The sequence below is a fragment of the Pantoea sp. JK genome (assembly GCF_026130245.1).
GTDB classification, from domain to species: Bacteria; Pseudomonadota; Gammaproteobacteria; order Enterobacterales; family Enterobacteriaceae; genus Pantoea; species Pantoea trifolii.
The window spans coordinates 1-113,546 of sequence record NZ_JAINFN010000002.1 but is presented as its reverse complement, the minus strand read 5'-3'; the positions used below and the strand labels follow the sequence as shown (position 1 = coordinate 113,546).

General features: G+C 54.4%; 112 protein-coding genes and 1 tRNA gene (1 of these 113 running past the window's edge). 39 read left to right on the top strand and 74 right to left on the bottom strand.

The features are described 5' to 3' along the window. From tssA to putP, 26 genes are all read right to left on the bottom strand, one after another. A protein-coding gene (gene tssA / locus PanJK_RS04990; RefSeq protein ID WP_265298541.1) for a type VI secretion system protein TssA crosses the window boundary here: on the bottom strand, positions 1-1,482 show its 5' portion. 102 nt of this gene lie to the left of the window's left edge; the window shows 1,482 of its 1,584 coding nt (coding positions 1-1,482); it begins with the start codon at positions 1,480-1,482; its stop codon lies off the left edge, out of view. Next, positions 1,479-4,868: an ImcF-related family protein gene (locus tag PanJK_RS04985; RefSeq protein ID WP_265297674.1), complete on the bottom strand. Its 3,390-nt coding sequence runs from the start codon at positions 4,866-4,868 to the stop codon at positions 1,479-1,481. Before PanJK_RS04985 ends, tssA begins: the two co-directional genes overlap by 4 nt. Further along, the gene (locus tag PanJK_RS04980) at positions 4,855-6,015 is read right to left on the bottom strand and encodes a hypothetical protein (protein ID WP_265297671.1); all 1,161 of its coding nucleotides are present in this window, start codon (positions 6,013-6,015) and stop codon (positions 4,855-4,857) included. Before PanJK_RS04980 ends, PanJK_RS04985 begins: the two co-directional genes overlap by 14 nt. A gap of 3 nt (positions 6,016-6,018) precedes the next feature. Then, on the bottom strand, positions 6,019-6,285 hold the full coding sequence (locus tag PanJK_RS04975) for a PAAR domain-containing protein (RefSeq protein WP_265297669.1): 267 nt from the start codon (positions 6,283-6,285) through the stop codon (positions 6,019-6,021). 30 nt (positions 6,286-6,315) lie between these two features. After that, positions 6,316-7,071: a hypothetical protein gene (locus PanJK_RS04970; RefSeq protein ID WP_265297667.1), complete on the bottom strand. Its 756-nt coding sequence runs from the start codon at positions 7,069-7,071 to the stop codon at positions 6,316-6,318. Between the two features lie 179 nt (positions 7,072-7,250). Beyond that, positions 7,251-7,997 (bottom strand): hypothetical protein, encoded by a 747-nt coding sequence (locus tag PanJK_RS04965; RefSeq protein ID WP_265297665.1) that lies wholly within the window; start codon positions 7,995-7,997, stop codon positions 7,251-7,253. Further along, positions 7,994-9,871, bottom strand: a complete 1,878-nt coding sequence (locus PanJK_RS04960; protein ID WP_265297663.1) for a lipase family protein — start codon at positions 9,869-9,871, stop codon at positions 7,994-7,996. Before PanJK_RS04960 ends, PanJK_RS04965 begins: the two co-directional genes overlap by 4 nt. After that, positions 9,871-12,408, bottom strand: a complete 2,538-nt coding sequence (locus tag PanJK_RS04955; protein ID WP_265297661.1) for a type VI secretion system Vgr family protein — start codon at positions 12,406-12,408, stop codon at positions 9,871-9,873. The genes PanJK_RS04960 and PanJK_RS04955 overlap by 1 nt, the downstream gene beginning before the upstream one ends. Positions 12,409-12,567: 159 nt before the next feature. Beyond that, complete coding sequence (locus PanJK_RS04950) at positions 12,568-12,969, bottom strand: putative T6SS immunity periplasmic lipoprotein (protein ID WP_414858936.1); 402 nt, start codon at positions 12,967-12,969, stop codon at positions 12,568-12,570. 141 nt (positions 12,970-13,110) lie between these two features. Then, positions 13,111-13,560 carry a putative T6SS immunity periplasmic lipoprotein gene (locus PanJK_RS04945; protein ID WP_265297656.1) on the bottom strand — a complete coding sequence of 150 codons (450 nt, stop codon included), beginning with the start codon at positions 13,558-13,560 and terminating at the stop codon, positions 13,111-13,113. A gap of 52 nt (positions 13,561-13,612) precedes the next feature. Beyond that, a complete protein-coding gene (locus tag PanJK_RS04940; RefSeq protein ID WP_265297654.1) occupies positions 13,613-14,050 on the bottom strand; it encodes a putative T6SS immunity periplasmic lipoprotein in 438 nt (145 codons plus the stop codon). Next, the gene (locus tag PanJK_RS04935) at positions 14,044-14,601 is read right to left on the bottom strand and encodes a type IV secretion protein Rhs (protein WP_265297652.1); all 558 of its coding nucleotides are present in this window, start codon (positions 14,599-14,601) and stop codon (positions 14,044-14,046) included. The genes PanJK_RS04940 and PanJK_RS04935 overlap by 7 nt, the downstream gene beginning before the upstream one ends. 85 nt (positions 14,602-14,686) lie before the next feature. After that, positions 14,687-15,115 carry an inner membrane protein YiaA gene (gene yiaA / locus PanJK_RS04930; protein ID WP_265297650.1) on the bottom strand — a complete coding sequence of 143 codons (429 nt, stop codon included), beginning with the start codon at positions 15,113-15,115 and terminating at the stop codon, positions 14,687-14,689. A gap of 32 nt (positions 15,116-15,147) precedes the next feature. Beyond that, positions 15,148-17,748: a type VI secretion system ATPase TssH gene (tssH, locus tag PanJK_RS04925; protein ID WP_265297648.1), complete on the bottom strand. Its 2,601-nt coding sequence runs from the start codon at positions 17,746-17,748 to the stop codon at positions 15,148-15,150. Between the two features lie 265 nt (positions 17,749-18,013). Continuing rightward, entirely contained in the window at positions 18,014-18,505 is a 492-nt protein-coding gene (gene hcp / locus PanJK_RS04920) for a type VI secretion system effector Hcp (protein ID WP_064741351.1), read from the bottom strand. 3 nt (positions 18,506-18,508) lie between these two features. Beyond that, positions 18,509-20,032 (bottom strand): OmpA family protein, encoded by a 1,524-nt coding sequence (locus PanJK_RS04915; RefSeq protein ID WP_414858935.1) that lies wholly within the window; start codon positions 20,030-20,032, stop codon positions 18,509-18,511. 134 nt (positions 20,033-20,166) lie between these two features. Then, a complete protein-coding gene (gene tssL, locus PanJK_RS04910; RefSeq protein ID WP_265297640.1) occupies positions 20,167-20,820 on the bottom strand; it encodes a type VI secretion system protein TssL, short form in 654 nt (217 codons plus the stop codon). Beyond that, entirely contained in the window at positions 20,817-22,154 is a 1,338-nt protein-coding gene (tssK, locus tag PanJK_RS04905; RefSeq protein ID WP_265297638.1) for a type VI secretion system baseplate subunit TssK, read from the bottom strand. Before tssK ends, tssL begins: the two co-directional genes overlap by 4 nt. 15 nt (positions 22,155-22,169) lie before the next feature. Continuing rightward, complete coding sequence (gene tssC / locus PanJK_RS04900) at positions 22,170-23,717, bottom strand: type VI secretion system contractile sheath large subunit (RefSeq protein WP_265297636.1); 1,548 nt, start codon at positions 23,715-23,717, stop codon at positions 22,170-22,172. A gap of 29 nt (positions 23,718-23,746) precedes the next feature. Beyond that, positions 23,747-24,244 (bottom strand): type VI secretion system contractile sheath small subunit, encoded by a 498-nt coding sequence (gene tssB, locus PanJK_RS04895; RefSeq protein WP_265297634.1) that lies wholly within the window; start codon positions 24,242-24,244, stop codon positions 23,747-23,749. Between the two features lie 368 nt (positions 24,245-24,612). Next, the gene (gene phoH / locus PanJK_RS04890; protein WP_008105319.1) at positions 24,613-25,401 is read right to left on the bottom strand and encodes a phosphate starvation-inducible protein PhoH; all 789 of its coding nucleotides are present in this window, start codon (positions 25,399-25,401) and stop codon (positions 24,613-24,615) included. A gap of 72 nt (positions 25,402-25,473) precedes the next feature. Beyond that, positions 25,474-25,677 carry a hypothetical protein gene (locus PanJK_RS04885; protein ID WP_061718478.1) on the bottom strand — a complete coding sequence of 68 codons (204 nt, stop codon included), beginning with the start codon at positions 25,675-25,677 and terminating at the stop codon, positions 25,474-25,476. Positions 25,678-25,974: 297 nt separating this feature from the next. Next, the gene (gene efeB / locus PanJK_RS04880; RefSeq protein ID WP_265297627.1) at positions 25,975-27,252 is read right to left on the bottom strand and encodes an iron uptake transporter deferrochelatase/peroxidase subunit; all 1,278 of its coding nucleotides are present in this window, start codon (positions 27,250-27,252) and stop codon (positions 25,975-25,977) included. A 2-nt stretch (positions 27,253-27,254) separates the two neighbouring features. Further along, positions 27,255-28,373, bottom strand: a complete 1,119-nt coding sequence (gene efeO / locus PanJK_RS04875) for an iron uptake system protein EfeO (RefSeq protein ID WP_256696724.1) — start codon at positions 28,371-28,373, stop codon at positions 27,255-27,257. Positions 28,374-28,427: 54 nt separating this feature from the next. After that, positions 28,428-29,261 carry an iron uptake transporter permease EfeU gene (efeU, locus tag PanJK_RS04870; protein WP_256696725.1) on the bottom strand — a complete coding sequence of 278 codons (834 nt, stop codon included), beginning with the start codon at positions 29,259-29,261 and terminating at the stop codon, positions 28,428-28,430. 220 nt (positions 29,262-29,481) lie between these two features. After that, a complete protein-coding gene (gene putP, locus PanJK_RS04865) occupies positions 29,482-30,966 on the bottom strand; it encodes a sodium/proline symporter PutP (RefSeq protein WP_256696726.1) in 1,485 nt (494 codons plus the stop codon). A 446-nt stretch (positions 30,967-31,412) separates the two neighbouring features. Between putP and putA the strand changes: the two genes are divergently transcribed. Next, the gene (gene putA / locus PanJK_RS04860) at positions 31,413-35,357 is read left to right on the top strand and encodes a trifunctional transcriptional regulator/proline dehydrogenase/L-glutamate gamma-semialdehyde dehydrogenase (RefSeq protein ID WP_265297622.1); all 3,945 of its coding nucleotides are present in this window, start codon (positions 31,413-31,415) and stop codon (positions 35,355-35,357) included. A 39-nt stretch (positions 35,358-35,396) separates the two neighbouring features. Here the strand turns inward: putA and PanJK_RS04855 are convergent, their stop codons facing one another. From PanJK_RS04855 to PanJK_RS04800, 12 genes are all read right to left on the bottom strand, one after another. Further along, positions 35,397-36,479, bottom strand: coding sequence for an acyltransferase family protein (locus tag PanJK_RS04855; protein ID WP_265297619.1), 1,083 nt, complete (start codon positions 36,477-36,479; stop codon positions 35,397-35,399). 456 nt (positions 36,480-36,935) lie between these two features. Then, complete coding sequence (locus tag PanJK_RS04850; protein ID WP_265297616.1) at positions 36,936-38,024, bottom strand: acyltransferase family protein; 1,089 nt, start codon at positions 38,022-38,024, stop codon at positions 36,936-36,938. 358 nt (positions 38,025-38,382) lie between these two features. Next, complete coding sequence (tcyN, locus tag PanJK_RS04845) at positions 38,383-39,135, bottom strand: L-cystine ABC transporter ATP-binding protein TcyN (RefSeq protein WP_008105333.1); 753 nt, start codon at positions 39,133-39,135, stop codon at positions 38,383-38,385. Continuing rightward, entirely contained in the window at positions 39,132-39,800 is a 669-nt protein-coding gene (gene tcyL / locus PanJK_RS04840) for a cystine ABC transporter permease (RefSeq protein WP_008105335.1), read from the bottom strand. The genes tcyN and tcyL overlap by 4 nt, the downstream gene beginning before the upstream one ends. Further along, positions 39,800-40,600: a cystine ABC transporter substrate-binding protein gene (gene tcyJ / locus PanJK_RS04835; RefSeq protein WP_256696731.1), complete on the bottom strand. Its 801-nt coding sequence runs from the start codon at positions 40,598-40,600 to the stop codon at positions 39,800-39,802. Before tcyJ ends, tcyL begins: the two co-directional genes overlap by 1 nt. A gap of 107 nt (positions 40,601-40,707) precedes the next feature. Next, complete coding sequence (locus PanJK_RS04830; RefSeq protein WP_265297609.1) at positions 40,708-41,694, bottom strand: D-cysteine desulfhydrase; 987 nt, start codon at positions 41,692-41,694, stop codon at positions 40,708-40,710. Between the two features lie 131 nt (positions 41,695-41,825). Then, the gene (gene fliZ, locus PanJK_RS04825) at positions 41,826-42,329 is read right to left on the bottom strand and encodes a flagella biosynthesis regulatory protein FliZ (RefSeq protein WP_007891377.1); all 504 of its coding nucleotides are present in this window, start codon (positions 42,327-42,329) and stop codon (positions 41,826-41,828) included. A 51-nt stretch (positions 42,330-42,380) separates the two neighbouring features. After that, on the bottom strand, positions 42,381-43,103 hold the full coding sequence (locus tag PanJK_RS04820) for an RNA polymerase sigma factor FliA (protein WP_007891379.1): 723 nt from the start codon (positions 43,101-43,103) through the stop codon (positions 42,381-42,383). Between the two features lie 143 nt (positions 43,104-43,246). After that, positions 43,247-44,215, bottom strand: a complete 969-nt coding sequence (locus tag PanJK_RS04815; RefSeq protein ID WP_265297604.1) for an HNH endonuclease signature motif containing protein — start codon at positions 44,213-44,215, stop codon at positions 43,247-43,249. 255 nt (positions 44,216-44,470) lie between these two features. Next, positions 44,471-44,836, bottom strand: a complete 366-nt coding sequence (locus tag PanJK_RS04810; protein ID WP_265297602.1) for a cell envelope integrity TolA C-terminal domain-containing protein — start codon at positions 44,834-44,836, stop codon at positions 44,471-44,473. An 82-nt stretch (positions 44,837-44,918) separates the two neighbouring features. Next, a complete protein-coding gene (locus PanJK_RS04805) occupies positions 44,919-45,878 on the bottom strand; it encodes an HNH endonuclease signature motif containing protein (RefSeq protein WP_265297600.1) in 960 nt (319 codons plus the stop codon). Between the two features lie 62 nt (positions 45,879-45,940). Further along, the gene (locus PanJK_RS04800) at positions 45,941-47,632 is read right to left on the bottom strand and encodes a FliC/FljB family flagellin (RefSeq protein WP_265297598.1); all 1,692 of its coding nucleotides are present in this window, start codon (positions 47,630-47,632) and stop codon (positions 45,941-45,943) included. A gap of 337 nt (positions 47,633-47,969) precedes the next feature. Here PanJK_RS04800 and fliD point away from each other — a divergent pair, with 337 nt between their 5' ends. Genes fliD through fliT form a run of 3 tightly spaced genes read left to right on the top strand, consistent with a single transcriptional unit; the run spans position 47,970 to position 50,164 of the window. Next, positions 47,970-49,391 carry a flagellar filament capping protein FliD gene (fliD, locus tag PanJK_RS04795; RefSeq protein ID WP_265297596.1) on the top strand — a complete coding sequence of 474 codons (1,422 nt, stop codon included), beginning with the start codon at positions 47,970-47,972 and terminating at the stop codon, positions 49,389-49,391. 12 nt (positions 49,392-49,403) lie between these two features. After that, positions 49,404-49,811, top strand: a complete 408-nt coding sequence (fliS, locus tag PanJK_RS04790) for a flagellar export chaperone FliS (protein ID WP_265297593.1) — start codon at positions 49,404-49,406, stop codon at positions 49,809-49,811. Beyond that, a complete protein-coding gene (fliT, locus tag PanJK_RS04785) occupies positions 49,811-50,164 on the top strand; it encodes a flagella biosynthesis regulatory protein FliT (protein ID WP_265297591.1) in 354 nt (117 codons plus the stop codon). The genes fliS and fliT overlap by 1 nt, the downstream gene beginning before the upstream one ends. 184 nt (positions 50,165-50,348) lie before the next feature. Here the strand turns inward: fliT and yedD are convergent, their stop codons facing one another. Further along, the gene (yedD, locus tag PanJK_RS04780) at positions 50,349-50,816 is read right to left on the bottom strand and encodes a lipoprotein YedD (RefSeq protein ID WP_265297589.1); all 468 of its coding nucleotides are present in this window, start codon (positions 50,814-50,816) and stop codon (positions 50,349-50,351) included. Between the two features lie 195 nt (positions 50,817-51,011). On the opposite strand from yedD, the gene PanJK_RS04775 reads away from it, so the two are divergent. The 3 genes from PanJK_RS04775 (at position 51,012) to PanJK_RS04765 (ending at position 54,306) form a co-directional block, all read left to right on the top strand. Next, positions 51,012-52,556 carry a methyl-accepting chemotaxis protein gene (locus tag PanJK_RS04775; protein ID WP_265297587.1) on the top strand — a complete coding sequence of 515 codons (1,545 nt, stop codon included), beginning with the start codon at positions 51,012-51,014 and terminating at the stop codon, positions 52,554-52,556. 8 nt (positions 52,557-52,564) lie between these two features. Beyond that, entirely contained in the window at positions 52,565-53,857 is a 1,293-nt protein-coding gene (locus PanJK_RS04770) for an ABC transporter substrate-binding protein (RefSeq protein ID WP_265297584.1), read from the top strand. Between the two features lie 125 nt (positions 53,858-53,982). Then, on the top strand, positions 53,983-54,306 hold the full coding sequence (locus PanJK_RS04765; RefSeq protein ID WP_265297582.1) for a DUF6388 family protein: 324 nt from the start codon (positions 53,983-53,985) through the stop codon (positions 54,304-54,306). A gap of 197 nt (positions 54,307-54,503) precedes the next feature. Here the strand turns inward: PanJK_RS04765 and iraP are convergent, their stop codons facing one another. Continuing rightward, entirely contained in the window at positions 54,504-54,797 is a 294-nt protein-coding gene (gene iraP / locus PanJK_RS04760) for an anti-adapter protein IraP (protein WP_061717593.1), read from the bottom strand. A 63-nt stretch (positions 54,798-54,860) separates the two neighbouring features. Here iraP and PanJK_RS04755 point away from each other — a divergent pair, with 63 nt between their 5' ends. After that, positions 54,861-55,100: a DinI-like family protein gene (locus PanJK_RS04755; protein ID WP_008105373.1), complete on the top strand. Its 240-nt coding sequence runs from the start codon at positions 54,861-54,863 to the stop codon at positions 55,098-55,100. Positions 55,101-55,120: 20 nt separating this feature from the next. On the opposite strand, the gene PanJK_RS04750 is transcribed toward PanJK_RS04755, so the two are convergent. The 4 genes from PanJK_RS04750 to PanJK_RS04735 form a co-directional block, all read right to left on the bottom strand. Beyond that, positions 55,121-55,387, bottom strand: coding sequence for a hypothetical protein (locus PanJK_RS04750; protein WP_265297576.1), 267 nt, complete (start codon positions 55,385-55,387; stop codon positions 55,121-55,123). A 156-nt stretch (positions 55,388-55,543) separates the two neighbouring features. Continuing rightward, positions 55,544-55,882: a hypothetical protein gene (locus PanJK_RS04745; protein WP_265297574.1), complete on the bottom strand. Its 339-nt coding sequence runs from the start codon at positions 55,880-55,882 to the stop codon at positions 55,544-55,546. An 82-nt stretch (positions 55,883-55,964) separates the two neighbouring features. Further along, positions 55,965-56,294: a hypothetical protein gene (locus PanJK_RS04740; RefSeq protein ID WP_265297572.1), complete on the bottom strand. Its 330-nt coding sequence runs from the start codon at positions 56,292-56,294 to the stop codon at positions 55,965-55,967. After that, a complete protein-coding gene (locus PanJK_RS04735) occupies positions 56,275-56,664 on the bottom strand; it encodes a hypothetical protein (RefSeq protein WP_008105381.1) in 390 nt (129 codons plus the stop codon). The genes PanJK_RS04740 and PanJK_RS04735 overlap by 20 nt, the downstream gene beginning before the upstream one ends. A 147-nt stretch (positions 56,665-56,811) precedes the next feature. Here PanJK_RS04735 and PanJK_RS04730 point away from each other — a divergent pair, with 147 nt between their 5' ends. Both PanJK_RS04730 and PanJK_RS04725 read left to right on the top strand, forming a co-directional pair. Further along, positions 56,812-57,456, top strand: coding sequence for a helix-turn-helix domain-containing protein (locus tag PanJK_RS04730; RefSeq protein ID WP_265297570.1), 645 nt, complete (start codon positions 56,812-56,814; stop codon positions 57,454-57,456). Between the two features lie 120 nt (positions 57,457-57,576). Beyond that, positions 57,577-58,788: a diguanylate phosphodiesterase gene (locus PanJK_RS04725; RefSeq protein WP_265297567.1), complete on the top strand. Its 1,212-nt coding sequence runs from the start codon at positions 57,577-57,579 to the stop codon at positions 58,786-58,788. A 32-nt stretch (positions 58,789-58,820) separates the two neighbouring features. Here the strand turns inward: PanJK_RS04725 and PanJK_RS04720 are convergent, their stop codons facing one another. Together PanJK_RS04720 and fliE are read right to left on the bottom strand one after the other, a co-directional pair. Then, positions 58,821-59,528, bottom strand: a complete 708-nt coding sequence (locus PanJK_RS04720; protein WP_265297565.1) for a YnfC family lipoprotein — start codon at positions 59,526-59,528, stop codon at positions 58,821-58,823. Between the two features lie 125 nt (positions 59,529-59,653). After that, entirely contained in the window at positions 59,654-59,965 is a 312-nt protein-coding gene (gene fliE, locus PanJK_RS04715) for a flagellar hook-basal body complex protein FliE (protein ID WP_008105389.1), read from the bottom strand. A gap of 258 nt (positions 59,966-60,223) precedes the next feature. On the opposite strand from fliE, the gene fliF reads away from it, so the two are divergent. The 15 genes from fliF to PanJK_RS04640 all read left to right on the top strand — a co-directional run bounded on the left by fliF (position 60,224) and on the right by PanJK_RS04640 (position 74,076). Continuing rightward, complete coding sequence (gene fliF / locus PanJK_RS04710) at positions 60,224-61,954, top strand: flagellar basal-body MS-ring/collar protein FliF (RefSeq protein WP_265297561.1); 1,731 nt, start codon at positions 60,224-60,226, stop codon at positions 61,952-61,954. Continuing rightward, on the top strand, positions 61,951-62,943 hold the full coding sequence (gene fliG / locus PanJK_RS04705) for a flagellar motor switch protein FliG (protein WP_101763955.1): 993 nt from the start codon (positions 61,951-61,953) through the stop codon (positions 62,941-62,943). Before fliF ends, fliG begins: the two co-directional genes overlap by 4 nt. Then, on the top strand, positions 62,936-63,637 hold the full coding sequence (gene fliH / locus PanJK_RS04700; protein WP_137386041.1) for a flagellar assembly protein FliH: 702 nt from the start codon (positions 62,936-62,938) through the stop codon (positions 63,635-63,637). The genes fliG and fliH overlap by 8 nt, the downstream gene beginning before the upstream one ends. After that, on the top strand, positions 63,637-65,001 hold the full coding sequence (gene fliI, locus PanJK_RS04695; protein ID WP_008105395.1) for a flagellar protein export ATPase FliI: 1,365 nt from the start codon (positions 63,637-63,639) through the stop codon (positions 64,999-65,001). The genes fliH and fliI overlap by 1 nt, the downstream gene beginning before the upstream one ends. 19 nt (positions 65,002-65,020) lie before the next feature. Beyond that, positions 65,021-65,464 carry a flagellar export protein FliJ gene (gene fliJ / locus PanJK_RS04690; protein WP_008105396.1) on the top strand — a complete coding sequence of 148 codons (444 nt, stop codon included), beginning with the start codon at positions 65,021-65,023 and terminating at the stop codon, positions 65,462-65,464. After that, complete coding sequence (locus tag PanJK_RS04685; protein WP_265297555.1) at positions 65,461-66,723, top strand: flagellar hook-length control protein FliK; 1,263 nt, start codon at positions 65,461-65,463, stop codon at positions 66,721-66,723. The genes fliJ and PanJK_RS04685 overlap by 4 nt, the downstream gene beginning before the upstream one ends. A 129-nt stretch (positions 66,724-66,852) precedes the next feature. Beyond that, complete coding sequence (gene fliL, locus PanJK_RS04680) at positions 66,853-67,338, top strand: flagellar basal body-associated protein FliL (protein ID WP_176970358.1); 486 nt, start codon at positions 66,853-66,855, stop codon at positions 67,336-67,338. 4 nt (positions 67,339-67,342) lie between these two features. Beyond that, entirely contained in the window at positions 67,343-68,350 is a 1,008-nt protein-coding gene (gene fliM / locus PanJK_RS04675) for a flagellar motor switch protein FliM (RefSeq protein ID WP_008105401.1), read from the top strand. Further along, positions 68,343-68,753 (top strand): flagellar motor switch protein FliN, encoded by a 411-nt coding sequence (gene fliN / locus PanJK_RS04670; protein ID WP_008105402.1) that lies wholly within the window; start codon positions 68,343-68,345, stop codon positions 68,751-68,753. Before fliM ends, fliN begins: the two co-directional genes overlap by 8 nt. Positions 68,754-68,755: 2 nt before the next feature. Then, positions 68,756-69,151, top strand: coding sequence for a flagellar biosynthetic protein FliO (gene fliO, locus PanJK_RS04665; RefSeq protein WP_256696750.1), 396 nt, complete (start codon positions 68,756-68,758; stop codon positions 69,149-69,151). Next, complete coding sequence (gene fliP, locus PanJK_RS04660) at positions 69,151-69,882, top strand: flagellar type III secretion system pore protein FliP (RefSeq protein ID WP_154190575.1); 732 nt, start codon at positions 69,151-69,153, stop codon at positions 69,880-69,882. Before fliO ends, fliP begins: the two co-directional genes overlap by 1 nt. A 25-nt stretch (positions 69,883-69,907) precedes the next feature. After that, positions 69,908-70,177: a flagellar biosynthesis protein FliQ gene (gene fliQ, locus PanJK_RS04655; protein WP_008105408.1), complete on the top strand. Its 270-nt coding sequence runs from the start codon at positions 69,908-69,910 to the stop codon at positions 70,175-70,177. Next, the gene (gene fliR / locus PanJK_RS04650; protein ID WP_256696751.1) at positions 70,177-70,965 is read left to right on the top strand and encodes a flagellar biosynthetic protein FliR; all 789 of its coding nucleotides are present in this window, start codon (positions 70,177-70,179) and stop codon (positions 70,963-70,965) included. The genes fliQ and fliR overlap by 1 nt, the downstream gene beginning before the upstream one ends. Before the next feature lie 629 nt (positions 70,966-71,594). Beyond that, a complete protein-coding gene (gene rcsA / locus PanJK_RS04645; protein ID WP_008105413.1) occupies positions 71,595-72,230 on the top strand; it encodes a transcriptional regulator RcsA in 636 nt (211 codons plus the stop codon). 142 nt (positions 72,231-72,372) lie between these two features. Next, positions 72,373-74,076 carry a methyl-accepting chemotaxis protein gene (locus PanJK_RS04640; protein ID WP_265297546.1) on the top strand — a complete coding sequence of 568 codons (1,704 nt, stop codon included), beginning with the start codon at positions 72,373-72,375 and terminating at the stop codon, positions 74,074-74,076. A gap of 124 nt (positions 74,077-74,200) precedes the next feature. Here the strand turns inward: PanJK_RS04640 and dsrB are convergent, their stop codons facing one another. Together dsrB and PanJK_RS04630 are read right to left on the bottom strand one after the other, a co-directional pair. Beyond that, positions 74,201-74,395: a protein DsrB gene (dsrB, locus tag PanJK_RS04635; protein ID WP_008105417.1), complete on the bottom strand. Its 195-nt coding sequence runs from the start codon at positions 74,393-74,395 to the stop codon at positions 74,201-74,203. Between the two features lie 68 nt (positions 74,396-74,463). Next, positions 74,464-74,622 carry a YqaE/Pmp3 family membrane protein gene (locus PanJK_RS04630; RefSeq protein WP_007891469.1) on the bottom strand — a complete coding sequence of 53 codons (159 nt, stop codon included), beginning with the start codon at positions 74,620-74,622 and terminating at the stop codon, positions 74,464-74,466. Positions 74,623-74,936: 314 nt separating this feature from the next. On the opposite strand from PanJK_RS04630, the gene PanJK_RS04625 reads away from it, so the two are divergent. The 3 genes from PanJK_RS04625 to PanJK_RS04615 all read left to right on the top strand — a co-directional run bounded on the left by PanJK_RS04625 (position 74,937) and on the right by PanJK_RS04615 (position 77,568). After that, the gene (locus tag PanJK_RS04625; RefSeq protein ID WP_256696753.1) at positions 74,937-75,170 is read left to right on the top strand and encodes a DUF2525 domain-containing protein; all 234 of its coding nucleotides are present in this window, start codon (positions 74,937-74,939) and stop codon (positions 75,168-75,170) included. Between the two features lie 359 nt (positions 75,171-75,529). Next, a complete protein-coding gene (locus PanJK_RS04620) occupies positions 75,530-76,321 on the top strand; it encodes a mannosyl-3-phosphoglycerate phosphatase-related protein (RefSeq protein ID WP_265298538.1) in 792 nt (263 codons plus the stop codon). 26 nt (positions 76,322-76,347) lie between these two features. Beyond that, on the top strand, positions 76,348-77,568 hold the full coding sequence (locus PanJK_RS04615; RefSeq protein WP_008105424.1) for a glycosyl transferase: 1,221 nt from the start codon (positions 76,348-76,350) through the stop codon (positions 77,566-77,568). Positions 77,569-77,616: 48 nt separating this feature from the next. Here the strand turns inward: PanJK_RS04615 and PanJK_RS04610 are convergent, their stop codons facing one another. The 5 genes from PanJK_RS04610 to PanJK_RS04590 form a co-directional block, all read right to left on the bottom strand. Beyond that, positions 77,617-77,796, bottom strand: coding sequence for a YodC family protein (locus PanJK_RS04610; protein WP_256696754.1), 180 nt, complete (start codon positions 77,794-77,796; stop codon positions 77,617-77,619). A 182-nt stretch (positions 77,797-77,978) separates the two neighbouring features. Next, entirely contained in the window at positions 77,979-78,113 is a 135-nt protein-coding gene (locus PanJK_RS04605; protein ID WP_255253243.1) for a hypothetical protein, read from the bottom strand. A gap of 44 nt (positions 78,114-78,157) precedes the next feature. Then, complete coding sequence (locus PanJK_RS04600) at positions 78,158-79,060, bottom strand: DUF808 domain-containing protein (RefSeq protein ID WP_265297538.1); 903 nt, start codon at positions 79,058-79,060, stop codon at positions 78,158-78,160. 14 nt (positions 79,061-79,074) lie between these two features. Beyond that, on the bottom strand, positions 79,075-79,347 hold the full coding sequence (locus PanJK_RS04595) for a hypothetical protein (protein WP_008105433.1): 273 nt from the start codon (positions 79,345-79,347) through the stop codon (positions 79,075-79,077). 69 nt (positions 79,348-79,416) lie between these two features. After that, entirely contained in the window at positions 79,417-79,893 is a 477-nt protein-coding gene (locus tag PanJK_RS04590; RefSeq protein ID WP_265297535.1) for a very short patch repair endonuclease, read from the bottom strand. A gap of 128 nt (positions 79,894-80,021) precedes the next feature. Here PanJK_RS04590 and dcm point away from each other — a divergent pair, with 128 nt between their 5' ends. Continuing rightward, the gene (gene dcm, locus PanJK_RS04585; protein ID WP_265297532.1) at positions 80,022-81,413 is read left to right on the top strand and encodes a DNA (cytosine-5-)-methyltransferase; all 1,392 of its coding nucleotides are present in this window, start codon (positions 80,022-80,024) and stop codon (positions 81,411-81,413) included. Between the two features lie 124 nt (positions 81,414-81,537). Further along, complete coding sequence (locus PanJK_RS04580) at positions 81,538-83,130, top strand: methyl-accepting chemotaxis protein (protein ID WP_265297530.1); 1,593 nt, start codon at positions 81,538-81,540, stop codon at positions 83,128-83,130. A 41-nt stretch (positions 83,131-83,171) separates the two neighbouring features. Here the strand turns inward: PanJK_RS04580 and PanJK_RS04575 are convergent, their stop codons facing one another. Together PanJK_RS04575 and PanJK_RS04570 are read right to left on the bottom strand one after the other, a co-directional pair. Next, the gene (locus tag PanJK_RS04575) at positions 83,172-83,420 is read right to left on the bottom strand and encodes a hypothetical protein (RefSeq protein WP_256696759.1); all 249 of its coding nucleotides are present in this window, start codon (positions 83,418-83,420) and stop codon (positions 83,172-83,174) included. A 76-nt stretch (positions 83,421-83,496) separates the two neighbouring features. Then, a complete protein-coding gene (locus tag PanJK_RS04570; protein ID WP_154157376.1) occupies positions 83,497-84,195 on the bottom strand; it encodes a phosphohydrolase in 699 nt (232 codons plus the stop codon). Positions 84,196-84,764: 569 nt separating this feature from the next. Here PanJK_RS04570 and PanJK_RS04565 point away from each other — a divergent pair. The 6 genes from PanJK_RS04565 to PanJK_RS04540 all read left to right on the top strand — a co-directional run bounded on the left by PanJK_RS04565 (position 84,765) and on the right by PanJK_RS04540 (position 88,524). Then, positions 84,765-85,439 carry a hypothetical protein gene (locus PanJK_RS04565; protein WP_008105447.1) on the top strand — a complete coding sequence of 225 codons (675 nt, stop codon included), beginning with the start codon at positions 84,765-84,767 and terminating at the stop codon, positions 85,437-85,439. Positions 85,440-85,641: 202 nt separating this feature from the next. Next, complete coding sequence (gene mtfA / locus PanJK_RS04560) at positions 85,642-86,418, top strand: DgsA anti-repressor MtfA (RefSeq protein WP_265297526.1); 777 nt, start codon at positions 85,642-85,644, stop codon at positions 86,416-86,418. A gap of 103 nt (positions 86,419-86,521) precedes the next feature. Continuing rightward, positions 86,522-86,597 (top strand) — tRNA-Asn (locus tag PanJK_RS04555). A 282-nt stretch (positions 86,598-86,879) separates the two neighbouring features. Then, positions 86,880-87,212 carry an XRE family transcriptional regulator gene (locus PanJK_RS04550; protein WP_265297523.1) on the top strand — a complete coding sequence of 111 codons (333 nt, stop codon included), beginning with the start codon at positions 86,880-86,882 and terminating at the stop codon, positions 87,210-87,212. Then, positions 87,197-87,508, top strand: a complete 312-nt coding sequence (locus tag PanJK_RS04545) for a HipA N-terminal domain-containing protein (RefSeq protein ID WP_265297521.1) — start codon at positions 87,197-87,199, stop codon at positions 87,506-87,508. Before PanJK_RS04550 ends, PanJK_RS04545 begins: the two co-directional genes overlap by 16 nt. Further along, positions 87,505-88,524 carry a HipA domain-containing protein gene (locus PanJK_RS04540; RefSeq protein ID WP_265297519.1) on the top strand — a complete coding sequence of 340 codons (1,020 nt, stop codon included), beginning with the start codon at positions 87,505-87,507 and terminating at the stop codon, positions 88,522-88,524. Before PanJK_RS04545 ends, PanJK_RS04540 begins: the two co-directional genes overlap by 4 nt. A gap of 117 nt (positions 88,525-88,641) precedes the next feature. On the opposite strand, the gene PanJK_RS04535 is transcribed toward PanJK_RS04540, so the two are convergent. The 7 genes from PanJK_RS04535 to PanJK_RS04505 all read right to left on the bottom strand — a co-directional run bounded on the left by PanJK_RS04535 (position 88,642) and on the right by PanJK_RS04505 (position 95,492). Continuing rightward, a complete protein-coding gene (locus tag PanJK_RS04535) occupies positions 88,642-88,809 on the bottom strand; it encodes a hypothetical protein (RefSeq protein ID WP_256696765.1) in 168 nt (55 codons plus the stop codon). Positions 88,810-88,945: 136 nt separating this feature from the next. After that, positions 88,946-90,358 carry an EmmdR/YeeO family multidrug/toxin efflux MATE transporter gene (locus PanJK_RS04530; protein ID WP_265297516.1) on the bottom strand — a complete coding sequence of 471 codons (1,413 nt, stop codon included), beginning with the start codon at positions 90,356-90,358 and terminating at the stop codon, positions 88,946-88,948. A 120-nt stretch (positions 90,359-90,478) separates the two neighbouring features. Next, the gene (locus PanJK_RS04525) at positions 90,479-91,228 is read right to left on the bottom strand and encodes an ABC transporter ATP-binding protein (protein WP_256696767.1); all 750 of its coding nucleotides are present in this window, start codon (positions 91,226-91,228) and stop codon (positions 90,479-90,481) included. After that, a complete protein-coding gene (locus PanJK_RS04520) occupies positions 91,221-92,096 on the bottom strand; it encodes an ABC transporter ATP-binding protein (protein WP_265297511.1) in 876 nt (291 codons plus the stop codon). The genes PanJK_RS04525 and PanJK_RS04520 overlap by 8 nt, the downstream gene beginning before the upstream one ends. After that, on the bottom strand, positions 92,089-93,369 hold the full coding sequence (gene livM / locus PanJK_RS04515) for a high-affinity branched-chain amino acid ABC transporter permease LivM (protein WP_265297509.1): 1,281 nt from the start codon (positions 93,367-93,369) through the stop codon (positions 92,089-92,091). Before livM ends, PanJK_RS04520 begins: the two co-directional genes overlap by 8 nt. Before the next feature lie 10 nt (positions 93,370-93,379). Then, on the bottom strand, positions 93,380-94,294 hold the full coding sequence (locus PanJK_RS04510; protein WP_265297506.1) for an ABC transporter permease subunit: 915 nt from the start codon (positions 94,292-94,294) through the stop codon (positions 93,380-93,382). Positions 94,295-94,376: 82 nt separating this feature from the next. After that, complete coding sequence (locus PanJK_RS04505; RefSeq protein ID WP_265297504.1) at positions 94,377-95,492, bottom strand: branched-chain amino acid ABC transporter substrate-binding protein; 1,116 nt, start codon at positions 95,490-95,492, stop codon at positions 94,377-94,379. Positions 95,493-95,893: 401 nt separating this feature from the next. On the opposite strand from PanJK_RS04505, the gene PanJK_RS04500 reads away from it, so the two are divergent. Then, positions 95,894-97,342, top strand: coding sequence for an AMP nucleosidase (locus PanJK_RS04500; protein WP_265297502.1), 1,449 nt, complete (start codon positions 95,894-95,896; stop codon positions 97,340-97,342). Between the two features lie 51 nt (positions 97,343-97,393). Here the strand turns inward: PanJK_RS04500 and PanJK_RS04495 are convergent, their stop codons facing one another. Together PanJK_RS04495 and PanJK_RS04490 are read right to left on the bottom strand one after the other, a co-directional pair. Further along, positions 97,394-98,002: a hypothetical protein gene (locus PanJK_RS04495; RefSeq protein ID WP_265297500.1), complete on the bottom strand. Its 609-nt coding sequence runs from the start codon at positions 98,000-98,002 to the stop codon at positions 97,394-97,396. A 168-nt stretch (positions 98,003-98,170) separates the two neighbouring features. Beyond that, on the bottom strand, positions 98,171-99,469 hold the full coding sequence (locus PanJK_RS04490; RefSeq protein WP_008105472.1) for an NCS2 family permease: 1,299 nt from the start codon (positions 99,467-99,469) through the stop codon (positions 98,171-98,173). Between the two features lie 387 nt (positions 99,470-99,856). On the opposite strand from PanJK_RS04490, the gene PanJK_RS04485 reads away from it, so the two are divergent. Beyond that, a complete protein-coding gene (locus PanJK_RS04485) occupies positions 99,857-100,603 on the top strand; it encodes a response regulator (protein WP_265297494.1) in 747 nt (248 codons plus the stop codon). On the opposite strand, the gene PanJK_RS04480 is transcribed toward PanJK_RS04485, so the two are convergent. From PanJK_RS04480 to PanJK_RS04455, 6 genes are all read right to left on the bottom strand, one after another. Then, entirely contained in the window at positions 100,540-101,589 is a 1,050-nt protein-coding gene (locus PanJK_RS04480) for a carbohydrate kinase family protein (RefSeq protein ID WP_265297492.1), read from the bottom strand. The two genes, PanJK_RS04485 and PanJK_RS04480, sit on opposite strands and share 64 nt — an antisense overlap. Before the next feature lie 4 nt (positions 101,590-101,593). Next, positions 101,594-102,454 carry a ketose 1,6-bisphosphate aldolase gene (locus PanJK_RS04475; protein ID WP_256696772.1) on the bottom strand — a complete coding sequence of 287 codons (861 nt, stop codon included), beginning with the start codon at positions 102,452-102,454 and terminating at the stop codon, positions 101,594-101,596. A gap of 11 nt (positions 102,455-102,465) precedes the next feature. Continuing rightward, complete coding sequence (locus tag PanJK_RS04470) at positions 102,466-103,149, bottom strand: D-lyxose/D-mannose family sugar isomerase (protein WP_061717633.1); 684 nt, start codon at positions 103,147-103,149, stop codon at positions 102,466-102,468. Between the two features lie 129 nt (positions 103,150-103,278). After that, the gene (locus PanJK_RS04465; protein WP_008105486.1) at positions 103,279-104,217 is read right to left on the bottom strand and encodes an ABC transporter substrate-binding protein; all 939 of its coding nucleotides are present in this window, start codon (positions 104,215-104,217) and stop codon (positions 103,279-103,281) included. A 183-nt stretch (positions 104,218-104,400) separates the two neighbouring features. Further along, positions 104,401-105,384, bottom strand: a complete 984-nt coding sequence (locus PanJK_RS04460) for an ABC transporter permease subunit (RefSeq protein ID WP_008105488.1) — start codon at positions 105,382-105,384, stop codon at positions 104,401-104,403. A 10-nt stretch (positions 105,385-105,394) separates the two neighbouring features. Continuing rightward, a complete protein-coding gene (locus PanJK_RS04455) occupies positions 105,395-106,900 on the bottom strand; it encodes a sugar ABC transporter ATP-binding protein (RefSeq protein ID WP_265297484.1) in 1,506 nt (501 codons plus the stop codon). 144 nt (positions 106,901-107,044) lie between these two features. Here PanJK_RS04455 and PanJK_RS04450 point away from each other — a divergent pair, with 144 nt between their 5' ends. Continuing rightward, positions 107,045-109,633: an ATP-binding protein gene (locus PanJK_RS04450; protein ID WP_265297482.1), complete on the top strand. Its 2,589-nt coding sequence runs from the start codon at positions 107,045-107,047 to the stop codon at positions 109,631-109,633. On the opposite strand, the gene phnE (PanJK_RS04445) is transcribed toward PanJK_RS04450, so the two are convergent. The 4 genes from phnE (PanJK_RS04445) to phnC all read right to left on the bottom strand — a co-directional run bounded on the left by phnE (PanJK_RS04445) (position 109,587) and on the right by phnC (position 113,295). Further along, the gene (gene phnE, locus PanJK_RS04445; RefSeq protein WP_265297480.1) at positions 109,587-110,471 is read right to left on the bottom strand and encodes a phosphonate ABC transporter, permease protein PhnE; all 885 of its coding nucleotides are present in this window, start codon (positions 110,469-110,471) and stop codon (positions 109,587-109,589) included. The genes PanJK_RS04450 and phnE (PanJK_RS04445) overlap by 47 nt on opposite strands. Further along, positions 110,468-111,331 (bottom strand): phosphonate ABC transporter, permease protein PhnE, encoded by an 864-nt coding sequence (phnE, locus tag PanJK_RS04440; RefSeq protein WP_256696775.1) that lies wholly within the window; start codon positions 111,329-111,331, stop codon positions 110,468-110,470. The genes phnE (PanJK_RS04445) and phnE (PanJK_RS04440) overlap by 4 nt, the downstream gene beginning before the upstream one ends. 180 nt (positions 111,332-111,511) lie before the next feature. After that, positions 111,512-112,438, bottom strand: coding sequence for a phosphonate ABC transporter substrate-binding protein (gene phnD, locus PanJK_RS04435; RefSeq protein WP_256696776.1), 927 nt, complete (start codon positions 112,436-112,438; stop codon positions 111,512-111,514). 26 nt (positions 112,439-112,464) lie between these two features. Next, positions 112,465-113,295, bottom strand: a complete 831-nt coding sequence (gene phnC, locus PanJK_RS04430) for a phosphonate ABC transporter ATP-binding protein (protein WP_061717640.1) — start codon at positions 113,293-113,295, stop codon at positions 112,465-112,467. Between the last annotated feature and the right edge of the window lie 251 nt (positions 113,296-113,546).

Sequence of the window (113,546 nt, the reverse complement as noted above, 5' to 3'; positions counted from 1 at the left end):
CCCGGCGCGAGTGCGTAGGAGTTTTAACCGCCTCGATTTCACTTCAAACAGCAGCGACGGTTCCCACTGGCCGAGCGTCATGTCATCCGCGCTGTTATCCAGCCCGCTAAGCAGGTGTAGCGCCATTTCCTGACGTCCGAACTGCTCAGCGACGCGCGCCATCAGCAGACGCAGCAGCCACTGCTGTCGCGGTAAAGCAGTTCCCGGCCGTTGCTGCAGCCAGTTCAGCGCAGTTTCGATACCTTCGCGATCGGCCAGCTCTACGGCTTCGCTTTCCAGTTGCAGAATGTCATCTTCATTGCTGGCACCGGGAGAAGCTGACGACCCTTCGCCCCAACCGGGTTCGGTGTTCATCACCTGCTGCTGTATCCAGCCGAGCGTCACCTCATCGGCAAACGGCGTACCGTCGCTGAACGCCAGCGTTTCCAGCCCGGTCAGGCGCGACAACAGCCCCTTGAGATCGTCCTGCACGATGGCGGCAAGCGTGGTGTTGCCGGCGCGCGTCAACGCCTGATGGATGTACCACTGCAGGTCAAGCCAGAAATGGTTACCACCACGCGAAAACAGGCTGTCGGCCTGCTCGGTCAGTTCCTGCCAGCTCTGCTGCAGCCAAAGACGTTTAAGCTGAGCGCGCTGGTCTGCCTTAGGCGGTTCGATACGGCTTTTGCCGTCGCCGGAAAGCGGCGGCAGTTGCAGCAGCGTATCGTGGCGCAGGGATTTCATTAGACGGTGCGCAGCAAGCCAGCCGCCGGGTTGATCACGCAGGTATTTCGACAGCGTGCGCGCCTGGTCCAGCAACTCTCGCCCGGAGGCAATCGCCCCCATCTGTGGCGCAGCCGGACCGCTGGTTTGATGCTTATCCCCTTCACCCGCGGCCTGTGGCACCACCGCATCGGGACCACCCGCTTTGAGCAGACGATTTTCCAGTGCTGCATACAAACTGCCCAGACCGGCACCGCCGTGCTCCAGGCTCGCGTCTTCAATCAGCAGCAACGCGCCTGCGGTTCGCAACGCATCCTGCTTAGTGACTTCAGGATAGAGTGAAAGCGTGTCGAGCATGCGCGAACCGGCGGGCCAGCGCAGCGCCGCTTCACGGCTGCGCGCGCGTTGTGGATGCAGGCTGCTGCCAAACTGCGTCAGCAGCCCGGCCATTAATGACAAGCCATCAGCCAGCCCGGCTTCGCCATCAAGCTGCAGGCGTGCCCAGCTGTACCAGGCCGCCACGCGGATGTCTTTGGTAGTGGTGGTGAGCAGATTTTCCGCCAGTTCGCAGATAAGTATGGTGTCCGCCCCGGAAAGGCGGTTCACCTCCTCCTGAATCTGCTGAAAACCGTCATGATAGGTCGGGTCCTCACCGGCGGGATAGTCCGCCGATACCGGCTGCAGCCAGTTATTCCACAGTACGATTTGCTGTTTTGCCTGGGCGCGAAGCGTCTCAGCGTCTTCACCACAGGTGCTGATAAGAGATTTAAGCGGCATTATTCGTCCTCCGTGACGTTAAGGTCTTCCGGCGCGACAGTTGTGGCGCGCTGAAGAAATATGTCTGATGGCAGCGTGAAATTGCGCAGCCGCAGTAGCGCCAGCGGGCCATCACCGGCTTCGGTGCGCAGAATGTAATTCAGCGTGCGACCGTCGGGCGCAGCCCAGCTCAATTGCCAACTGCTGCTAATACCCGGATTGGCGGTGACCTGCGCTTTGTCCAGCAAACGAATCAAGCCCCAGCCCCCCGGCATGTCGCCATACAGGCGGGTGCCTGCCTCGGTGCTGACCCAGCTCAGCGTTGCGCCCGGCGCTTCGGTATCCGCCGGCCAGGTGAAACGCTTCCAGGCCGGCATCTGGTTCACATATTCCAGCTTCTGGCTGTCGATGGTCAGCGTCGTCTGCGATACGCCTGCCGCCGTGCCGGGACGCAGCTCAAAGTGCAGTCCCGCTTCACCGGTGGTGAACACCACGTCGGAAATCTGGCTAAGTTGGTTAATCGCTTTGAGGAATGCCGGGTTGAAGGTCAGCCCCTGCGCGTTGATGCTGTCCGGCACCCAGCGTGTGCCTTCGCGGTGCAGCACGCCGTTAAGTCGCGTTTGCAGGAAGCGGGTGATGCGGCCGGTATCGCTGTTGAGATACTTCGCCAGTAGCGGCAGAGAAACTTCGCTGCTGACGTTTTTGAACGGATAGCGACCGCCAAAGGCACTGTTCCACTCGCTCACTACCGCCTGTTGCCACTGGGCGTTGAGACTTTCAGCCGCCGGACTTAATACCTGCTGCCAGGCCTGCTCCATCGGCCGCACAAATACCGTCTGCCCGAAGTCGCTCCACTCCTGTCCCAGACCAGCAGCAATCAGACTGCCGTAGTCGCGGGTTTCAGTCAGATCGACAGTTTTGCCCTGGAACACCGTCTGCGCCAGCGTCTGCGTCATCGCCTGCGGATCGGCAGCGTTGGTGACCTGCTGCAGACGCAGGCGCACCTGTGTGACGCGGGTCAGGAAGGTACGCAGATTCATTGACGACGTGCTGCCCTGCGCGTCGGTCAGCGACAGCAGCGGACCGAAGGTCGCATCCAGCGGACCGCTCGGCCCGGCATCCTGGTCAATCGCCGGTCGCTTCTCTTTGCTGAACAGGTTCTGCGCCGACTTCACCAGCGAGTCGGCCAGCGCCCCGCCGGTCTGGCCGGTACGCCCCTGCACGTTCAGCGTGTTCATCAACGCCACCAGCGGCGACTGACGCACGTCGGCCATCAGCGTTAGCTGGTCAATGGCATCCGACAGCGTCGGCGCGGGCTGCAGGCGCAGACTATTAAGAAAGTTCAGCCAGGCTGCGCTGTAGTCGGCAAAGTAGCGACTGGTAAGCTGTGCTTCCAGTGCATCAGGCGAGGAGGATTTCCCGGTCGTCGGCGGATTATCGCCCAGCACCCAGTCCATCTCCTCGCGGCGGGCATTGGCCACTTTATCAATCGCGGGTTTCACGCCGTCGTCCCACGCCTGGCGGGTGAACATGCCTGGCACTACTTCATCGGTGCTGAACAGCTGCGCCGCATCGGTATCGCCGGTCATGTCAGTTAATCGCATATCGGCGTAGTTGCGCGACATCTGCGCCAGCACCTGCTGATAAAGGCGTGATTCGCTGTTGCTGACGCCGAGCTGACGAACCAGCAGCGCGCGCACCTGGCCGGTCAGCTCCGGGTCGGCCTTCAGCTTCCATTCAGGATGCGCAACCAGACCAGCGCCGTAAAACACCATCATTCCTGGAGCTGCGCCCTGCCAGTAGCCAGTACTGACATCCGTGCGCTGCGCCCAGTCCTGCATCAGCGCCTGGCTGAACCATGCTGCATCCATACGCTCTGGGCGCGCCAGCATCAGCCATAGCTTGAGCTGGGCGTAAGCCGGTTTGGCGAGCGTGTCGCGCAGCGGGCTGTCTGGCGGCAGATTGGCGACCGTCTGCAGCTCCTTACGCAGATGCGCGGCTGCCGCATCGCGCAGTAACGGTAGCGCCGCCTGCGCGTAACGCGGCCAGAGCGCCGCCAGCAGCGCGTCGTTTTGATTCAGTCCAAGACGGCTGTACCACGGCGCACCGTGCTCCGCACGATGTTGCAGGCGCTGCATGGTTTTCTGCAGATCAGAAAGCGCCACCAGGCGCTGCTGCAGCGGTTGTCCAGTATCGGCCGCCTGCATCGCCTGCGTGTGGGAGTTGCTGATAACGCTGCTGTTGGTGGTGAATGACATCAGCAGACCCGCGCCCCAGGCAATCACCGCCAGGCACGCCACGGATGCCAGTAGCCGCAACCAGGAAAAGCCGCGACGCTGCGGACGCAGGTGCGCCGGCAGCGAAGTGAAGGAAGACGGCAGCGCATCCCAGCGGTTATCGCGGCCCCAGTGATTGGGCACCGCACGTTCTGCACCTTCAGAGGGCGGGCTGAATACCAGCCCCGCCAGCGGTAGCGGTCGATACGGATTCTGCAGTGGTGTAATAAGCGCGTTGAGTGTTTCAGGCTCACGCGTCAGCTGGTCTGCCAGGCTCAACAGGAAACGATGCTGCGGCGAACCAGCCGCCTGCTGAATGCCCTGGGTGGTGAGCTGCGCTGCCAACTCCGCCAGCAACTTGTCTATTTTGCCTGTGGTAAGCGTCTGAACGCCCACCGCCTGAGTTATGCGGCCCTGCTGCTTTTCGGCGCGCGGATGCAGCGACCAGACATAAAGCGGCAACCGCCAGCCCAGCTTCTCATAGCGTGCCGATAACGCGTGGGCGGTGGCATCCATCGCGGCGGCAGAAGGTAATGCTGTGGCAGGTACGCCTGAAGTGTCGGCAAGATGATCAACGGCGGAGGTAACCCAGATCATCGCATCAGCCGGACGACGACGCAGACGTTTTAGGGCGGTCAGCCAACTTTCATCTGGTGAGGATGCAGGATCGCCGCCCCAGAGTAATAATGTGCCGCGATCTTCCTGCCAGAGCTGAGCCGTAAGACCTGGAGTCAGTTGCTCCACTTCAGCGGCAGTACCGGTTATCAGCAGGATGCGTGTTTTACGTCCCCAGGGCCGACCGTAGAGGTTACGCATGGCGTTACGGATGGTATCAACGGTGACATTGTGGGGCGGAGTCTGCCTGACGCGGCCTTCATCAGCGGGTAGCACATTTTTACGTTTTGCCTGTAACCGTGACCACTGTAATTTCATTGCGAGGCCGATTGTTTTGCCATGAAAAACGATCAGAAGCAGGAGCAGCGCTACAGCAATTCCTAACAGCTTTGGTCCAATGCTGTAAAGCCCGATCGTCCCGCCCTTTGTCCAGATGACCAGCGCTATTGCCGCAGCAATCAACACAGTAAGGCTAAGGCGACCCCAGTTGCCACGCCACACTGAACTATCCTTCGCCATTCATCATATTTCCTATAGTTACGGTATTTATAAAACGTTTCTCACTATCCCTTGAAAGCATCAGGCAGTTCTCTTTCGTCAGCGCAGCAATATCGCCGGCGACAGCTGCCAGAATCCAAGGTGAAAAAGGGCCACTAAGTCCAGCGTACTTTTCCAGCCAGTGGCATTGCTCTGGCCTCCAGGAGCCTTCATATTTGTTGGCGCAGGCCAAGAGAGTAGAAAAGTCATCGCCCCACTTCATGCTGTCACCCACAATTGCAGCCGTAGTGATCGCCTGTGACTGAATGGAAAAAAAGGTATCGAGTTCTGCCTTCAATGTTATGCCCTTATCAAGCGACATAGGCCGAAGCAAGCGCGCATGATGGCTAAGCCTGTATTTTGTAGCCACATCATCAGAGGTCAGTAGGAGGGCTGCCAGCGCGTCACTGTATTTATCCCTGCCCTGAGTCTGATGAACCAGAATCAGATCCACATCCAGGGTCGGCGATTTAAGCCGCTCTTCGAGAGAGAGAAAAGACTTTGATTTCAAAATATTCACCACAGGAACCGGGCGAACAGAAGACATATTTTTATGCCAGGCTTCAGAGAAGTTTTTCCGCAGCAATAGATCTTCACTATGTGAATCAGTTAACAGTGTGACATTAAGGGGTAAATCAGTTGGAAGTTTTTCTAACGCATCGCGAACGCTGCAAATTAATAAAGAAAGCCAATTTGTATTTTCCTGAAAATTGATGCGAATGGCTTGCTTAATAAATTGCTCGACATCCGGAAATGCCTGAAGCAGAGTTCCCGATGTCAGGTAGCGGGGGAGAATGGCACCGTGGTGCAACACTGCGATATGACGGTTCGCCCACGTAGACCATTGTTGCTGGGCATAATTGGCTTCATCTAATTCAAATTGATACTTATCATGAACGTTATTATAACGCCAACCGCGTAGGCAAATGAGGACAAACCAGACAAATAAAGGACCTGCAGTAACTAACCACAGATTATACTTTTGGATTTCCCCTAACATCTGGTTAGCATGAAGCACAAATAACAGCACTCCAGTGACTAGAGCAGCAACACCAACAATAAGCCACATGATAAGTGAAGGTTCTTTGGGTAAACCTGCAACATTAGATTTCTGACGTTCCCAGCCCATCACTTATCCTATTGCGCAATCCGGCGCACTGGAAATAACCTGGCAACCACATTCACAAAGGCAGCCGTCCACAACAATCGCTTTGCCATCAGATAACCACTCCGTAGAGCCTTCAATAATCTGATTAGTACCGTGACCCTTTACCGGACAACTTATGTCATCTCCTATGAGAGCTACTTTTTTACCATTGACGATCATGGTTGATGATGCCGATATAACCTGACCTCCATGTGTTGTTTTATCGCCGAGCAAAACAAATCCCTTAGACATATATCTCCTTATCATAAAATTTACAGTTTATTACTTAGCGAGCTTTTGTTTCACAAAATCATATTTTGTTTTTTCTGAATTAGGAAAGTGATGGTCTACGATTTTTTCACCATTTGGATAGATGAGAGTAAAACCCTCTCCTTTTTTTGCAGGAGGAATAGCCGTCACAAGCATATCTGGATGGAAAGTAGGCTTAAAAACAATGCTATTCGCATCATAAACACGGTAAGTCAACATTGGTTGACCTTTTATAGTTAGTGTTAATGTATCTTCAGCAGAGTTCTTCCTAATTAGAGGGAAGTAGTTTTTTTCAATTTCTACGGCACCATAGACATTGTCATAATTTCCATCCCCTCGAGGAGGTGCATTTTTATCAAAAACAAAAACAATATCTGCTGGCATATTATTCTTAACACTTCCGCCAAAATTTTTCATGTTATGATATTGAAAATCAAATTTTATATTGCTCAACTTCCATTCACACCTACCTCCACCATCTATGGCAATACTACTACTTACCCTGTAGCTTCCCGTTTCTTTATAAAAAGGAACAGTCAAAAGGTGATAACCTGCCCGGGTCGTTATCCCCCCCGAAGAAGTGAATATTTTATCTCTGCATTTTTCAGAGCGGTAAATTATATCCATTGGTAAAATATCTACATCTACTGGTTTAACTACCGATATTTTAACCGTCTTACCATTTGTTGGTGGGGATAGTTCCTCGCCTCGCGAACAGCCGCTCAGGATTAAGAGCGGCATCAGGCATAGTATGTTTAATATTTTCATTACTCATATTCCTTACTTTCGCACGGAAACGTTCCAGGGCAGCTCTTCCATCAGGCATTTGCTCTGTTACTCTCAGGTGTCCCACGACTAAGCCGTGCAACGTACAAAACAGCCGGTTAATTTATTTTTAGAATAATGTAATGGAACGAGTGGCGGGTGATTTTTCGACATTTATAAATTTAATTCATTAAATTTAGTTTCTTAAAATTAATCGGGTCAGGTCCATTGGCATTGGTCGTTTGAGTTCCATCAGGATAAGTCGTAATCGAGTCCTCACCAAATTCCTCTGGTCCTAAAACATTAATAATCTTTTTAGAATGAACCTTGGGTTTGAAAACAATAAGTTCAGAATTACTAACTCTGTAAGTTAACATATCTTCATTTATTAACCTGAGGATTTTAGCATGGTCTATCATACGGTCATTTCTGATGAGTGGGTAATAATCATCTTTTATTTCAACGTTGCCAGACACGTTCATGTAGTGCCCATCTCCCCGAGGGGGAGGATTATTATCAAAAACAAAAACGATGTCATTGGAAATATTACTTTTAATATCAACCCCAAACTTCTTCACATCACTAAATTTAAACTGAAATCGTATATTACTGAGTTTCCATTCACACCTACCACCACCATTAACGAAGACATTGCCACTCACTAAATCATCAACGAACTCTTGTTTAAAAGGGACTGTCAGTAGGCGATAACCAGCACGGTTAGTTATTGAACCCGCAGAGGTGAAAACTTTATCTCTGCATTTTTCTGAGCGGTAAATAGCATCCATCGGTAAAATATCCACGTCGGCAGGTTTAACTACCGATACTTTGACAGTCTTACCTCCAAATGGAGGAGATAAATCTTCGCTAAACACACAACCGCTTAGTAATAATAATGATGGTAAGAGTAATACATTTATCATATTCATTCGTTTAATTCCTTTTTTGTCTTGCCGAAACGATCCAGAATAGCATCTGACTCTGGCATCCGCTCTGTTACTCTGATGGTTTCTGCTACTAAACCCTGTAATGCAGAGAACATCCGATTTCTTTCCTTTTCATCATCAGGAATACCAGAATCTGACATCTGTTTCTCAAATGCGATCCTGCTTTCTTTTCGTTTCAGAGTGATATCATGAGACACCAACTCCACCAGTTGATTGTTAATATATGGCAGATAGGCAGAAGACATAGAGTGATTTCTAGGGTCGGTAAGTATAGAATCCAGATCCGGATTGGTATTTTTGGGGAAAAACTTCTTCATGCTTTCAATATTTAATGATCGAATAAATTGCAAGTTGTGATTTCTTGCCGAAATACTTTTATCTTCAGCCAGGGAAGGAATTAAAAAGTATTTTGTTTTTTTAGGTAATCTATACTTTATTCTGCGACATCTGGGAGCACTCATAGAGCCTTCGCATTGCAGGCTTTCCACCACCTGTGTGGTGTAATAGAACAGCACAATATCACCATGATGCCAAAAACTGTCGCCGACGGTTACACCGGAGATTTTCTGCGAAAGCAACTCAGCTACAGACCATGTAAAACCCAGCATGGTACCAACAGGGCCATAAATCTCATAAAACCAGTTATACAGGTTTACATCCATCGGGACGCTGGTGATACTATCTGAGTCATTAACGTGTCGGTAGTGAGTTATTTCAGAAAGATGCAAGATGGCATCAGCTGTAAAAACTCTAGGCATTCCATAGGTGTATAATAAAGGTTTAGTCGATTTTAACTCTGCAGCATAAGTTAACGCCAGCGCCCCGCCTAAGCTATGTCCACATAAGAATAATTTCTTCTTTTCATTTATAAATGTTTTTATGTCGTCAAAACTTGAAGGTGACTTATCCTTGGCACACTCAAACGCATCCAAAAAACCCTTATGAATTTTACCCGTTGGAGCGAGATAAGATGGGCACGCCTGTGGACTAAAGGTGATGTCAGTTATCCAGTCTCGTATCTCCTGTGTGCCGCGCCAAGCAACAACGACATGTTCATCATTTGAGACATAAAATAACTGGGTATCATGTTGAATAAAATTTCCGGCAGTGGTGACGAAGCGTGGGTTGATATAGCGCTGACTGAAGGGGACATCTTTAACTACGGCATAGTAGTCGTTTTTATCACTTAATTTTGGGGCTGCGGATAGATCGTTATATGCCTGTTCGAAATACTGAATAATCTTTTCTTCTGCTGAATAAGAAAAATCGGCCATTATCCCTAGATTATAAGCATTAACTATCGAGTAATCTGTTTGATGGTGCAGTATCAGTGACCAGGCCCGGAATGGACACACTTCAAAAACGTAACGACAGTTTAGCTTTTTTATCGTTTGACCGGAAAAGCGCAAATCTGGAAAGTGATATTTCGGTGGGTTCGCTTTATCTTTCCATTCCGGCATCATATCAGGAAGGCTATCGCATAGATGACCTATTTTTAGATAACGATATTCGTATCCTTCCACAACCGCTTTGGGTTTTACGGTTGAATCATCCTCAGCACGTCCAAAGGGACGCAATGCCCTTTTTTCCATCTCATCTGCAAGCGACTTTGCGTCAATATGCAAAATCAGCTCAATCGGATGTAAACCCTCGATTCGAATGATACCACTGGCGTCGCTTTTACCGGTATATGAAGCACACTGATTACGTGTAGCGGCATTTTCGGCCACATACGGCATATTAGGGATGGGTTCTTCACACTCATCCAGCAGCTGAATCTCAACCCAGTATTTTTTTTGTTTACCTGTCCAGGCATCAGGATATTTGCATTCCAGAGACGTAGTCGCTGTGCTCATTATTTTTCTTCCTTGATATCGGTCATTTCTTCATCCGGGAATTCAATTTTCAATGCTGATGGCATAGCTGTGAATATCCGCATTGTTTTTCCATGTTCATCAGAAACGCCTTCATACACCTCACCTTCTCCGGTGGTGACCTTGTAAAATGTAAAGGGTTGGATTTCACCACTTTCTGAATCTTTTAATGTAAAACCTTCACCGTATCCTTTAGGGAAGGTATGTGGTGGAGAGTCTAGCGTGGCTGGTCCCATTTTCTGCGCATTGGCGCATTTCAGAAGAATATTTCCAGCTGCACCCAGCTCAATATTGCCACCTCTGAGTTTTATATAGGCTCCGCCACAAGTGATAGTCAGTTCCTGACTAGCGCTTACAGTGACTTTCCCTTCGGCGCTGCTTATCGTGATGTCTTGTTGTGCTGCTGCGTTAAGCTCGCCTTCCTGAGCCTGAATATCCAATTTCCCTGCGCCAGCAATCAACTGCATTCCCTCTCCCTGCGCAAACACGCTGACAGTTTTAGTAGCCGCTAGCGTGATTGACTCTCCAGCACTGATGTCCGTATTTTTCCCCGACATCAGACCAACGCTTGCTCTACCTGAAGCCATACGTACTGATTTGGGGCTGACAATTCCAATGCCTTCAGGAGCATGAGCCAAAATCCCTGCTTGCTTCAAATCTTCCAGCGCATTATTAAGTTCTTCATGAGAATCTGAGTCACCTTGGGTTGCTTCAGCTTTTTGAGCAATTTCGTTTAAGCTTTTTGCTAGCGATAGCGCGTTTTTAAGTTGCCGTATTGCCCCTTCCATATCCATCATGCGCCCTTGTGCACTTTGTTGTGCATCAGCCGAGATGAATACACCTTTGCCACCGCGAACGGCAACCCAGTCATCTGTTCGCAATTCCGCGCCTTCTCCCCGGAGCAGCCTGTCATCGTCGACGTTGTGGCCTAAATTAAGCTGCGTCTTGCCACCGTACTCCGTGCTGAGCTTGACGTGCTCTTCGCCGCGCTTGTCCTCCATCCGAAGCTTATTCAGCCCAGCGGTTCGAATGACGTTGCGGGTGCTGTTTTTCTCTGTGACGTGATCGACATGTCGCGAGTCGTGCAACGCGTGAGCAATGTAGGGCTGGTCAGGATCGCCTTCACGGAAGGCAATCGCCACCTCCGTTCCCTGTATCAGCGGGAAGTGGAAACCATACATATCACCGCCATAAGGTTTGGCGAGGCGCACCGGCATGCTTTCCTGACCGCGATCTTTGCTCTCTTCATCCGCATCAAATACCACGCGGTACAAACCGGAGGCATCCTGCCAGGCGTAGATATCATTGTCTTTTGCGCTGGTGACACGCGCTGTCATGGTGCCGCTGACTTTTGGCCGTGGTAACAACCTTGGACGCCAGCACAACGTTTCGCTGTAAGGCACACCGTTGAGGTTAATCTGTAACGCCGACTTACGGCTGGCACTGAGGTGGATGCGGGTGACGACGACCGGACTCTGAAGCTGTTCCGGCAGCGTTGGCAAAACACCATCAATAATGGTCAGCACCTTGCCTGGAGCCAGCGATGCGTCATTGCTGATGCCAGTAATCAGCGTCTGACCGCACAAAAAACGTTCGTGATCGAGGCGCGCGTAATAGTTCGCAGTCTCCGGCGCGGGCACATATTTATCGCCTCCGTCCGGATGGCGCGGACGGTAGTGATAGACCTGCCCGTAGTTGATCTCATCGCCATCGCCGCGCGACATGTCTGCCTGGACCGAACGTAAAATACGTTGCGCCTCGCGATGGTTGTAATCTTTCGCGACTACCCCCGCTTCTACCACTTTGTGGGTGATATTCAGTCCCCAGATCGATTCCTGCCCGTTGTCCTCCAGGCCGGAAGGACTGTTAAGAGGCAACGGTTTGCCCTGAATAAGCGCAGACTGTGCATCACCAAACCGGACGACTTCAGTCTGGGTGTCTGGCTGGAGCGTGAACATGTAAAAGATGCCGACTTCCGACAGCAAGCGGCGAATAAACTGAAGGTCGCTTTCCTGATACTGATTGATTTGCTCGCGTTTGGGATATTCATGCTTCAGGCTGAATTCATATTCCCAGCCCTGAAAACCGTGTTCATCCAGTATCTGGCTTACTACTTCCGGAACCGATTTATTCACAAAGAAACGGTGGGAGCGATATTGCTTATCCAGCAATGCAAGGCGTGGCTCAATAACTATTAGATAAGTCACCTGATCGGCCGAACCCGTCAGACGGTGAAAATCAGTGATGTAACCATGCACCATCTTCTGTCCCGACAGCACCATCAACTCACCCGTGCCCATGGTCAGCGTTGCTGGTTTACGCAACATCTGTGCGGCCGTGATGTCTTTATCCGGGCTGGTGAACAGCACATCGTAGTGATAGTTCTCACTCAATGCTTCTGTGCCGTTAAAGTTCTCGACGTCAATACTGGACGAGCATGAGAGGATAGAAAGCTTGTAACGGTTCAACGTCCCGTTTATTAACGAGGATGCACCTTGCAGTAAATCAGTTATGTTCATGTCATTCACTCCTTGATGACAGCCGGCCACAACGTCTCTATCACTGGTGGGGACGTTGAAGACTTTCTCTAGGCTTTATTAGCGTTTTTTTGACAGCGGCTGGATAGATTGTCGTGGATGCTATTACGAGACCGCATTTCACGAATAGTTAACTTTGATTTAGAAATTATTCCCGAGGTAATGCGTAATTTCATTTTCCTGCAGTGGGATGTTTTTAACCTGCTGCCCATTAATTTGGATGGCATTTGAAAACACCCTCGAATCTTGATGCTTTTTAATCGGCTTCAAACTGAATCTCACGACATATTCTCCATCACTAAACCTGTCAATTACTGACTTGCAAAGACAGATAAACCGCCCGTCCTTTAAGTTAGTATTATTGGACATTAAAGATTGTCTATCATCTTCATGCCCCCTTCTGAATATACTCATGGATTTTAGCGTGTAGTCGCTGGCTCCTTGCACTTCAAAGCATGCTGCATTTTCTCTTTGAGTGATATTCGCCGTTTCTGAAAACGTCACCTTATCGCCAAGGCAGCTAGTGAGAAAGACGGAACTCATTATCAGAGTGAAGGAAAACCCTGTTTTATAAAACAGATGACATTTCATCATGATTATCTTAGCGTCATATTTAGTATTTGCCTTACCATTAAAACACTTATCTTGGTGGTTATTTTAGGCGCCAGCTACACACCGATTAAATTATTGATAGCTTCGCGCCATTTCAATATTATGTAACTGAAAGCTACCCACGTTTCCATTAACCACTTTAACAGCAACGACAAAGCTTCTAATCGAATCAAAACCCCCGCCGTTTTTAAGAATAAATTTAACTATATATTCTTTTCCTTCAACAGGCGAAAACTCATCCGGGGAAAGACATAGCATGCCATTTGAGATTTCAACGTCCCTGACAATCCTGTTTTTTTGCTCTGTTCGCGGAGTATATCTCAGATTAACTGACAGATAAGTTGGGATATATCCTTCTGCATTTTTTATGGGAAAGCAAACATCATTTCCTTTATGTACTGCTTTCGTTGTTTCATCGCACCATCCTCTGTCCCCCGAGCCCGGACATCCGCTAAGAAATACAGAACTTATGATCAAAGTAGAAATGACTATATTTCTATTATAAAAACCACGATCAATCATTTTAACTCACTGAGCGATAAAATTCTTAATCCTTAGATAACTCAAAAACAGATCATTCAGAAATAAAAGAGGGAAGATAATCGGAGTTATATAACTTTAAATTTAAAACCCTCCCATCTATAACCATTATGGATGCGACTTTTCTAAAGGCAGGGAGTTTCGTTGAGGTTGAAAGCAAAGTGTAATGAATGGTATATGCAGTATTTTCTACCATAGGCCACTGTGATGATGAAAGACAACGCTTAGTATTCACTGCTAACAACTCACTTCCCGCGTACGTTTTCCTTAATCCTGAACCATCCTTTTTTTTTATAGAAATGATGCTCAAATAATACGAATCATTTTGGGGAGTGCTAATACAAAGCATATCCTTAACCAGAATAATATTTGTATCACGCTTAAACCCAACCTGTTCTTCTCCCAAAGTACATCCGATCAGAAATAAGCATGTGAGTAAGCTAATAAAATAGTTTTGTAAATGCTTCACCATGGAAACCCTCTAAGAGCTACTTTATATGCTGCACTGGCTTCAGTCTCACTCATAGCCTTGATTAATTTAACGTAATTATACATTCTAAATTGATTCCAGCGGTCAAATCCCCATTCGGAGAGAATGTAGTTATCAGCAATAATCTGAGCTTGCTGTTCCATCGGGTATTCACTCAATAACCGACCATCAAGGTCATAGGTGTAATCAGCCATAAAACTGACCACTCCCCGGCAGATGACACACATGCCTCTTTCACGTTGCCAGACATGACTGAGTTCATGAATAAATACATGCATGTCAGCGATATCACTCTGTAATAGGTCAGAGAAATCAGCCCTGTATAGCGCGGTTCTGTAATATATTTCACCATTTGGTGTCATGGCGACGCGCTCATGCTGTAGGCCAAAAGGCAAATAACTGTCATGATGGATCCAGACCTTGCCGTAAGAGATCTTCTCGCCAAACACCTTTTTGGCAAGTTGTATTTCACCTGCGGTCATCAAGCGCAGGCTCCCCTCTTTAATAGCCGCTTTTCTAGCTTTATCTGTCATGCTTACTCACCCAAAATCATTACACCGCCCTCCTGGCGTCAACGTTCTCCCGCCACCGCGACGGCAGCGGGAGAGTCCGGGAATATCAGGCCTGAGGTTCCGCCGGCGTTTCATCCACGCCGCTGCTCACGCTGTCACGGGTGTTTTTCTGTACCGCTACAGCACCGAATAACGCCATGAAAAATGACACGCCGTAAAAGCCTTTTTCGCTCGGCATCAGCGTTGCATTCCACAGCCCAGCAACCAGCAACACCACGGCAATAGTGAAGGCCAATAGGCAAACCATGTGATAAAGGTGTGTAGTCGGAATACCTTCCAAACGGTCGCGTACGGTTTTTTGCAGCGAAACCGCCGCGAACAGTCCGAGGATCAGCACCGCGAAGTAATAGCCTTTTTCATTCAGCTCCATCTCCGCGCGCCACAGGCCCGCCAGATAAACCAGCGTGCAGCCAAGCATGGCAATCCAGGAAATCGCGATAAAGGCAGGTGAAACGGGGATATTTTGAGTTTTCATACACACTCCTTGTTATTAAAAACGTCACGTGTTCAGAAGATAAAGCTCACTTCACCCTCTTCATTGGTATCCAGCGTCAGGCTATTGCCTAAGGTGCCGCTGGCGCGGTGCTGCAAAATCATCTGGCTCAGCACCGGCAGAATCTGCTGATTGAGCAGGCTGTCGACGTTGCGCGCGCCGGTGTCCGGCAGCAGGCAGGCGTTGGTGAGCATCTCGTGCAGACCTTCGCCAATGCTGGTGCGGATGCCGTAATGACGCTGCAGACGTTTGCTGACCTGGCTGAGCTTCATTTCCACGATGATGCGCATCGCGTCGCGCGCCAGCGGGCGGTAAATCACCGTCTGGAAGCGCGCCAGCAGCGCGGGCTGGAAGTGGTCGCGCAGGATCGGGCGCAGGCACTCCTGCAGTTCGGATTCGCTCGCGTCCGGGGTTTCGTCCAGCAGCTGCATCAGCGCGTCGCTGCCGAGATTCGAGGTCATCAGGATCACGGTGTTACGGAAGTCGATTTCGCGCCCTTCGCCGTCGCGCATAAATCCACGGTCAAACACCTGATAAAACAGGTTAATCACGTCGCGATGCGCCTTTTCCACCTCGTCGAGCAGCACCACGCTGTACGGGCGCTTGCGCACCGCTTCGGTGAGGATGCCGCCCTGGCCGTAGCCGACGTAGCCCGGCGGCGAGCCTTTGAGCTGGGAAACGGTGTGCGCTTCCTGATATTCGCTGAGGTTGATGGTAATCCGCGACTTATCGCCGCCGTACAGCAAATCCGCCAGCGCCAGCGCGGTTTCGGTTTTGCCGGTGCCGCTGGTGCCGACCAGCAGGAACACGCCCTGCGGGCCATTTTCCGAGGTGAGTCCGGTTTTCGAGGCGCGCAGGCGCTGGGCGATGGCGTTAAGCGCCGCGTCCTGCCCGACCACGCGGGTGGCGAGCTGGTTTTCCAGCGTCAGAAGTTCGGCCTGCTCGTCCTTCATCAGCGACGACAGCGGCACGCCGGTCCAGTCGGCAATCACGCCCGCCACGATGCGCGCGTCCACGTCGGCGGTGAGCAGAGGCTCGCCGGGCTGCAGCGCGTCGAGGTCAGTCTGGAGTTGTGCGATGGCGCTGCGCTGGCTGGCATCTTTGCGATCTTCCAGCATCTGTTGCATCAGCGACTGCACGATGCCGTAGCGCTGCTCCAGCGCCTCCAGCTCTTCATCGGTTACCGCAATCAGGCCGGCGATTTCGGCCAGTCGTTCCTGCGAGATAGCGCCACCTAGCGCCTCATCATCAAGGATGGCGCGCTGCTCAATGTTCAACGCGTCCAGCTTCGCTCTTAAACGGGTAATCGCTTCCGGCGTGGTGTCCTGGCTCATGCGCACGCGCGCGGCGGCGGTGTCGAGCAGGTCAACCGCCTTGTCCGGCAACTGGCGGCCGGTAAGGTAGCGGCGCGACAGCGTGACGGCGGCGCGCACCGCCGCGTCGGTGATGTGTACACCGTGATGTTCAGCGTAGCGCGACTTGAGGCCGCGCAGCATCAGGCACGCGGTATCGTCGTCCGGCTCGTCGACTTTCACCATCTGGAAGCGGCGCTCCAGCGCAGCGTCTTTCTCAAAATATTGTTTGTATTCGCTCCACGTGGTGGCCGCGATGGTGCGCAGTTCGCCGCGTGCCAGCGCCGGTTTCAGCAGGTTGGCTGCGTCGGCGCCACCCGCTGCGTTGCCTGCGCCGATGATGGTGTGCGCCTCGTCGATAAACAGCAGCACCGGATGCGGCGCGTTTTGCACATCGGTGATGATATTTTTCAGGCGCTGCTCGAACTCGCCCTTCACGCCCGCCCCCGCCTGCAGCATGCCAAGGTCGAGCGTATGCACGCTCACCGGCTTCAAACTGTCCGGCACGTTGCCTTCGGCGATACGCAGCGCCAGCCCTTCGACCAGCGCGGTTTTGCCGACACCCGGCTCGCCGACCAGAATCGGGTTGTTCTTGCGGCGGCGCGACAGGATATCGACCATCTGGCGGATTTCGTTGTCGCGGCCAAACACCGGGTCGATTTTTCCGCTACGCGCGTCACTGGTGACGTCGCGGGTGAAACGAGTTAGAGCTTCGGTTGATGCAGCTTTGGCTTCGCCTGCGGGAGCTTTCTCGATAGTGCTGATCGGCATCTCCGGCGGCTCCGCTTCCGCACGCTCGTCGGACTGTGCTTCGAGCATCGGCTGTAAACGCCCCAACTGGCTCATGCGCAAACTCAGCAGCGGCCACAGACCTTCGCACTGCGCAAGTTTTGGCTGCTCAGACAGCGCCATAAGCAGGTGGATACTGCGGATTTGTGGGGAATTATCAGATGCGGAGGCCATCAGCCACGCCTGCTTCAGTAGCGCTTCAAGAGAAGCTGAAAGCTGCGGACGCCCGCGCACCGCGCGTGGCTGCCGGTCGAGAAACGCCAGCAAATCCTGCCAGATGGCGTCCATATCCCACTCGTAGCGGCGCGCGATGACGGTGATGTCGCCCTCGCCCTGCTCCAGCAGCTTGAGCAGCCAGTGTTCCGGCTGGATTTCTGTGTGCGCGCGGGTCTGGCATAGCGACGCGGCGGCTTCCAGCGCCTGAGCGCAGAACGGGTTGAGGCGGCGCAGAAGCGCGGCTGACTGACTGTCCATAGCAAAATTCTCCTGATTGGGGGCACGCTACCGCCCGTCGCCGTGTACCGATGCGCATAAGGTCAGCAGGTCTGAGGTGGAAATGACTTGTGGTTTCACCCGTCGGGGATGAAATCACCAGGCATCTGGCGTGGTGGGTATTAAGGTCGCCATGAATGGCGACCCTACGATCCGCCGGGTGTAAAAATCCCGGCCCGGCGGAGGTATTACGCTAAATAGTTCGTGTCGCAGCCAACGCACCTGCGGCGCGAGATATGACGCGTAATCAGGCGGTGGCGCGTTCGTTCCAGGAATCGGAATGAATGATGTTGCCGTCTTTATATGTCCAGGTGATTTTTTCGTAGCGCAGCTCGATCTGCTCCAGATGGTTGTGTTTCTCTTTCGACGGGTCCTTAACGTCGTGCATCACCGGATTGACCTTCACCACCTTCACGTTCTCAAGCTTGGTGTTGAAGTACTCCACTTCCTGGCCGGCGTCGCTGATGCGATACCACTTGAACTCGGCAGACTTCAGCGTCTGGCCGGTGGTGACCGCCTTGTAAAGGTACGGGCTGGACGAGTCGATTTCCTTGGTGAACAGGAACGGCGTGTGAATACGCGTGCCGGTCAGCTTGCCGGTGTTGTTGTCGGTCGGGATGTACAGGTTATGTTGCTGTGCCACCACTTCGATGCTGCCTTCACGGTCCTGCACGTCCACCGATCCCTTGATGTCCGCACCGCCGTCGTCCTTCAGCCACAGATAAACCGGAATTGCCATGTGTTACTCCTTTTCTTCATGATTGCCGTCACCATCCTGTGATGACGGAGGGATTGCGTCCGCTGCCTGGCAGGCGTCGGCCTGCGGCACCAGACTGATTTCAACGCGCCGGTTGGCCGCGCGGCCTTCCGGCGTGTCGTTGCTCATAATCGGGCGGCTCTGACCGAAGCCCTGCACCGCGAAGCAGCTTTCGTCTACGTCGCCGGTGTCGCGCATCCAGTCGCGCACGGATTCGGCGCGCTTCAGCGAGAGGCGCTGGTTCAGCGCCGGATTGCCGCTATCGTCGGTATAACCCGCAACCACAATCAGCCAGCCCGGCTTCGCCTTGATGCCGACCAGCGCGTTGACCAGCACTTTGGTGGAGCCGGTTTTCAGGTCAGATTTACCGGAGTCAAAAAGCGACAGGCTGTCGAGGCGCACGGTCTTCGGCCCTTCAACAATCTGCTGGATAACCGGCGGCGGAGGCGGCGGAGGCGCCCAGCTGTTGATGGCGGCGTCGACCGACGCGAACAGGCGCATGCCCTGATACAGTCCCAGGCCAAGGCGAAGCGGTTCACCGCCGCGCTGCCAGCCATCAAGCAGTGTGCGATCGGCGATTAACTGCGCGCGCGCGTGAACCTTCGGCTCTGCCGGTTCACCAGACAGGTGTGCCCACAGCGTCAGATGGTCACCAATAGTGCGGATTAGCCGCTGGTTGTTAAGGAACGATGCCAGCAGCGCCAGCGCCAGAAACACCGCCACAATCATGCCCGCCGCGCGCGCCAGCCTCAGGCATCGGCTGACGCCCTGCCTGCGCGGCAAGCCAGCCAGCAGCGCATCCGGCAATGGCAGCGCGACATCGGTGCCTGCGGGTGCATAAGGCAGCGTGGTCAGCCCAGTAAGATGCTGCTCCCACAGGTTGTCCACCAGCGCCGTTACCGGCGTCAGGCAAATCCCGGCGCGGCATGGCTTCATCTGCGTCAGTGGCGTAAGGTGCTTTTCCTGCCACATCAGCAGACTGTCCAGCCACTGCATTTGCACCAGGCGCGACGGCTGCTCCCGGAACCATTCAGTCAGCGGCATCGTATCGTTGCCGGCGATGCACGCCTGCAGCGCCCCCTGGCCCGGCGTGATGCTGAACCATTCTGCTTCGTGGTTCGGGTGTGATACCCAGCATGCAGTCCACAGCGGTGGCGCGCACTTCAGCACGCGACGGCACTGCAGCAGCGCACGCTGCCAGCCGTGAAAGTGGGAAGTAAAGTCTTCAGCAGACGTGTGCTGCTCCGGCACCACTGTCAGCAACAGCGAGACCTGTGGCAGCAGAGCCGGACGCTGAGTGGTGATGTAGTCGGCCATCGCAGTCAACTGTTCTGGCGCATCAACCGGCAGATACCAGCCCTGCACGGTTTCACGCGGCTGATTGCCGGAGAACAGCGATGCACTGTCGCCACACACCAGCACTACCGCACCGCGAAAATCTTCAGGCGGCAGACGATCATCGGCCACAGCGATTTCCACATAACGCTGGCGTGCCTGCCGCCATAGCATCAGCCCGGCGACCAGCAACACCAGCAGGCACAGCGCCGCCGCAGTAATGCCCGAAAGCGGCCAGAAGCCGAGGATCAGCCACAATGTAAGCAACGCGGCCAGCACGATCAGGGCGAAGTTGCCGATCCCGCTTCTCACTTGTTCATCCCCGCAATGCCGGACACCATCTGAGCCAGCCAGCCGTCGAGGACGAACCACAGGCTGCCAAGCAGCACGGCGACGACCACCCAGCTCATCCAGTAAAAACGGCGACCTGTGCGCATGCCTGCCGGACGCACCACCAGCGGCGCATCCTGCGCCAGGGCAAACGGTGGCACACGCGTCGCCAACTCGCGCACCACGTCCTCGCGGCGTTCATCATCCTGCTCGCGGTAATGACCAACAAAACCCAGTTGTAACGTGCGATACAGACAGGTCAGCACCGTCTCGTCCGCAGCGGGTTCGCGCAGCAATTCGCGAATACGTTCCCACAACGCCTCGCCACCGTTAAGCGAGTTAAAGAAACGCACCTGCAGCGGGTCACGGCTCCAGCGCAGCCAGCCGTCATCCTGCTGACCGCGGTTCAACACCGCTTCGTCCAGCAACACACAAAAGGCGTACAGCATGTGGTCGCGATTGGCTTCGCTAAAACCCGCCTCCGTCAGCGCCTGGCGGGCATCGTTCACCCAGCCGGTAGCGCGACGATAGAGCGCATCGCCATTGTCAATCTGCTGACCGCAGCGTAGCTGGCTGACCATTAGCCAGCCGGCAAAGAAAAGGCGCTCGGTCAGCGCGTTATTGCTGTTCATGAGCGCAGTACCGCATAGAGTTCAAGTTTCAATTCGCCCAGCGATTCCGGGGTGTAGAAGGTGCAGCCACCGGAATCGAGCATGGCGCGCGCTGCCGCTGTTGACAGGTCTAGCGCAAAGTACTGATTTTCCAGACGCAGCGGGATGGCGGCAGGCACATGCGGCAGCGGGCGGATGGTCATGCCGCTGAGCGCGATGTTGACCACCTCCGACACGTCGTCATGGCTGCCTGCTTTACACAGCAGCGGGAAGCGGCTCTGCAGCTCGTGGTTTGGCAGTGTGGAGCGCACCGACAGATAAAAATCTGCCCCTTCGCGCAGCCGCGCGTCGTGGAATCGCCCCTTCCACAGCACGCCTTCACGGCTTAGGTCGATGGAGATGACGCGCGATGGCAGGCTGGCTTCCAGCAAAGAATCCAGCAGCGAAAACAGCGGCGGAAACACCTGCTCCGGCGCGTCGTGCCGATAAGCCGGGATATTTCCGGCATCGTGTTCGAGAGAGAAAGTCAGCAGGCCGCCAGCCAGGCGCGCCAGCTCGCGGTACAGCAGTTCCGGATGACGGGTTGGTGACTGGAACAACTCCAGCAGCACCGGCTCGGCGCTGTTCAGTGCGTTGAGCAGCCAGAACAGCGAGACGTCGGCGACAGCAAAATCGGCCATGCGCTCGTTGCTCTCGCGCCGCAGCGCCATCAGTCGCTGACGGCGGGCACTCAGACGATGTAGCAGGTCACCCAGCGCTGTCAGCACCGCCGGACTGGCCGACAGCGACAACATTGGTGGAATAAATGACGCATCGCGTGTCCACTGTCCCTGCGCGTTACGCACAAGGCGCGCCACCGGACAGGTGAGATACGCGCCGTTTTCCTGATTCGCAAGACGCAGACGCAGAGCAAAACGCTGCACGGCAATGCCGGTGCGCTCCTGCCCCGCCAGCTCCTGCACCTCTTCACGACCGGCCACCCAGCGGCGCGGACGTTCGCTGTCGCTGCCGTCGTCGAGATTACCGCCATTGGCGCTCAGCAACGGCAAAGCCAGCACCACTTCAACCTGTTCCTGGCCGGCTGCAACGGACAGGTCGCAGGCCGGTGGCAGGTTGTCGGAGAGCGCGGTGTCCGTCAGCGTTCCGTCGGGAAAGCGCACCGTCAGGCGGGTGGCGTTGAGATGTGACAGCGCCAGCGCGCCATCGTCAAATTCCGCATGGACCACGCCCCACGGATGCGCCAGGCCCATACGCGCCACTGTGTCGGCGACGTGAGCGTCCCACAACGACTGCTGCTGAAACTGCTGCGGCGTCAGAAACGCCCCGTCTTCCCATAACGGTCGGTAGATTTTCATCGCGCCTCCTGCGCCTTAAGCCTTGGCCTTCGGCATCTGAGATACCAGCGACAGGTTCACGTCCATGCCTTCCACCTGGAAGTGCGGGATGGCGAACAGCTTGACGCGGAAGAAGCCCGGGTTGTCTTCGATGTCTTCCACCAGCACTTTCGCATCGCGCAGAGGGTGCGAGGATTGCAGCTCGTCGCCCGGATCGGTCATCTCGGTCACCAGCGTGCGCACCCAAGTGTTGAGTTCCAGCTCCAGCAGGCGGCGATCTTTGGTGGTGCCGATGTTTTCACGCTGGATCAGCTTCAGGTAGTGCGCGATACGCGACAGCAGGAAGATGTACGGCAGACGCGCGTTGATGCGGCTGTTGGCCGTCGCATCAGCGGTGTCGTATAGCGCCGGTTTCTGCGTTGAGTTAGCCGAGAAGAAGCAGGCGTAATCGCGGTTCTTGTAATACGAAAGCGGGATGAAGCCGAGGTTAGCGAACTCAAACTCGCGGGTTTCCGGAATCATCACTTCAGACGGGATTTTCACCTGATTGCCGGTGCCCAAATCGTACAGGTGGATCGGCAGATCCTGCACCGCACCACCGGCCTGCGGGCCACGAATTTGAACGCACCAGCCGTTGCTGATAAAGCTCTGCACCATGTTGGCAGCGAAGGCGAACGAGGCGTTGGTCCACAGGTATTTATCATGGTCCGGGCCTTTCACCTCTTCGATGTAGTTGAAGCTGCGCACCGGCACGGTATCCGGGCCATACGGCAAACGACCGAGCACACGCGGCATGGTCAGGCCGATGTAGCGTGAGTCATCGGTGTCACGGAATGACTTCCACTTGATGTATTCGGCGCGGTCAAAGTAGTTGCCGATGTCTTTAATCGCCGCCACTTCTTCCATTGAGTCCTTGAGGAAAAACTGTGGGCCGACCGAACCGATAAACGGCATGTGTGCAGAAGCAGCCACTTTCGACAGGTTGCGCAGCAGCGCCACGTCCTGCGCCGAGGCATCAAATACGTAAGCCGAAATCACCGCGCCAATCGGCTCGCCGCCCGGCGTGTCGTATTCGGCAACATAGGTTTGCAGATAGAGGCCGCTCTGAATGATTTCCGGCGAGTCTTCAAAGTCCTGACGCAGGTCGTCTTTCGACACGTCCAGCACTTCGATTTTCACGTTCTGGCGGAAGTCGGTTTTATCCACCAGCGACTTCAGGCCGCGCCATGCGGATTCCACTTTTTGGAACTCGTCGTGATGCATTACAGCATCCAGCTGGCGGCTGATCTGGCGATCCAGCTCGGCGATGTGATGATCCAGCAGGTTTTTATCCAGCTTTTCCACTTTCGCGCCGCTGATTTTCAGACGCGTCAGGAATACCTGCATCGCAGCGGTGACGCGCTCGTCGGCGGTGGCATCAGACATCGCCTGATTGTCCTGCCAGACGTTGAGATCACTCAGCTCTGACACCGGGTTGAGGTTGATTTTTTCAAACAGCGACGCGTAGACGCCGCCCGCAGCGGGGCGATCCAGCACGGTGGTTTCACCGGCGGTACGGCTTTCATTATGAACTGACATCAGCATTCTCTCTCTATAGTCCGTTACGGGGATGATCAGGCTTGATCGGTGGCTAACGCAGACAGCTCGCTGCGCAGTTCGTCGCTGAGTGCCGGGTCTTTCAGGATGGCTTCCAGCTCTTTGCGGAAGGTGACGTTATCCAGCAGGTTGGATTTGAGGTCGCGCAGCAGATTGCGCATCGCCAGCATGGCGCGCAGCTGAGGGATTTGGCGGGCAACCTGCTCCGGCTCGAAGTCTTTCATGTCGCGGAAGTTCAGCGCCACGTTCTCTTCGCTGCCGTCGCCGGCCAGGGTATTTGGCACGGCAAAGGTCACCGCAGGCGCGATATCGGCCAGCACGCTGTTGAAATTGTTTTTGTTAACGTTGATTTTTTCGCGTTCAGACAGCGGGCGGTCTTCCGCGCCGTTGCTGAAATCGCCGGTCACCAGCAGTTTGAGTGGCAGCTCGGTCTTCTTCGCCGCCCCACCTGTGTGCAGGTCGAGTTTTAGATTGATACGGGCTTTGGGGATTTCATTCTGGTAAGAGTTGCTCATGTTTACTCCTTGTAAAAATGGCGTGGAAAGCACGCGTAGGCACACTTTCCCTGTGTGTTACCGCGCGAATATATAGCTGTAATTTTAGGAAGGCAATAAAGCGAGATGATCTTTTCTGTCTGATTTATATAGGAAATTTCTTATGATTTGAGTTAAGCCCCTGATGCACCCTGATAAAGTGACTAGGATTGTTCTTAAAATTATTTTTGACCTGGAGTGTCATTTATTACCAGAGATACTTTTACAGGTATCAATAATACAATGGCGCTAATTGTTACCGCAGGGGGATGGTGTCGAGCCGAGGAGGTACACAATAAAAAACCCGGCGCGCGCCGGGTTTTACTTAAGCTACATTCTCAATCAAACGGTTAACTGTAAGCGTGCAGCGTGCGTTGGCACAGCGCTGAACGGACGCAATCCTCTTTGCCGAAACGCACTACACCAATCATTTCATCCTCTTCAAAGCGCGCTAACGCATCGGCGAGGCCAGATTTGGCATGGGACGGCAGGTCGCACTGGGTGATATCGCCGTTGACGATAACCGTCACGTTTTCCCCCAGGCGAGTCAGGAACATCTTCATCTGTGCGGCGGTGACGTTTTGTGCCTCATCAAGGATCACCACCGCATTTTCAAAGGTACGTCCACGCATGTAGGCGAAGGGCGCGATCTCTACCTTGGCAATTTCGGGCCGCAGGCAGTATTGCATAAAGGAAGCGCCGAGACGTTTAACCAGAACGTCGTATACCGGTCGGAAATAAGGCGCGAATTTCTCGGAAATGTCTCCGGGGAGGAAACCGAGATCTTCATCCGCCTGCAGAACCGGGCGCGTAACGATAATCCTTTCGATATCCTTATTGATCAGGGCCTCAGCCGCTTTGGCTGCGCTAATCCAGGTTTTTCCGCAGCCGGCTTCACCGGTGGCGAAAATAAGCTGTTTCGTTTCTATGGCATGGAGATAGTGTGCCTGAGCTTCATTTCTGGCTTCAATCGGCCCGCGGTCACGTGCATCACGTGCCATACCAATCGAATCCAACCCACCCATTTGCACCAGCGAAGTGACCGATTCTTCTTCACGCTGACGGTGACTGCGAGAGTCGCTACGAATAACGCGTCTTGCTTCACGACGTGCTTTGATCACTGCTTTCTGTCTTCCCATAGTGGCACCTTACAGTTGGTTTCATTTATCGCGGCGGATCACCCGCGGCGATGACTTGAACGCTTTAGAGGTTTAGTTGGCTTCCTTGTAAGCCGTGTCGAGCCAGTGAGAATGGTACGCATCAGCGCCGAGACGCAGGCGCGCACCGGTAAAGAAAATGAGATTGAACGAGAATGACGTTTGAAAAGTAGAGAGGTTATTTAGCAGGGAAGAAATGCCCCGCAGTGTACTGCGTGTGTTGAAACTATTTAACTGTCCCAGAGAGAGACGAATCATGCGCGAACTCCAGTGGCTTAGCCACACAACTGACAACGCTTATGAATAAAGTGCATCATATTTACGGTGGTTTGCAACATTAATTTTACGTCCCGGTAAAGAAAAAAAGATAAGCGAAGCCTGAGGTCTTTTACCTTAAATTAAATTATGTAGATTTATCAGATGGATATTTTATTGGCGGGTGGTAGAACTTTTTAGGAACATTCGGAAGCGGCTGCATCCAGCGTAAAGTTTAAGGAATGTTTAACAAACGCGCCTGCGTATCGCTAGCCTACGCAGGCGCTGCTCATTTATTAATCAGGCCTGCAGTAAAGATTGCCCGAGATAATGGTTTTTATCCGCCACGCCCGGCAGCGCGAAAAAGTATCCGCCGCCAATCGGGCGAATATATTCTTCCAGCGCTTCGCCATTGAGGCGCTGCTGCACGGTAATAAAGCCTTTGGCTAAATCATGCTGATAACAAACAAACAATAAACCCATATCCAACTGGCCCGATCCGGTAATACCGCTGGAATAGCTGTAACCGCGCCGCAGCATCAAGCTGCTATCGGTTTGCGCCGTACGTGGGTTGGCGAGACGAATATGTGCATCCAGCGCAATCAAGTCACCATCGGGATCTTTGCTGTAATCCGGTACGTCATGCTCGTTTTTCATGCCGAGCGGCGCACCCGATAACTTCTCACGGCCAAAGATGGTTTGCTGCTCACCGAGCGGCGTGCGGTCCCACATTTCGACATGAAAACGGATGATGCGCACTGCCTGATAGCTGCCGCCACGCGTCCATGCCGGTTCCTGCTGCTCGTCGGTAACCCACAACAGCTGGTTCATCAACGCTGGATTATGCGTATCAGGATTGGCGGTGCCATCTTTGAATCCCAACAGGTTGATTGGCGTTTCTTTGCCGTTGCTGCGCGCCGCATGGTCGGCAATAAAGCCGTCGCGACGCCAGCGCACCGCCAGCAGATCTGGCGTACGTTTGATGATATCGCGCAGCGCGTGAATCACCGTGTCCTGCGTGTTGGCGCAAATCTGTAGCAGCAGGTCGCCGTGGCACTGTTCAGCATCCAGCGAATCGTTGGGAAAACGCGTCATGGTTTGCAGTTGCACCGGCTTGTGCTTGCTCAGGCCGAAGCGCTCATCAAACAGCGAGGTGCCCACCGACAAGGTCATGGTGAGATTATCGGGTGCGATATCGGCACCGAGAATTCCCGAATCCATTGGCGGCAACTGCGGATTGGTGACTGCAGGCGCGGGTCCACCTTGCGTGAGAAACGCGAAGCGCTCGGTCAGTAAGCGGAACAGGCGTTCAAGCTCGGCTTTATCGCTGGCCAGCACGTCAAACGCCACCAGCATCATCGAGGCCTGCTGCGGCGTCACGATCCCGGCTTGATGATCGCCGTAAAAAGGTTGCGCCTGCTGGCGCGAATTGGGTGCAACCGTGCCGGGAGAGAAGCTGTCGGCGGCTGCCGTGTGGAACGGACAACCGCCGCCGAGGGCGGCCGCGCCGCCCAACATGCCTAATCCCTGCAATAATCGACGACGCGACGGCTGCGCCGCGTCATTTTTATCACTCATGATCAGTCGAGACCCAAGGTTCCACGCAGCAGAGAGAGATCTTCCGCCAGCGTGGTAATCGGGCCTTTCAGCGCGTTACGGTCAGCGGTGGTCAGTTTTTCGTACGACTCAAAGCCGTCTTTGGTGCGATATTTGCTGAGGATCCCGTCCACTTTCCTGAAGTTGGCATCCACTTTCGCCAGCAGCTGCGGATTGTTTTTCTGCAGCAGCGGACGCAGCAGATCAACAATTTTCTGCGCGCCATCAATGTTGGCCTGGAAGTCAGAGAGATCGGTACGGCTGTAACGGTCTTCTTCACCCGAGATTTTGCTGGAGGCCACTTCTTCAATCAGACCGGCCGCGCCGCCGACCACTTTCGCCGGTGGGAACGCCAGTTCGCTGATGCGGGTTTGCAGATCCAGCACGTCCTGGTTCAGTTTAGTGGCGAACTCTTCGGCACCTTTGGTGGTGTTATCGGCGAACAGGATTTTTTCCAGGCGATGGAAACCAGTGAATTTCGGATCTTCGTTTTTCTTCTCGAAGTCATCTTCACGGGCATCAATGCTGCCATCGAGGTCAGAGAACAACTCCGCGATCGGTTCGATACGCTCGTAATGCACGCGCGTTGGCGCATACAAGGCTTTGGCTTTCTCGACATCACCGGCTTTCACCGCATCAGTAAACGCCTGGGTGCCCGCCACCAGCGCTTTCACTTCGTTCATCACGTAGACTTTGTAGTCGGCGATAGGGCCAACCAGTTCCAGCACATCCGGTTTGCCGGATGCCGCTTTCTTCGCGTCACCGCTGACGACCAACTTGCCTTTCGGGTTGCTCAGCAGGCCGCAGGTCATGTCATATTCGCCCGCTTCCAGATTGGCGGTCAGTTTCTGGCTGAAGCCTGGCGCGATGTTTTCACGCTCTTCCACCACCATCACTCCTTTCAAAATCTCCCACTCCAGCGCTTTCTGGCTGTTGTTTTTGATGATGAACTGGGTTTTACCGGCCTGCACGTTGAGCGACATCGGCTCACATTGTTTGTCGGTCACAGTAACCGTGACTTGCGGGACGGCAGCAGCAGAAGCGGCACCGGAAAGCGCCAGCATAGCAACCAACAGCGCCTTACGGCGGAAGCGAATCGTCATAGTGATATCCCTGTTACATGGAAGAACAGGCGCGCAATCGCGCCTGATTTAATTTCAGCGAGTGGTACGCGCCGCGTTGATCGAAGGTCGCGCCGGGAAGAAGAACAGCAGTAGCGCTGGAATAATATAGATGAGCCACATCGCCACTTCGCTGACGCTTGGCGCTTCCTGATAGCCCAAAATCCCTTCCAGCAGCGTGCCGAATACCGAGTGCGTTGAGAGCGTGTTGCTCATATCAAACGCCACAGCCTGGAAGTGATTCCACAACCCAGCTTCATGGAAGGCGCGAATGGCACCGGCGGCCAATCCGGCAGCAACAAACAAAATGAACAAGCTGGTCCAGCGGAAAAAGTGCGCGAGGTTGAGGCGAATACCGCCGTAATAGAGCAAAAAGCCCAGCGCTACAGCGGTTGCCAGGCCGAGCACCGCGCCGAGCGGCGGCGCATACCCGACATCCTGAGTGAAGGCGGCCAGCAGGAAGAATACTGATTCCAGCCCTTCACGCGCCACCGCCAGAAACACCATCAGCACCAGCGGAAAGCCGCTGCTACCCTGCTTCTGCAGCGCCTGATCAACCGACTTTTCCAGCGTGGCTTTGATATTGCGCGAGACTTTGCGCATCCAGAACACCATCGAGGTCAGGATCACCACGGCAATCACCGCGACAATGCCTTCGAACAGCTCCTGCTGTTTTTGCGGGAACTCACCGGTGGTTTCATTGATGAAGATGCCCAACGCTAAGCAGAGTGCGGCAGCAATAAATACGCCAGCCCACATGGCGGGAAACCATTGGGTGCGCTGGGTACGTTTGAGATAGCTAGCAATCAGGCTGACGATGAGCGCTGCTTCCAGACCTTCGCGCAGCATGATGAGAAAGGGAACGAACATCACCAACCTCTTGAATTTTAAGAAGAGTAAAGCTTGGGTAAAAAAACGTAAAGTGCGAACGATATCGATTATCATTATCGCAAGAAGAAATACAAGTCACAGCGGGAAATTAATTTTGATTTTGCGGGTTGGTGAAGGGGTTTTGTAAGGTGCGCATTGATGCGCACCTGGGTTTTTAGCGATGTCGGAATGAGGTCGCCATGAATGGCGACCCTACGGGTTATTTGCTCTGATATTCGGCTTCGGCTGCGGCAAAACGCTGCTGCGCGGCTTCAGATGGGCCACGACCCAGCAGGCTGAACACCACAATTGCGATACTGGCAAAGGCGAAGCCAGGAATGATTTCGTACAAATCGGTGTAGCCGTAGGATTTCCACAGCAACACGGTCAGCGCACCCACCACCATACCGGCCAGCGCACCATTGCGCGTCATACGCTTCCAGCACACGCCGAACAACACCACCGGACCGAATGCGGCACCGAAGCCCGCCCACGCATAGCTGACTAAGCCGAGTACGCGGTTTTCCGGATTGGCCGCCAGCGCGATAGCGATCAACGCAATCAGCAGCACCATTAAGCGCCCTACCCACACCAGCTCTTTTTGGCTGGCATTTTTGCGCAGGAAGCCTTTATACAAGTCTTCGGTCAGGGCACTGGAGCACACCAGCAGCTGACAGCTCAGCGTAGACATCACCGCCGCCAGAATCGCAGAGAGTAAGATTCCGGCAATCCACGGGTTGAACAGAATACGCGCCAGCTCAATAAACACGCGCTCGCCGTTCTGGCTTACGTTAGCCGCCTGCTCTGGATGGTTCTGGAAATAAGCGATACCAAAAAAGCCGACGGCAACCGCACCCGCCAGACACAGGATCATCCAGATCATGCCGATGCGACGCGCAGTGCGGATGGTGTGATGCGAATCGGCTGCCATAAAGCGCGCCAGAATATGCGGCTGGCCAAAGTAGCCGAGGCCCCAACCGAGCAGCGAAATCACCGCGACAAAGTTCAGCCCTTTCAGCATGTCGAGATTCTCAAGGCTTTTCGCCTCAATCACCGCCATCGATTCATCCAGGCCACCGACCGCGACAATCACAATCACCGGCGTCAGAATCAGCGCGAAAATCATCAGGCTGGCTTGCACGGTATCGGTCCAGCTCACCGCGAGGAAACCGCCCACCAGCGTATACAGAATGGTGGCTGCGGCACCGGCCCACAGCGCGGTCTGGTAATCCATGCCAAAGGTGCTTTCAAACAGACGCGCACCGGCGACCACGCCAGAAGCGCAATAGATAGTGAAGAAGATCAGAATCACCACCGCCGAGATAACGCGCAGCAGTTTGCTGTTGTCCTCGAAACGGCTGGAGAAGAAGTCTGGCAGGGTTAACGCATTGTCGTGATGCTCGGTCTGGACACGCAGACGTCCCGCAACGATGCGCCAGTTCAGCCATGCGCCAATAATCAGGCCGATGGCGATCCAGCTTTCTGAAATACCAGAAAGGAAAATCGCGCCCGGCAAGCCCATCAATAACCAGCCGCTCATATCGGACGCACCGGCAGACAACGCGGTGACCACGCTACCTAAACTGCGTCCGCCGAGAATGTAGTCGTCAAAACTTTTGGTTGAACGGTAAGCAATGAAACCGATTAACACCATCCCAAGGATATAAACGATAAAGGTCACCAACATCGGTGTACTTATACTCATCTGACTCTCCACTTATTATTTGATCCACTAAGAGAAATCTTCTAATCATTGCTGCCGGAACGGGGCAACGGCATGATTTGACCGCATCCAGAGAAAGCGATTTCTCTTAAGGCGCGGTATCCTGCCGCAAAGGTGCGGCGCGCACAATGCATTTAACACAGCTGTCACATTGGTTTCACCTCACTTCGTATTTCATCTGTCATAAGGTTGCACGCGCTCACACTTTGAGTTGCACCTTAAACCCTACAAAAACTGTTTTGTTCATCTCAGTTGCAACCTTGGCGAGTTTCTTGCAGCAAGTTCCATGCCGCTTTTACAGCATTAACATTTAAGGCGGTTAAAAACGTGCAACCTGAGTCACATTTAACACGGTTGCACAAAGTTGCAACATAGGTGATATTGCTGCCACGCAAGCGATGAATCACTTTTTCGAGGACGAGGACATCATGGGAACCACTACCATGGGGGTGAAGCTGGATGAAGCCACCCGCGATCGCATTAAACTGGCAGCACAGAAACTGGACCGCACATCACACTGGCTGATCAAGCAGGCGATTTTTAACTATCTGGAGCAGCTGGAAGCCGGTGAATCCGTGCCGGAGATCCCGCAACAGGTAATCGATGCGCTGGGTGATGAAGGCCTGCCAGAAGAGTCACTGCAGCCTTTCCTCGACTTCGCAGAACATATTTTGCCGCAGTCGGTAACGCGTTCAGCGATCACTGCCGCATGGCGTCGTCCTGAGACCGACGCCGTACCGATGCTGCTGGAGCAGGCGCGTCTCCCTGCCCCGCTGGCAGAGAAAACCCATCAGCTGGCTTACAGCCTCGCCGACAAGTTGCGGCACCAGAAAGGTGCAACCGGCCGCGCGGGCATGGTGCAAAGCTTGCTGCAGGAGTTCTCGCTCTCCTCACAGGAAGGTGTGGCGCTAATGTGTCTGGCGGAGGCGTTGCTGCGTATTCCGGATAAGCCAACGCGTGATGCGCTGATCCGCGACAAGATCAGCAACGGCAACTGGCAGTCGCATCTCGGCCGCAGCCCATCGATGTTTGTCAACGCCGCCACCTGGGGCTTGCTGTTTACCGGCCGTCTGGTCTCCACCCACAACGAAGCTAACCTGTCACGTTCGCTCAATCGCATTATCGGCAAGAGCGGCGAACCGCTAATCCGTAAAGGCGTGGATATGGCGATGCGCCTGATGGGCGAACAGTTTGTTACCGGTGAAACCATCGCTGAAGCGCTGGCGAATGCGCGCAAACTGGAAGAGAAAGGTTTCCGTTACTCTTACGACATGCTGGGCGAAGCGGCGCTGACCGCCAGCGATGCCAAAGCCTATTTGGTGTCCTACCAGCAGGCGATTCACGCCATCGGCAAGGCGTCGAATGGTCGCGGTATTTATGAAGGTCCGGGCATCTCGATTAAACTGTCGGCGCTGCATCCGCGCTACAGCCGCGCGCAGTATGAACGCGTGATGGACGAGCTTTATCCCATTCTCAAATCCCTGACGCTGCTGGCGCGCTCGTACGACATCGGTATCAACATTGATGCGGAAGAAGCCGACCGCCTTGAGCTGTCGCTCGATCTGCTGGAAAAACTCTGCTTCGAGCCGGAGCTGGAAGGCTGGAACGGCATTGGCTTTGTGATTCAGGCGTATCAAAAGCGCTGTCCGTTTGTGATTGATTCGCTGATCGACCTGGCGCAGCGCAGCCGTCGCCGCCTGATGATCCGCCTGGTGAAAGGCGCGTATTGGGACAGCGAAATCAAGCGCGCGCAGATTGATGGCCTGGAAGGCTATCCGGTTTACACCCGCAAGGTGTACACCGACATCTCTTATCTGGCCTGCGCACGCAAACTGCTGGCGGTGCCGAACCTGATTTATCCGCAGTTTGCTACCCACAACGCGCACACGCTGGCAGCGATCTATCAGCTGGCGGGCAACAACTACTATCCGGGCCAGTACGAATTCCAGTGCCTGCACGGCATGGGCGAACCGCTGTACGAGCAGGTTGTCGGTAAAGTGGCCGATGGCAAACTGAATCGTCCGTGCCGTATTTATGCGCCGGTTGGCACCCACGAAACGCTGCTGGCGTATCTGGTGCGTCGTCTGCTGGAGAACGGTGCCAATACCTCGTTCGTTAACCGCATCGCCGATAACACCTTGCCGCTGGATGAGCTGGTCGCCGATCCAGTGGCTGCCGTGGAGAAGATGGGCGTCGCGGAAGGTGCGGTGGGTTTACCGCATCCGAAAATCCCGCTGCCGCGCGATCTGTATGGTGCCAAGCGCGCCAACTCCGCTGGTCTGGATATGGCCAACGAACATCGTCTGGCGTCACTCTCCAGCGCCCTGCTTAACAGCGCCAGCCAGCCGTGGATTGCTCAGCCGCTGGTGGAAGGTGAATTAGGTGAAGGCGTCAGCCGTCCAGTGCTCAACCCTGCCGCGCCAGCGGATGTGGTGGGCAGCGTGCGTGAAGCCACCGAAGCCGAAGTGTCAGATGCGCTGGATGCGGCGGTGAATGCCGGTCCAATCTGGTTCGCCACGCCGCCGCAGGAACGTGCCGCGATTCTGGAACGTGCTGCCGAAGCGATGGAAGGCCAGATGCAGCAGCTGATTGGCTTGCTGGTGCGTGAAGCCGGTAAAACCTACAACAACGCCATCGCCGAAGTGCGTGAAGCGGTCGATTTCCTTTACTACTACGCGGGCATGGTACGCGACGATTTCGATAACGAAACCCATCGCCCGCTGGGTCCGGTGGTGTGCATTAGCCCGTGGAACTTCCCGCTGGCAATCTTTGCCGGACAAGTTGCCGCTGCGCTGGCAGCCGGTAACAGCGTACTGGCGAAACCGGCGGAGCAAACTCCGCTAATCGCTGCGCAAGCGGTGCAAATTCTGCTGGATGCTGGCGTACCGAAAGGTGTGCTGCAACTGTTGCCGGGCCAGGGCGAAACCGTGGGCGCGCAACTGACTGGCGACGAACGCGTGCGCGGTGTGATGTTTACCGGTTCAACGGCGGTAGCAACGCTGCTGCAGCGCAATCTGGCCGGTCGTCTTGATCCTCAGGGTCGTCCAACGCCGCTGATCGCCGAAACCGGCGGCATGAACGCGATGATCGTGGATTCCTCGGCGCTCACCGAACAGGTGGTTGTCGATATCGTTGCCTCAGCGTTTGATAGCGCCGGTCAACGCTGCTCGGCGCTGCGTCTGCTGTGCATCCAGGATGATGTGGCCGATCACACCTTGAAAATGCTGCGTGGCGCGATGGCGGAGTGCCGCATGGGCAACCCGGAACGTCTCTCGACTGACATAGGCCCAGTGATTGATGCCGAAGCCAAAGCCAATATCGAGCGTCATATTCAGGCGCTGCGTAATAAGGGCTTCAAGGTGTATCAGGCGGCGCAGGAGAATCCGCAGGACACCAAAGAGTGGAACAGCGGCACCTTCATTAAGCCAACGCTGATTGAGCTGGATCAGGTCAGCGATCTCGATAAAGAGGTGTTTGGTCCGGTGCTACACGTAGTGCGTTTCTCGCGTAACAACTTGCCGCAGCTGGTTGAGCAGATTAACGCGTCGGGTTATGGCCTGACGCTCGGCGTGCATACGCGTATCGATGAAACTATCGCGCAGGTTACGGCGACCGCTAAAGTCGGCAACCTTTACGTGAACCGCAATATGGTGGGTGCGGTGGTTGGCGTGCAGCCGTTCGGCGGCGAAGGTTTGTCGGGTACCGGTCCGAAAGCCGGTGGCCCGCTCTATCTTTATCGCCTGCTGGCCAATCGTCCCGATGGCGCGCTGCGTATTACCTTTGATCGTCAGGATGCCGAGCGTCCGGTTGACAGTACGGTGCGTGCCGAGTTGATGCGTGCGCATCAGGCCTTGCAGCAATGGGCGCAGGATAAGCCCGAGCTGCTGGCGCTGTGTCAACGTTACGACGAACTGGCTCAGGCCGGTACGGTGCGTCTGTTGCCGGGCCCAACCGGCGAGCGCAACACCTTCACCCTGCTGCCGCGTGAACATGTGTTGTGCATTGCCGATAACGCGGAAGATGCGCTGACGCAGTTGGCGGCGGTAACCAGCGTCGGCAGCCATGCCCTCTGGCAGGATGATGAGTTGCATCGTGCGCTGCGTAAATCTTTACCGGCGGAAGTGCAAGCGCACGTCAAGCTGGTGAAGGATGCACTGGCGGCGGAATTTGATGCTGTGATTTATCACGGTGATGCCGATCAACTGCGGAGTTTGTGTGAGCAGGTGGCGGCACGCGATGGCGCGATTGTTTCGGTGCAGGGCTTTGCGCGCGGCGAAACCAATCTGCTGCTGGAACGTTTGCTGATTGAGCGTTCACTGAGCGTCAATACCGCCGCAGCGGGCGGTAATGCGAGTTTGATGACCATCGGTTAACAGTAACAACGTAGGGTCGCCATTTATGGCGACCTTTTTTCACGCCGCAGACTTATTCCGCTTTAACCCAATCAACGTTGGAAACACAAACAGCGACTGCCCCAATCCACGATTGGTCACTTGCCACACCGCAACCGAACACAGCGAACAGATCCCGACGATCGCCAGCGGATAGAAGCAGGCCCACAATATCGAGAACCACGCTTGCTCAAACAGGTGATGACGCTGGGCGAACAGAATCGCTGACATACCGAAGAACTCAATGAAGATGCGGTGTATCACGTAGATTTGCAGCGTGTTACGCCCAACCCAGTTAAGATAACTCATTTTGAAGTGTGCATTGAGCCAGCGGCACGCCGCCACGCTGAACAGCACCGCAAGGATGCACAGGAACAAACTCTTATCCAACCCAAAGATGACGTGCAGGCCAGATACCGCGGCCAGGATCGCCCAGGGCACAATGTTGTCGCGACGCCATTCACTGAGACGCAGCATCATTGGGCTCCAGAACGCCCCCAGCAGGAAGAACAGGAAATACTGCGCCACGCTCTGTGGTCCCCAATAGGGAATGATCTTCTCCACCGCCAGATAGTTCAGCGCAATTGCCACTACCAGCAACGCCACTTTCTGCTGTTTAAAGATCTTGGCGCACAGGAAATAGAGCGCTAAGCCGTAGAGATACCAGGAGGTGCTCATGGCGAGGAACGTGAGCTTTAAGAATTCCAGCAGCGAACCGGCATACGCCGCATTGAGGTTCTGCGAAATACGCTGTCCGGTGATCTCGGTTGAGATGCCAACAATCGACCACCACTGAATAAAGCCCCAAAGAATATAGAGATAGAACAGGTTGGTGATGCGGCTGGTAAACACCTGTTTCCACGGCCGATTTAAAATACCGTTGGTGGCTAATAAACCCGATACAAAGAAAAACGCTGGCATACGCAGCGGCGACAATACGGTATTAAACTGCACCCATATTTCTGCGGGGATCCAACCCGCCGTCAATAATTTAACCGTACCTTCGAATCCAGGTAATACGGTGTGATACAACACCACCAGTAATATGCAGGCTCCCTTGAGGGTATTTATCCATGCGATATCTTCTTTCCTGGCGTTATTCATATGATGACTCCCGCTGCTGTTGCTGTGTAGGTCTTAAAGGAGAAGGTTGAGGAAATAAGCGTTGATGCATTTATGATTATTCAACGATTATTCAACAGGCGGGCCGGGCATGATGTAGCGAAAGTCCTAAATGTTTTTTTGTGGTCCTGATATAACAATACTTTACACATCCAGACAAAAATAGAACCCTGAGCAGGCTAAGGAAATTTGCCTTAATTAGAGTCACTAAAAGGTTATTAAGTAAAATAAGTGTGAGCGGTGTCGCGTAGGGAAATTAAGAACAATCCACCCTTTCTTATGCCAGATTAAATTCAAATCCTAAATAAAGAATTATTTAATGTGGCAAATGGATAAGCGTGAATATTAGCGTTGTGGTAACGCGGAAGTTGTAGGGTCGCCATTAATGGCGACCGAATAACAAACAAAATCAGGACCAAAAAAACTGGCCCGATTAAATTATTGCTGCGGCGCGCTTTTGCTTTCGAGCGCAGATTTACGCAACAGGCGCGGATAGAGAAATAGCATGCGGCCCGGCCCCCGGTTGAGCAGCGTCCACACCAGCAGAGAAATACTGGTACACAACGCAACGCCGGTAATTGGCATCAACAGCGCCCATACCCAGCTAAAGGCGGTATTGTCAAACCAGCCATATTGCACCGCCAGCACGATCGCACTCAGCCCCAGCAGCTCAATAAAGATGCGGTGCAGCACGTAGATTTGCAGCGTGTTGCGGCCAATCCAGTTGAGCCACGCCATATTGAATCGTTCATTGAGGAAGCGGCACAGCACAATGCCAAACACGATGGTCAGCAGGCTGTAGAACGGATTTTTGTAGATGCCACCGACATGATGCAGCAGACCGATCAGCGCAATGCCGCCCATCATCAACCAGTGCTGACGCTTCAGCTCACTCAACTCAATCAACGCCTGGCTGAAGAACACGCCGAGCAGGAAGTAGAGATAGTTCTGCGCCACGCTGGCAGGTCCCCAGCCGGGAATCAGGCTGAATTGTGCCGCGTAGGTGGCGACAATCGCCAGCGCCATTAAGGCCAGCTTCTGTTTGTGGAACAGCTTGGTGAACAGGAAGAATCCGGCCAGCGCGTAGAGATACCAGAGGCTCGTCATCGAGGTCATCAGCAGCTTAACGAACTCAAACGGCGTGTCCGCATAGGCGGCGTTTTTGGTGCTGGAGAGCCGTTCCCCGAGATGCGTGGAGATGTAGTGAATGCTCAGCCACTGAATGACGCCCCACAGCAGGTAGAGGTAGACGATGTTGCTGAACTTCTTGGTGAACACCTCTTTCCAGCTCTTTTTGGTGATTGAACTGGCAGCCAGCAAACCGGAGACAAAAAAGAAGGCCGGCATACGCAGCGGTGACAGATAGGTGTTAAATGCCACCCACCAGTGTGCGGGCAGCAGTCCAGCGGTGAGATGATGCAGCGAAGGCGCGAACGTGGTGATGATGGAGTGATGTAACACCACCATCAAAATACAGCCCCCTTTGAGCGTGTTGATCCAGAGGACCTCTTTCCTGGCAGTCGTCATTGCTATGTCCTAATTGCGCCATGAATTTGTAAAGAATTATTTATATTTACAAAGATGTCTCAATCAGGACTTTCCTAATAAGGAAAATCTCGGAAGCACTAAGGCGAGAGGGAGTTAATTTATCATTAAATTCAATGCGTTATATTTAATTATGAAATTAACTTTAGGATAAAACCGAGAGATAAAGACCAGCAGATAATGAATAAAAACCGGTTATTTCTTTAATGTACGTCTTGCAATTGAGTAGAAATATCGATGAGCGGTTAAGCGGTGCGCATGAATGCGCACCCTACGATGTAGCGTGCAGGATGCGCATGGTCTTCGTAGGGTCGCCATTTATGGTGACCTGCCGTTTAAATCACTGGTTCAAAAACTTGTCGAGAAATTGCCGGGTACGCGCCTGCTGCGGATTACTGAATAGCTCTTTTGCCGCGCCCTGCTCCACGATGCGTCCCTGATCCATAAAGATGGCGCGATCCGCGACGTCACGCGCAAAGCTCATCTCATGGGTGACGATCACCATGGTGCGTTTCTCCTGCGCCAGCGCGCGAATGGTGTTAAGCACCTCGCCCACCAGCTCAGGATCAAGCGCCGACGTCGGCTCATCGAACAGAATCACTTCCGGACGCATCGCCAGCGCGCGGGCAATCGCCACACGCTGCTGCTGTCCGCCAGAAAGACGACGCGGAAAACTCTCTTCCTTGCCGTGCAATCCCACTTTCTCCAGCAAACTGCGCGCCCGCGCGATGGCTTCCGCCTTCGGTTCACCTTTGACGATCACCGGCCCTTCAATGATGTTCTCCAGCACCGAGCGGTGCGGGAACAGATTGAAGTTCTGGAATACAAAGCCAACCTGCTGACGCAACTGGCGCACCAGCTGCTTCTGCTTATTGAGGCCGAGCGCCGCATCAATGGCAATATCACCGACTTTAATACGTCCGCTTTCCGGTACTTCCAGCAAATTGATACTGCGCAGCAGCGTGGTTTTACCGGAGCCGCTTGGCCCGATAATGGCCACCACTTCGCCAGGTGCCACGTCGAGATCGATGCCGTGCAGCACCGTCTGGCCGTGAAACTGTTTCACCAGCTGACGGACTTCAATTGCACTCATTTGCCCTCCCGATCCTGTCGATTCACATGCGCTTCCAGGCGATTTTGCAACGCCGACAGCACGGTCGCCATCACCCAGTAAATCAGCGAGGCCGCCAGATACATGGTGAACACTTCCAGCGTCCGTGAGGTGATCAGCTGCGCCTGACGGAACAGCTCCGGCACCTGAATGGTGGCGGCCAGCGAGGTATCTTTCACCAGGCTGATAAAGCTGTTGCCCAGCGGCGGCAGCGCGGTGCGCGCGGCCTGCGGCAGGATTACGCGGCGTAGCGTTTGCCACGGCGTCATGCCAATGCTGGCAGCGGCTTCCCACTGCCCGCGTTCAATCGAGGCAATCGCGCCACGCAGTGATTCAGAAGCGTAAGCAGCGGTATTCAGCGACAGACCAATCATCGCCGACGGAATCGGATCCAGCTCGATACCAAACTGTGGCAGACCGTAATAGATCATAAACAGTTGAGCGATGAGCGGCGTGCCACGAAAAATCGACACGTAGATGCGCGCCAGCCAGTTGATTGGCCAGAAGTGCGACAGACGCATTAGCGCCAGCACGAAGCCAAGTATCAGGCCGAAGAACATCCCGCCGATACTCAGCTGCAGCGTGAACAGCGCGCCTTTCAGTAAAAAGGGTGCTGAATCCAGCACCAGTTGTAAGCTTTCCTGCATTATTTAGTGACGTCCGCGCCGAACCATTTCTCAGACAGTTTGCTCAGCGAGCCATCTTTCTGCATGTCCGCGATGGCGGAGTCGATGGCTTTCAGCAGATCGTCGTTGCCTTTACGCAGCGCCACGCCTGATTCCAAACGGGAAAAGGCCGGACCAGCCACCGCCATGGTGTCGCCGGTTTTCTTCACCAGATCCAGCGCCGCTAAGCGGTCCACCAGAATGGCATCTAAACGGCCTGAACGCAGATCCTGATACTTGGTTGGGTCATCATCATAGGTACGCACATCGGCTTTTGGCACGTTATCCTTCAGCCACTGCTCGTAGTTGGAACCGAGACCGACGCCGACTTTCTTGCCGGCCAGATCGTCTGGCTTGGTGACGGTTGCTGCGTTTTTCTTCAGCGTCAGCGCCTGCACGCCAGAAATGGTGTACGGCGTAGAGAAGTCATACTTTTTCTTGCGCTCTGGCGAGATGGTGACCTGATTGATCACCACATCGATGCGTTTAGAATCCAGCGAGGCCAGCATACCGTCCCATTTGGTCGGACGCAGATCGGCTTTCACGCCAAGGTGTTGAGCCAGCGCCTGCGCGAATTCCACTTCAAAACCGGTCAGCTGGCCTTTTTCGTCCTGGAAGCTGAACGGCGGATACGTGCCTTCAAGACCGACGCGAAGCTCACCTTTACTCTTCACTTTTGCCAGCAAATCTTCTGCGGCGAAGGATTTAACGTTAACGCCCGCAACCAGCGCGACCGCCATCATGCCCATCACCATTTGGCGACGAATAGGAGAGAAAATCATGTTTACCCCATTTATTGTGATGTGTTGTTGTGTGCTTTGTAGGGTCGCCATGCATGGCGACCTCTTCTGAATAACCGCCGGATTATAAACCGTTTTTACGTTCTGTCTCAGATCGAAGGGTGATAAGCAAATAACGCCGGCGATCCACCGGTATGCACGAACAGCAGCGGACCTTCACGACGGAAGCGATTTTGCGCAATACCATCGATTAATCCCGCCATCGCTTTGCCGGTGTACACCGGATCGAGCATGATGCCTTCCAGGCGCGCCAGCAGTTTCACCGCCGCCATGCCCTCTTCGTTGGGTTCGCCATAACGCGGCGCGAAGTAATCATCCCACAAGGTGATCGGTGCTTTGGCCTGCACTTCCAGCTGCTCGGCTAACGCGCTACGAATGCGTTCCACCACCGGCAACTGCGCCTCAACTTTACGCGATACGGTGACGCCCACCAGCTCGGTTTCTGGCAGCAATTGCTCCAGACCAATCGCCAAACCCGCGTGCGTGCCGGCGCTGCCGGAAGCCACCACCACTGCGGCAAAATCCACCACGCCTTCGCTTTGATGGGCAATCTCCTGCGCGCACTCAACGTAACCGAGCGCACCGAGTGCATTGGAGCCGCCAACCGGCACAATGTACGGTCGGAATCCCTGTGCTTCGAGGTGTTCGGCCTGCGCGGCCAGCTGTTCAGTGGGATTGTGCAGCGCATCGACCATGACGATTTCCACATCCATCAAATCGAGCAGCAAGCGGTTGCCGTTGCTGAGATAGTTTTCTGCTGTGGTGTCAATCGGGTTTTCCAGCAGCGCCACGCACTTCAGGCCGAGCTTCGCCGCCACGGCGGCGGTTTGACGCACATGGTTAGATTGAATGGCGCCCGCCGTCAGCAGCACATCCGCGCCTTCGCGCAGCGCATCCGCAGCAAGGAATTCGAGTTTACGCAGTTTGTTACCGCCGAGGGCAACCGGCGTGAAGTCATCGCGCTTAATAAAGATATCGCGACCCAGATAGTCAGAAAGCCGTGGCAAATGCTCAAGCGGCGTAGGTGCACCGAGTAATTCAAGACGTGGGAACTGGTGCAGAAGATGTAAGGACAATGCAGCCTCCATTCGGGCAATGTGCAGTTATCCATACAGTGTTGCAGAAGATGAGAAAAGTCGCACCCGGAATTCACCGCGTGCTGCCCTTGTTGCTGTCATGCTCGACAACAACAAGGGTGGATTCACCATCAGCCCTGCTGCCAGCCTAAAAACTGGTCATATTTGCGCAGTGCGATGCGGTAATTGTTATTACCCGCATCAGGCAGATCGTTCTCCAGACACTCATGCCAGCTATTGCCCCGTAAACGATCGGCCGGGAAATTTTTCGCCTTCAGCATGTCATCAAGCCGACGCAAACGTACTACATACTCACGTATGGTACTGTGGCTCATCTCCGTCTGCTCAAACAGGTATTGCTTAAACGCCATAATGTCGAAGTAATTCGGATGGGTATTACAGAAAATATCGCTGCAGAAACGACACAAGGCGGTCAATTCTGGCTGGAGTTTCATCCACACCTGATCGTCAATCATTTGGTCCATGCGTGCGATGGCCTCTTTATTGATGATCTGGCCGCGAAAGACTAACGCCATACGATCTAAAACTTTGCCACAGTGTGAACAATTGCTTTGGCTGTGCTTATAGTCTTTAAGATAGCGACTTAACGGTCTGGCTTTAACTTTGGCTCCCATTGCTGAGTCCCCGGTTTTATTGTTTTTTTCGATCGCCAGGAACTGAGTCTGTTAGCGCGCCCCCGATAATCGGGCACGCAGGCGTTTGATCGCCTGACTGTGCAGTTGGCTGACGCGGGATTCCCCCACTTCCAGCACCGCGCCAATCTCCTTCAGGTTCAGTTCTTCCTGGTAGTACAGTGTGAGCACGAGTTTTTCACGTTCAGGCAACGCCTCAATCGCTTCAATTACGCGGTCACGTAGGTTTCCTTCCAACAACTGATGAAGCGGGTTGGCTTCCTCATGCCCCTCCGTCACCAGCTCCGCACTGTCGCCGTGTTCTTCCCGATACTCGTCGTAGGAGAAGAGTTGGCTGTTGTTGGTATCGAGCAGAATCTGCCGATACTCCTCCAGCGAAACATTCAGGCGCTCAGCCACTTCCTGCTCAGTAGCCGAGCGCCCCAACGCTTGTTCTACCTGATGCATGGCACCTGCGACTTCGCGCGCATTTCTGCGTACGCTGCGTGGTGCCCAGTCGCGACTGCGCAGTTCATCCAGCATTGCTCCCCGGATACGCTGCACGGCGTAGGTGGTAAAGGCGGTGCCCTGTAACGCGTCGTAGCGCTCCACGGCATTCAATAAGCCAATGCCACCGGCCTGCAGCAGATCGTCAAGCTCAACGCTGGCTGGCAAACGTACCTGCAGGCGTAGCGCTTCATGCCGCACCAGAGGAACGTAGCGCTGCCAGAGCGAATGTTTATCCATCACGCCATCGGCGGTATAGAGATCGTTCACGTTGACTACCCTGCGTTAGTAAAGTTATCGGCATGATTATCCAATTCTGTAGGGGTTTTGATTGGCAGAATAGGCGGGCAAAAGCGAGGTTATTTCAAATTTGTTATGGATGGCGGTGGATCGCACCGCCATCCGCGCGGGCGTTAGCGCAAATTACGCAGTCTTTCCCGCGTGCCAGGCGGCACCGCATCCCATAATGCGCAAACTTTGCCCTCAAGTGCCTGATAAAAAGGGGTAATCAACGCTTCAGTTTCCAGCGCAGGATTAAACAGCACCTGACCCGTTTCCGCGTTGATGCTTATCATTTTGTTGATAAACAGCCGCTGCAGGTCGCTGCGCAGGAATAAGCCGTTATCGGCGCTGTTATCCGCCAGAAAGCCCTCTTCGTTCTCTTGCGTGTCGATGTAGCAGGCTTCCACCCACGGCCAGCTGTGACGTTCGGTCAGTTGCGTGCCGGTGATGATGCAGGCGCCGTAGCGCGCTTTCACCGCCGAGGTGAACTCCGCCTGACTGGTGCGCTGCAGCACTTTGGCTTTCACGCGTCGCCCCACTTCGGTGCCGGGCATCACGCCGCTCGGCACTTTGTATTGCGGCGTGCTCAACACCACCAGAAACTGGATTTTGCGCGACAGCGGGAAGCACGGATGCGCCTGCGCATCGAACAGCTGCCAATACTCATCCTCTTCGGTCTGCCGCATCAGCACCAGCTTAAAGCCCCGGCTGTTGAGCAGATTCTGCGCCGCTGCCGAATTGGGATCGAGCATGGCAAACACCTGGGTTTCGCCGACCACTTTCCAGCGCCCTTCTTTGCGCGCCTCATCGTTGCGACGGAAATAGAGAAACGCCATTTGGTTCTTCAGGTAATGCTCAAAGCGGCGCAGATAATTTTTGCGCTCATTATCGTCGGAAACAAACAACAGATCCTCAATTGGACTGTTGATCTCCTCCTGCGCAAAAAGTGCGCGGATCACTAAATTGCGAAAACTGGTCGACGGGCTCAGCAACCCGCGAGCGGTGAGTTCCTTTTCATCAGGATGCTGCTGCGTGTAGCGCAGCGCAATCTCTTCGAAGGTCAGTAGCTCACCCGGTAACAAGTCATAATTGAAGCGCATAGACACCCCAGAAACGGAAAAATGTGGTTCAAAAATTGGAATGGTTCTGAGGGGAGTTATCGGCAGATTTGGTACGGACTGTAACAAGGCGGTTACTTTTCTGAGGATGTTTGGTGCTTGGTGAAATCGTTGTTTTTGTTGGGATGGGATTTGGATTAGTGCAGAAGGAATCACTGGGTTGGTTTTGCTCCAGGTCACCATAAATGGCGACCCTACAAAGGCGTTCGTCGTAGGGGCGCCATTTATGGCGACCGTTTACTTCTCTGGCGCAAAATGCAGTACCGGATGCGTAAGCACCTTGTGTATCTCTGGCGACGGCGGTGCCGGAAACGTAGCATTTTTTAGCGCATCCGAGGCAGCCGTGCATAAGCTGGGATCGCCGGTTAAAACATGGAAGTCCGTCAATTGTCCCTTCTCATCCAAATCAAGTCGCACATCGCAGGTTTTGCCTGCGTAGGTATCGGCATCAAATAACTGCGTGGTGATGGCATAGTTGATTCCGGCGATATAGCTGTGGAGATCGGTCACCACCGGCGGCGGCGGAACGTTAACATGAGAGCGAGGATGTTTTGGTACAGCACAACCGGACAACAGCAGAACAACAAAGAGAAGAATGCGCATAGATCACGTCCTGTGAGGATTATTTTAAAAAGTATACCCACATATTATTTATATGCAGGTATCAAGTAAACCAGAGCGGACTTTAGCTAAGATTCTTAAATTTATCCTGACAAACATTATAATGTCGTTTCAAAAATTGGATGTTGGCGTAACGTTTAATTTCATCCCAATGTTTACAGGTTCGCCCATTAATTTTTTTATATGTTTTCAGTAATGCGGCATCATGGGTTAAGAGTTCAACTGCGCCATTATTAGGGTTAATGGTAAGGATTTTAGCATCAAATAAGCGGTGCAAATCACTGCGCAGCAGCAAACCATTGTCCAGACCATTGTGGCGGAAATGTTTTTCGTTATTTTTATCATCTCCGATGTGCGCAGCTTCAAGCCAAGAGGCTGCTTGTTCATTGTGGGGTAATCCAGTGACCACACAGCCAGGATAATAGTTGAGTAATGTGTTTCGAAGCTTTTGCTGATCCATTCTCACCAAAACTTCACGCTCAATCCGTCTGCCAACATCCTCACCATCCTCATCTTTAGGTAATTCAGCTTGTTGGGTATAGATGAGTTTCACTGCATAGGTGAAATCACGTGCGGCACTAAATTGCGGCTCGCCCTGCGCATTTATAAGCTGCCAGCGTTGATCTTGCTCGATCAACTTATGGCCTGATTTCTTTAAGAGTTTCTTTAATTCACCATCATTGGGTTTTAATAATGCTTCCACTCTGGCTTCGCCAGCAACCCGCCATTTATTTTGGCGTGAATTTGTACGGCGAAAAACCCAAATACCTTTGTTGTTGGTGAGCAGATTTACAAAGTTCGTTCGATAGTTACCTTTACCATCGCCAACAAATAACAGTTCATCAATGTCACCGTTCAGCGAAGCTTCCGCGAAAATGGCACGAGGTAATTTGTGTCTGCCGTTGGGCCTAAGAAATCCGCTATTCTGCAAGCCCGTTTGGTCCTTAATATCCTGACGATACTTATCATCAATTTCTTTAAACGTGAGTAGTTCACCAATATGCGGCATCAGAAGTTTGGTCATGGTATTTTCTCCAAAAAAAACCCCGCCGAAGCGGGGTCTGATAAGCAAGAAGCTTAGAGCGATTAGCCCTGCAGCAGAGACAGAACCTGCTGTGGAACCTGGTTAGCTTTAGCCAACACTGAGTTACCCGCCTGCTGAATGATCTGTGCTTTAGACATGTTTGAAACTTCAGTGGCGTAGTCAGCATCCTGAATACGAGACTGTGCTTCAGACAGGTTAGTCGTGGTGTCGTTCAGGTTAGTTACCGCTGAATCCAGACGGTTCTGAATCGCACCCAGTGAAGAACGGAACTTATCGATGTCGCTGATAGCGGCATCCAGTGCTTTCAGCGGGTCAGCAGTGGTTGCTGCAGTAGTCGCTGCATCAGTAGTGAATTTGCCATCAGCATCTTTGTAAACTGCTTTGCCTGAACCGTTAGTTACTGAACCATCAGTTTGCAGGAACAGAGATTTAGTGTTAACACCAGTCAGAGAGCCATCAGTATTGGTGTAAGCTTGAGCGCCACCATAAGTTACTGCACCAGCAGCATCCACTGCAACTTCAGTCGCGCCAGTACCTGAAGTGAAACCAGTACCAGTTGAAGCTGACTGCAGAGCAGCAGCTGTCATTTTAACGCCAGTCAGGCCAATTGCTCCAACATCAGCACCATCATCGTCACCCGCAAAAGTGATTACAGTATTATCAGCGGTAGTGATAGTGACTGGAACAGGGGCAGCACCATTGGTGTTCTTGGTCAGACCATCCAGTGTTGCAGCAGCAGGTGAGCCGGCACTGTTCTGGGTCAGGTTACCAGTTGAGTCGATATACAGTGCAGAACCGTCTTTAGCAGTGATTTTGCCATCGCTTGACAGGTTTACGTCTACTGAAGTTGTACCAATTTTAACACTCAGGCTAGCGGTATCACCAGCTTTAGGCGTCAGGTAAGACTGAACCTGAGCACCGGTTACTGCAGTGCTTGATGCCACATCAAACGAATAAGTACCTGCAGCTTTATCTAAGGTATAGGTATTAGATGCAGCAGCAGCACCAAAACCGTTGCTAATTGTGGTAGTAACAACTGCACCATCTGCAAGGCTTGAAAATGCTTGTGCAGCAGTTGACTCTTTCAGGCCAGCACTTACGGTGTAAGTGGTTACGCCGTTAGCCGCTGGAGTTGGAGCAGCACCAATCTGTGCTGAATCCAAATCAGCTTTAGTTGCAGCAGTGTTAGCTACTGAACCAGAACCGTTTACGTTGAAACCTGTCAGGCCCAGAGTTTTGCTGTCGATTTGCTTCAGGTCGATTGAGATAGTCTGGCCATCGTTCGCGCCAACCTGGATTTTCATGGTGCCGTCTTTAGCCAGCACGTTCACGCCGTTGAACTGAGTCTGACCAGATACGCGGTCAATTTCATCCAGACGGGATTTGATTTCGTCCTGGATTGAGTCCAGGTCAGACTGGCTGTTGGTGCCGTTCTGAGACTGTACAGTCAGTTCACGAACACGCTGTAAGTTGTTGTTGATTTCTGACAGTGCGCCTTCAGTGGTCTGCGCTGCAGAGATACCGTCGTTGGCGTTACGTGCCGCCTGAGTCAAACCGTTGATGTTAGACTGGAAGCGGTTAGCAATTGCCTGACCTGCTGCGTCATCTTTAGCGCTGTTGATACGCAGACCTGAAGACAGGCGCTCAATAGCGGTAGACATTGCAGACTGGTTTTTGTTGATGTTGTTCTGTGTGATCAGCGAGAGGCTGTTGGTATTAATGACTTGGGCCATGATAATTATTCCTGTTAATCAAGTCTTTCGGTTAAGGTGTGGGCTTCAACCCGCCGGCTTCAGCGCCGTCAAAGTTGTTATCGTCTGCCCTTAAACAACCTTTAGATTTTTTTTAGGACCAGGTGAAAATTTTTCCCTTCAACCTGTCACGCTTATCTTTATCGCCCTCTCTGTAGACATCTTTAGTCCGACTTGATCATTTTTTCTAGCGCCAGAAATACCCTTCTCTATATGCCTTATTCGCTTTATTAGCCGCTGGTAAAAAATTCTAAACTTTGAGCCTATAAAGCCGATAACCGCGGTATCACTTTCCGTGTCGACATGAAAAGGAAACAACATGGCTAGTATCTCTACCCTCGGTGTCGGTTCAGGCCTCGACTTAAGCAGTATTTTGGATAGTTTAACCACGGCGGAAAAAGCCTCACTTACGCCGATTACTACTCAGCAGAGCGCTTATACCGCCAAACTGAGTGCCTACGGTACGTTATCCAGTGCATTAACCGCCTTTCAAACCGCGAACACCGCGCTGAATAGCGCAGATCTGTTTAGCGCGACTACGGCAACCAGCACCTCAAGTGCGTTCAGCGCAACGACATCGGGCAACACCGTTGCGGGCAAATACAGCATCAGCGTTACGCAACTGGCGCAGGCACAAACGCTGACTTCCGGTATTCAAACCAGTAATACCACCGCACTGGGTAGTTCTGATGCCAGCCGCACCTTGTCGATCAAATTGGCGGACGGCACCAGCAAAGACATTACGCTGACCAGCGATCAAACTTCGCTGACCGGTATGCGTGATGCGATTAACGGCGCCGGTGCGGGCGTAAGCGCGAGCATTATTAAAGTCGCTGACGGTGAATACCGCCTTTCACTCACCGCGTCGAAAACCGGTGAAGCGAATGCGGTCTCCTCAGTCACCGTGACCGGCGATGACACTTTGCAGGGCATTGTCGGTTTTGATGCCACGAAAAGTGATGCCGATAACCCACTCGACCTCAGCGTTAAAGCGCAAGATGCTGAATTAACCGTGAATAACGTGGCTATCACCAGCAGCACCAACACCATTAGTGATGCGCTGGAAGGAATCACGTTGAATCTGAGTGATGTCACCAGTGGAAATCAATCGCTGACCATTACCCAAGATACTTCTAAAGCCTCAACGGCTATTTCTAACTTCGTTGATGCGTATAACAACCTGCTTGATCAGTTCAACGCGCTGACCAAATACACTGCGGTGGATACCGGTTCAGATGCGCAAGATTCCAGCAATGGTGCCCTGCTCGGGGATAGCACTCTGCGCAGCATTCAAACCCAGATTAAAAGTCTACTGACCAACAATACGAGTTCATCAGCGTATAAAACGCTGGCACAGATTGGCGTGACGTCGGATCCCACCACCGGCGAATTAACGTTGGATGCCGATAAGTTAAAAACGGAACTCACCAAAGATCCTACGGGCATTAAAGAGATGATTGTGGGTGACGGTAAAACCACCGGCATTACCACGAAGCTGGCGACAAACCTGACCAGCTGGCTGTCATCAACCGGCAGCATTCAGTCGGCGAAAGATGGTGTCAGTAAAACGCTGAATACCCTGACTGAGCAGTACAACAGCACCAATACGCGCATCAATAACCTGATTGCGCGTTACAAAGCGCAGTTTACGCAACTCGACGTCACCATGAACTCGTTGAACAGCACCAGCGATTATCTGACGCAGCAGTTCGAGAATATGACGTCAAGCAGTTCAAAATAATTAGGAGTGACCATGTACAGCGCTAATGGCACACAAGCCTACGCAAAAATCGGGGTGGAAAGCTCAGTGATGAGCGCCAATCAACAGCAGCTGATTACCTTGCTGTTTGACGGTGCGATCAGCGCACTGGTCCGCGCCCGCCTGTTTATGCAGGACAACAATATCCAGGGAAAAGGTAACTCGATTTCCAAGGCCATTAATATCATTGAGGGCGGACTCAAGCAGGGCCTCAATGAGCAATCAGGCGATGACCTGACCGACAACCTGTTAGGGCTCTATTCCTATATGGTTCGCCGTCTGGTTCAGGCTAATCTGCGTAATGATGTCGAAGCCCTCGAAGAAGTTGAAGGTCTTCTGCGCAATATCGCTGATGCCTGGAAAGAAGTCGTACAACCTCAACACCTTCAGGACGCCGTTTAATGAATATTGCACCGCCACTCGTCACCGTTTACCAACAGTTACTCGATCTCAGCCATGGAATGCTGCGTCTGGCAGCAGAAGGCGAATGGGATGATTTGATTACCAAGGAAGTGGACTATGTCAGTGCGGTGCAAAGACTGGCGCAAACAACCGAAGCCGCCGCACCGTCGCGCCAGCTGCAAGAGCAGTTGCGTCCGGTGTTACGCCATATTCTTGATAATGAGAGCGAAGTGAAACGTCTGCTGCAGTTGCGTATGGATGAATTGACGCAGCTGGTGGGCCAGTCATCGATGCAGAAATCGGTGATGAGCGCGTATGGTAAGCAAGGTAGCGTGTATTTGCCGCAGGGTTAGATGTAGGACTCTGCGCGCTGATGCCCTCACCCCGGCCCTCTCCCACAGGGAGAGGGAGATGCTGCAATATGTCAGATGGGCTCGATCGGTTCCCTCTCCCACAGGGAGAGGGAGATGCTGCAGTATGCCAGATGGGCTCGATCGGTTCCCTCTCCCTGTGGGAGAGGGTTAGGGTGAGGGAAAACTACTTCTGCGTCGCCGTCGTAACCGGGCGCATAATCTCTGGCTCGATATCCTGAATCACCGCCTCATTCGGACGCTTTGCCACTTCTTCCAGCGCCTGCTGGCACTCAACGGTTGGCCGATCCACTTTACGCAGTCTCAACCCATCGTAACGCAGCTCACCGTTCTCCAGCACCAGCGGCATCACGCGCACCTGGCGCGTCACGTTGACCCAATCATCGCCCAGACGGGTTAATTTGCCCGGTTTGGCAATCACGCGCTGCCACTGACGGCAATCCAGCGTGTCGCCTTCGGCACCGATAATCAGGCTGCCCATCGCTTGCTTGCTGATCAGCTTGCTTTGCGGGCCCACGGTTTGCCAGTTGCCTTGCAGCTCCAGCGGCGCCGGGGTTTTCACCGCCTGGTCATAATTGCTGATCTGCGCACAGCCACTCAGCGCCAGCGCGGCCACTATCATCCACTTTTTCATTCTCGGTCCCTACACTCGCATCAATGGCGGCTACGTTATAATTTTTCCCATCCGTTGCGCAAGGTATCTGCTGCGCGGCGCACGTTTTTCCTCAAGCTGCTCATTTCCCGGCCGATAACTCTTCTGGAGTTAAAAGAGCCTGCAAAAACAATAATGACCGACTACACACTCACCTTCGTTACGGAGAACACCGTTATGCGATTGACTCTTCGCGCGCGTCTGACATCGATTGTTGGCCTGCTGTGCATTTTACTGATTGTTGCCGCCATCTGGGGAATCATCGGCCTGCGCGCCGCCGACCAACGGGCGCAAAACGCCTACCAGAATGAGCTGTTACCGCTGCAATATTCGTCTCGCCTGTACCGCATGGTGCAGGAACAATCCTCGACTCTTTTCGATGCCCTGCGCTACTGGACCGACAGCAGCGAAGTGGAGAAACGTCTGGCGCGCATCGCGCATTACGGCGAGCAGATTGCGAAAGACCGTCAAACCTGGCAGCAGCTGGCGTTTGATGCACAAACCAAACCACTCAGCCAGCAATTCATCACCCATCTCGACGGCTGGCAAAGCGCGCTGAAAGATGCCGGAGAACTGCTGAAGGGCGGCAACCCGTCCGGCGCGCTGGTGGTGATTGAAACCCGCCTGCGCAGCGGCAGTCAGCTGCTGCAACAGGACATCGATCAGCTTGATGCGTTAATGCGCCAGCATGCAGAACTCACCTATCGGCAGAGCAACAGCGATTACCAGCTGGCGCGTAACAGTCTGATTATCATACTGCTGGTCGGGCTGAGCGTGGCGCTGGTGTTCGGCTGGTTGCTGATCCGCTCGATCAACCGGTCGATTGGTCAGGCACGCGAACTGGCCGAATCGATTGCGGCCGGTGAACTGAATCATGATATCGGCAGCGTTTCGCACGATGAGATGGGCGAACTGATGCAGTCGCTACTGCGCATGGATGTGCGTCTGGCGGAGATTGTGCGCGACGTAGGCGAAAGCGCCAGCGCACTGAGTGATGCGGCGCGTCAGATGGCCGACGGCAATGACGATCTCTCTGAACGCACCCATTCGCAGGCCAGCTCGCTGGAGCAAACCGCTGCCAGCATGGAACAGATGACCGCCACGGTGAAACACAACGCTGATAACGCCGCGCAGGCCAATGAACTGGCCACCGATGTGCGTCATCAGGCCGAACGCGGCAGCAGCGTATTGCGTGACGCGGTCAGCGCGATGGAGGAGATCGAATCTTCCAGCAAACGCATCGCCGATATCAACCGGGTGATCGATGAGATCGCCTTCCAGACTAACCTGCTGGCGCTGAATGCGGCAGTCGAAGCGGCACGCGCAGGCGAACAGGGACGCGGCTTTGCCGTGGTGGCATCCGAAGTGCGTCAACTGGCGCAACGTTCCGCCGGTGCTGCCCACGAGATCAAAGCGTTGATTGATGCCAGTGTCGGTAAAGTTGAAGCCGGCAGCGCGCTGGTGCAGCGTTCTGGCGCGATGCTCAATGACATCAATTTGGGCGTGGCGCGCGTGGTGGATATTGTCGGTGAAATCGCCGTGGCCAGCCGCCAGCAATCCAGCGGCATCGAACAGGTCAACACCGCTGTGATTCAGATGGATGGTGCGACGCAGCAAAACGCCTCGCTGGTGCAGGAAGCCAGCGCCGCCAGCCAGACTGTCAGCGAACATGCCGGATTGCTGGTGGAGAAGATGGCCTTCTTCCGCCTGCAAACGCGCTAAGGAGCGAGATGATGCGTAAACTTCTCGCGATGTTACTCGCCACGCCACTGCTGAGCCACGCGGCGACCACGCTGAATATCGCCACCATCGCTAACGGCGACATGACCATCATGCAGCAGCTCGCCACGCGCTACGAACAGGAGCATCCTGACGTCAAACTGCAATGGCATGTGATGGACGATGGCGCATTGCGTCAGGCGGTGCTGTCGGCGATGAACAGCGGCCAGGCGCAGTTCGATGTCATCACCGTCGGCACCTATGAAGCGCCGCTGTGGGGCGAAAAAGGCTGGCTGGCGCCGCTGAATAAGCTGCCCGCCGATTACGACGGCGATGATCTCATCACGCCGGTGCGCAAAGCGCTGTCGTTCCAGCAAACGCTCTACGCCCTGCCGTTCTACGGGGAAAGCAGCATGACCTACTACCGCAAGGATCTGTTTGCGCAGAAAGGGTTAACCATGCCGGACAATCCCGACTGGACCGATATCAAGAACTTCGCCGCCAAACTCACCGACGCGCAAAAAGGCATTTACGGCCTGTGCCTGCGCGGCCAGCCTGGCTGGGGCGATAACGTGGCGTTTATGACCACTATGGCGAATGCCTATGGCGCGCAGTGGTTCGATGAAAACTGGCAGCCGACGCTCAACTCGCCGGAGTGGCGCGAAGCGTTGAGTGATTATTTGCAGGTGGTGAAGCAGGATGGCCCGCCGGATACGGTGAAAAACAGTTTCGGCCAGATACTGCGTCTGACCGCGCAAGGCAAATGCGCGATGTGGATCGACAGCACAGTCGCGGCGGGTTTGCTGGTTAATCCGCAGATCTCATTAGTCGCCGATAAGCTGGCCTTTGCGCCTGCGCCGGGCGGCATCACGCGTAATGGTTCGAACTGGCTATGGTCGTGGGCGCTGGCGGTACCGGCTAACACGCCGAATCGCGAGGCGGCGATAGCCTTTATTAGCTGGGCGACATCCAAACAGTACATTCAGCAAGTGGCCGATACCGTCGGCTGGGGCGCGGTGCCGCCCGGCAGCCGCAATTCCACTTATCAGCAGGCGAGCTATCAGCGTCTGGCGCCGTATGCCGCGCAGGTACGTGCGGCGATTGATTCGGCGACCGTCGAGCAGCCCACGCTCAACCCTGTGCCTTATCAGGGCGTGCAGTATGTGAGCATTCCCGGATTTGACCAGATGGGGAACGCCGTCGGGCAGAATCTGGCGGATATGCTGAGCGGCAAACTGACGCTGGATGAGACACTGGCGAAGAATCAGCAGGACGTTACGCAAATTTATCAGCAGTTACATTGATTGCTTTCGTAGGGAGCGCATTAATGCGCACCTGGTTGCCACGAATATCGATCCGGCAGCGGAATCCTGACAACGCAGCTTGCGCGCGTTACACTAGCGCGCAAGTTGATATGCAGGAACACCGAATGAAAACCCCAGAAGAGTATTACGCTCAGGCACGCACGATGTTTTTCACCGCCCACCCCGATTTCCAGTCCGCCCTGGATGAACTCACCGAAAGCGATGCACGCCAGGCGAATTTGTCATTAGCGCAATTACGTGATTGGCATGCAGAGCGCATTTATGCCGCATTTTTGCGTCAGAAGAAGCTGGACGGCATGCTTTTTTCCATTCAATTGGCGGAACCCGATAAAGCCGTCGCCGCGGATGCCATTGAAAAGTATCTGAAATCTCACGCGGAAGCCTTAGGCATGACGTGGGAAGAGTTCTGCATCAAAAACGAGTTGTAATCGGCCACGCACTGAAACGGCATCAAAGATACATCGCCAACCACACAAAATGTTCAGGAAAAAGTTGTACAAGTTGCGAAAACTTGTATAACTTACTCATCACGACGTCAGTCGTAGATTGTCCTTGAACGAATGGTGCTGTTGCACCGCCTCTGGAAGTGTTGCTGGATTTCCACTTCCAGAGGTAATATTTTTTCTTACCCTTCCCGCTCAATCCCTTTTACTTCGATATAACTTGCCACCGCCAGCAGACGATTGACGTGGGTCAGCAGCAGATCAACATCGGACTGTAAAAACTCCTGCGACGCGCGCGATGCGGTGACGATCGCCTCCTGCACCGTGTCGGAAATGGTCAATGAGTTATTCTCTTTTGCCTGAATCAGTAGCGCCGCGATCAATAACGACTGCGCCTCAACCTGCGCCACCAGCTCTTTTGCTTCCACATCCATTTTTGCCATTTTCAATAAGATATCGATAACCAGTTGGCGCATATTTACCCCTGTTTTTATTTACAGTACTATATCGCACCCGATCCAATGAATGGAACGACCCTGATGTTTGTGGAGTTGATTTACGATAAGCGTAACGTGGCTGGATTACCGGGCGCACGTGAGATGATTTTGCAGGAGTTGGAAAAGCGTGTACAGCGCGTCTTTCCCGATATTGAGGTACGCGTCAAACCAATGGAACGTAACGCCATAGATACCGATTTGAGCAAGAACGATAAAGCGACGGTTGCGCGGATTGTCGAAGAAATGTTCGATGAGGCAGAAATGTGGCTGGTGGCCGATTAGGCCACCAGTGCGTCAGAGGCTTAGCTCTCCTGCTCAGCATTGTTGATGGCGATTTCCAGATCCTGAATCGCCTCATCAATGTCATCCAGCAGTTTACCTTGTTTGTTTAGCAAGCTGTCGAAGCGACCCGCGTATTCGGTGTCTTTATACTCACCCGCGTCAAACGCTAGCCAGTGAGCAGACAGCGTCTCAGTGTTAGTCTGCGCGTAGTGGCGCATCTCTTTAAGCTGGGAGGTGACATCACGCAGGTAGTCAATTTTGGTTTTTACAATTTCTGTATCACTCATGCTATCTTCCTTTTCGCTTAATAAGACGATTTAAATAACGCTTGAAGGGTTAATGATAGTGCAAAATATCGAAGCTGCCTTAGGAATAATCGGAAGTGACTAAAACCCGTGAGTAAACAGGGGACATCCGGGTCCCCGATAATGCAACCTCAGGCATTACAAATATTTCCTCGCCAGCTCAATCAGCTCATCCTTCGCGGCATCACCCAGTTTTATTACGCCCTGCTCGACAAAGCTAAACGCGCGGCCGAAATCCTTCACGCCTTCTGAGAACGCCTGACTGGCGTCATGGCTCTGCGTCGCGGCGGCGGCTGGCGGCGCGTCGGCTGTAGCGGGAGCAGCAGCTTCCGGTGCGCTGGGCGGCGCAGCCTCTGCTGCAGCAACAGGCGCAGCCTCCACAGGTGCCGCGACGGGCGTAGCCACTTCGTTGGCGAAATCTTCCGCAGGTGACGATGCGGTGGTGCCGGTTGGATTGATAACAGTTTGATCGCTCATAATGCTCTCCTTCTTACTGAATAAAGATCGCAGTCGGATAACAGTGGCTGCAATCCACGTGGTGATAAGCATGATGCCCTCCTTAACGCTTGAGTTGAGGTGGCGATTTATCTCCTTCAGCCGGTTTCCCCTTATCCGCCGGATTGCTTATTGGGTGCTTCGCTATCCCATCAAGTTTGTTTTGCAGCGCAACCAGCTGGCTGGTGAGCTCCGCCACGCGCCCTTCACGCCGTTCTGAAATCGTTCGATATTGCTGTCGAATCTCCTCAACGCGCTGATTAGCACTGTTGCTAACGAACAGAAACAACACCGTCATCGCCACGCACATCAGCGACAGCATCAGCAGAAAGCCGCCGAAGAACAGTTGGCGTCGATGGTTTTTCACTACGTACTCACTGTTTATCTGCATCATCACGACTCTCCTCCAGAGTGGTAATCAGTTGATTCACCTGGCTGCGAAACTTATCGCTATGCTCGGTTTCGGTGGTTGCCAGTAAAATACTCAGGGCGTTTTTGATCAGCCGCAGATCGGTTTCCAGCGAAGAGATTCGCCGCAGGTTTTTGTCATGTCGGACGCGCAACTCATCGTTTTCCTGACGCATCAAGGCGTGACCCTCTTTGAGCAGCATCACCTGTTCTTTGTAGCTGGTGATGATCTCTCCGCCGGCACGATTGCTGGTGACGATAGCGGCGATCCCCGCCATTAACGGTTTCCAGAACACAGCTGCTGCGCCGCCGCCGAGAAGCAACGCACCTACGCTGGTGACTAAACTACTTTCCATGCTTCACCTCTCACCCCTGGCAAGGGTTGTGCCCCATAAGCACGCTGACCACCCTTGCCAGCTTCGCGGTCAACGCCTGAATTTAAGTTTACTTTAACTCGTGAATTTAAGTATACTTAAGTCGTTCCTTCAGGAGATGTCAAGACGATGAAAAAAGAATCTTCCGGTGAGCGCATCCGGGCACGACGCAAAGCACTACAGTTAACGCAGCAGGCGCTGGCCAAAAGTATCGGTGTATCGCATGTGGCTGTATCACAATGGGAAAAAGAGGAAACCGTACCGCGTGGCGAGAATTTGCTGCGGCTGGCGGAGTGGCTGCAATGCACTGCAGCGTGGATTATTGATGGGGATGGCGAAGTGTTTGCCACCCACGCTAAAGCCGCGCCGGTCACGGCGGTGCCATTAATTAGCCTCGCGCAAGCGTCAGCGTGGTTAGGCGAGCAGCGTTTATTGTTGAAACAGCAAGCAACGCGCTTTCTCTACAGTGAAAGTCAATTAGGCGATGGCGCACTGGCGGTCACGGTGGAAGACCACGCAATGCAGCCGGATTACCGGCCCGGTGACAGTGTGATCTTTGATCCAGATGTTCAACCGCAGCCGGGCGATGTGGTTTTGGCGCTGGTCGATGGCGTGGCGCTGATGCGGATTTATCGTCTGCAAACGCAGCAGCAGGCTGAGCAAATCTTCACATTGCGCGCGTTGAATAATGACTTTCCGCAGCTGCATTCGGCGGAATCGGCGCTAGAAATTATCGGCACGCTGATGGAGTTGCGACGTTACCGAAGCGGCTAGCCGCTTCGCTTAAGCTGTTATAATAAAAAAAGTTTAGCCTGATCGCGGTAAGCTATGGACAGACCCCGCAGTAAGGCTGCTAATCTAGTCGCAAAATAATAAATTATCCGGACAATCTCGATGCTCACCACAATTATTTACCGCAGCCATCTGCACGATCACGTGCCAATCAAAACGCTCGAAGATATGGTTGCTAAAGCCAATAGCAAAAACAAAAACTTCGACGTTACTGGCATCCTGCTGTTCGACGGCCTGCACTTCTTCCAGCTGCTGGAAGGACCGCGTGAGTCCGTTCAGGGCATATACAAGCGTATTTGTCAGGACGCACGCCACCACAATCTGGTGGAGTTAATGCACGACTTCGCGCCCGAACGCCGTTTTGGCAAAGTCGGCATGGAGCTGTTCGATCTGCGCGAGCATGACAAAGACACTGTGCTGCAAGCAGTGCTGGATAAAGGCACCTCGCGTTATCAGCTCACCTACAAAGATCGCGCGCTGCAGTTTTTGCGTACCTTTGTGGTGGCGCGCGACAAAGAGAACTACTTCGAGATCCCGCCAGCCAATACCTGGGAATTTGTTCCGGATAATGAATGGCAGAACGATCTGGATGGTATCGATCAGAGCCTGCAGGATTGCCGCTTTGCTTTTCAACCTATCATCGATCCCTTCGCGCGCCGCGTCACTTCGTTTGAAGCGCTGATCCGCACGCCAAACGGTGGCTCACCCGATGAGTATTTCTCCGCGTTTGGCGGCGAAGCAATTTATCACGCGGATATTCAGTCGAAACGTCTGGCCTTTAACGTGGCAAGCAAACTGGGCATTGGCGAGCATCGTCTGTCGATCAACCTGCTCCCGATGTCACTGGTGACGGTGCCAAACGCGGTGGAATTCCTGCTTACCGAGATCAACGCCAGCGGGCTGGTGCCGCAACAGGTGATCGTCGAAGTGACCGAAAATGAGATCATTTCGCGCTCGGATGAATTTGCTGCCGAAGTGAGAAAGTTGAAAGCGGCAGGTATCAGCCTGGCGCTGGACGATTTTGGTGCCGGTTTTGCTGGCTTGTCGCTGTTATCGAAATTCCAGCCGGACAAAATCAAAATCGATCGCGAGATTATCCGCGATGTGCATAAAAGCGGCCCGAAGCAGGCGATCATGCACGCCATCATTAAGTGCTGCGCATCGCTGGAAATCGCGGTGATTGCCGAAGGTGTCGAACAAGCCGAAGAGTGGATGTGGCTGGAAGCGGCGGGTATCAGTCAGTTCCAGGGCTTTCTGTTTGCGCATCCGCTGTTGAATGGATTCCCGGCAGTGGCGTGGCCTGAGATTAAATAGTGTGGTGGTCGCCATCAATGGCGACCAACAAACTAATAATATGTCGCCTCGATATTGCCATACTGCTTATCCACCACCTCGCCCGCTGCGTCGGTGGTAATAATGTCGCAATAATAGGGAACATCGTTTTTATATTTGCAGACATTACTGACGGTTTTAATCTGGTTATTACGTTTTACCGTGGTGACCACGTCAGAAATCTTTTTCTTATCTTCTGCCCGCACTGCAGTAGCACGGGACACTTCCGTTCCGGCCTGAGTAATACTCAATACCGCCATTTCACCCGCGCTATTATAGGCGAGATGAAACGCTGCATCTGAAGCGGGCGATGAGATTTGTTCCACCAAGCCCTGTTTGTTATAGGCAATATCCACGGTCATGCTCGGCGTGACTTTCTTCACCATGGCGCAGTTTTTATCCAGCGTCACCACTACGTCCTGACCATTCTCGCTGCCTTTTAATGTGTTGCCGTCGCGCGCAACCTCAATCACTTCGCCCTCTTTGCCCACCGATTTAACATGCGTTGGACAGCCGTTATGATCGAAATCGACATTCACTTCAAAGATTTGCTGGCCGTCGGCGGTGAACAGCGTTTGATGGGTATTTTTGACTTTTCCGGGTAGCGCTTCGAATTGATAAAGATAGGCAAAGTTTTTCATTTGCGGATAATAGGTCGCGTCATCCTTGTCACATCCTGCAAGCAGAATGATGGCGACTAAAAACAGCAGGGTTTTCTTCACGTGAGAATCCTCTTCTCATAATAAGGCAGCGCGTTGGGCGGTGTATTCACTGTGATGCAGCGACCGTTCCGCCTGAGATAAAACCATCACCGCGCTGAACTATACTTGAAAGAAACCCGAAAAAACTACACCTGCATACTCATAATATCGGTGTAAGCCGACACCAGTTTGTTTCGCACCTGCACACCCATCTGCATGGAAATAGAGGATTTTTGCAGATCGACCATCACATCGTTTAACTGGATACCCGGTTTACCCATTTCAAAATCCTGCGCCTGAGCGCGCGCCGTTGTCTGAGTTTCGCTGATCTTGTCGAGTGCTGCTTTCATGGTGGCACTAAAATCGACCTGATTGGTGGATTCCGCCTGCTTACCGCTGGCCTGCAGAGACGTCATCTGCAGCTGCTGCAGCACACCCTCAATCGCCTGAATTGACATTGCCTGACCCCTAATGAAGACGTGATTAAATTTTCACGATGAGAAAGTTAACACACTGTCAATAGGACAAAGGCGCTAAATGACCGCAAAAAACCCGGCTTATCCACCCATCGATGAGACCCGAATCATCAAATAATGCCTGCCAATAAGTGGAATTTAATTTTTCTCCTCTCCCGGTTTTAGGGGAGAAGTCTTCAGGGAGTACGTTTTGTCACCACAACACCACACCCGATCAATAATGTCAGGCAGGAATCGGTCATGAATGCGAGTGCAGCCGCTACACAGGATACAGCTAAGAAAGGCTTCAATGACCTTCTCGCCCGCCTGCGCGCCAATCCGCGTATTCCCTTAATTATCGCCGCTGCTGCGGTTATCGCAGTGGTGTTTGCGTTGGTGCTGTGGGCAAAGGCGCCAGATTATCGCGTGCTTTATAACAATCTCTCCGATGAGGATGGTGGCGCGATTGTCACGCAGCTGACGCAAATGAACATCCCTTACCAGTTCGCTGATAACGGTGGAGCACTGATGGTGCCCGCCGATAAAGTGCATGAGCTGCGTCTGCGTCTGGCACAACAAGGCTTGCCGAAAGGCGGCAACGTTGGCTTTGAACTGATGGACAAAGAGAAGTTCGGTATCAGCCAGTTCAGCGAGCAGATCAATTATCAGCGTGCGCTGGAAGGTGAACTGTCGCGCACCATCGAAACGCTCGGTCCGGTGAAGAGCGTACGCGTGCATCTGGCAATGCCGAAACCGACCTTATTCGTGCGTGAGCAGAAAGCCCCTTCCGCTTCGGTCACGCTGAATCTGCAACCTGGCCGCGCGTTAGATGAAGGTCAGATTCAGGCCATTCAGCATATGGTCTCCAGCAGTGTGGCCGGTCTACCGCCGGGCAACGTTACCGTTGTCGATCAGGCTGGTCGTCTGTTGACCCGCTCCGATAGCGAAGGTCGCGACCTGAATGATGCGCAACTGAAATATGCCTCTGAAGTGGAAGCGCGCTTCCAGCAGCGCATCGAAGCAATCCTCAACCCGATTGTTGGCCAGGGTAATGTGCACGCGCAGGTGACGGCGCAGATCAACTTTGACCGCAGCGAGCAGACCGACGAGAAATATCAGCCGAACGCCAATCCAAACAATACCGCCGTGCGTTCACGCCAGACCAGCAATTCAGAACAAAATGGCAGCGCCTATCCGGGTGGCGTACCGGGTGCATTGTCGAATCAGCCTGCGCCAGCCAACACCGCTCCAGTGGCCAATCCACCGGCCAATAACAACAATAATGCCAACGGTCAGAACGCGAACGCGCAAAACGCCAATGCGCAGAATAACGGCAGCACCACCAGCACCGCACAGCCTTCTGGCCCGAGCAGCTCAACGCGCAACGACACGGTGAACTACGAGCTGGATCGCACCATTCGTCATACCAAGCTGAACGTCGGCGATGTGCAGCGCCTGTCGGTTGCCGTGGTGGTGAACTACCGCGACGACGGCAAAGGCAAAGCGGTGGCGCTTAACGAGCAGCAGATCAAGCAGATTGAAGATTTAACCCGTGAAGCGATGGGCTATTCACAAACCCGTGGCGACAGCGTCAACGTGGTGAACTCACAGTTCAACATGACCGAGCCAAGCGGTGGCGACCTGCCATTCTGGCAGCAGCAATCGTTCTTCGATCAGCTGATGACTGCCGGTCGCTGGCTGCTGGTGGCGTTGGTTGGCTTCATCCTCTATCGCAAGCTGGTTCGTCCACAGCTGATGCGTAAGAAAGCGCAGGAACAAGCAGCCGCGGAAGCGCTGGCAGCCCGCTCTGCCGCAAGGGAAGAAGAAGAAGCCTTTAACGTTCAGCTCAGTAAAGACGAGCTGGATCAGGAGCGTAAATCCACTAACCGCATGAGCGCCGAGGTGATGAGCCAGCGTATCCGCGACATGTCTGAAAACGATCCGCGCGTCGTCGCGCTGGTTATCCGCGAATGGATGAGTAAAGAACTATGAGTCTGACCGGTACAGAAAAAAGCGCCATCCTGATGATGACCATTGGCGAAGAGCGCGCGGCGGAGGTGTTCAAACATCTCAATCAGCGTGAAGTTCAGCACCTGAGTGGCGCCATGGCCAACATGCGCCAGGTATCTCATAAGCAGCTGACTGAAGTGTTGCGTGAGTTTGAAGCCGATGCAGAACAGTTTGCGGCGCTGAGCCTCAACTCCAACGATTACCTGCGTTCGGTGTTGATCAAAGCGCTGGGCGAGGAGCGAGCCTCAAGTCTGCTGGAAGATATTCTCGAGAAAAACGAGACCACCAGCGGTATGGAAACGCTCAACTTCATGGAGCCACAGGCGGCCGCCGACCTTATTCGCGACGAGCATCCGCAGATTATCGCCACCATCCTTGTCCACCTCAAACGTGGCCAGGCGGCGGATATTCTGGCGCTGTTCGACGAGCGTCTGCGTCACGATGTGATGCTGCGTATCGCCACCTTCGGCGGTGTCCAGCCGGCGGCGCTGGCGGAACTGACCGAAGTACTGAATGGCCTGCTCGACGGCACCAACCTCAAGCGCGCGAAGATGGGCGGCGTGAGAACCGCAGCAGAAATTATCAACCTGATGAAAACCCAGCAGGAAGAAGCGGTTATCGAAGCAGTACGCGACTTCGATGGCGAGCTGGCACAGAAGATCATCGACGAGATGTTCCTGTTCGAAAACCTGGTGGAAGTGGACGACCGCAGCATCCAGCGCCTGTTGCAGGAAGTGGAATCCGAGCAGTTGCTGGTGGCATTGAAAGGTGCCGAGCAGCCGCTGCGCGAGAAGTTCCTCAAAAACATGTCCGCCCGTGCAGCCGATATCCTGCGCGACGATCTGGCCAACCGGGGTCCGGTCCGTATGTCGGCGGTGGAGAACGAACAGAAGGCGATTCTTCTGGTGGTGCGCCGCTTAGCAGAATCCGGCGAGATGGTCATTGGTGGTGGCGAGGAAACCTATGTCTGATGCCTTTTCCGCCCGCGCGTGGCAGCGCTGGCAGCCTGATGATTTAGGCAGCCCGTTCGGCGCCGAACCGGAGCCTCAGCTTGAGGAGCCCGAGATCGATGTTGAACTGAGCGCCGAAGCGGAACAGCAGCAGCAGCTGGAACGCATGCAGCAGCAGATGCGTAAAGATGCGCAGACGCAAGGCTACAGCGAAGGCTATCAGAAAGGTTTCGCCGAAGCGCAACAGAACGGTTATGACGCCGGTTTCCAGCAAGGCTTAGCCGATGCGCAGCAGCAGCAAGCGCCGCTGCAGGCACGCATGCAGCAGCTGGTGACCGAGTTCCATCACACGCTGGAAGCGCTCGACAGCGTGATCGCTTCTCGTTTAATGCAGCTGGCACTGGAAGCTGCACGCACGGTGATTGGCCAGGCCACGCAGGTGGACGGCACCGCCCTGCTGCGTCAAATCCAGCAGTTGATTCAGCAGGAACCGATGTTCAGCGGCAAACCGCAGCTGCGCGTCCATCCTGACGATTTACAGCGCATCGAGCAGACGCTCGGTCCTACGCTGGATCTTCACGGCTGGCGCTTGCTGGCCGACAGCACGCTGCATCCTGGCGGCTGTAAGCTTAGCGCCGAAGATGGCGACCTTGATGCGAGCGTGGCAACACGCTGGCAGGAATTGTGCCGCCTGGCCGCTCCGGGGACACTGTAATGACCTCCTCACGCCTTTCACGCTGGCTCGGCGCGCTTGACGCCTTCGAAGAGCGTATTTCACAGGTGCAAACCGTGCGTCGCTACGGCCGCCTGACGCGCGCCACCGGTTTAGTGCTGGAGGCCACCGGCCTGCAACTGCCGCTCGGCGCAACCTGCATTATTGAACGTACCGATGGCAGCAAGATCACTGAAGTGGAGAGTGAAGTGGTCGGCTTCAACGGCCAGAAACTGTTAATGATGCCGCTGGAAGAAGTGGACGGCATTTTGCCAGGCGCACGCGTTTATGCGCGCGTCAGTGGCGACAGCGGGCACAGTGGCAAGCAGATGCTGCTGGGCCCGGAACTATTGGGTCGCGTCCTCGACGGCAGCGGCAAACCGCTGGATGGTTTGCCGGCGCCGGAAACCGGCTATCGCGCCCCGCTGATCACCGCACCGTTTAACCCGCTGCAACGTACGCCGATTGAAGATGTGCTGGATACCGGCGTGCGCGCCATCAACGCCCTGCTCACCGTGGGTCGCGGTCAACGTATGGGCCTGTTCGCGGGTTCCGGCGTCGGTAAAAGCGTGCTGCTCGGCATGATGGCGCGTTACACCAAAGCCGATGTGATCGTGGTGGGTTTAATTGGTGAACGTGGTCGTGAAGTTAAAGAGTTCATTGAAAACATTCTCGGTGCCGAAGGCCGCGCGCGTTCGGTAGTGATCGCCGCACCCGCAGACGTCTCGCCGCTATTACGAATGCAGGGTGCTGCGTATGCCACGCGTATCGCCGAAGATTTCCGCGATCGCGGCCAGCACGTGCTGCTGATTATGGATTCCCTCACCCGCTACGCCATGGCGCAACGTGAAATCGCGCTGGCCATCGGTGAGCCGCCAGCGACCAAAGGTTATCCGCCTTCGGTGTTCGCCAAACTGCCCGCGCTGGTGGAACGCGCCGGTAATGGTACGCACGGCGGCGGTTCGATCACCGCGTTTTATACCGTGTTGACGGAAGGCGACGATCAGCAAGACCCGATTGCCGACTCGGCGCGTGCGATTCTCGACGGCCACATTGTGCTGTCGCGTCGTCTGGCAGAAGCCGGTCACTATCCGGCGATTGATATTGAAGCGTCGATCAGCCGCGCCATGACCTCATTAATTGATGAGACGCACTATGCGCGCGTGCGCCAGTTCAAACAGTTGCTCTCCAGCTTCCAGCGTAACCGCGATCTGGTGAGTGTGGGTGCGTATGCCGCAGGCAGCGATCCGATGCTGGACCGCGCCATCAAGCTCTATCCCGAGATGGAAGCTTTCCTGCATCAGGGCATTTTCGAACGCAGCGACTACGACGATGCCTGTTTGCATCTGCAGGCGATGTTCGGTTAACGCCAAACGAGGTTAAGTCATGAAAACGGCCAGTGCGATCAACAAGCTGCGCGATATGGCGGAGCAGGAATTGGAGAGTGCGGTGATTCACCTCGGCGATATGCGTCGTGGTGTGCAGCAGGCCGACGAACAACTCAGCATGCTGCTGGATTATCAGGATGAGTACCGCAACAAGCTCAATCAGGATATGTCCGGCGGCATCGCCAGCACGCGCTGGACCAATTATCACCAGTTTATTCAGACGCTGGAAAAAGCCATCGAACAGCATCGCCAACAGCTTTCCCAGTGGAATCAGCGCCTTGATACCGCGCTGAGCAACTGGCGTGAAAAGCATAAGCGACTCAATGCTTATCAAACGCTGATTACGCGCGCTGAGGAAAACGCATTACGACAAGAAAACCGTCTCGATCAGAAACGGATGGATGAATTTGCCCAACGGGCCGCATTGAGGAAAGGCGAATGATTACGCTGCCAACAGTTGCTACGCAAACCTCGGTTTTGGGAGACGCTGACAGTTCAGTTTCCTCCGATCTTTTGCAGGGCACAGATAACCTGCCACAGGGATTTATTACTGAACTCGGCAACCGCTTGCTGACGCTGGTAAAGCAACAAGCTGTTAACACGCAATCGACTGATCTGACAGCAGAAGTTGATGAAAAAGACGTCAGTAAAGCCTCGTTAAGCGCGTTATTACAGGCGCTAGAGAAACCAGATGCGTTAAACGCACTTTTACAGCCGGAAAACACTAAAGCCACGCTGAAATCAGCCGATGATAAAGACAAGAGTGAGGCAAGTTCGTTAACTGCCAGCGACTTACAGAATGTGCAGGCGTTATTTGCCATGTTGCCGGTAGCGGTTGAGAACCGCACCAGCACAGCCATGGTAAGCAGCACGGGCGAAGGCAAAACTGACACTCGCGCTTCGCTTAATGCAGCATTGTTAAGCGGTTCGCTGGCCGGTGCAGTAAAAGAAGAGCAAGCGCAGCCGGATGGTGCACAGAATAAATCCAACGATGCTGGAACGCGCTTAACGCAAACGGCTGCCAACACGCAGATCAGCAGCAGCGTCAACACCACCGCCAGTACCAGCAGCGGCTTGACGCTGGATGAGAGTTTTAAGCAGGTGCTGAATGCGCTGAGTAAGCCGGAAGAGCGCACCGCCGCACAGAACAGTGATGACCCGGTGGCGCCATTCACCAGCGCCCCCCTGAGCGCCACCAGTTCGCTGGTGAGCAGCACTGCCTCGACCAGCACCACGCCGTCGACGCCCATGCTGAATGCGCAGCTCGGCAGCAGTGAGTGGCAGCAGGCGCTGAGTCAGCAGATTGTGATGTTTAGCCGCAACGGGCAGCAGAACGCCGAATTGCGTTTACATCCACAGGATCTGGGCGCTATCCAGATTAGCCTGACCCTTGACAAGGATCAGGCACAATTAAGTATGGTTTCCAGCCACAGCCAAGTGAGGGCCGCGCTGGAAGCGGCTCTCCCTCAGCTGCGTACAGCGCTGGCGGAGAGCGGAATAAACCTGGGACAGAGTAACGTCAGCAGCGACGCCTTCGCACAGGGCCAGAGTTATCAGGGCCAGCAGGAAGGACGTCGTGACGGACAGCACGGCAGCTTTACCCTCTCCCAGGACAGTGACAACGAGATAACGCCTATTGCCGTCCCGGCAGCCCTTCAAGCGCGCGCGGCCGGTAACGGCGCTGTCGATATCTTTGCCTGACAGCCGCTAAACGCTGAAGGTAAGCGTAAAACCCGCGTCTTTTCTTCCCATTGTTTGACTTAAGACGCGGGATAATCTGTCCAGGTAAGCCGAGAGGCTTGCCCATAATTCACAGGAAGTAACTGCAAGATGTCTGATAACGCGAAAGCTAAAGGCCGCAAACGTTCACTACTACTACCGGTGTTACTGATTGTAACGCTGGCCGCTTGCAGCGTGGCAGGCTATGCAGTCTGGCGAATGATGAATAAACACGAAGGCAGCCAACCGGACGCGGCGAAAGTCGAGCCACCGGCTGCTCCCGTATTTTTTGCAATGGATACGTTTACAGTAAACCTGGTCAATCCTGACAACGATCCCGACCGTGTGCTGTACGTGGGTTTCACCCTGCGTCTGCCCGATGAGGATACCCGTCGTCGGTTGAACGATTACCTGCCGGAAGTGCGCAGCCGTCTGCTGTTACTGCTTTCACGTCAAAGCGCGACGGCACTGGCAACAGAGCAAGGCAAACAGGCCCTGGTTGAGCAGATCAAACAGGCACTGGCGCCGCCGCTGGTAAAAGGTCAACCGGCTCAGGTTGTCAATGACGTGCTGTTTACCGCCTTCATTTTGAGGTGATTTAATGGGCGATAGCATTCTCTCCCAGGCTGAGATTGACGCGCTGCTTAATGGCGACAGTGACAGCGCGGAAGTAGAGAACAGTTCCAAAGGGACCGATGGCGACATCCGTCCCTATGATCCCAATACTCAGCGCCGCGTCGTACGTGAGCGTCTGCAGGCGCTGGAGATCATCAACGAGCGCTTTGCCCGTCATTTCCGTATGGCGCTGTTTAACCTGCTGCGCCGTAGCCCCGATATTAGTGTGGGTGCGATCAAGATTCAGCCGTACCACGAGTTCGCCCGCAACCTGCCGGTGCCAACCAACCTGAACCTGATCCACCTGAAGCCGCTGCGCGGCACGGCGCTGGTGGTGTTTTCACCGAGCCTGGTATTTATTGCTGTCGATAACCTTTTTGGCGGCGACGGTCGTTTTCCGACCAAAGTTGAAGGTCGTGAATTTACCCATACCGAACAGCGCGTGATTCGCCGCATGCTGAAGCTGGCGCTGGATGGTTATAGCGACGCATGGAAAGCGATTTATCCGCTGGAAGTCGAGTATGTGCGTTCTGAGATGCAGGTGAAATTCACCAACATCACCACTTCACCGAACGACATCGTGGTTAACACGCCGTTCCAGGTGGAGATTGGTAACCTGGTCGGTGAATTCAATATCTGTATTCCGTTTTCAATGATTGAGCCGCTGCGCGAGCTGCTGGTCAATCCGCCACTGGAAAACTCACGTCGTGAAGATAATCACTGGCGCGACAATCTGGTGAAACAGGTGCAGCACTCGGAGCTGGAGCTGATTGCCCACTTCGCCGAAACATCGCTGCGCCTGTCACGTATTTTGCAGCTAAAACCTGGTGACGTCCTGCCCATTGAGAAGCCGGACCGCATCATTGCTCACGTCGATGGCGTGCCGGTGCTGACTAGCCAATACGGCACCATCAATGGCCAGTATGCCCTGCGTGTAGAACATTTGATTAACCCGATTTTGAATTCGCTGAACGAGGAACAGCCCGATGAGTGACAGCAAGAAACCGTCCGACGACGACATCTCCGCGGACGATCTGTGGGCTGCAGCTATGAACGAACAAACTACCACCAGCGCGCCAGATCCGACTGAAAATGTCTTCAAATCGCTGGAGAATCCTGGCATCAGCGGTTCGCTGCAGGATATCGATCTGATCATGGATATTCCGGTCAAACTGACCGTGGAACTGGGTCGCACCAAAATGACCATCAAAGAGCTGCTGCGCTTGACGCAGGGTTCAGTGGTGGCGCTGGATGGCCTGGCCGGTGAACCGCTGGATATTCTGATTAATGGCTATCTGATCGCACAGGGTGAAGTGGTGGTGGTGAACGACAAATATGGCGTGCGCATCACCGACATCATTACCCCGTCTGAACGTATGCGTCGTCTGAGCCGTTAAGCATGTTAAAGCACACGCAAGCGGAACAACCGGTAGCGAGCCAGCCGGTGGTCTCTACCGGTTCGGTGATTGGCCAGGTCAGCAGCGTGCTGGCGGTGATTGTTCTGCTGATTCTCGGCTGCGGCTGGCTGGCGAAACGTCTCGGCTTTGCGCCGAAAACGGTGACCGGCCAGGCGCTGAAAGTCAGCGCCACCGTGCAGGTGGGTCAGCGCGAGCGTGTGGTGATTGTCGATACCGCCGATGCGCGTCTGGTGTTGGGCGTCACCGCCCAACAGATTACGCATTTGCACTCGTTACCGCCGCTGCCGCCGGAAGAACTGGCGAATAGCAGCGCTACCCCGCAGGATTTTCGCCAGCTGTTCCAGAATCTGGTTAAACGTCCCGGAAAACCCCAATGATGCGTCGATTCCTTGCTCTTCTACCGCTGCTGTTGCTGGCACCGGTTGCCCATGCGCAGCTGCCAGGTTTAATCAGCCAGCCGCTGGCCAATGGCGGCCAGAGCTGGTCGCTGCCGGTGCAGACGCTGGTTTTCATCACCTCGCTGACCTTTATTCCGGCCGTACTGCTGATGATGACCAGCTTTACACGCATCATCATTGTGTTTGGCTTACTGCGTAACGCCCTCGGCACGCCATCTGCGCCGCCTAACCAGGTGCTGCTCGGCCTGGCGCTGTTTCTGACCTTCTTTATTATGGCGCCGACCTTCGACAAAATTTATTCCGACGCCTATCTGCCGTTCAGCCAGGACAAAATCAGCATGGCGGACGCGATTGATAAAGGTGCACAGCCGCTGCGTGAATTTATGCTGCGCCAAACGCGCGAAGCCGATTTAGCGCTGTTTGCGCGTCTGGCCAACACCGCGCCGATTCAGGGTCCGGAAGCGGTACCGATGCGCATTCTGCTGCCGGCGTATGTCACCAGCGAACTGAAAACCGCCTTCCAGATTGGTTTCACCGTGTTTATCCCCTTCCTGATCATCGACCTGGTGGTCGCCAGCGTGCTGATGGCGCTGGGGATGATGATGGTGCCGCCGGCGACTATTTCCCTGCCGTTCAAGCTGATGCTGTTCGTGCTGGTGGATGGCTGGCAGCTGCTGGTGGGTTCACTGGCGCAAAGTTTCTACTCGTAACCCGACATTTCCCGAGGAGTGCAACATGACACCTGAATCAGTAATGGTTATGGGCCAGGAAGCAATGCGCGTCGCGCTGCTGATGGCCGCGCCGATGTTGCTGGTGGCGTTGATCAGCGGTTTGATCATCAGCGTGCTGCAAGCCGCGACCCAGATTAACGAACAAACGCTCTCCTTTATCCCGAAGATTCTAGCCGTTGCCGCTACCGCAGTGATCGCCGGTCCGTGGATGCTGAATCTGATGCTGGATTACATTCGCACGCTGTTTAGCAATCTGCCGTACATCATTGGCTAATGATTAACCTCGACAGCAGCCAGCTGATCCATTGGGTCGCACAATTCTTCTGGCCGATGGTGCGTTTGCTGGCGCTGTTTGCCAGCGCGCCAGTGCTAAGCGAAAAATCGATTCCCAAGCGCGTTAAGATTGGCCTCGCGGTATTAACCACCTGGATCATCCTGCCGGTGCTGCCGCCGGTGGAAGCTACACTTTTTACCCCCGCCGGATTTTGGTTACTGCTGCAACAGTTGCTGATTGGCGTGAGCATCGGCCTGACCATGCAGTTCGCCTTTGCCGCAGTGCGCATGGCGGGTGAAGTGATTGGTTTGCAGATGGGTTTGTCCTTCGCCACTTTCTTCGATCCGGGCAGCCGCCTGAACATGCCGGTGCTGGCGCGTTTTCTCGATATGCTGGCGATGCTGTTGTTTCTCACCTTCAACGGACACCTGTGGCTGATCTCGCTATTGGTGGACAGTTTTCACACCTTGCCGATCAGCGATCAGCCGCTTAACGCCAATGCCTTTATGGCGTTGGTGAAATCCGCCGGATTAATTTTCCTTAATGGCATGATGTTAGCGCTGCCCTTAATAGTTCTACTCCTCACGCTAAACATGGCACTAGGTTTGTTAAACCGTGTTTCACCTCAGCTCTCCATTTTCGCGGTTGGCTTCCCGATTACCTTAACGGTGGGCATCCTCAGCGTGGGGTTGATGATGCCGCTGCTTGCTCCCTTCTGCGAACATCTGTTCAGCGAAGTCTTTGATTTACTCGCCCAGTTTGTGTCAGAACTTTCCCGCGGCAGTTGATTAACTATTCTGTAGGTGTTCTTAAGTAATACTTAAGCAACCAAAAACTGTCTGTGCATTTTCTGAACCATATTTCTCAGAAATCAACTGAGGAAATTCTGATAAATGCGCATTTTTGGTGAAAATTATTCTTATTAAACCGCGCTTCGCGTATTTTAGTCAGACGATTCCTAAGGGGCTAAACCTTGTGAATTGGTTGATGAAATGCTCAAAGGGCTGTTTTTAAACAAAAAAAATTTCAAAGCGATTTTTCTTGTCTAAATCCCTTTTTTCCGGCATTGTCAACGCTCGCTGAAGCGTCATACTTTCGCTAAACAAATGTTTTTAAGATTTGTCCTATCAGATTTGTCTGTGATCTGCGCGATAGTGACAGGGCTCTCAAAACAGAGCGAATTAAACACTTAATGCAAATCCTCAGCTATTCCCACTATGGCTGAGATGAGAGTGACGTGGATGTACTATAAAAATAACTTCGCAGCACGGTTCAGGGAAGAGTCATGATGGCGCATGGATAACTATCGCCAATCTGCCGAGCAGAATAAAAAAGTGTCTTTGGAAATTTCTCTCGTACCGCAAACGCGTATTCATCGTTGATTTAAACGGATAACAAATTGGTGAGGGTCGCTATAATGCCAACGATTATTATGGATTCATGTAATTACACACGCCTGGGTTTGTCTGACTATATGTCTGCGAAAGGAGTTAAAAAGAAAAATATTACTCCTGTCTCTGACATCGACCAATTGCAACAAAGATGTGAGCAAATAAAGCCGGGCGTCGTGTTTATCAACGAAGAGTGCTTTATTCACGAATCTGATTCAAGCGATCGTATTCGTGCTATTATCATGCAGCATCCTGATACCTTATTCTTTATTTTCATGGCGATCTCGAATATCCATTTTGAGGAATATCTCTACGTTCGTAAGAACCTGATTATTACGTCAAAATCGATAAAAACTTCGACACTGGATTCTTTGTTAGGCACCTACCTGCAAAAGAAACTCAACGCGTCGCCACGTATTTCTGCTGGGCTCGACGTTCATCCACTGACATTAAGTCAGACTGAATCAAATATGCTGAAAATGTGGATGTCAGGTCATGACACCATTCAGATATCTGAGAACATGCAAATTAAAGCTAAAACCGTTTCGTCACATAAAGGTAATATTAAACGTAAAATTAAAACCCATAATAAGCAGGTTATTTATCATGTCGTACGTCTGACTGATAATGTCACCTCAGGGATTTATGTTAACGTGCGATAATTTCCTTCAGTGAATAAAGGGGCCAATCCAGCGATTGGCCCCTTTCTCGTTTTGCGAGTTTGATCTCACTTTCCTGCCTAATCCTTTCCCCTCGCCTGCCGATGCTTATTCTCATAACACCTACCTACATGAGAGCAAGGATATGAAAACAGCATCGATTGATGAGCAATATAAGCTCAGCATCTGGCAGAACCTACGCCTGATGCCTTTGTTCAGTATGATCTTTGGTGGCATTCTGCTGCTTTTTGCCCTGTGCATTGGACTCGCCAGCTACTTTTTGATTCAGAGTAATAACTCCCTCAATGATGCTACGGAAGAAATTCAAATCCGCATGGGCATCTCCAACAGTTCTAACCATCTGCGCACTGCGCGACTGAATGTGCTGCAATCCGGTGCCGCCGCGCGTATTGGCGAGATGGAGGGTTATCGTGCCGATTTAGCGCGCACCGAGACGCGAATTAAACAAGCGCGCGAAGGCTTTAAACTCTATATGGACCGCAAAGCGAAAACGCCGGCGGATATTGCCCTCGACGAACCGCTGACCGCCAGCTTCAATGCCTATATTGATAAAGGCCTTAAGCCGATGATTGAATCGGCTAAGCAAGGCAGTTTTGAAGGTATCGTGGCGCAGGAAACGGATGTCACACGTAAGCTGGATGACGCCTATAACGCCGTGCTGTTAAAGGCGATTAAAATCCGTACCGACCGCGCCGAAGCGATTAATGCCGCAGCGGCACATCAATCACGCGTCGGCTTTATTGCGATGGCTATCGCATTTGTCGCCGCATTAGTGTTAGTGCTGTTGACCTTCGTGTTCCTGCGTCGCGTGGTGATTAACCCGCTGCGCCAATCCGTTGACCGCATCGAACGTATTGCGCAAGGCGATTTGACCGCGCCGGAGCAAGCCTATGGCCGCAGCGAGATTGGAAGCTTGCTGCATAACCTGCAACTGATGCAGGCGTCGCTGGTGCGTACCGTAGGCACGGTGCGTGAAGGTGCGGTGGCGATTTATCAAGGTTCCAGTGAGATCTCAGCCGGTAACACCGACCTCTCATCACGTACCGAAGAGCAAGCCTCAGCGCTGGAGCAAACCGCCGCCAGCATGGAGCAGCTTACTGCAACGGTGAAACAGAACGCCGAGAACGCGCATCACGCCAGTCAGCTGGCTGCTGATGCCTCTGGCAAAGCACGCAGCGGCGGCGATCTGGTGAGCGGCGTGGTGCAAACCATGACCAACATTTCTGGCAGCTCGAAGAAGATTGCCGAGATCACCAACGTCATCAACAGCATCGCCTTCCAGACCAACATTCTGGCGCTGAATGCCGCCGTTGAAGCGGCGCGTGCCGGTGAGCAAGGCCGTGGTTTTGCCGTCGTAGCCAGCGAAGTGCGTAATCTGGCACAGCGCAGTGCGCAGGCGGCAAAAGAAATTGAAACGCTGATCGCGGAATCAGTGGGTTTGATTACCAACGGTTCACGCCAGGTCGGTGAAGCCGGTAGTACCATGGGCGAGATTGTTGAAGCGGTGCGGCGCGTGACGGACATTATGGCGGAGATTGCTGCCGCGTCGGATGAGCAGAGCCGTGGCATACAGCAGGTGAGCCTGGCGGTGACCGAGATGGATAACGTGACGCAGCAGAACGCCTCGCTGGTTGAGGAAGCCTCTTCGGCAGCGGCTTCGCTGGAAGATCAGGCCGGCCGATTGACGCAGGCGGTAGCGGTGTTCCGTTTGAATGATGCGCCAGTTGCGCAGGTGGCTAAAGCGGCGCAGTCCGCGTTGCGTACGCCGAATCTGGCGCCGCGTCCGGCATTGGCGACGTCGGGAAATGATAACTGGGAGACGTTTTGATTTGAGGTAGTGCGCGTTGTCCCTCACCCCGGCCCTCTCCCACACGTGGGAGAGGGAGTGGATGGTGCGCCGATCTGTCCCCTCTCCCGCTGGCGGGAGAGGGTTAGGGTGAGGGAAAAATCAATCAAGCCCCTTCATACGGCTCAACAAACACGCCTTCGGCATGATCGCTTTCATTAAAGAACCAAATCCCCAGCGGGTAATCTTCCAACGCCACCAGATACATGGTGCCCTCATTGAATGCTTCCACTGCCAGCACCGTACCCACACGACGCGGGCCGCCGTCGGTTTTAACCGTAACGCGATCGTTCACCTTCATTGATTACTCTCCACAAATTGTCCTGCGACACAGTTTAACGGAAGATAATCAACACTGCCTGATCGCGATCAGCGTCGGGCGATAACCCACACCGCATGAACGATACCTGGAATGTAGCCGCACAGCGTCAGCAGGATATTAAGCCAGAACGCCCCGCCGAACCCGACCTGCAAGAATACGCCCAGCGGCGGTACCAAAATGGCGATGACAATACGTAAAAAGTCCATATTCACTCCCTGATATCACTTAACAATCAATCGCTAAGCATAGACGCTGTTACGCACTGTGCACTTAAAGGCAGGTAAAACTCTGTCAAGACGCACTTTTTCGCTTTCTTAACGTTTCATAGAGAGACTTTTGACGCGGGCTGCTCGTACACTTCTCCTCACTGCACCAACCCCAAAGGCGCAGTCAACCTAAAAGTAACAAGGATTTTTGCCCGCGCAGCGCGGGCTTTTTTTTGCCTGCAATTTGCCCGCGACGCCCTCTTTTCAGCACCGTCTATACTGTTAACTCATCCAATCGCCTCTGGGAGGGCGCTATGACGACGGCAAAAGAGTACAGCGAGAATGTGCAGCGCGAAGTCAATATTGATGTCGAAGCGCTGCTGGAGGCGATTCAGAAGAAATCGTCGGGCGAGATACAAGAGTTTATGGCAGCCGAAAATGCCCATCGCGTTAACGTGAACGGCGAGGCGTATGGCTCTTACACTGAGTTAGCGGAAGCTTTCGAACTCGACATTCGCGACTTCGCCATCAGTGAAGTGAACCGCTGAAATCGATTTCAAAAAAAATACCCGGCGGGATGGCCGGGTAAAATAAATCAGTCAATTCGTTACACCAGGGAATTCTTAACACCCGGTCAGATTACGCTTTAGTTCGATTAAGACAAGTCTCATCCCTGCATGTAAATCGAACAATTTTGTATAACCATTCATGCGAATCGCACTGCGTCCCGCGTCACGACTGGTTTCAGCTGTGCACAAAATGTGCATCGCGCGTCCCATCGCGTCTGCTGTTTAAGAATTATCCTGGATGTCGCTGGCCGGGTCGCCGGAAAAAGTGTGATCGTGATTCCGCTATTATACTGATTACTCTTCGCTTTACGGATGCCACTGGCGTAAGGAGTGTGATGATGCTGAGTCTTACCTCTTCCCTGATGATCGTTACCGATCTTGATGGCTCATTACTGGATCATCATGACTACAACTGGGATGCGGCCAGTGAATGGCTGGCGCGTCTGAAACAACATCAGATTCCGCTGGTGATTTGTTCCAGCAAAACGGCGGCAGAGATTATTCCACTACAAAAGAAGCTGGGCGTTGCTGGCGCACCCTTTATTGCTGAAAACGGAGCACGCGTGGTGCTGGGCGGTGAACAGACTCCGCCAACCGAAACCAGCGCCAACTATCACGCGCTGTGCCAGACGCTGCACACATTGCAGGCGCGGTTCCGTTTTAATGGCTTTCATGAATTTAGCGATGCCGAAGTGGCACGCTTTACCGGTTTAACCCTCACCGAAGCCAGCCAAAGCCGCCTGCGCGAAGCGTCGGAAGTGGTGCTGTGGCGCGATGATGAATACCGTTTGCAGGAGTTCCGTGAGGCGCTTGCCGAGCACCATCTGGCGTTAACCCAGGGCGGACGATTCTGGCATGTGATGCCCGCCGGTACCGGCAAAGGCATCGCGCTGGCGGAAATCCAGCAGCATCTTGCCGCGCAAGAAGGAGAATCGCGCATCATCATCGGCCTGGGCGATGGCCCCAACGATGTGCCGATGCTGGAGCGCGTTGATTATGCCGTGGTGATCAAAGGCTTCAGCAAAACGCCGGTAGAACTGCAACGCACCGATACCGAGAACGTTTACCACACCGCGCACGTCGGTCCGCAGGGCTGGCGTGAAGGTCTGGACTATTTTCTTGCCGAGTAACGGCCTTTAACCAGAAGGATGAGACGATGAGTGATTTTTACCAGAATGGTGTCATTACTAATTTCCATAATCTCACCCACCGCAGCGTCGAATCGCTGGAAAAGGAGATGGTGCGCTTCTCACGCAAACGCAAAATGGGGCTGATTTTGCCGTCGTTGTTTTCGGAACTGGAAGGCCCGGCACTAGATAATATTGTTAATGAACTGGCGAAAGTGCCCTATCTGGATGAGATTGTGATTGGCCTCGACCGCGCCGATCGCGACCAATTTCTCTTTGCGCGCGAGTTCTTCTCCCGCCTGCCGCAGCGCCATCGCATTTTGTGGAACGACGGCCCGCGCCTGAAAGCGCTGGACGCCGAATTGGATAAAGAGGGTTTGTCACCGAGCCAACCCGGTAAAGGCCGCAATGTGTGGTTCTGTACCGGCTACACACTGGCTTCGGATCGTACCCAATGCGTGGCGCTACACGACTGCGATATTGTCACCTACGAACGCGGCATGCTGGCACGTTTGCTCTATCCGCTGGCCAATCCGTCGTTTCAGTATGAGTTCTGCAAAGGCTTTTATGCGCGCGTAGCCGATGGCAAGCTGAATGGCCGCGTTGGTCGTTTGCTGGTGGGTCCGCTGCTGCGCTCCTTGCAGAAAGTCTACGGTCACTCGGAATACCTCGATTACCTCACCAGCTTCCGCTATCCGCTCTCTGGCGAGTTTGCCATGCGCACGCACGTGCTCAACGGCATCAAGATTCCGGGCGATTGGGGATTAGAGATTGGCGTGCTGTCGGAGATTTACCGTAACTACACCACGCGCCAGACCTGTCAGGTGGAAATTGCCGATAACTACGACCACAAACATCAGCCGCTGGCCGAAGATGATGGCACCGGCGGTCTGAAGCGCATGAGTAATGACATCGTGCAGTCGCTGCTGCGTAAGCTGGCAACCATGGGCGTGCCGCTCACCAGCGATTCGTTCCGCGTATTGAAAGCCACTTACTACCGCAATGCGCTGGATATGATGGAGATCTACAACCACGAAGCCACCATGAACGGCCTCAAGTTTGATCAGCACATTGAAGAAGCGGCGGTGGAAATGTTCACTCAGGCGATTCTCGATGCCGGACAAGCCTTTATTGAGCGTCCCAATGAGAAACCGTTTATTCCCAGCTGGAGCCGTGTGCAATCCGCTTTCCCGGATATTCTGCAGCGTATTTATCAGGCGGTGGAAGAGGATAACGACGGCAAGGTGTGATGCAGGGTTGAACCACATTCGGGACGACTGGCATCGTCCCGAATGTGTTTAACTGGCCAGCTGTTGCGCGCTCGATAAGTGACAGAGTTCGTCACTGTGGAACGCCTCACGTCGCACGCTGAAACCATCATACCAACGACACTCTACCATTCCGCTGGCATAGCCGGTGACCACCATGGTGGGTCCGCCCTGTTTGTGCTGAACTTCGTCACTGATTGCAAAGATCATACCGCACCTCCCTCTTTCATCGTTAAATGACCGAATTTAGGTATAGCAGCTGTGACCGATTTTTTCCTATACGATAAATCTATTAGTTCTACTTAATCAGAATAAGCAGTTAAAAACTCTGCAAATAAAAAAAGCCGACAAGATTTATTGTCGGCTTTGATAGCACTTCCCGAACAGGAAAATTAGATTTTGCAGCCTTCGCAGTCCGCTTCGTCGCTGATATCAGCCGGGACTTCGTTGGCTTTCTCTGCCGCTTTGGCTTCAGCCTGTTCCAGCTGTGCATCGATATCAAATTCAAACATATCGTCGTTCATCATCGTTCTCCTGACCGTGATTAGAAATTTACAGCGCTTTATAACTGCTAGCCGCGCAGCTTAGCAATCAGATTTACGCCCAACAGCACGATCGACCCAATGATAAAGCCGATCACCAGATTGGCGCCGTTGGTCAGCAGTGCCGAGACCACACCGTTGAATCCGGCGCTGTATTCGTTGATGGCGTGATGTAACGGCGTAATGCCGTGCACCACAATGCCGCCACCGACCAAGAACATCGCGAGGGTACCGACCAGCGTTAAGGCTTTCATTAACCATGGCGCAAAGGCAAGCAATACGCCGCCAATCGCCTGCGCGACGGTGGAGGATTTCTCTTTGAGCCAGAATCCCAAATCATCGATTTTGACAATCATCGCCACGATGCCGTACACGCCGATGGTCACCAGAATAGCGACGCCCGCCAGAATCAACACCTGATTCAGCAGCGGCGCCTCTGAAACTATGCCCAGCGTGATGGCGACAATTTCTGCCGAGAGGATAAAGTCGGTGCGCACCGCGCCTTTAACTTTGTCCTTTTCAAACGCACGCGGATCCTGCTGCGCCAGTTTGTCGAGACGCTGTTGACGCGCTTCTGGACTCTGCTCAGCCTTATCATGATTCAGGCTGTGCAGCACTTTCTCCACGCCCTCGTAGCAGAGATACGCGCCGCCAATCATCAGCAGCGGCGTAATCAACCAGGGCGCAAACGCCGAGATCAATAATGCCAGCGGCACCAGAATGAATTTATTGAGAAAGGAGCCTTTTGCCACGCTCCATACAACCGGCAATTCACGGTTGGCTTTGACACCGCTAACCTGCTGCGCATTCAGCGACAAATCGTCACCCAATACGCCTGCGGTCTTCTTTGCCGCAACTTTGCCCATGACCGAGATATCGTCGAGCAGTGTTGCAATATCATCCAGAAGTGTAAGTAAACTGGTTCCTGCCAAAGTGGTATTCCTTATTATTCCGGTTCGTGATCCTGACAACAGGGGCAACGCTCAATCGCCGTCACTGACATATCGGCGATGCCCGCACAGTCCCATTCAACGCGTAATGGTCCCGTCAGATCCCCGGCGTGCAAATACTTGCTCACCGGACTTTCCGTCATGCCGCTGATCTCTTCGGTAGCAACCAGTCGATCGCCAAGATAAATGCGCGCAGTGGCTTGGGTTGTCACCATCCGCTCATCGCGGAGTTGATACAGGCGCTTAACGGTAAGTTTGATGCTGCTCATGGCTCATTCCGCGTCCCAGAGAAAAGGGAGATCTAAACTGTTATGGCGGCTAAAAGCAACAATCTCGCACTATTCAACGCGATAGTGATGCAAGCCCTGATGGTCGATTTCGCTGCTGTCGGTTGCCGCCAGCAGCCACTCTTCTAAACGTTCTATCAGCGCGCTGTCCTCCAGCTGCAGTTTGCCGCGCAGCGCGCACTCCCAAACAATCAATACTTTCCAACCTCCTTCGCGCAGTTGTTCGACGTAACGCCGGTCGCGCTCAACGTTACTGTTTATTTTGCCGCTCCAAAATTCGGTACGCGTGGCGGGCATCTTGAATAAGTAGCAGTGATGACGATGCCAGAAGCAACCGTGAACAAAGATTATCGCTTTCTCGGCGGGCAGGACAAAATCCGGGCGGCCCGGTAGCGCTTTATCCTGCACGCGATAGCTGAAGCCGCGATCTTTGAGAATCAACGCGATACGCTGTTCAATCGCGGTATCCTGATTGCGAATGGCGCGCATGTTTTTGCTGCGAATGGCTTGCGAGTGAACGTCTGCCATAGCGTCTCCTTGTTTTAGCGCTTCTTCAACTTTAGCGGCTTAGGGCAAAAGTGAAAGCACACCGCACGCCAATTTCCTCGTTGCGTGATGAGTGTTAGCATAGCCGCTTCACTGTTAAGGAAAAACGCATGCTCGCTATCGACCCCGTCTCGCCCTCCCCGTTAACTGCCAATCAGGATGACGCGACGTCGCTGTTACTGCAGGTGCTCGATATCTATGCCGCACGCGATGTGGTTATTACCTTAACCGACGCCGGTGGCCGCGACTGGAGCGTGCCGCGTTTGAATCGCATTCGCGCCGGTAAAAGTGCCGTACCGGCGCTCTCCAGCCGCGAAGTCGCCAGCCTGCAGGCCTTGCTGCCACAGCGTCCGGCGCATTATGACGACGCCAAATTCCAGTTTGTTGATCTGTTTGCCGGTATCGGCGGCATTCGCCGTGGCTTTGAGCAAATTGGCGGCCAGTGCGTGTTCACCAGTGAATGGAATAAAGACGCGGTGCGCACTTACAAAGCCAACCTGTATAGCGATCCGCAGCTGCACCACTTCAACAGTGATATTCGTCTGGTGACGCAGCCGGCAGGCATCAACGATGAGCAGGAAATTTATCAGTATATCGATCGCACCATTCCCGATCATCAGGTGCTGCTGGCCGGTTTTCCTTGCCAGCCCTTCTCGCTGGCGGGCGTGAGCAAGAAGAATGCGCTGGGTCGCGCACACGGTTTTGAGTGCGAAGCGCAAGGCACGTTGTTCTTCGATGTGGCGCGCATTCTCGCCGCGAAAAAGCCACCGTTCTTCGTGCTGGAGAACGTGAAAAACCTCAAGAGCCACGACAAAGGCCGCACCTTCGCCATCATTATGGCCACGCTGGATGAACTTGGTTATGACGTGGCGGATGCCAACGACAGCGGTTTGCCGGATGCCAAGGTTATCGATGCGCGCCATTTTCTGCCGCAGCATCGCGAGCGTATTGTGCTGGTGGGCATTCGTCGCGACACCGGGCTCAGTAATGGCTTTTCGTTGCGTGCCCTGCCCGCGCTCTATCCGCAAAAGGTGCCGTCGCTTTACAGCCTGCTGGAAACCCAGCCGGAAGCGAAATACACGCTGTCACCGACGCTGTGGAATTATCTCTATCAATACGCGAAAAAGCACAAAGCCAAAGGTAACGGCTTCGGCTTTGGCCTTAACGATCCGCGTAATCTAAACATCTGTGTGCGCACCTTATCGGCGCGCTATTACAAAGATGGTTCGGAAATCCTCATCGATCGCGGCTGGGATTACGCGCAAGGCGAAAGCGATTTCCAGCAGGCAGAGAACATGGCGCGTCGCCCGCGTCGTTTAACCCCGCGTGAATGCGCCCGCCTGATGGGTTTTGAAGCGCCGGGAGAAGCTAAACTGCGTATTCCGGTGTCCGATACGCAAGCCTACAAGCAGTTCGGCAACTCGGTGGTGGTGCCGGTATTTGCTGCGGTGGCACAACTGTTATTACCGCTGATTGAACAGCACGCCGCGCAAAAGGCGTAGCTATTCAGGACCACAATTTTATTTAGGGCCGCGCTTTATGCTGTTTTCCGCCTAATCGCGCCCGCTGTCACCAAACTGTCACGCGTGCTGCCAATACTCCTGTTTTATTTTTTGGAGGCGTGTGATGTCACTCCTGTCTGTTATCTCTCTGCCGCTGCGGCTGCGCGCACGGTTATCCCTGAAAATTCCATTGTGGCTCACCAGTTTGCGTAGCCAGTTTTTGCTGTTCATTGTGGTGTTCTGCTCGCTGCAGTTTGCCGGTGTGCTGCTGCTGAATACCCACGTCAATCAGACGCAAACGTCGCTGCAGCAGGCCAATCAACTGCGCGAACGTCTGGCCCTGCTGGATAAAGCGCGTATCGAACTGCTTACCGCCAGCGATAACAGCCATCGCGCCGGTATTTATCTGATGCAGGATCAGCAAAGTGGCTCGGTGGATAGCTGGAAAAGTCTGGCAGCGTCAGCTGATGACTCATTGAAAAAGGCGCAACAACAGTTCGCCGCCTACCACGCCAAAGCGGATAGCCCGCTGGCGCAAGGTTTCGCTATGCTGGCCGAAGGATTGCAGGAGCAGCTAAAAGGATTAGCGGCCAACGACATCAACGCCTTTTTTATGGTGCCGATGCAGGCGTTTCAGCAACAGTTTAATGATGCCTGGTTTAGTGAAATCGAGCAGGCCAATCATCAGCTCAGCAGCGTGAATCAGAACACGCTCAGCACCTTGAAGCTGAGCCGCAATATGTCGCTGATTGTCAGCGCGGTGCTGATGGCGCTGTTAGTGCTGGCCTCCAGCTTGCTGATGCGCGGCGTGCTGTTGCCGCTGCGTCGCGCTAACGCGCAGCTGGAACGGATCGCCACCGGTGATTTGGTCGATGCGCAAAACCATCCGCGTCGCCAATCGCTGGAAACGCGCCAGCTGTTCCAGTCGATTGATGCCATGCGGCGCGGCTTGCAGCAGATTGTGCGCGACATCAACACCGTGGCGGTCAGCGTCGCCGCCGGTGCCGAGGATATGCAGCAGCACAACGAAAAAGTGATGCAGCAACACCAGAAGCAAAATGCCAGCTTTCATCACCTGTCGCAGCGCCTGGATCGCGTTTCGGAAGAGGTGGAGATCGGTGCACAGTTCTCGCAGCAGGCGACGCAGGAAGCGCAATCAGCGGATGCGTTGATGCGCAACTGCGCGGTAGAGGTCGATAAGATGGAAACCCAGATGCAGCAGATTGTCACCGCATCCGATGATATCGCCGGGATTGTGGGCATGCTGGATGACTTGTCGATGCAGACGCGGTTGTTATCGCTGAATGCCGCCATTGAGTCGGCACATGCGGGCGCTTACGGCCGCAGCTTCTCGGTGGTCGCCAAAGAGATGGGCTTGCTCTCGCAGCAAAGCGGGGCTTCCACGCGCCAGATCGATGGCTTGATTCAGCATACGCAGCAGCATGTGCATGATGGCTTCGATAAGGTGAAAGCGCTGGAAGTGCTGTTCGCGCAGATCAGCGCTGCGGTGTCTGGCGTGGTGACGCAACTGAACGAGCTGCAGCAAAACAGTGCCGCGCAGAGCCATCGGGTAAAAAATATTGCGCTGGAAGTGGTGGAGATGAGCAGACAGCTGCAGCAAAACGAAGCGCTGAACGCGCATCAGGTGCAATCGGCGGTGCAATTGCGCGCGTTATCGGACCGCCTGGCGCAGCGCGCGCAGCAGTTCCGTATTTAATCTGCAGGCATAAAAAAACCCGTCAATGACGGGTTTTTCGCTTATTTCTTCTTCTTACTTTTCTTCAGCAGCGCACGAATCTGCTTCAATTCCGCAGCGGAGAGCTGATCTTCCACTGCTTCCTGGGTATCCAGACTATCAATGGCCGGTTGCTCACCCGCATCTAAACTGGCCTGCAAGCGATTAACGATCTCCTGACTCATGGAGATTTGGTTATCTGCGGCTAACTGTTTGATGTGCTCTTTAAGTGCCGGGTCAATTTTAATGGTTAAGTTAACAGTCTCGGTCATTTTCATACTCCCTTTTGATTTACAACAACGTAGCGGAAGCAGCTGAAAGTTAACAGACTGTCATAAAAATTTAATATTACGAGTGTATAGGGCTAAAATCCCTTAACACCGATTCATCAACCGACGTCAGATTGCCCTGCAACTCGGCGCACAGTTTGCCCATGTAGTGCACGAGAAAATCGGCGTTATGTTCGGCCAGCAGGCGTCCGGCTTCGGTTTGCATGGTTTGCGGCAAACCCAGCAGCTTTTTCTGGAAGTGATCCAGCGTCCACTTCACATCATCCAGTTCACGCTCTTTTCCTAACGGATCTTCGCTATCAAACAGCGGACGACCTAGCGCGCCCGCCGTGTAGAAAACCCGCGCCAGGCCGATAGCACCTAATGATTCGAGACGATCGGCGTCCTGCACAATTTTCGCTTCCAGCGTTTGCGGCGCGATACGCGCGCTAAAGCTGTGAGCCTGCACCGCGTGCGCGACGGCATCCAGCAGTTCAAATGGGAAGTCCGGGAAATCCTGCTGCAGAATGCGACGCGTCTCTTCCGCCGCATAGGTTGAGGCTAAATGACGTTCAGGATGGTTTTTCGGCAGGTTAACCACATCGTGAAAGTAGCAGGCGGTCATCACGACCATTGGATCGGCGTCGCTGTGCTGCATGATGCGCTTCGCACTCATCCAGACGCGGCGCAGGTGCGCGATATCGTGGGCTTTGTCGTCGTGCAGCCAATTGAGCTGCAGCCAGTTCTCGTAGCGTTGTTGCCAGTGAGTAAGTGACATCGTGCTTCTCCTGTTATTGCTGTTATCTAAGTTCCTGCGGACATCATAGCGGCCTGGTCATGACACTTTTTTTACATCCTTCCAGGATGTGCAAAGCGTAAAAATGAGATCCCGATCTTGTTATAGCGCTGTTAACGTCACTTGCACAGCAGCCATGACGATTTCGGTATTTCCTTAGTGCGTTTTAGTTAAATAACTCTGTTCAATAGGTTTAATATATTCGCGTCATCAACAAATTTCGCTTAAGCGCTTAATTCCAGTTATCTATGCTGATAAATGGGGCTTCTTAGAGGCAGATCAACACGGCATAATCTGAAAAGGTTCCCATTCTGGCCTTTATAACGTACTGTATCTGGAAAATTTATGACTTCGGATCCTTGCGAAGTCCTTTTCAGCACACATTTTGCTTATGAACCATTTTTAAAATCTAAAATTGCCAGATTTGCCTGATACTAAGGCGACAAATTATTAAGCAAACTGATTCAAACCCATTATGCTAGCTCTCACATCTTCGGATGTTGGGGGATTCTTCGCAGTTTCCGGGTTTGTGACACAATAAGAGGTATGCAATGAAAGAACGGCCGATTCTTTTTTCCGAACAGCGGGTGCGCGCCCTGCTGGTTGGCCAGCAAACGCAGACCCGGCGCATTATGAAAACTCAAGCTTTCGGTCCGGGTCAGGATCACCATGAAGGCGTACACGCGTTTGATGTCAGCGCCAACCATCTGCACGGCTATAAATTGATGTCGATGACCGATGTCAGTTCGCACTGCCCATTTGGTCAGGCGGGTGATGGTTTGTGGGTCCGTGAAACCTGGCGCGGCCCGATTGTGCCGGAAAACTTACTGGCGGATTACGAACGCGATCCCCTGCCGTTCCGCAATGCGGCGTATTGCCAATACCGCGCGGACAGCAATGAGCTGGGGCAGCTGGATGAGAATTTGCAGAATGCCGAGCAGTTTGGCTGGCAGACCGCCATTCACATGCCGCGCTGGGCCAGCCGCATCGATCTGCAAATTACCTCGGTACGTGCCGAGAAGATTCAGGATATCAGTGAAGATGACATCATGGCGGAAGGCGTGCAGACCGATTCGCACTTCCTCAATAACTTCTTCACCATGAATATGAATTCTGAATCGCCGAAAGAAGCCTACCGTAAGGCGTGGCAGAAACAGTACGGCGCCACCAGCTGGGAAGTGAACCCGTGGGTTTGGGTGATCGCGTTTCAACGGGTTGAACGCTAAATAAATGCTGCAAAGCAGGCAAACGTAAGGTCGTCATTCATGACGACCTTTTTAATGTCCTCACCATGACTTTCCCGCTTTGCCACGCTAATCACAGACAAATCCTCGACTAACTGGTTGAATAGCTGGCTTTGATCACGCGCTGGTAATTCCTCCTTTGCCGCGCCAGGATACTGTTTTCGTCTGAAGAGTGAGTGACGCAATGTTCAAATGGCCGTGGCATGCGCAAATAGAGACTTCAGTACTGGCACTTCCCTGGCAGCAGGCGCTGGCGCAGCCGATCTTTTCACTGCTCGATCCTGATGAAAAAACCGCTCTGGTTACGCTGGCACAACGCTTCCTGCAGCAGAAAAAAATTTCGCCGCTGCAAGGCCTGCAGCTCGATGAACTGTTGCTGACACGTCTGGCGTTACTGTTCTGTTTGCCGGTCTTAAAGCTGGGTCTCGAATGGCTCGATGGCTTCCATGAAGTGCTGATCTATCCCGAGCCGTTCAACGTCGACGATCGCTGGGAAGATGGTAACGGTCTGGTACACCACGCGCCGGCAGTGCACGCCGGACAAAGCTGGACGCAAGGTCCAGTGGTGTTAAACGCATTGGATATTCAGGATTCACTCGATCTTTCCGGTTTTAACCTGGTGATCCACGAAGTAGCGCATAAACTCGATGCGCGCGGCAGCGGTTACACCAGCGGCATTCCGGTGATGGCGCTACGTGATGTCGCCAGCTGGGAGAAAGATTTGCAGCTGGCGATGGCAGAAATTGAAGCTGAAGTCGAATTAGTCGGTGAACAGGCGGCAACCATCGATCCCTACGCCGCCAGCGATGCGGCAGAGTGTTTCGCGGTGCTGTCAGAATATTTTTTCAGCGCACCGGATTTACTGGCTAACCGCTTCCCGGTGATGTATCGCCATCTGCAGCAGTTCTATCGTCAGGATCCGCTGGCGCGATTGGCGATGCTAACAGCAGAACCTGCTTAAATCGCGATCGCTTTGTACTAATGCTAGCCAGTTGAATACAAATGTGTTTTAAGCTGTTGACACCTGCAAGGGGCGCCATTAATATTCGCCTCGTTCACACGATTCCTCTGTAGTTCAGTCGGTAGAACGGCGGACTGTTAATCCGTATGTCACTGGTTCGAGTCCAGTCAGAGGAGCCATATTTAGAGAAGCCCGCTTAGGAAACTAAGCGGGCTTTTTGCTTTTCTTATATTCTTTCCTGCCGTTCATTTCTGAAACTTTTGGCATAATTCTGATTATCTGAGGGTAAAAGAATTACCAATCAACCCAAAAGTATCAAAAATGACACTTTGAATCCCTGGACTGCATTTTTTTAGTAGAAATTGCATGAAAAGACGCTAAAGGTTCAAAAATGAACCTTTTAGTATTATATTCAGGCAATGTCTATGCATGCCGCTTAAAAAACCAGGAAAGTGTCATAAATGAACCTTGATGAAATTAGGTCTCTACTTAAAAGCCTCTCTCATGCAGACAAGCAGAAATTGCTCGCTGAGTGGCCACTTGATGTTCAACCTTTCACTGAATTCGCAGCATCCGATAAGCCAATACTGAGCGCCCTTGAGCTTTCATTACTGCCACCCATACTGACCAATGAGTTGAAGCGGCAAAATATCACCTATGAAGAGATGGCGATGCAAATTGGCGTGTCTATCTCAACCTTCAAAAGAATGATCGCCAATCCCGCAGCCGCAAAGGCGATGAATCTTCATGCCTTACTTAAGGAACTCGGAGTAAAAGTATGGCTCGAAAAATAGAGGTGTGGCTCTATGACAAGTCTGTCGGTACCTTGACAGAGGAGGACGCCGGTTTCACTTTCTGTTACCGGCCCAATTATAACGGTCGCGCGATTTCATTAAGTATGCCGGTAAGGCGAGAACCTTATTTTAATGAAGAGCTCCATCCTTTCTTCAAAGGGCTGGCACCAGAAGGTTGGTTGCGTAAACGATATTCTGAAATTCAAAAAATTGATGATAAAGATCTGTTTGGATTACTCATGCAGAACGGTAACGACTTGCTTGGTGCAGTAGTACTCAAGGAGATAACATCATGAATTCAGCATGCTGCCTGATAAATTTAGCTCAACTCAAGGAATCCGAGCTTGATACGAACTATTCCCTTAAAGGCATTAAACATCTGTTTGGTAGTGTAAACGTTGCCCTTAGTTTGCCCTTTACGCGAAGTCAGTTTATTCAGGAATTGCCTGAACGTCAGAAAGGCATGAGTATTTCCGGCTATCAACCGAAGCTTTCGCTGTGTCTGGAAGAGGGGGAACTGCAGGTTGTCAGTAATAACGGCACGTATATTCTTAAACCCTCACCTGAAGCGTACCCACATCTGGCGGAAAATGAGCATGCCACAATGTGCGTCATGCAACGTCTAAGATTTAACGTTCCTCCCTTTGGCTTAATCCCCTTTCAAGCAGAAAAAGGCCGACCAAATGAGTTGGCCTTTGTGATCAAAAGATATGATCGCTTAGAAGACCTAACGCGATTACATCAGGAGCAGTTGGATGGCGCGATGGGACTCGATGATAAATATGGCAAAATTGATAATAAAAAAGCCATCAGTTACGAGAGGGCTGCCAAATTTCTGAATAGCGCAGTCAGCAATAGTTTAAACAGTAAGCGCGACCTTTTTTTACGCATCGTCTATGCCTATGTGCTCGGGAATAATGATTTTCATCTGCGTAATATCGGGATCATACTTCCCGAAGCAGGACCCGCTTACCTGGCACCAGTGTATGATTTTATTAGCGTGGTGCCCTATCCCGCTGCATTCGGCGAGTACTTAGCGCTGCCTCTGCTTGAATGTGAAGAAAATGATGCCGGGAGCGCGCCAGGAATTGATTCAGGCTATGGGGAATATGTCGGTGCGGACTTTATCCTGCTTGCTCAGGGTATGGATATTCAACCCGCGCTGGCCCGCAAATGGTTGGTCGATGTGGTGAAGAGTCACTCGCTGATCATTGCTACCTACGCTGAAAGCCATATGCCTGAAGAACAGCGTAATCTCGTACTTGATTATGTCGCACGCAGAATGACGTTACTGGCCGTGACCGAACTGTAACGCGTCTTTCGCGCGTGATCACAGACATAAAAAAACCCGCTGGCCTAAGAGCGGGTTCTTTATTCATCAGCGCACAGTTCATTCCAGTAGCTGTAGCGGATCACATGGTGCAGGCGCTTATCTCTCATAGTAGCGATACACCGAAGGATGGAACTCAACGCCGTAAAGTTGGCTGATGGGAATCAGCAGGTCGATATGGTTGCTGAGATCGAATTCGCGCTCTTCTGCGGTTCCAGTCTCGCCATTGATCAGTTGGTTAAACCACTGCTGCAAGAGGTGTTTCATTGCCAGCTTCTCCACAAATGATTGAGGCTGACAGTAAACCGCATTCACACATATAACCAAAACGATTAGTTGTGCGCTTCTTTGCCAAATATTGCATATATGCAGGGTCGCCATTAATGGCGACCTGCCCAATGCGTTATCCCCGACTCTTCGCCATCATCTTGCGATAATTGTTCAGCCATTTACCGCTGGTGAGTCGCCACCAGAAGAATACGCCGCGCACCGTCCAGTCGAGGAACATCCCGAGCCACACGCCAATCACGCCCATTCCCAGCACAATCCCGAGGAAATAACCGGCCACCACGCGTGCGCCCCACATGCTGAACATCGACACATACATGGTGTAACGTGCATCGCGCGCGCCTTTCAGGCTGGCGGGCAGCACCCAAGACGCAGTCCAGATCGGCATAAAGGCGGCATTGAGCCAAATCAAATGCTTGGTGACCGAAATTACTTCGGGATCGCGGCTGTAAAACTGCGCAAGCGTGCCGGCGAGCGGCACGGTGATCAACGCCAGCGAACACAATCCGATCATCGCCAGCCAGAACACGTGTTTAATTTGCCGTTCCGCCTGCATCACCTGATTCAGCCCAAGCCTGCGCCCGGTAATAATGGTCGATGCCGATCCCAGCGCGTTACCCGGCAGGTTAATCAGCGAAGCAATTGAGAAGGCAATAAAGTTACCGGCGATTTCATTGGTGCCCATGCCAGCGACAAAAATCTGCGTCAGCAATTTGCCGCCGTTAAACAGCACCGATTCAATACTGGCGGGCACGCCAATGCCCAACACTTCCATCAGAATGTTGCGGTCCCAGCGCCGGAAATAGCTGGCGATGGAGATCTTCAATGCTGGCGTAATACCGCGATACAGCACGTATATCGCCGCTGCCGCACCGATATAGCGCGAGATGGTTAAACCCAATCCGGCACCGACAAAGCCCAGCCCTTCCCAACCCATACAGCCGTAAATCAGCACGCTACTGATCACGATGTTGAGAATGTTCATGCCGCCATTGATCAGCATCGGGATTTTGGTATTACCCGCACCACGCAGCGCGCCACTGCCAATCAGCGCAATCGCCGCAGCAGGATAGCTCCACGCCGAGGTTTGCAAATAGCTCAGCGCCAGCTCTTTCACTTTGGGATCGGCGCTGCCGGCAATCACATCAATGATCAGATGTCCCCAAAACTCGATGGCGATCACCAGCACAAACGCCAGCGCGGTCATCAATCCCAGCGACTGTCGCGTCGCGGCTCGCGCTCGTTTGCCGTTGCGTTTTGCCAGGCTGAACGCCACCACCACCGTGGTGCCGAGATCGATGGCGGCAAAGAAGGAGATGATCACCATGTTAAAGCTATCGGCCAGACCGACGCCCGCCATCGCTTCTTTACCCAGCCAGCTCACCAGGAAGGTACTGAGGACGCCCATCAGCATCACGCACAGGTTTTCGATAAAGATGGGCACGGCTAATGGGGTGATTTCTCGCCAGAACAACGTACGGTAAGAGCGGCGTTTGGAATACCACGCCGTATTTCTGACCGCCCGCATCACTGCTACGCCAGGATTTTGCAAGGGATTACCAAATCACTTTGGAGAGGAAGAAGAGTAATAATGATGATAGGCCACTGACAATTATGCAAAGTGTTTCCCCTCACCATTTAATCATTATTACAAACTTTTTGTCGCCACTACCGCAGGATCGGCTGCGCCCCCCAAATAGGCGCTGCGCACGTCATCATTGTTGAGCAGCTCGGCACCGCTGCCGCTCAGACGAATCTCGCCGTTCACCATCACATAGCCACGATCCGCCAGCTGCAATGCATGGCGGGCATTCTGCTCCACCAGAAACAGCGTCATGCCTTGCTGAGTCAACTCGCGCAGAATGCCAAAGATCTGCTTTACCACAATCGGCGCGAGGCCAAGGCTGGGTTCGTCGAGCAGCAACAACCTGGGTCGACTCATCAGCGCGCGGGCAATTGCCAGCATCTGCTGTTCGCCGCCGGAGAGCGTCATGGCGCGCTGCTTGCGCCGCTCCAGCAGGCGCGGAAACAGCTGATACATGCGATCTTTGTCCTCTTTGACAAACCGCTCGCCGATGGCGATGGTGCCCATTAGCAGGTTCTCTTCCACCGTCATATCAGGAAAGATGCGCCGCCCTTCCGGTGCCTGGGCAATGCCGCTAGCGGCGATGAAGTGGGTCGAGCGCTGGCTGATGGCTTCACCGCGCAACCGAATCTCGCCGCTGGCAATGCGCGGCTGACCAAAGATTGACATCAGCAGCGTGGATTTCCCCGCACCGTTAGCGCCAATCAGCGCCACGGTTTCGCCCTGATTTACCGTCAGCGATACCTGCTTTAGCGCCTGCAAAGGACCGTAAAACACATCGACCTGCTCAAAAGCCAGCATCGGTTCAGCCATGATCGCTCTCCTCTTCTGCGCCGAGATAGGCGGCAATCACTTTGGGATCGTGACGAATTTGCTGCGGCGTGCCTTGGGCAATCACATCGCCATGATCGAGCACTACGATGTGATCGGAAATGCGCATCACCATTGGCATGTCGTGTTCAATCAGCAACACGCTGATGCGATGGTCGGCGCGCAGACGATGCAAAATCGCGCTCAACGCCTCGGTTTCCACCGGATTCAGCCCAGCCGCCGGTTCATCCAGACAAATCAGTTCCGGCCGCGTACACATGGCGCGCGCGATCTCCAGCCGCCGTTGCTGACCGTAAGAGAGCGTACCGGCCAGGCGGTTGGCGCTGGCGACCAAGTCGACGTTCTCCAGCCAGTAGAAAGCGCGATCCAGCGCGCGATTCTCCGCTTCCTGGTAGCCGCGCGTGTTCAGCACGCCCGCCAGCAGCTGACGATTGACCTGCATATGCTGCGCCACTAGCAGGTTCTCAATCACCGACATTTCACGGAACAGCCGAATATTTTGGAACGTACGCGCCAACCCGGCGCGGTTCACCAGATGCGCGCCGCCAAACATTTTGTACCAGAGCCGCGAGCCGAGCCGGCTGGGATTGATCCAGTCGCCCGCATGGATTTTCTGCCCCAGCACCTGAATCACATCGGTCCTGCGCTGGTTGGCGTTGAGCACAATGCGCCCGCCGGTGGCGCGATAAAAACCGGTCAGGCAGTTGAACACCGTGGTTTTACCTGCGCCGTTGGGGCCAATCAGCGAGGTCACTGAACCGCGCTCCACCGCCAGGCTGACATCATTGAGCGCCTTAATGCCACCAAAGCGCATCATCAGATTGTTCACTTGCAGAATGGCATCACTCATGGCGCACTCCTTTTCGCAACGGCACGCCGACGCGTGCGGTGCGCACCAGCCCGCGCGGCCGCCAGATCATCATCAGCACCATTAACATGCCAAACAGCAGCACGCGGTATTCGGCAAAGCTGCGCAGTAGCTCCGGCGCTACCGTCAGCACAAACGCCGCCAGCACCACGCCAAGCGTCGATCCCATGCCGCCGAGCACCACAATGGCAAGAATCAGCGCCGACTCAAAAAAGGTGAACGAGGTAGGATTGACGAAGCCCTGATAGCTGGCGAAAAACACTCCAGCAATGCCCGCCGTTGACGCGCCCAGCATAAAGGCCGAAAGCTTAACCAGCACATGATTGAGCCCCATTGCGCGGCAGGCAATCTCATCTTCACGCAGCGCTTCCCAGGCACGACCAATCGGCATGCGCGTCAGGCGATGCTTGATCCACAGCACCAGCAACACCACCAGAACCAGCACTACGTAGATGAAGATAAACTTCATATTGGGGTTGTAAGTGACATGCAGAAACTCGTGATACGGCACGCCGCCATCGCGCGCGCGACGGGCAAACTCGAGGCCAAAGAAAGTCGGCGACGGCACGGAAACCCCGTTCGGACCGCCAGTGAAGGCTACCCAATTGGTCAGCACCAGACGAATGATTTCACCAAAGCCGAGCGTAACAATCGCCAGATAATCGCCGTGCATACGCAGTACCGGGAACCCAAGCAGCGCACCGGCAAACGCCGCCAGCAGCGCCGCCAGCGGCAGCATGCTCCAGAAACCCAATCCGAGATATTGATAGCCGAGCGCCAGGCCGTAGGCACCGATGGCATAAAAGGCGACGTAGCCGAGATCGAGTAATCCAGCGAGGCCAACCACAATATTCAAGCCCAACCCGAGCAGCACATAAATCAGGCCGAGAATCGCCACCGTCAGCAGGTATTTGCTGGAGAGGAAGGGAAAGACCAGCGCTACGACCAGCAGCAACGGCAATATCCAGCGCAGACGCGAACGATAGCCGGGCTCGCGCACGTAAACACCGTCATCGCTGCTGGCAAACTTGCGCATGATGCGCTGACCAAAAGGTGCGTGCAGAAACACGCTAAACAGTAAGCGCCCCGCCATCACCACCGCCACCAGCAGCGCCACGCGCTGGGGCGACAGCTTGAAGCTGTAACCGTCGAGCACCACGCCAACAATCGGACCAAACACCACCAGCGCCACCAATCCCGCCAGCAGCGTGTCGAACAGCGCCTGCCGCACAGGACTTTGCGTCATTGCATTCATCGGGGCTTCCTCACACTTTAGCGACCAGCGGCCGTCCCAGCAGTCCTTGCGGGCGGAAGATCAAAATCACCACCAGCAGCGAAAACGAGAACACATCTTTGTAATCAGAATTCACCATGCCAGCGAACTGCGCTTCCGCGACGCCCAGCAATAATCCTCCGAGCATCGCGCCCGGCAATGACCCGATGCCGCCGAGCACCGCCGCAGTAAAGGCTTTGATGCCAATGATAAATCCGGCGTAAAAATCAAAGGTGCCGTAATTCATGGTCACCAGCACGCCAGCCAATCCCGCCATCGCCGCACCAATCACAAACACCAGCGAGATAACGCGATCGGTATTGATACCGAGGATTGAGGCCATACGCCGATCCTGCTGCACCGCGCGGCAAATACGCCCGAGTTTGGTGTACTGGATAATCCAGGTCAGCAGCGCCATGCCGCAAAATGCGGCGATCAGGATGAAGATTTTGGTCCAGGTGATCTGCACCACGCCGCCATCAAACTCCATGCGCAACACGCCGGTGAGCAGTGTAGGGATACCCTGTTGATTCGGTCCCTGACTGAGCTGCACATAGTTCTGCAGAATCAGCGACATCCCGATCGCTGAAATCAGCGGTGCGAGGCGCGTCGAGTTGCGCAGCGGCCGATAGGCGATACGCTCAATCGCCCAGCCGTAAGCCGAAGTGACAATGATGGTGAAGATTAAGGTGCCAAAAATCAGTAGCGGGAAGGAGTGAATGCCGAAAAAGCTGAGTATCGATAAGCCAATGGCACACAGATAGGCGGATATCATATACACCTCGCCGTGGGCGAAGTTGATCATGCCGATGATGCCGTAAACCATGGTGTAACCGATGGCGATCAGACCATACACGGCACCGAGCGTTAAGCCGTTGATCAGTTGCTGTAAGAAGAAGGCGTCCATAATGTCGTCTCGTACTCAATGGGAGCGCACACCTCGCGCTCAATCGCGAATGGCCCCGCACTGCGCGGGGCCGCGTGGCACATTACAGCTGGTGATATTTGCCTTTGTCGTCCCATTGATACACGACGTAATCCGACACCTTGAGATCGCCTTTGCTGTCCCAGGCTTTTTTGCCCATCACGGTATCGACGCTGTTGGCTTTCAGCCAATCACTGGCCTTGGCGTTGTCTTTGCCTGCCGCTTTGTAAGCAGCCGCCAGCGTCTGCACGGAGGCGTAGGCATACAGGGTGTAACCTTCTGGCTCAAATCCGCTGGCGCGGAATTTCTCGATCACCGCTTTGCCATCGGCGATGGTGCGCGGATCGTTGCCGAAGGTCATGTAAACGCCTTTGGTGTATTGCGGACCGCCTGCTGCCGTCACCATCTCTTCAGTCACGATGCAATCACCGGAGAAGAAGGCGGCATTAACGCCCTGCTCACGCATCTGACGCACCAGCGGACCGGCCTCCGGATGACAGCCACCGAAATAGACCACGTCCGGTTTCAGCGCGCCAATTTTGGTTACCAACGCATTGAAATCTTTCTCACCGCGCGACAAGCCTTCATACAAAACTTCTTTCACACCACGCTTTTCAAGCGAGGCTTTGGTGGCATCCGCTAACCCCTGGCCGTAAGTGTCTTTGTCATGAATAATGACCACGTTCTTGGCTTTGAGCTTGTCGATGATGTAATCCGCGGCGATAGCGCCCTGCTGATCATCACGGCCACACATGCGGAACAGGGTTTTCATGCCGCGTTCAGTAATTTTCGGATTGGTTGATCCAGGAGTGATCGCCAGCACGCCGGCTTCATCATAGACTTCCGAGGCGGGCATGGTGGATGAGGAGCAGAAGTGGCCGACCACCGCCATCACCTTGTCCTGATCAACCAGACGGTTAGCGACGGATACCGCCTGTTTCGGTTCACAAGCATCATCGCCCTGCACCAGCACGATTTTCTCGCCATTGATGCCGCCCGCCGCATTGATATCCTCCGCAGCCTGGCTCGCACCTTTCCAGTATTGCGCGCCGTACGTCGCATTAGGCCCAGAGAACGGACCGGCCACACCAATTTTAATATCTGCCTGAGCGTAAAAGGCCACGCTTAAACAACCTGCAATCGCCACCTTCATTGGGTGTTTTATGAATTTCAAAGACATGCTTTCAATCCTCAACGGGTCAGGAACGGAGCCATACCACGGCATGGGAGAAATCAATTTCTGAAACTTTGGCAAAACAGCATGCGGCCCACAAACCCGTAAGGTCGCCATTCATGGCGACCTTCTTTCAGTAAAGACATCGATTCATTAAGGCCACGGTTGAAAACTAAGCAATAAGCTCGCCAATACCGCGAAGGTAGACAATTTATTACTCGGGCATCGCTCCAGAACAGGAGACACGCGATGTAACATCCCTGCTGATCATAAACATAGCTGTGGTTACGCCACGCACCAGCACCGTGATGGTGCAGAATGCGGTCGATCACAGATTCTTCATCGTCGCGCTGGGTTTATCCGCTATGCTCTGGTGAAAACGGTCCACGTTTCCTAAAGGAGAACCCATGAATACACAACGGAACGGATTGAGCAGCCAGCAAGCGCTGGACGAATTAGAACGCCTGTACGATGCAGCCGTTGACGCGTTGCGCAACGCCATCCGCGATTTCACCGCCAGCGGGCAGTTGCCGGATGAAGGCGCTCGTCAGCAAGGGCTGTTTGTCTATCCGCAGCTGCGCATCACCTGGCTGGGCGAAGGCCCGCAAAAAAATCGTACCCGCGCATGGGGACGTTTTACCCATACCGGCAGCTACAGCACCACCATCACGCGCCCGGCGCTGCTGCGTCACTATCTCAGCGAGCAGCTGCAGATGCTGGAGAAAGAGTACGACGTGCTGATTGAGGTCGCTCCCTCTGAGCAGGAAATTCCTTATCCTTATGTGATTGATGGCTTGTCACTGGACCGCTCAATGAGCGCCAGCATCGCACGCCATTTCCCGACCACCGAACTGTCGCAGATCGGTGATGAAACCGCCGACGGCTTGTTCCACGCCAATGCGATTTTCCCGCTGTCGCACTTTGACGCGCTGCGCACCGATTTCTCACTGGCTCGCCTGCGCCACTACACCGGCACCGGCGTAGAGCACTTTCAGCCGTTTGTGCTGTTCACCAACTACACGCGCTACGTTGATGAGTTCGTGCGCTGGGCAATTGAGCAAGTACAGGATCCCAACACGCCTTACGACAGCCTGGCCTGCGCCGGTGAAGTGGTGATCACTGCCGATACTCAAGACCCCACGGCGATGATGTCCGATCTGGCGTGGAAGAAGCACCAAATGCCCGCCTGGCACCTGACATCACCGAATCGTCGCGGCATTACGCTGGTGAACATCGGCGTTGGCCCGTCCAATGCCAAAACCATCTGCGACCATCTGGCGGTGATTCGTCCGCACGCCTGGCTGATGATTGGCCACTGCGGCGGTCTGCGCGAAAGCCAGACCATCGGCGACTATGTACTGGCGCATGCCTACCTGCGCGACGACCACGTACTGGATAGCGTACTGCCGCCAGATATCCCAATCCCAAGCATCGCCGAAGTGCAGCGCGCCTTGTATGACGCCACCAAAGCGGTGAGCGGCATGCCCGGTGAAGAAGTTAAACAGCGCCTGCGCACCGGCACCGTGGTCACCACCGATGACCGTAACTGGGAGCTGCGCTACTCCGCTTCAGCGCTGCGCTTCAACCTGAGCCGCGCCGTTGCGGTTGATATGGAAAGCGCCACCATCGCCGCGCAGGGTTACCGCTTCCGCGTGCCCTACGGCACCTTGCTGTGCGTATCGGATAAACCGCTGCACGGCGAGATCAAGCTACCGGGCCAGGCAAACCGTTTCTACGAAGGCGCAATCTCAGAGCACCTGCAGATTGGCATCTGCGCGGTGGAACTGCTGCGAGCTGAAGGGGATAAGCTACATTCAAGGAAGCTGAGAACCTTTAACGAGCCACCGTTCAGGTAATGATGATGGCGTTCCGGCCCTTAAAGGGCCGGAACATTGCAGTAAAACGCGTTATGACATTTTCAAAACGATATTCTGCACAAACCACGCCAACACCAGAAGGCCGGTCGGTATCATGATTTTCCAGGTTATGCTGTTATTGAAGGCAGCTATTTTATCCTCCAACTGATTGAATCGTTGGTCAACTCTTTCGAACTTCTCATCAATCCTCTCGAACTTCTCGTCTATCTTTTCAAACTTTTTATCAATTTTGTCGAATTTTTGGTCGAACTTTTCTTCCATTCGCTCAAACTTCTTATCGATACGTTGTTCCAGCGCCCCCAGCTCGCCCATGATCTCCACACGCATTACGCCCTGCTCGGCTCTGACCTTTTCGATATCCGCTTTGGTGGCAAAGTGTTCTGAACGCGCCGTGAGCACCGCAACATCTGTCTGAATCTGCTGCGTGGTTTTTTCCAGCTGTTCAACCCGTTTGGTGAGTTGTTCCATTTGATGGTCTCCTTTGTTTCCAACGTCAAAAATAAGCGGTGGGAACACACGAGTTGTATTGCTAATGGGGTAATCCATTACCGAATCCTCTTCCATCGCGTTGCTCAACCTTTCCACCACACCGTCAGTGAAACAGATTTGCGCAGCGTTAACATTCCACGATCCCGCCATTCGCAGCACATTTTTTGCGGGCAGGTTTACACAACACGCACAGCCTGGGCCGTTTTGAGATTGAAGGAAAGTGAGTATCAAAAAGGATTGCGAGGTGACACGCAGAAAATAAACGAAGGGATGCAACAGCAGACACGGAAGCCCGAGCGGGCTTCCGTTAAGCAAGATTTACGCGCTCAGCCAGCCCAGTTTGATGACAAACAGAATCGACAGAATGATCAGCGCCGGGTTGACCTCTTTGGTGCGACCGCTCAGCAGTTTCACCACTGTCCAGGTGATGAATCCGAAGGCAATACCGTTGGCGATTGAGTAGGTCAGCGGCATCGTCAGCGCTGTCACGGTTACCGGCGCGGCGGTGGTGATGTCTTTCCAGTCAATATCTGCCAGACCAGACGCCATCAGCACCGCAACAAACAGTAGCGCTGGCGCGGTGGCATAAACCGGTACGCTGCCCGCCAGCGGCGAGAAGAACAGGCTCAGCAAGAACAGAATCGCCACCACAATTGCCGTCAAACCGGTACGGCCACCGGCGCTGACGCCCGCAGCAGATTCCACATAGCTGGTGGTGGTTGACGTACCGAGCAGCGAGCCGAACAGCGCGGCGGCGCTATCTGCGATCAACGCACGGCCCATTTTCGGCACGTTGCCCTGCTCATCCGCCAGTCCAGCACGCTTGGTCACACCTAGCAAGGTGCCGGTATTATCGAACACGTCCACGAACAGGAAGGCGAAGATCACGCTGACCAGGCCAACGTTAAAGGCTCCCGCAATATCCAGCTGCATAAAGGTTGGCGCGATAGAAGGCGGAGCAGAGAACACGCCGCCAAACGGCGTCAGGCCAATGCCCATGGAGATGAAGGTCACCACCAAAATGCCGATCAGCACCGCGCCGGTAACGCGACGCGCTTCCAGCACCACAATGATGAAGAAGCCGAGCAGCGCCAGCAGCGGGCCCGGTTTGGTCAGGTCGCCCAGGCCAACCAGCGTAGCTGGGTTATCCACCACGATACCCGCGCCTTCCAGCGCGATGATCGCCAGGAACAGGCCGATACCGGCACCAATACCGGCACGCAGCGGCAGCGGAATGCTGTTAATAATCCACTCACGAATTTTGAAAAGCGACATGGCAAAGAAGATCACCGCCGACAAGAACACCGCGCCCAGCGCGACTTGCCACGTGTAACCCATATGCAGAACCACGGTATAGGTAAAGAAGGCGTTGAGGCCCATGCCCGGTGCGAGTGCAATCGGATAGTTAGCGATCAAGCCCATTAACACACAGCCAATCGCCGCAGCCAGACAGGTCGCCACGAAGACCGCACCTTTATCCATGCCGGTTGCACCGAGAATGCTCGGGTTAACAAACAGGATGTAAGCCATTGCCAGGAAGGTAGTGATACCCGCAATGATTTCTGTGCGAACCGTTGTGTTGTGCGCTTTTAATTTGAAGAGTTTTTCTAACATCATCATCTCTCATGAGCGGAGTCGGCACGAATGCGCGCGCTCCTTGCCAATGTGGTTTACAGACTTATTGTTGTATTGGACGCAAGGCGTTTAACCTTCCCCTGTCCTCATAGCAATAGCTATGCCATCACCCTACGCAATCGATTACGTTTCCGAATAATGCTTCGCTTAGGATAATTCCGAACCAGAATGAGGCGCGATTATGGTGCATTGCACCAGCGCCGCGCAATCGTTTTCCCTCGTTGCGATTGTTTGGCAAAAAGAGTGCGGCACTGCACGCTTCCGCACTCTGCCAGGCGATGGCGCTCACGTTTCTGTTGCTTGAATCTGCAGCTAAAAAACATCGGGTTACACTGCATTTAACCCTTTCGTAACAAAAGAGGCGCATCCATGAAGCCCGCGATTTTGGTGGTCGATGATGATCGTGCAGTGTGCGAATTGCTGCACGATGTGTTGAATGAACATGTGTTTACCGTTTATTGCTGCCATCAGGGTAAAGATGCGCTGGCTCTGCTGGCGCTACATCCGGAAATTTCGCTGGTGATGCTGGATATGATGCTGCCAGACACCAACGGCTTGCTGGTGCTGCAGCAAATGCAGCGGCAGCGTCCCGATCTGCTGGTGATTATGTTGACCGGCATGGGTTCGGAAGCAGATATGGTGGTGGGACTGGAGATGGGCGCGGATGATTACATCGCCAAGCCGTTCAACCCGCGCGTGGTGGTGGCACGAGCGCGCGCTGCACTGCGTCGCTGCGGACGACTGGCGCAGCCGAAAGCGTTGCCGGATGAAGGCTGGCAATTTAACGGCTGGCGGCTGGACGATGCGCGCTGTCAGCTGTTCAATCCACAGCGCGAAAGCGTGCCGCTGACGCAAGGTGAATACACGCTACTGCGTGCGCTGGTGGCGCATGCGCGCAAAGTATTAACCCGCGATCAACTGCTCGAACTGACGCACAGCGAAAGCCTCGAGGTGTTTGATCGCACCATTGATGTGCTGATTATGCGGCTACGACGCAAGATCGAAAGCAACCCGCATCAACCGAGCCTGATCCGCACCATTCGCGGTCTCGGCTATGTTTTCTCCGCCGATGTGATGCGTCCTGCCTCTTCGGCGCGTGAAACGCAAATCGCCTGATCCATCCAGCGCTGCATCTCGGCTAATGGCCGCGTGCCGTCCAGCGCGTTGGCGGCATGCAGATTAAAACAGGCGCAGGTGTGCGCCAGCTTCAGCGTTTCCGTCAGCGACCAGCCTTCGTGGCTGGCATAAAGCACACCGGCGCAAAACGCATCGCCCGCGCCAACGCTACCCACGATCTCTTCCGGCGCTAAACACCACGCGGGCTGCCAACGCCCTTCGCCTTCTGCTTGCTGGCCCCACGCCCCTTCCGGTGCGTGAATCACCACCCGCTGACGTACGCCTTGCTGCAGTAGCCAGGTCGCCGCCTCGGCAAACGCTGAAGGCGCGGCAAGCCCTTGCGGCGTGCGCAAACTGATGCCGGTGAGCGATTGCGCCTCCAGTTCGTTGATCACCAAATAATCGAGCCAGCGCAGCGCGGGCACCACCAGCGGGCGATATTCGCCCACGCGCGACACCAAATCGAGTGAGGTGAGATAGCCGCGCTGCTGCATCTGCGCCAGCAATCGTGCGCTGCGCGTGCCGTATTCCTTCTCCGGCACATCAAGGCTATCCAACAGCAGCAAATAACCGAGATGGAAAATGCGATGGGATGTGGAGACGTCGGCGAAATGCGCCAAATCGAGCTTGCAATTGGCACCGCGAGCATGAAAGAAGGTGCGCTGGCCGTCCGGCGTGGTCATCACCTGCGTCATCGCCGTGTTGATGCCTGCGGTGCGCTGCACAAACTGGCGGTCGATGTGATGATCGTCCAGCAGTTGCAGGATGTAGTCGCCGTCGCTGTCCTCGCCCACCATGCCGACGCCCGCCAGCGGCAAATTCAGCTGCATGCGCGCCAGGGTAAACAGCACGTTGAGCGCCGCGCCGCCGCTGCACTTCTCGCTGTGCTGAATCTCCGTCAGCCAGCCCTGTTCCGGCCAGTGGCTGATGCGCTGCACGTGATCCACCAGCATGCTGCCGGCACCGATGATTCCGTTACGCACCATACTCTCAGGCCCTCCCGGCGCTGCCGAACACCTGCATCTGCTGCGCCACCACGTTGGCGATGTCACGCTCCACGGCCATTAGCAATTCGGCAAAGGCGTCGTAGCGTGCATCGCGCTGAGTGATCTGCGCTTCAATCGCCCCGAGCGCCGCCTGCGACATGCCGGTGTAAAAGTTGATTTTATTGATGCCGAGGCTAACGGCGCGGCGGAAGTCCGCATCGCTAATGCCGGAACCGCCATGCAGCACCAGCGGAATGCCAGCGGTCGAGCGAATCGCTGCCAGCCGGTCAAAGTCGAGTTTGGGTTCGCCTTTGTATTTGCCGTGTGCATTGCCAATTGCTACCGCCAGACAATCAATGCCGGTGGCGTGCACAAAATCAGCGGCCTGCGCCGGATCGGTAAATTTATCGCTGTCGGCCTCGCCAAACAGCGCCCCGCCTTCATCGCCGCCCACCGCACCCAGTTCGGCTTCCACCGAAACGCCGAGCGCGTGGCACATCTTCACCACTTCGCGCGTCTGGCGGACGTTTTCCTCGTAGCTGAGCGTCGAGCCATCGAACATGACCGAGGTAAAGCCAAGACGAATCGCCTGCATCACCGCCTCAAAATGCAGGCCGTGATCGAGATGCAGCACCACCGGAATATCGTGCAGCGCCGCTTCGGTGCGCACGGCGGCGACCAGATGTTCGAGGTTGACATACTTAAAATGCACTTCGGCGATGCTAATGATAAATGGCGAGCGCTGCCGCTCAGCCGCCTGATAAAGCGCGCGCAGAAAATGGGTATCGAGGACGTTAAACGCGCCGAGCGCGTAGCCGTTCTGTTGCGCATGGGCCAAACCCTGCGCCAGGGAAATCAGTGCCATATCAGGCTCCTTTAGGCCAGCCAGCGGTGATATTCGTTACACAGCAGCCAGCGCGGTTCTTCATCTTCATCAAGCGGATTGAAGCGTGCCAGCGGGGTAAGAAACACGTTGTCGTGTTCGTCGTCGTTGGGCATTGAGACTTCGCCCACCAGTACATCGCCGTAACCCTCTTCACCCCAAAAGCTGTGCCAGATGCCCGGCAGCAAAGTGACGCTTTCGCCCGGCGATAAACGCAGCTGCGAACCGGCGGCGTGGGTTTGCCGAATGCCATCCAACGTGACGTTGACCGCCGTCTCGGCCAGCTGATTGCCTGCGCGGTTATGCAGCGTAACGATCAGATTGCCGCCGCCGCGATTGATAATGTCTTCCATCTTTTGCGGGTGATAATGCATCGGCGTGACCTGCCCTTCGCGCACATGCATGATCTTTTCGGCGTAGGGTTTGGCCCACGGCTGGCCACCGCGCGAACCGTTGCGCAAAGTGAACAGGGTTAAACCGGTTTGATTGAAATCGTCAGCGCCGAAGCTGGTGACATCCCAGCCGAGGTGCAGCGCCAGCAGTTCATCGGCATCATGTTTATCGAGCGCGCGCCACTGGCTGAGGCCGTAATCGGCCCACGGCGGCAGATGCACATCCTGGCGCATAAAGAATTCGCGGGTACGTTGTAGGATCGCATTCACTTCAGAGCGTTGCATCGTCTCCTCCTTTACTCGCTGGCCCTCACCCCAGCCCTCTCCCGCAAGCGGGCGAGGGAGCTGACCGAGCAAACCTAACTATCCCCTCTCCCATTGATGGGAGAGGGTTAGGGTGAGGGGAACCCGCAATTATTTCACCGTCCAGCCCTTGTAACTGCTAACGCTGTTACGATCGATCATCGTCACCGGAATCAGCACCGGCTTATCTGGCGCGGGTTTGCCCTGCAGGATGTCATAGCCAATCTCCACCGCTTTCGCCGCCATCACCTGCGGGTCCTGCGCTGGCGTGGCCACGAACAGCGAGCCTTTGCGTTTCAGCGCCTCTTCACCGTCTGGCGATCCATCGACGCCGACAATAAAGAACTCATTGCGCTGCGCCTGTTTCGCCGCCAGATCGGCACCAATCGCGGTTGGGTCGTTAATCGCGAACACCGCATCAATCTTCGGATTAGCCGACAGCAGGCCGGTCATCACTTCCAGGCCACCTTCACGGCTGCCTTTGGCGTTCTGGTTGTAGGAGAGCAACTTGATGTCCGGATGGGTTTTCAGCTCGTTCATGCAGCCTTCCACACGGTTCTGCACCGCAGAAACCGGCGGTCCGTTAATGATGACCACGTTGCCTTTGGCTTTCAGGCGATCGGAGATGTATTTACACGCCATGGCACCGGCGGCGGTGTTATCGGAGGTGATCGTGGCGTTAGCGCCGTCTGCCGCCACGTCGACTGCCACCACCACAATCCCGGCATCACGCGCACGTTTAACCGCGGGTGCGATGCCTTTGGAATCAGCGGCGTTGAGGATAATCATGTCCACTTTGGCGGCGATGAAGTTATCAATCTGCCCCACCTGCTGGCCAAGATCGTAACCGCTAGAGACCAGCGTTACGTTGACCTTGTCACCCGCCAGCTCGCGCGCCTTCAGCTCCGCACCTTTGGTGATCTGCACGAAGAACGGGTTGGCGAGATCGCCGACGGTCACACCAATGGATTTCAGCTCTTTGGCCTGCACCAATGGCGCGCTCAGAAGCGTAGCCGCCAGCAGTCCGGTTAGAATCGGATTAAAACGCATAGTCGATGTTCTCCTGCTTTTTGGTTTTTATGATGGGTGCTTGCTGTCCCCCTCCTCGGTCCTCCCCCACAAGTGGGGGAGGAAGATGCTGCCATATGCTCGTACTGAAGCTGCATGTGGCTACGTCTCCTTCCCCCGCTTGCGGGGGAAGGCCGGGATGGGGGACAGCAAGCACGATATAACTCAACCCACGTGATGCCGCGTCCGGTACTTATCGATCAACACCGCGATAATGATCACCGCGCCCTTAATCACTAACTGCCAGAAATAGGAGACGCCCATCAGCGTCATGCCGTTATTCAGCGTGGCGATAATCAGCGCGCCAATCAGCGTGCCGGTGATGGTGCCGATACCGCCGACAAAGCTGGTGCCGCCAAGGATCACCGCCGCTATCGCATCCAGCTCATAGCCGACGCCGAGGTTGCCGTTGGCGCTGTAGAGCCGCGAGGCGCTCATCAAGCCGGCCAGCCCCGACAGCAAACCGCTCATGGCGTAGACAAACAGCAGCACCACACTGACTTTGATGCCGGTCAGGCGTGCCGCCTGCACGTTGCCGCCGACCGCATAAATGTGCACGCCTAAAGTGGTGCGACGCAGAATGAACCAGCACAGCGCGATGACCGCGAAGGCGATGATGATCAGCCACGGCACCGGACCGAGATAGCCGTTGCCTATCCACTCAAAGTTGATATCCGAGTTGATCACCGTGGTGCCATTCGCCAGCAGATAAGCCGCGCCGCGCATCGCGGTGTAGGTGCCGAGGGTGACAATAAAGGGCGGCAGCCCTGCCCACGCCACCAGAATGCCGTTGAACAACCCCATAATCAGCCCGGCACCTAACGCCGCTGGAATCGTCAGTGATGCAAACGCCGGATCGAGCGACACCACCATCGCCACTACCGCTGTGGTACCGAGCATAGATCCCACCGACAAATCGATGCCGCCGGTGAGAATGACAAAGGTCATGCCCGCCGCCAGCACGATGTTGATTGAGGCCTGACGCGTAATGTTGAGCAGATTGCCCTCGGTGAAGAAGTTCGGCGTGACAAAGCCAAATACCGCCACGATCAGGATCAGAATCGGCAAGATACCGACGGTTTGCAGCAGGTCACTCATTAACGCGCGCTTTAGGGTTGGGCTTTTTACGCGTGCGGATTCACTGGTCATTGCGCTCTCCTCAGGCCTGAACCGGCTGCGCGCCGGTGGCCAGTGTCATAATGTTTTCCTGACTAATCTCTGCCCCACTCAACTCACCGGCGATGGCACCTTCACGCATCACATAGACGCGGTCGCTCATGCCCACCACTTCCGGTAACTCGCTGGAGATCATCAAAATCGCCACGCCCTGCTGCGCCATCTGCTGCATCATGCGGTAGATTTCGCTCTTGGCGCCGACATCGACGCCACGCGTCGGCTCATCGAGAATCAGGATGCGTGGCGCAATCGCCACCCAGCGTGAAATCAACAACTTTTGCTGATTGCCGCCGGATAAGCCGCCCGCGCGCACCTGCGCATGCGGCACGCGGATGTTGAGCGCATCAATCGCCTCGCTGGCGATCTTCTGCCCTTTGCGGCGATTGAGCAGGCCGTAGCTGGCGTCGCGCTCCAGCGTTGCCATCACGATGTTGTCCTGCGCCGCCAGTTCGAGGAACAAGCCCTGCTCTTTGCGGTTCTCGGTGAGAAACCCGATGCCGCGCGCAATCGCGTCGCGCGGCGAGTGAATCTGCACTTTTTCCCCGTCGATCCAGATCTCGCCGCCGCTCGGTTGATGCACGCCAAAAATCAGCTGCGCCAGTTCGCTGCGCCCGGCGCCGACCAGGCCCGCCAGACCGACGATCTCACCGGCCCGCACCGACAGGCTGCTGGGATGCACTTTGTGTTTGTCGCACAGGTGATTGACGGCGAGACGGATGTCGCCGAGCGGAATGTTGCGGTCTTTGTTGAACAGATCGCTGAGCGGACGCCCGACCATCATGCGCACCAGCTCGCTGGCGTTAAGCTGCTCGCGCGTCAGGCTACCGACGTACTGTCCGTCGCGCAGCACGCTAACGCGATCCGACAGCTCATACACCTCCGCCATGCGATGGCTGATGTAGATGATCGCCATCCCTTCGCTGCGCAGACGTTTAATCAGCGCAAACAACTGCTCGGTTTCCCGGTTCGAGAGTGCGGCAGTCGGCTCATCCATCACCAGAATGCGGCTGTTGCGATGTAGCGCGCGGGCGATTTCCACCTGCTGCTGCTCGGCAATGCTCAGGCGGCTAACCCGATCGGTGGCGCTGAACTGCGCGCCCAAACGATCAATCACTCGCTGCGCCTCTTCCGCCATCTGGCGACGCTTCACCAGACCCGCGCGGGTGATTTCACTGCCGAGAAAGATGTTCTCCGCCACCGTCAGATTCGGTGCCAGATTGATCTCCTGATAAATCAGGGTAATGCCCGCCGCCAGCGCCTCTTTTGGGCCTTTAATGGTGTACGGCTGGCCGTCGATAAGGATTTCCCCGCTGCTGGCGGTATAAGCACCGGCCAGAATTTTCATCAATGTACTTTTGCCTGCGCCGTTTTCGCCCATCAGCGCATGCACTTCACCGGGCCAGACCGTGAGATCGACGCCTTTCAGCGCATAGAAGTTGCCGAAGCGTCGGGTGATCGCGCGCATTTCTAATATCGGTGCTGTCGCCATAACGAGGCTCCTGCTGGCAAAGGTTGCAGCGAGTAAAGCCTGCTTAGATAAATGGAAAATGTCAGCGGTCATTCATATTTGTCATATTTCGCTCTGCCGGCGCTTCTATACTCGCCAGCAGTTGAGCGGTAAGGAGTGGCAGCCATGAGTCACAGTCTGCATTGGCACGCGGGCGCGCGCAGTCGTCTGCTGCTGTTTAATCTGCTGGTGATGTCGGTGACGCTGGCGGTGAGCCTGGTAGCGATTTTTGGATTTCGCCACGCAGGTCACATTCAGGAACAGGCGCAGGCACAAACGCTGGCCGATATGAACGGCAGCCTGGCGCTGGCGCGCGATACCGCCAATGTGGCGATCGCTGCGGTGCGTTTATCGCAGGTGGTCGGCGCGCTGGAGTATCAGAGTGAATCGGCGCGCCTGCAGCAGACGCAGCTGGAGCTGCAGCGGTCGCTGAGCTTGCTGGCGAATGCGCCGCTGGCGTCGCAGCAGCCGCAGCTGCTGACGCGCATCCGCGAGCGCAGCCAGATGCTGGAACAGACCATCAATCAATTGCTGCGCGCCGGACATCAGCGCCATCTGCAGCGCAACGTCATGCTCAGCGGCTTGTGGCAATCGCAGCTATTACTCAATCGCATTGACCTGCTAACGCGCGCTGATTCCCCTTCCGCCGCACTGCGCCAGCAAACCCGCAGCTTATTCAGCGTGGCGATTCAATCCAGCGCGCCGCAGGCCGCAGTGCAGCAGCTGCAATCGGTGCTCAGTCAGTGGCGGGCGTTAAGGCTCAACGGCGTGCTGAATACGCAAGTACAGCGGCTGATCGCCACCAGCAATGATTTGCAGCCGGTGGCGCAGCAACTGGAACAGAGTGATATCGCCATCGCCTACGCCACCTATCGCATCAAAGCACTGGTGGCGATGCTCAACGACGACATCACCCATTACGTGCAGCTGGTGGCGCAGCAGAGCGACGCCCGCAGCGCGGTAACCCATGAAGAGCTGGATTCGATCATCGGCTTTATCGGCCTGTTTATGCTGCTGGCGCTGCTGATCACCGGTTACGCCGGTTACTACATCTACCGCAATCTCGGTTCGAGTCTCACCGCCATCGCCCATGCCATGACCCGGCTGGCGCAGGGTGAGAAAAGCGTCAACGTGCCGGGTCTGGCGCGCCGCGATGAACTGGGCGATCTGGCACGCGCCTTCAACGTGTTTGCGCGCAACACCGCGTCGCTGGCGCACACCTCACGCCTGCTAAAAGAGAAAAGCAACCAGCTGGAATCGACCTTTCTCGCGATGCGCGACGGCTTTGCGCTGTTTGATAACAGCGGCCAGCTGGTGGTGTGGAATGCGCAATATGCCGAACTGCTGGGTATTGCGCCGCGCGAACTGCATCGCGGCTTGCACTATCAACAGCTTTTAAAACGCGTCGATGTTGAGCTCAATGGCTTAGCCGATGCGCAGGAAGTGCGGCTGGCGGATGGACGCACGCTGGAGCTGCGTTTCAGCCCGGTGCCACGGCGCGGCATGGTGAATACCGTGCTGGAGCGCACCACGCGCAAGGCGCTGGAAGAGGCGCTGCTGCACAGCCAGAAGATGAAAGCGGTTGGACAGCTCACCGGCGGACTGGCGCACGACTTCAATAATCTGCTGGCGGTGATCATCGGCAGCCTGGCGTTAACCGTCGATCAGCTGCCGCCCGGCACGCTCGCCAGCCGTATCGATCGTGCACGTCAGGCTGCCGACCGCGCGGCGCAGCTGACGCAGCGTTTGCTGGCGTTCTCGCGCAAACAGGCGCTCTATCCGCGCGCGGTGTCGGTAGTGGAGCTGGTGGACAATCTGCATTCGCTGCTGCAACACGCACTTTTGCCCGGCCAGCAGCTGGTGATCGATGCGCAACGTCCCGGCTGGCCAGCGTGGATCGATGCCGGACAGCTGGAGAATGCGCTGATCAATTTGGTGGTCAACGCGCGCGATGCGATGGCGCAGCAGAGCGGCGAAATCCGCCTGCGTATCTGGAATCAGCGCAAACAGGAAGCCGACGGCAAGCGCGATCGCGTCACCATTGAAGTAATCGATCACGGCTGCGGCATGTCGGCCGAGGTGCGCGAACAGGTGTTCGAGCCGTTCTTCACCACCAAAGCGATCGGCAGCGGCAGCGGTTTGGGCTTATCGATGGTGTATGGCTTTGTGCGTCAATCCGGCGGCCAGATCGAGCTGGAAACCGCGCCGGGGCAAGGCACCACCGTGCGGCTGTTATTGCCGCGCGCGCCCGAAGCGGCACAGCCGCTCAACGTGCCGCCGCCGCTGGTGCCGCAGGCCAGCAACGATCGGCTGGTGTTGGTGCTGGATGATGAACCGACGGTGCGACAAACGCTGTGCGAACATCTGCATCAGCTGGGTTATCTGACGCTGGAGTGTGGCGACGGCGAAAGCGCGCTGACGCTGCTGCGCCAGACGCCGGATATCGATCTGTTAATCAGTGATTTGATGCTGCCGGGCGGCATCAACGGCGCGGATGTGATTCGCCAGGCGCAGGCGCAGTGGCCACATCTGGCGACGGTGTTGATCAGCGGTCAGGATCTGCGCCAGACGCAGGTGACGCTGCCGCTGTGTGAGCGGCTGGCGAAACCCTGGCATCAGGCGCAGCTGGTGCAGGCGCTGGAGCGCGCCTGGCAGCGCAGTGAACGGCTTAGTCGCGCGCGGCAGGCTGCCACAACGGCACCCCTTTCCCCGTGATGTAACGTTTACGCAGCTTGCTGGAGACCACATCCATGATCATCACCACCGCCACCAGAATCAGGGTCAGGAACATCACCACATCCCAGTTCCATAAACGCATGTTCTCGGCATACACCAGACCCACGCCGCCCGCGCCGACAAAGCCCAGCACCGCTGCGGAGCGGGTGTTGGACTCAATCTGATACAGGCTGAGCGCGAGGAAGGTCGGGAACGACTGGGTGAATATGCCGTAGCGATGCTTTTGCAGGCTGTTCGCGCCGACCGCGCTGAGGCCGCGACTCGGTGAACGCTCCACCGCTTCGTGCCCTTCGGCATAGAGTTTGCCGAGCAAGCCGACATCCTGCATCACAATCGCCAGCACGCCAGCCAGCGGTCCCATGCCGACGGCGCGCACGAAGATCAGCCCCCAAATCGCCATGTCGATGCCGCGCAGCACATCCAGCACGCGGCGTACCACCAGTGAAATCGGTCGCGTAACCGGATCGTGCATGACGTTTCGCGCCGCCAGGAACGAGACCGGCAAGGCAATTAAAGATGCGGTTAGCGTGCCGGAGAACACAATCGCCAGCGTAATCCCGACCTGCGTGAAGTAGTAACCAAACGGCCAGTTGAGGAAATCCTGCCAGACAAACATGCGCAGGAAATAGCGGCTGAGCTGCTGGCAGCCAATCAGAAATCGGCTCCACTCAATGCCAAAGAACTCGAAGAAGAACAGGTAATAGAGCGCGATGGCAAGCGCCACCAGCGCAACGCGGTGCAGATAGCGGTTCTGCGCGGCAAACAGGGCGGCATGCTCCTGCTTGAGTTTGGCGACATCCGGCGCTAAGGCGATCATGCTGTGTCTCCTTCCACTACGCGGCGACGCAGCCAGCCGGACAGCGTATCCAGCAGCGACACCACCACAATGATCAGCAACAGCGTGATGCTGACCTGATCGTAACGATCGAGTTTGATATTGGTCATCAGCTCTTGCCCGATACCGCCCGCGCCGACCAAACCAAGGATGGTTGAGGAGCGGAAGTTGATTTCCAGACGCATAAAGCTGTAGGAGAGAAACGTCGGTTTGACCTGCGGCCAGAAGGCAAAGCGCATGCGCTGCAGTTTGCTGGCACCGCACGCCGCAAGTCCGCGCACCGGTTTATCCGAGGCGCTCTCAATCGCTTCGTAAAACAGCTTGGTCAGGCTGCCGACAGTGTGCAGCGCCAGCGCGAGGAAGCCGGGAATAGCGCCAATGCCGAACGCCATCACGAACATCACCGCCCACGCCAGTTCCGGCATGGTACGCAGGAAGGCGACAAAGGCGCGGATCGCCACGCGCAGGCTGCGCGGGGTTTGGGTGTTATCGGCGGCGAAGAACGCCAGCACGCCGGCAACGGCCACCGCCACGATGGTGGACGACAGCGCCAGCTGCAAGGTTTCCCAGATCAACGGCAGCTGGAAGTGTAAGCGATAGCCCCAATAGGCCAGCGATCCCTCGGTTTTGCCGTCGGCGAACAGCAGTGAAAGATGCAGCACCGGCATAGTTTCGCCGATGTAGTCAAAAAAGTGTGGCAGCGACTGCCAGACGGTAAGCAGGTTAAATTCCGCCATCTTGCCCGCGGCCAGATAGAGCGCCAGCAACAGCAGCGACCACAGCAGCGAGTCGCGCTTTTGCTGGCGGCGGATGCGTTGGTAGTAGTGTTCGAAATCGGTCAAGGGGGGATTCCTGTTGGTTGGGGACTGGAGTGTGCTCGCTGTCCCCCTCCTCGGTCCTCCCCCATTAATGGGGGAGGAAGATGCTGCAAAATGCGAGTTTGGGAGTTGCATGTGGCAGCATCTCCTTCCCCCACTTGTGGGGGAAGGCCGGGATGGGGGACAGCGAGCACCCCACCTAAATTAACCGCGCGTACCCTTCATCAAATCACGCTTCATATCGATGATGTTCTGATAATCCGCCACGGTCGCTGGACCGATGTGCTGGGCACCGCCAACCGCTTTAACAAAGCAGCCGTGATCTTCTTTATCCAGTTTCTTGATGGTGGCCACCACCTTCGCTTTGAAGTCAGCGGGCAGATTGTTGCTCACCAGAATCGGACCGTTCGGGATCAGCGGCGACTGCCAGATGATGCGGATCTGCTTCATCAGGTCAGGATGATCCATGCGAATCAAACGGCCAAAGGCACCCGAGGTATAACCGGTTTCACGGTCGCCAATCAGCGACGTCCAGGTCACCGCGCCGTCGAACTGACCGTTCAGCACGCCGAGGATGTCCTGCTCGTGGCCGCCGGAGAAGGTGACGCTGGAGAAGGTGTTGTTGTACTTATCGTCCACCGTGCCGCCGAACTCTTTCTTGAACGCCTGGTTCGGCATCAGGAAGCCCGAGGTTGAATCGGGATCGGCCATGCCGAACGATTTGCCTTTCAGGTCTTCCAGCTTTTTGTATGGGCTGTCAGCCTTAACGATCACCACTGAGTGATAACCCTGAGACCCGTCTTTGTCGTCCACCACGATGCCCACCACATCCACCGCTTTCGGGTTTTGCAGGTAAACCGAGGCATACGAAGCCGGCGACATGCTCAGCACCAGATCGATTTTGTTACCCAGCAAGCCCTGAATCACGCCTGAATAGTCAGACGAGTTGCGCAGTTTGGTATCCACCTGCAACTCTTTGTCGAAGAAATCTTTCACACATTGGTTGTCACCAATCTGCTGCGTGGCGTTCTGGCCGCCAAGAATCCCGAGGTTCAACTCTTTTGGTGCATCCGCTGCGTTTGCGCCAAATGCCATCGCAATAGTCAGTAAAGCTAAAGAAGTCAGTTTCATTCTTAGGTTTTCTCTTGCTGTGGGAGTTAGTGGAGCTGGTTAATTTCGTCGCCGTACAGCTCATGCATCAGGCCGTCGGTCAACTGGGAAGGATGTCCATCAAACAGGATTTTGCCGCGCTGAATGCCGATCACGCGGGTGCAGTAGCTTTTAACCAGTTCGATGGAGTGCAGGTTCACCATCACGCTGATGCCCTGCTCGCTCACCTGACGCAGCACATCCATGATGCGTTTGGTGTTTTTCGGATCGAGTGACGCCACGGGTTCATCCGCCAGTAAAATGCGCGGGTTCTGCATCAGCGCCCGACAAATCGCCACACGCTGCATCTGGCCGCCGGAGAGGTTTTCCGCACGCTGCAGCGCCTGCGGCAGCATGTTCATCCACTGCAGCAGTTCGATAGCGCGAGCGCGGTCGGTTTCGGAGAAGACCTTGAAGAACGATTTCAGCGTCGAGGTCTGGCTCAAACGACCGAGCAGTACGTTGGTCAGCACATCAAGGCGTGGCACCAGACAGAAGTCCTGGAAGATCATGCCGCATTCGGTGCGCCACTCGCGCATCTGGCGGCTATTCAGCGTCACCACATCGCGATCCACTTCGCCGTGGCGATTGCTAAGGATCGCGCCCTGCGACGCGCTGATGGTGCCGTTCAGCATGTGTAACAGTGTCGATTTGCCTGCGCCTGAGCGGCCAATCACCGCCACCAACTCGCCCGCATGCAGATCGAAGCTGACGTTATCCAGCACCTGATTGGCGCCGTAGGTTTTGCACAATCCCTGCACCGACAACACCTTGTTGCCCTGCCCTGTAACATGCGGGTAAGGATTGTCGACCACGGTTTTCAGTAATGCCTGTGCCATGTTGCACTCCATCTCTTCTGAGGTGTTGATTGCCCGCTATTACGGGCAAAGCGGATGAAAGCTTGATGACAGTAAAATGATTAAACAGTGACAGCATCCGCCGCCGCCGTAGGGTCGCCATTTATGGTGTAATGCTCGTCAGTTAAGACTTAATCATGCCGGAACGCATAGCGTTTCGGCTTCTTTTTCACCGCTCGCGGATAATGTCTCGTCCGCCGGGTTGGCAGCACGAAGCTTCCCGCCATCGCCAT

Bases quoted from the DNA above. Each gene is read 5' to 3' on its own strand.
- PanJK_RS04985 (WP_265297674.1), bottom strand. From the start codon at position 4,868: ATGGCGAAGGATAGTTCAGTGTGGCGTGGCAACTGGGGTCGCCTTAGC.
- PanJK_RS04980 (WP_265297671.1), bottom strand. From the start codon at position 6,015: ATGGGCTGGGAACGTCAGAAATCTAATGTTGCAGGTTTACCCAAAGAA.
- PanJK_RS04975 (WP_265297669.1), bottom strand. From the start codon at position 6,285: ATGTCTAAGGGATTTGTTTTGCTCGGCGATAAAACAACACATGGAGGT.
- PanJK_RS04970 (WP_265297667.1), bottom strand. From the start codon at position 7,071: ATGAAAATATTAAACATACTATGCCTGATGCCGCTCTTAATCCTGAGC.
- PanJK_RS04965 (WP_265297665.1), bottom strand. From the start codon at position 7,997: ATGAATATGATAAATGTATTACTCTTACCATCATTATTATTACTAAGC.
- PanJK_RS04960 (WP_265297663.1), bottom strand. From the start codon at position 9,871: ATGAGCACAGCGACTACGTCTCTGGAATGCAAATATCCTGATGCCTGG.
- PanJK_RS04955 (WP_265297661.1), bottom strand. From the start codon at position 12,408: ATGAACATAACTGATTTACTGCAAGGTGCATCCTCGTTAATAAACGGG.
- PanJK_RS04950 (WP_414858936.1), bottom strand. From the start codon at position 12,969: ATGAGTTCCGTCTTTCTCACTAGCTGCCTTGGCGATAAGGTGACGTTT.
- PanJK_RS04945 (WP_265297656.1), bottom strand. From the start codon at position 13,560: ATGATTGATCGTGGTTTTTATAATAGAAATATAGTCATTTCTACTTTG.
- PanJK_RS04940 (WP_265297654.1), bottom strand. From the start codon at position 14,050: ATGGTGAAGCATTTACAAAACTATTTTATTAGCTTACTCACATGCTTA.
- PanJK_RS04935 (WP_265297652.1), bottom strand. From the start codon at position 14,601: ATGACAGATAAAGCTAGAAAAGCGGCTATTAAAGAGGGGAGCCTGCGC.
- yiaA (WP_265297650.1), bottom strand. From the start codon at position 15,115: ATGAAAACTCAAAATATCCCCGTTTCACCTGCCTTTATCGCGATTTCC.
- tssH (WP_265297648.1), bottom strand. From the start codon at position 17,748: ATGGACAGTCAGTCAGCCGCGCTTCTGCGCCGCCTCAACCCGTTCTGC.
- hcp (WP_064741351.1), bottom strand. From the start codon at position 18,505: ATGGCAATTCCGGTTTATCTGTGGCTGAAGGACGACGGCGGTGCGGAC.
- PanJK_RS04915 (WP_414858935.1), bottom strand. From the start codon at position 20,032: ATGCTATGGCGGCAGGCACGCCAGCGTTATGTGGAAATCGCTGTGGCC.
- tssL (WP_265297640.1), bottom strand. From the start codon at position 20,820: ATGAACAGCAATAACGCGCTGACCGAGCGCCTTTTCTTTGCCGGCTGG.
- tssK (WP_265297638.1), bottom strand. From the start codon at position 22,154: ATGAAAATCTACCGACCGTTATGGGAAGACGGGGCGTTTCTGACGCCG.
- tssC (WP_265297636.1), bottom strand. From the start codon at position 23,717: ATGCTGATGTCAGTTCATAATGAAAGCCGTACCGCCGGTGAAACCACC.
- tssB (WP_265297634.1), bottom strand. From the start codon at position 24,244: ATGAGCAACTCTTACCAGAATGAAATCCCCAAAGCCCGTATCAATCTA.
- phoH (WP_008105319.1), bottom strand. From the start codon at position 25,401: ATGGGAAGACAGAAAGCAGTGATCAAAGCACGTCGTGAAGCAAGACGC.
- PanJK_RS04885 (WP_061718478.1), bottom strand. From the start codon at position 25,677: ATGATTCGTCTCTCTCTGGGACAGTTAAATAGTTTCAACACACGCAGT.
- efeB (WP_265297627.1), bottom strand. From the start codon at position 27,252: ATGAGTGATAAAAATGACGCGGCGCAGCCGTCGCGTCGTCGATTATTG.
- efeO (WP_256696724.1), bottom strand. From the start codon at position 28,373: ATGACGATTCGCTTCCGCCGTAAGGCGCTGTTGGTTGCTATGCTGGCG.
- efeU (WP_256696725.1), bottom strand. From the start codon at position 29,261: ATGTTCGTTCCCTTTCTCATCATGCTGCGCGAAGGTCTGGAAGCAGCG.
- putP (WP_256696726.1), bottom strand. From the start codon at position 30,966: ATGAGTATAAGTACACCGATGTTGGTGACCTTTATCGTTTATATCCTT.
- putA (WP_265297622.1), top strand. From the start codon at position 31,413: ATGGGAACCACTACCATGGGGGTGAAGCTGGATGAAGCCACCCGCGAT.
- PanJK_RS04855 (WP_265297619.1), bottom strand. From the start codon at position 36,479: ATGAATAACGCCAGGAAAGAAGATATCGCATGGATAAATACCCTCAAG.
- PanJK_RS04850 (WP_265297616.1), bottom strand. From the start codon at position 38,024: ATGACGACTGCCAGGAAAGAGGTCCTCTGGATCAACACGCTCAAAGGG.
- tcyN (WP_008105333.1), bottom strand. From the start codon at position 39,135: ATGAGTGCAATTGAAGTCCGTCAGCTGGTGAAACAGTTTCACGGCCAG.
- tcyL (WP_008105335.1), bottom strand. From the start codon at position 39,800: ATGCAGGAAAGCTTACAACTGGTGCTGGATTCAGCACCCTTTTTACTG.
- tcyJ (WP_256696731.1), bottom strand. From the start codon at position 40,600: ATGATTTTCTCTCCTATTCGTCGCCAAATGGTGATGGGCATGATGGCG.
- fliZ (WP_007891377.1), bottom strand. From the start codon at position 42,329: ATGGGAGCCAAAGTTAAAGCCAGACCGTTAAGTCGCTATCTTAAAGAC.
- PanJK_RS04815 (WP_265297604.1), bottom strand. From the start codon at position 44,215: ATGCGCTTCAATTATGACTTGTTACCGGGTGAGCTACTGACCTTCGAA.
- PanJK_RS04810 (WP_265297602.1), bottom strand. From the start codon at position 44,836: ATGCGCATTCTTCTCTTTGTTGTTCTGCTGTTGTCCGGTTGTGCTGTA.
- PanJK_RS04805 (WP_265297600.1), bottom strand. From the start codon at position 45,878: ATGACCAAACTTCTGATGCCGCATATTGGTGAACTACTCACGTTTAAA.
- PanJK_RS04800 (WP_265297598.1), bottom strand. From the start codon at position 47,632: ATGGCCCAAGTCATTAATACCAACAGCCTCTCGCTGATCACACAGAAC.
- fliD (WP_265297596.1), top strand. From the start codon at position 47,970: ATGGCTAGTATCTCTACCCTCGGTGTCGGTTCAGGCCTCGACTTAAGC.
- fliS (WP_265297593.1), top strand. From the start codon at position 49,404: ATGTACAGCGCTAATGGCACACAAGCCTACGCAAAAATCGGGGTGGAA.
- fliT (WP_265297591.1), top strand. From the start codon at position 49,811: ATGAATATTGCACCGCCACTCGTCACCGTTTACCAACAGTTACTCGAT.
- yedD (WP_265297589.1), bottom strand. From the start codon at position 50,816: ATGAAAAAGTGGATGATAGTGGCCGCGCTGGCGCTGAGTGGCTGTGCG.
- PanJK_RS04775 (WP_265297587.1), top strand. From the start codon at position 51,012: ATGCGATTGACTCTTCGCGCGCGTCTGACATCGATTGTTGGCCTGCTG.
- PanJK_RS04770 (WP_265297584.1), top strand. From the start codon at position 52,565: ATGATGCGTAAACTTCTCGCGATGTTACTCGCCACGCCACTGCTGAGC.
- PanJK_RS04765 (WP_265297582.1), top strand. From the start codon at position 53,983: ATGAAAACCCCAGAAGAGTATTACGCTCAGGCACGCACGATGTTTTTC.
- iraP (WP_061717593.1), bottom strand. From the start codon at position 54,797: ATGCGCCAACTGGTTATCGATATCTTATTGAAAATGGCAAAAATGGAT.
- PanJK_RS04755 (WP_008105373.1), top strand. From the start codon at position 54,861: ATGTTTGTGGAGTTGATTTACGATAAGCGTAACGTGGCTGGATTACCG.
- PanJK_RS04750 (WP_265297576.1), bottom strand. From the start codon at position 55,387: ATGAGTGATACAGAAATTGTAAAAACCAAAATTGACTACCTGCGTGAT.
- PanJK_RS04745 (WP_265297574.1), bottom strand. From the start codon at position 55,882: ATGAGCGATCAAACTGTTATCAATCCAACCGGCACCACCGCATCGTCA.
- PanJK_RS04740 (WP_265297572.1), bottom strand. From the start codon at position 56,294: ATGATGCAGATAAACAGTGAGTACGTAGTGAAAAACCATCGACGCCAA.
- PanJK_RS04735 (WP_008105381.1), bottom strand. From the start codon at position 56,664: ATGGAAAGTAGTTTAGTCACCAGCGTAGGTGCGTTGCTTCTCGGCGGC.
- PanJK_RS04730 (WP_265297570.1), top strand. From the start codon at position 56,812: ATGAAAAAAGAATCTTCCGGTGAGCGCATCCGGGCACGACGCAAAGCA.
- PanJK_RS04725 (WP_265297567.1), top strand. From the start codon at position 57,577: ATGCTCACCACAATTATTTACCGCAGCCATCTGCACGATCACGTGCCA.
- fliE (WP_008105389.1), bottom strand. From the start codon at position 59,965: ATGTCAATTCAGGCGATTGAGGGTGTGCTGCAGCAGCTGCAGATGACG.
- fliF (WP_265297561.1), top strand. From the start codon at position 60,224: ATGAATGCGAGTGCAGCCGCTACACAGGATACAGCTAAGAAAGGCTTC.
- fliG (WP_101763955.1), top strand. From the start codon at position 61,951: ATGAGTCTGACCGGTACAGAAAAAAGCGCCATCCTGATGATGACCATT.
- fliH (WP_137386041.1), top strand. From the start codon at position 62,936: ATGTCTGATGCCTTTTCCGCCCGCGCGTGGCAGCGCTGGCAGCCTGAT.
- fliI (WP_008105395.1), top strand. From the start codon at position 63,637: ATGACCTCCTCACGCCTTTCACGCTGGCTCGGCGCGCTTGACGCCTTC.
- fliJ (WP_008105396.1), top strand. From the start codon at position 65,021: ATGAAAACGGCCAGTGCGATCAACAAGCTGCGCGATATGGCGGAGCAG.
- PanJK_RS04685 (WP_265297555.1), top strand. From the start codon at position 65,461: ATGATTACGCTGCCAACAGTTGCTACGCAAACCTCGGTTTTGGGAGAC.
- fliL (WP_176970358.1), top strand. From the start codon at position 66,853: ATGTCTGATAACGCGAAAGCTAAAGGCCGCAAACGTTCACTACTACTA.
- fliM (WP_008105401.1), top strand. From the start codon at position 67,343: ATGGGCGATAGCATTCTCTCCCAGGCTGAGATTGACGCGCTGCTTAAT.
- fliN (WP_008105402.1), top strand. From the start codon at position 68,343: ATGAGTGACAGCAAGAAACCGTCCGACGACGACATCTCCGCGGACGAT.
- fliO (WP_256696750.1), top strand. From the start codon at position 68,756: ATGTTAAAGCACACGCAAGCGGAACAACCGGTAGCGAGCCAGCCGGTG.
- fliP (WP_154190575.1), top strand. From the start codon at position 69,151: ATGCGTCGATTCCTTGCTCTTCTACCGCTGCTGTTGCTGGCACCGGTT.
- fliQ (WP_008105408.1), top strand. From the start codon at position 69,908: ATGACACCTGAATCAGTAATGGTTATGGGCCAGGAAGCAATGCGCGTC.
- fliR (WP_256696751.1), top strand. From the start codon at position 70,177: ATGATTAACCTCGACAGCAGCCAGCTGATCCATTGGGTCGCACAATTC.
- rcsA (WP_008105413.1), top strand. From the start codon at position 71,595: ATGCCAACGATTATTATGGATTCATGTAATTACACACGCCTGGGTTTG.
- PanJK_RS04640 (WP_265297546.1), top strand. From the start codon at position 72,373: ATGAAAACAGCATCGATTGATGAGCAATATAAGCTCAGCATCTGGCAG.
- dsrB (WP_008105417.1), bottom strand. From the start codon at position 74,395: ATGAAGGTGAACGATCGCGTTACGGTTAAAACCGACGGCGGCCCGCGT.
- PanJK_RS04630 (WP_007891469.1), bottom strand. From the start codon at position 74,622: ATGGACTTTTTACGTATTGTCATCGCCATTTTGGTACCGCCGCTGGGC.
- PanJK_RS04625 (WP_256696753.1), top strand. From the start codon at position 74,937: ATGACGACGGCAAAAGAGTACAGCGAGAATGTGCAGCGCGAAGTCAAT.
- PanJK_RS04620 (WP_265298538.1), top strand. From the start codon at position 75,530: ATGCTGAGTCTTACCTCTTCCCTGATGATCGTTACCGATCTTGATGGC.
- PanJK_RS04615 (WP_008105424.1), top strand. From the start codon at position 76,348: ATGAGTGATTTTTACCAGAATGGTGTCATTACTAATTTCCATAATCTC.
- PanJK_RS04610 (WP_256696754.1), bottom strand. From the start codon at position 77,796: ATGATCTTTGCAATCAGTGACGAAGTTCAGCACAAACAGGGCGGACCC.
- PanJK_RS04605 (WP_255253243.1), bottom strand. From the start codon at position 78,113: ATGATGAACGACGATATGTTTGAATTTGATATCGATGCACAGCTGGAA.
- PanJK_RS04595 (WP_008105433.1), bottom strand. From the start codon at position 79,347: ATGAGCAGCATCAAACTTACCGTTAAGCGCCTGTATCAACTCCGCGAT.
- PanJK_RS04590 (WP_265297535.1), bottom strand. From the start codon at position 79,893: ATGGCAGACGTTCACTCGCAAGCCATTCGCAGCAAAAACATGCGCGCC.
- dcm (WP_265297532.1), top strand. From the start codon at position 80,022: ATGCTCGCTATCGACCCCGTCTCGCCCTCCCCGTTAACTGCCAATCAG.
- PanJK_RS04580 (WP_265297530.1), top strand. From the start codon at position 81,538: ATGTCACTCCTGTCTGTTATCTCTCTGCCGCTGCGGCTGCGCGCACGG.
- PanJK_RS04575 (WP_256696759.1), bottom strand. From the start codon at position 83,420: ATGACCGAGACTGTTAACTTAACCATTAAAATTGACCCGGCACTTAAA.
- PanJK_RS04570 (WP_154157376.1), bottom strand. From the start codon at position 84,195: ATGTCACTTACTCACTGGCAACAACGCTACGAGAACTGGCTGCAGCTC.
- PanJK_RS04565 (WP_008105447.1), top strand. From the start codon at position 84,765: ATGAAAGAACGGCCGATTCTTTTTTCCGAACAGCGGGTGCGCGCCCTG.
- mtfA (WP_265297526.1), top strand. From the start codon at position 85,642: ATGTTCAAATGGCCGTGGCATGCGCAAATAGAGACTTCAGTACTGGCA.
- PanJK_RS04550 (WP_265297523.1), top strand. From the start codon at position 86,880: ATGAACCTTGATGAAATTAGGTCTCTACTTAAAAGCCTCTCTCATGCA.
- PanJK_RS04545 (WP_265297521.1), top strand. From the start codon at position 87,197: ATGGCTCGAAAAATAGAGGTGTGGCTCTATGACAAGTCTGTCGGTACC.
- PanJK_RS04540 (WP_265297519.1), top strand. From the start codon at position 87,505: ATGAATTCAGCATGCTGCCTGATAAATTTAGCTCAACTCAAGGAATCC.
- PanJK_RS04535 (WP_256696765.1), bottom strand. From the start codon at position 88,809: ATGAAACACCTCTTGCAGCAGTGGTTTAACCAACTGATCAATGGCGAG.
- PanJK_RS04530 (WP_265297516.1), bottom strand. From the start codon at position 90,358: ATGCGGGCGGTCAGAAATACGGCGTGGTATTCCAAACGCCGCTCTTAC.
- PanJK_RS04525 (WP_256696767.1), bottom strand. From the start codon at position 91,228: ATGGCTGAACCGATGCTGGCTTTTGAGCAGGTCGATGTGTTTTACGGT.
- PanJK_RS04520 (WP_265297511.1), bottom strand. From the start codon at position 92,096: ATGAGTGATGCCATTCTGCAAGTGAACAATCTGATGATGCGCTTTGGT.
- livM (WP_265297509.1), bottom strand. From the start codon at position 93,369: ATGAATGCAATGACGCAAAGTCCTGTGCGGCAGGCGCTGTTCGACACG.
- PanJK_RS04510 (WP_265297506.1), bottom strand. From the start codon at position 94,294: ATGGACGCCTTCTTCTTACAGCAACTGATCAACGGCTTAACGCTCGGT.
- PanJK_RS04505 (WP_265297504.1), bottom strand. From the start codon at position 95,492: ATGTCTTTGAAATTCATAAAACACCCAATGAAGGTGGCGATTGCAGGT.
- PanJK_RS04500 (WP_265297502.1), top strand. From the start codon at position 95,894: ATGAATACACAACGGAACGGATTGAGCAGCCAGCAAGCGCTGGACGAA.
- PanJK_RS04495 (WP_265297500.1), bottom strand. From the start codon at position 98,002: ATGGCGGGATCGTGGAATGTTAACGCTGCGCAAATCTGTTTCACTGAC.
- PanJK_RS04490 (WP_008105472.1), bottom strand. From the start codon at position 99,469: ATGATGTTAGAAAAACTCTTCAAATTAAAAGCGCACAACACAACGGTT.
- PanJK_RS04485 (WP_265297494.1), top strand. From the start codon at position 99,857: ATGAAGCCCGCGATTTTGGTGGTCGATGATGATCGTGCAGTGTGCGAA.
- PanJK_RS04480 (WP_265297492.1), bottom strand. From the start codon at position 101,589: ATGGTGCGTAACGGAATCATCGGTGCCGGCAGCATGCTGGTGGATCAC.
- PanJK_RS04475 (WP_256696772.1), bottom strand. From the start codon at position 102,454: ATGGCACTGATTTCCCTGGCGCAGGGTTTGGCCCATGCGCAACAGAAC.
- PanJK_RS04470 (WP_061717633.1), bottom strand. From the start codon at position 103,149: ATGCAACGCTCTGAAGTGAATGCGATCCTACAACGTACCCGCGAATTC.
- PanJK_RS04465 (WP_008105486.1), bottom strand. From the start codon at position 104,217: ATGCGTTTTAATCCGATTCTAACCGGACTGCTGGCGGCTACGCTTCTG.
- PanJK_RS04460 (WP_008105488.1), bottom strand. From the start codon at position 105,384: ATGACCAGTGAATCCGCACGCGTAAAAAGCCCAACCCTAAAGCGCGCG.
- PanJK_RS04455 (WP_265297484.1), bottom strand. From the start codon at position 106,900: ATGGCGACAGCACCGATATTAGAAATGCGCGCGATCACCCGACGCTTC.
- PanJK_RS04450 (WP_265297482.1), top strand. From the start codon at position 107,045: ATGAGTCACAGTCTGCATTGGCACGCGGGCGCGCGCAGTCGTCTGCTG.
- phnE (WP_265297480.1), bottom strand. From the start codon at position 110,471: ATGATCGCCTTAGCGCCGGATGTCGCCAAACTCAAGCAGGAGCATGCC.
- phnD (WP_256696776.1), bottom strand. From the start codon at position 112,438: ATGAAACTGACTTCTTTAGCTTTACTGACTATTGCGATGGCATTTGGC.
- phnC (WP_061717640.1), bottom strand. From the start codon at position 113,295: ATGGCACAGGCATTACTGAAAACCGTGGTCGACAATCCTTACCCGCAT.